This is a genomic window from Leptolyngbya sp. PCC 6406, from assembly GCF_000332095.2.
Taxonomy (GTDB): domain Bacteria; phylum Cyanobacteriota; class Cyanobacteriia; order Phormidesmidales; family Phormidesmidaceae; genus PCC-6406.
This window is the reverse complement of sequence record NZ_KI913949.1, coordinates 5170814-5286156: the sequence shown is the minus strand read 5'-3', so window position 1 is coordinate 5286156 and position 115343 is coordinate 5170814. Positions and strand designations below refer to the sequence as shown.

Below are 115343 nucleotides of genomic sequence, written 5' to 3'. Positions count from 1 at the left end.
CAGCTTCTCGATCTGGCGGAGAAGGGCATTGGGGAACTGTTCGTCTTGCAGAACCAGGCTGAGGAATAGGGACGGCTGGTTCTAAGGAACGCGGACCTTTAATAATCGGCACTTCATTTAGGATTTTTCCCTGGCTACCCAACCGGCCACTTCAGTGCTGGTGAGGGTGAGGTCTAGTTTAATATATTCCTGCTGGGCCGCTTGGAGAATGTGCCCCATCTGTACGGGTTCCTCGGCGGCGGCGGCGAGAAATGCGGCATTCAGGGCAATAGTGCGAATGTTCCCCCCCGCGACGCTCAAATTTCCCAATTTGTCGTACTTGAGACCTTGGATGGGCGTTTGACTCGGGAATATTCGCCGCCAAATTTCTGTACGGGCCTCCCGATCCGGGAACGGAAAATCGGTAATGAACCGAATCCGCCGCATAAATGCTTGATCTAGCGATTTTTTCAGGTTTGTCGTCAAAATGGCCAACCCTTGATAGGATTCCATCCGCTGCAATAAATAACTGACCTCCACATTGGCGTGGCGATCGTGGCTATCCTTCACCTCGGTACGCTTACCAAACAGTGCATCGGCCTCATCAAACAGCAACACTGCGCCCCCTGTCTCTGCGGCATCAAAAATACGGCGCAGGTTTTTCTCCGTCTCACCAATGTATTTGCTCACGACCGTACTCAGGTCAATACGATAGAGATCGAGCCGAAATTGCTTTGCCAGCACTTCTGCCGCCATCGTTTTACCTGTGCCGCTTTGCCCCGAGAAAAGCACGCTAATGCCTAAGCCCCGCTGGCTTTTGCGGGAAAAGCCCCATTCTTCGTAAACTTTCGCCCGTTGTTGCACCTGGGTCGCAATCATCTGCAAGATGCCCTTTTCGCGATGGGGCAGTACCAGATCATCCCAGGTTGCGGTGGTGTCAATGCGCTGAGCTAAATTGTCTAGCTGGGGACGGGCCTGAGTGCGGCAAAACTGCCAAAGTTTCTCGGTGAAAGGATTGTCTCCCTGAGGATCTTCCGTATCAAGCTGTTGGATGGATACCCCCGCTGCCTCAATCGTGGCTGGGGGCAAATTGAATTGGGAGACAATCCGATGGAGCTGACCATTCAGTTTTGCCGTGTTATCACCGAGGGCAGATTCCCAAAGCGTCAACCGTTCGCGATAACTAAGCCGTGCCACATCAAAGGATACTAGGGCACATTGGGGTACATACCGCCGCTCCGTGGTTGAGAGAATAATAGGGCTATTAAGGGTCCGCAATAGGAAGTCCAGCAGGGATAAGGGGCTACCCTCGACATGATCCATCTGCTGATCGGCATCGATTAACAGGAGACTAGGGGACAAGGCGACCCACCGCTGCCAGCGCATAATAAAGCGTTTGATATCGCTGATTTCATGGGGAATAGCCCTGTTGGTGAGCACATATACGGGCTGATTGAGTTGCGTACTTACAGTGGCGATGATCGACCATTTTTGTTCTACTTCCGATCCGCAGAGTTGCACCTGCGCGGGATATTTACGATGGCGCAATAGAGCCACCATCTGATCTGCGATCGTTTGATGGGATGGTGTCAATGCACGGTCGATGGCTGGGGTGATAGAAAAGGGCTCAATCGCTTCCCGCAACACCGCATCGTCATAGGGCTCGCCCAGCAGATAGTGCAGGATGCTCTCATCAATTTGCAAACGGGCTTGGGCAATATCCTCACCTTGTGCCAACTGCACCAACTGCCAACGGCGTAGCGGCGCACTGGGGGTCAAGGCTTGCCAATCACTATCGGCAAATAGCTTTAGTGCCAGTTGAAAGGTGGGATAGTTCTGCTCTAGGTTGCGATGGGCTAAGGCAAACAGATTAGGGAAATCAGGATGTACCACTCTTCCTACGCAAAGTAACAAAATATTGAGCTCGAAGGTTGATAGTTGGAACTGCTGACCAAGTTGGGTCAGGGCAGGGTGAGTGGGCATTTGCGCCGAAATGGCGGCTAGATCCACCGTCGCTGTCTCGGGTACGTCATCGTAACGCTCGTGAATGGTAGCAATGAGTCGATCGAGGAGGTTTTGTATCAACGTTAGGCAACCGAGGACATAGCTGAGGTTTGCCTGCTGCCAATTCACCTGGACTGATCGCTCTGATGGCATGACTAGAACGCTTCTCCTACGATGCAGCTATACGATAGTGCTCTAGATATAGAGTTTGAGCTTCTACTATGGAACGAATTCAGAAACTCACGTCCTTGCCAACTGAGGACTATCGGCTATTGTAGTGAAGAATGTTCCGCGATTATGATCGTGATACAGTGCAACTTTTATGAGCGATATATAACAATCCGAATTGATTTTAAAGAGAGAAGGGGCCTTTTGTGTTTATTGTTTAACCGCTTTAGCTTGTGAAGGGGGTTAATGGTCATGGGTTATCAGAGTCAGGCTAAGACTTCTGCTGGCAGATCCATTGGTAAGGCTGCGGCACGCTTCATGCCAACCCCGCCCGTGGTCCAGGCCAAAGCCCCTAACCCTCCGGTAGCAACCCCAGACTGGCACGCCGGTGATAAACGTGTTCATCTCGATACCCAAAATCCCCTAGCCAGTTTTTATGGACACGCGCCCGTTGCGGCGGTAGCCGCCCCACTCCCGATTCAACCTCAACTCACTGTTGGAGCCATCGGCGACCCCTATGAGCAAGAGGCCGACCAAGTGGCAGCGCAAGTCGTAGCGCAGATTAACCAGCCCCAGTCCGCCGCTACAGCAGGTGATTCGGTACAGCAGCAGCATGTTGTTTCTGTTTCTAGAGCAATGGCGCAGGGAACGGATGTCAGGAGACAACATACCCTCGTCAGCAAGCAAGCTGTCAGTCTTAGTAGGACAAATCCATCTATCCAACGGGTGCCATCAGACGTTCTTGTAACAGGCGTCTCTCACTTGGTGAAAATGGTGAATGGCACTATATATGACGGAGTAGAAGACCAGGAAATTATTCATGGTCAACAACTTACTATTGATACAGACACAGAAATTTACTCAAGACGTGGCCCTAACCAAGAAGATTTTAGCGCGGTAGATAAAACGGGACCGAAACATTATGTATGGTACAAAGTTGTAAATATTGAAGGTAAAAAAGCCTCGAAGAATTTATATGTACGCAAAGATGTTTTTGAGCCGATTAAACAGGAAAAAGGTGCTAGTAAACTAGATCAGGCGAATGATGTTGTAGGGGCTGTTACTAGTGTCCCAGGAACATTAATTGGCAATGAAGGAATAACGGGTGTTGCTGATGCATTGAATAACAAGACTATCAAAACAGGGTCTGGGGGAGAGGTTGATGCCGAAGGAAACCCTACCGCTAGTAAGTCAGATTTGCACCATGCTAAAAACATGGGCATAGTAGGGGATAGCATCACTGGAATTACGGGATTATTAGGTTTGGCAAAAGGCTTTAAAGACCTAGGCGATCCTGAGAAATCGGCAGCAGAAACGTTCGTGATTTTCTTGGAAATCGAACAAGGTGCCATGAAAACAGGGGAATCCGTATCTAAGCTGGTAAATACCCTGGGTGAAGGTGGAGCATCTGGTACTCTCGCTAAAGGATTGGGGTCATCATTTGAGGGCTATGGAGCTGCCTTTGGAGGCATTAAAGACGGCTTCTTGGCAATGAAGGGAGTTGTTGAATTAATTAAGAACCACCAGGACTACAGCACTGAAGAAATTGCCAGAAAGTCTACAGAGGTAGGTCTTCATGCCTTGGAGAGTGCTAAATCAATTGTATTGTCGATTAAATCTTTTATTGAGTTAGTAGAGGGAGCTGCTGCGGGAGGACTGATGGCGGCGATACCGGGTCTCGATATCGCGATCGCTGCCGTTAAAATGATTATGGATGGCTATTATTTGGCAATCTCAAATTCTAGTCGTAAGCTTATGAACGAGCGTCGTAAAGCGATTGCTCAAGAGAAAGGTGTAGACAAAGAAACTCTAAAGTCGGCATCCAAATTCTATCGGTCTAAAGAGGCTGAAATCGTTAATGAGAAAGAGGTTTTAAGGGATACGGAGAAGCGGCTAGCAAATATAGATAATCTGAAAAAATGGAAAGGATTGAGACGGATCAGTGATGCGAAGAAAGCTAAAGAAAAAGATAAATTGACTGCCCGTAGAGATCAACTAAAATTACATATCGAAAAACTAGAAGAAGAAATAGTCGCAGAGGAATCTAGCAGAAAGCTCAGCCGTGAAGATGTAGCTGAATTTTCAATGACTACAGAACTGCGAGATGCAAATACGAAGCGAGTAACACGACAATCCATCCATATTGCAACCGAGATGACTAGGATAGCTGGCTCAGTGGCTACATTGAGCGGCATAGGAGCAATGGGGGGAGCTATTACCAAGGGAGCTGCCACTGCTGTTGATTTATCGTTGCCTGCTGCACGAATGGCGAAACAGAAGGCACGAGACAGAGCGGCTCGTAAGATGGCAAAGGGTAAACAGACCAAGTCTATCTTTGATCATACAAAATCAACGGCAGCAAAGGAAGACTTTAGGCTGAAACAAGTTAAGTTCCTGATCAAACTAATTGTGGATCTGTCCTATGAGCAGGACGAGCAGAAGGTGATTTTAGACTATAAAAATATCCAGATGTATCTAAAGGCATTAGGCATTAGTGAAAAAACGCTTGTTAAAGAGAATGGCGATCCACAAAAGCAAATTAAAATGCTTGTAGAAGCAATTAATAAACGTGAGTTTCTGTAGTGCTTATTGTGCCGATAAAAACAATTGGATTGAAAAATACTGAGTTTTATGAGTAGTAATGATGAGATTGGCAAGTTACTTGATTTGCAGGTAGCCGCAGAAGCTCTGGACTATGAGACTAGGTTTCTGAGCAAATCCGAAGGCTTTGTTTACAATACACTATCCGTTCTTTGGGACGATGAGAATGGGGAAGAGAATAGCTTTGATTTTACGGTGTACCCACTTTCTGAAGATTTGGAGGGTTCTGTTTTTGTTCAAGTTTATGCAGAATATGATTTTAAAATCAGTGATGAGGGCTTGCCAGGACTTGTGAATTCCTTGCCTAGGGTTAATAACAAGTTGCCTATGGGGCATTTTGATATTTCTGAAGACAAGAAAATCTTGTACTTTAAGTATATGCTTGTTTTGCCTTTAGACTATGAGGTTTCTTCTGGTTTTTTGAGCGATGTGCTTGATATGTGTATCTATGCTTATGAGGGGTTCATGGAAGGATTTCGATCTTTATGCCTGTGATTTAAGGATGTTATTGGGGCGTAACTACTCACAAAGTGCTGGGAGGAGCAGAATCTATAGTCCAATGCTCAGGCTGCTGCCGCCCCCTGGTGAACTGGAGCTTTAGCCCGAATCACCTCCGGCAACAGTGGTACTCGTTCATCATGTGCTATGACATCAGCCGCCATCGTACCAACTCGACTCCCCTTTCTGGCAGAAGTTTGCTGGCAGGTCAAAGATATCTACCAGCTCACCCCGCTAGAAATGCTGCGCTGCTATGAACGAGGCTGGCGCTATCGCAGTGGCCCGCTTGAACCTGAAGAGCGGACGTTTATCGATCAACTGGCTCAGCAGTATGGTTCCTGGTTAAGCAGCTTGTTTACTCAAGATCAGCATCAAAAGATTTTATCCATCCTTGGCCAGCTCCAGGCGTCGTTTTTGCTGGACTGTCAGGTGTACTTGGGTGGCGGTACACTGCTGGCACTGTTGTATGACGAGTATCGACTGAGTAAAGATATCGATTTCTTGTGTTCCAGCCCAATGGGCTACCAGCAGCTTAGAAATGCCATCTTCAAGCAGCAATACCGGGCTCTGTTTGAAGATCCTTCCCAGGTGGAACTGCCCCGCGAGATTCAAGCTAACCAGTATGGAATTCGATTTCCGGTTGTGATGCAAGGTAGCACTATCCGCTTTGAAATCATCTCTGAGGGTAGAATTGTTCTCGATCAACCAGAACAGCCCTCGTGGTGTCCGGTTGCCTGCCTCAACGCGGTAGATAGGATTGCCGAAAAACTGATGGCCAATAGCGATCGCTGGTCAGATCGCTCCGTCTTCTCTCGCGACCTAATCGACTTATCCGTTGTTCGACGGCATCAGCCACTCCCAACCGCAGCACTGGCAAAAGCTGAAGCGGCCTATGCGGTGATCGAGCCACTACAGCGGGCCATTGTAGGGTTTCAGCAAGCGCCAGACTATCGCGATCGCTGTTACGATGCCCTGTCCATCACCTCTCCTCAGATCATTATTGACGGGTTAGACCGGCTTGCTTCAGACTTTGACCTAGCACCCACTCACCGCACTGACCGCGAGCGCCCGGAGGGTATCAACTCAAAGCGGGACAAATCTCTTGGGGAGGAGTGAGGAGTTAGGAGCCAGAATCTAGGAGAGTACTGACTCCTGGCTCCTAACTCCTGAATTCCTCGGAGCCCATATTGTCTCGGCTTACGTTGATGTTCGGCCATCGCATTTCACCGAGAATGGGCGATGGTTGCGCCAGTTGCGCCCACTGACTTAACGGAACCTGTCGAACTGTAAAGGGAGGTTGCGGAGATGGTTCTGGGGCACGGGTTTTGCCTATGGTGGCAGAGGTGCTAACGCTGGACACCTCAGAAGGGCGTCGATGCTGTGACGGGGCGAGCGGAGGTTTTCGGCAAAAACCCATTCGACTCTGACCTCAACCCAGGAGACTCCTCTGTATGAAACTGGCTTACTGGATGTATGCCGGTCCGGCCCACATTGGCACGCTACGGATCGCCAGTTCCTTCAAGAATGTGCACGCAATTATGCATGCACCCTTGGGGGATGACTATTTCAATGTGATGCGTTCCATGCTGGAGCGAGAGCGGGACTTTACCCCCGTCACCACCAGCATCGTGGATCGTAATGTCTTGGCGCGGGGCTCTCAGGAAAAGGTGGTGGATAACATCACCCGCAAGGATCAGGAAGAGCATCCCGATCTCATTGTCCTCACCCCCACCTGCACCTCCAGCATTTTGCAAGAGGATCTCCAGAATTTCGTTGAGCGGGCCAATCTAGATGCCCAGTGTGATGTGCTACTGGCGGATGTGAATCACTACCGGGTGAACGAGCTTCAGGCCGCCGATCGCACTTTGCAGCAGATTGTGCAGTATTACCTGGATCGTGCCGATCGCAAGGGAGAACGTCCGGAGGGTAAGACGGAGAAGCCTTCGGTCAATATCATTGGCTTCACTACCCTGGGTTTTCACAATAACCACGACGCCACGGAACTGAAAAAACTGATGACGGATCTCGGCATTGAAATCAATGCGGTGATTCCAGAAAAAGCCTCGGTTCAGGATTTGAAGAATCTCACCCGAGCTTGGTTTAACCTTGTCCCCTACCGGGAAATTGGCCCCCAAACGGCCCAGTACCTAGAGGACCGTTTTGGGATGCCCTTTGTGGACATCACACCTATGGGCATTGTGGAGACGGCCCGCTGCATCCGCAAGATTCAGCAGGTGGTGCGATCGCAGGGGGCAGAGGTGAATTATGAGGGCTTCATTGATGAGCAAACCCGGTTTGTGTCTAATGCGGCTTGGTTCTCCCGGTCTATTGACTGCCAAAACCTGACGGGTAAAAAGGCGGTGGTGTTTGGCGACAGCACCCACGCGGCGGCGATGACTAAGATCCTGGCGCGGGAGATGGGCATCCATGTCGTGCTGGCGGGCACCTACTGCAAGTACGACGCTGACTGGTTCCAGGATCAGGTGGGGGAATTTTGTGATGAAGTGCTGATCAGTGAGGACAATGGTGCGATCGCAGATAAGATTGCCAAACTAGAGCCCTCCGCCATCTTCGGCACCCAGATGGAACGCCATGTGGGCAAGCGGTTAAATATTCCTTGCGGGGTGATCGCCGCCCCCATCCACATTCAGAATTTCCCCGTTGGCTATCGGCCTTTCCTGGGCTATGAAGGGGCCAACCAAATCGTGGATTTGGTGTACAACTCCTTCACCCTGGGCATGGAGGATCATCTGCTGGAAATCTTTGGCGGTCACGACACCAAGGAAGGTATCACCAAAACCATGTCGGCGGATTCGGACCTGACCTGGACCAAGGATGGCCTGACGGAACTGAACCGGATTCCCGGTTTTGTGCGGGGCAAGGTCAAGCGCAACACCGAGAAGTTTGCGCGGGAACGGGGGGTTTCGGAAATCAGTGCCGAAGTTCTCTACGCCGCGAAGGAGGCTGTGGGTGCATAGCGGTTGACAGGGGCTATCTTCCTCCGGCATGATGGTAAATCGGCTGTGAAATTCGCTCGGATCAGGTTTCTCTCAAAAAACAGCTCGACTGAGCGTTACCTGTACGGCGATCGCAAGGAAGTAAATCCATGACCTATGCAATTATTGAAGCGGGCGGTAAGCAACTGCGGGTAGAGCCCGGACGCTTTTACGACGTGGACCGGATGGCGGTGGAGGAAGATGACACCGTCGTCCTCGACCAAGTATTCTTCGTCTCCCATGATGGAGACGCCATGGTGGGGCAACCCTTGGTGGATGGGGCTACGGTATCGGCAACGGTGATGCGCCACCTCCGGGGACGCAAGATCATCGTCTATAAGATGCAGCCCAAGAAGAAAACCCGCAAAAAGCGGGGACACCGCCAAGAGCTGACGCGCTTGATGGTGGATGCGATCGCCCTAAATGGTGACGTGCTCTCCTCCGCAGCTCCCACAGAAGCCACCCTAACCGAGGCTCAGACTGTCCCGGATACAACGGCTGGGGAAGAAGAGTAGGGGGCTGGAGGAGCCCGGTTCTGCCTGCTGAGGCATTGTTCTGTAATTCCTGTTATTCACTGAGGGAAACCCATGGCCCATAAGAAAGGTACTGGTAGTACAAGAAACGGACGCGACTCAAACGCCAAGCGGTTGGGAGTTAAGCGCTATGGTGGCCAAGCGGTACGCGCTGGCAATATCTTGATTCGTCAACGGGGCACCAAGGTTCACCCCGGTGTGAATGTGGGTCGCGGCAGTGACGATACCCTGTTTGCCCTGATCGACGGCATCGTCACCTTTGAGCGCAAGGGCAAGAGCCGCAAGAAGATCAGTGTCTACCCCGTTCCTGTCGTGGTTGAAGACGCAGCGGTAGCGGCGGTTTAGGTGCGACGGTTTAGGAATACTGCGATCAAAAATGCCCCAGGGTTAACCCTGGGGCATTTTTTCTATTGGGGTAAATCCCCGAGTTCTAGAACTATCTAGAACTAATCAATGCGCTCTAGTTGCCAGAGAATTTGATTGCCTTCCCGGCGAACCCGCGACACGGACCAGTTTCGCCAAGCCCAGTATTCGCCACGACTGGTGACGGCACTGGCATTTACATCCATGAGATCTGCTAATTCGGAACTGGTAATCAAGTAACTCTGCTGCGCGATCGCGTCAGCAATCTGTAACGTCTCCAGCATATTTCTAAGCTGAATGACGCGGGTCTCACGGGGGAGACCTTCGGCGTTATCCGTCGGCTGCTGAGTCACACCGGAGTCGGCCATAGGAGTGTAGGAGAAGATCTAGAGGGAACACAATAAACTCAGATATTTTATGGGTTTATTTTGAAAAAAATACATGATTTTCCAACATTATTTGGGGTTACGAGTCAAAAATTTGTATATTTTGCTACATGCTAGTCTCGATTGCGGCGGCAGCGGCCATTTGAATGAGCTTTGTTCCTCGTTTTAGGGAAAATCCTCGGGCAATCGTGTCACATCGCTCATTTCCTACGTTTCCGGCGTGTCCCCGAACATAGGTCCACTTCACGGGTTTCCCGGTCTGGGCGGCTGCGGCTTGATTCACTTCATCCAGCTTGATCCACAGATCTTGATTCAAGACGGGCTTTTTGGCGGCGGTTTGCCAACCCCGGCGCTTCCAGCCTGCGATCCATTCGGTGATGCCCTTTTTGACATATTCGCTGTCGGTGAATAGCTCGATGGGTTGGGTCTGACCACTGGCGACGAAAAAGGCTAGACCTGCGATCGCGGCTTGCATTTCCATCCGGTTGTTTGTGGTCTGGGCGGCGTAACCTCCCAACTCGTGGACCCCATCTCCCTCGAAGTAGAGCACCGTGCCCCAGCCACCCGGTCCGGGATTACCGGAACAAGCGCCGTCGGTGTAGATCGCAGTGATGAGGGGTAGTTCAGCCATGACAGTGTTCTAGAGAGTTCCCGCAGAAATCGAGTTCCCAGTCTACGCCATTCCTGTACCCCTTCTCCTCTCCTTCTTACAATGGAATGCGGATGGATCAGGACGGTCTTAGGAAAGGTGCCGGAGACGGCGTGCCCCGGTATCGTAGAGCTATGGGCTATGAACCGCTACACCACAAATACCGCCCCCAGACCTTTGACCAACTGGTGGGCCAAGATGCGATCGCGCTGACCCTCACCAACGCCTTGGGTCAGGGTCGCATTGCCCCAGCCTATCTTTTCTGCGGCCCCCGAGGCACGGGCAAAACCTCCAGCGCTCGCATCCTAGCCAAATCCCTTAATTGCCTCAGTAGTCCTACCCCCACCGCCACCCCCTGCGGCACCTGCGACGTGTGCCAGGGCGTCAGCCGGGGCTCCATCCTCGACATTGTTGAAATCGACGCCGCCAGCAACACCGGCGTCGATAACATCCGCGAACTCATCGAACGCGCCCAATTCGCCCCCGTCCAATGCCGCTACAAGGTTTATGTCATTGACGAGTGCCTAACGGGAGACTCCCAAGTTCTGACCCAGGATGGTTTGTTTAGAATCGATGATCCCAATCTGAAAGGCAAACAGGTACTCAGCTACAACGAGACGACACACAATTGGGAATGGAAATCCGTCCGCCGTTGGCTCAATCAAGGAATTCGCCCAGTTTTAGAGATTAAGACCACCCACCGGACCATCCGGTGTACTGAAAACCATTTAATTCGGACGCAGACAGGATGGCTAGCCGCAAGGGACGTTCGCGCAAAAACGACGATACTATCCCCTGTGCCTGTGGCTGCGGGACTCTCATCTACCAATGGGGTACCGATGGTCGTCCCCGCCGCTTTGTCCGAGGCCACCAACTTAAGGGAAATGCCTACGGCCAAAAGACCTACGACCACCAAGTCATCCTGGAGCAAGCAGAATCCCTACGCCCCCCCTGTAACTGTGGCTGCGGAGAGAAATTGGATATTCCCCAGTTCTTGCAGCGGAAAGGCAAAGGGCTTGAAAGCATTCAGTCTTACTGGAAGAGACATCCCTATCGAAAAGGACACGGTAATTGGGATCTCAGAACCCAAAAATACATTACCCAAGCTTCCTCTATCTCCTCTGAAAATTTGGGACTCATCTACGGCACTCTTTTGGGAGATGGCTCTATCACCTACCCCAATCAACATAGCCGATTCCCCAGACTGGCTTGGACCCACGGATCTGCCCAATTGGCTTGGATGGAATACAAAGCTGAGCGGCTGGCCATTTTACAGCCCAAGCTTAGAATCGCCGCCAATCAAGGCTATGGTGCTGAGTCAGTGTGTTGCCGAACCATCTGTCACCCTGACTTGGTGGCAGTCTTCCAGTGTGTCAAGCCCGACGGCAGTAGTAAAACCGTTTCCGAACAGTGGCTCTCTCAACTGTCCCCAGAAGGACGAGCCTGGTGGTACATGGATGATGGAGCCTTGGCCCTTAGCCCCCAGGGAAGTCCTCGGATCTGCTTCCACACTGAAGGCTACAGCGAGGCAGACAACATCCTTATTGCCACGTGGCTTAACGGATTGGGCTATGGAGCAGAGGTTCACAGCTATACCAGGCGTAATTCCAGTAGAACCTACCTCTACATTGCCCTGGGGGCAAATGCTGCGAGACAGTGGCTTGCTGACCATAACTCCTACGCCATTCCAGCAATGGACTACAAGTTTGGAGACGGTCGTATCTGTCCGCCCCGCTGGGGTTGAGCGGGTATACGACATTGAGGTGGAGGATAACCACAACTTTGTGGCTAATGGCCTACTGGTCCATAACTGCCATATGTTGAGCACCGCTGCTTTTAATGCGTTGCTGAAGACCTTGGAGGAGCCGCCGGAGCAGGTGATTTTTGTGCTGGCGACGACGGATCCTCAGCGGGTGTTACCGACGATTATTTCCCGCTGTCAGCGGTTTGACTTCCGTCGCATTCCCATAGAAGCGATGGTGGATCATCTGCGAACTATTGCGGCCACGGAGGAAATTCAGATTACGGAGACGGCGGTGCGGTTGGTGGGGCAGGTGGCCCAGGGAGGACTGCGGGATGCGGAAAGCCTGCTGGATCAGCTCAGCCTGCTGGAGCCCCCGGTCACGGCGGAGAAGGTGTGGGATCTGGTGGGGGCGGTACCGGAGCGGGACTTGATGGCTCTGGTGCAGGCGATCGCCAGTGATGACGGCATCACGGTGCTGGACACGGCCCGTCAGTTGATGGATCGAGGTCGGGAGCCGATCATCGTGTTGCAAAACCTGGCGGGCTTTTATCGGGATTTACTCATCGCGAAAACCGCAGCGGGGCGTAGTGATCTGGTGGCGGTGACGCCCTCGACCTGGACCGCTATGCAGGAATTCGTGGCGGCTGTGGACTTGGCCACGCTGTTGGCGGGGCAACAGGTGTTGCGGAGCGCTGAGGGACAGATCAAGGGGACAACGCAGCCCCGCCTTTGGCTGGAGGTGACGCTGTTGGGGTTGCTGCCTTCGTCCCTAAATCGGTCCGCCCCCAGTGCCCCGGCAACCGGAACCCCTTTTCACACACCCGCTGTTCCCCCTGCACCCCAGTCGGGTGCAGGGCGATGGCCAGAGGCCGATCGGAGACCATCGCAGATTCCGCCATCCCCGCAGGTTTCCGAATCCCCGCCGCCGCTGCCAACGTCATCTCCGGCTGTTCCCCCTAGGTCGTCGGCCCAGAATCCTCCAGCCCAGAATCCTCCACCTCCCACCCCGGCTTCAGCCCAGACTCCTCCCACCCCACCGCCTCCAGCGCCTCCGGAGAGCGCCGCTGCCCCCAACCTAGACCTACCCCAGATCTGGGCTCAGGTGGTGGGGCGGCTTGTGCCCTTGGGTACTCGTGCCCTCATGCAACAACAGGGGTATTTGCTCGGCTTCGATGGTCAAGTCGCCCGTATCGGCATCAAATCCAAGCCCCTGTTTAAGATGGCCCAGGGACGTATTGCCAATCTCGAAGCTGCCTTTGAGCAGGTCTTTCAGCATCCGGTCAAGGCCAGCTTAGAGGTGGCGGAGTCTCCAGAGGCGAACGCGGGAACAGGAGGCGGCACGGGAACGGGAAGTGGCGGTGGAACTGGGACGGTCAGGGACCGGCCCCAAGGGGCCATCACGCCACCCTCGGCACCGCCGCCCGATCCGTCCCCTCCAGCCTCTCCACCCCCAGCGCCGCCCCGGCCCAACCCACCGACCGTTGCCCCACCCCCAGCGCCCCCATCTCCCCCGGCCTCAGATGTGCCGCCGAGCCCATCTTCTGGAGAACCGCCTGCCTGGACACCAGAGTCCGATATGGACCGGGCGGTCAGAAGCTTTGCTGAGTTTTTTAACGGTCAGGTGGTGGATCCGGAGGAGACGGATTTGGCGATGGGTCCAGAGCCAGCGGCTGATGGGGAGCAGGACGTGCCCCCCCAGCCTAAACCCGATAATGATGTGCCGTTTTAGAGCCTTCCAGCTATAAACCCAGCCGTTATTCCCATTCGATGGTGCCGGGAGGTTTGGAGGTGATGTCGTAGACGACGCGGTTGACCCCTTCGACCTCGTTGACAATGCGGTTGGAGATGGCTTCTAGGAGGTCATAGGAGGCGCGGGACCAGTCGGCGGTCATGCCGTCTTCGCTGGACACCAGCCGCAGCACGATGGGGTAGGCATAGGTGCGCTGATCCCCCATGACGCCTACACTGCGGACGGGAAGGAGCACGGCGAAGGCTTGCCAGAAGTCGTGGTAGAGCCCCCGGATGCGGATTTCTTCTCGCACAATGTAGTCGGCATCCCGCAGAATGTTCAGCTTTTCGGCGGTGACTTCTCCCAGGATGCGGATGGCGAGGCCGGGGCCGGGGAAGGGATGGCGGCGGACAATTTCTTCCGGTAAGCCGACGGAGCGTCCGACCTTTCGCACTTCATCTTTAAAGAGCTTGCGCAGGGGTTCCACCAGCTTGAATTGCAGATCTTTGGGCAGGCCGCCGACATTGTGGTGGCTCTTGATCTTGACCGCCACCCGCTCCCCTGTTTTGGGATCAATATTGGTGTCGGCGGATTCGATCACGTCGGGGTAGAGGGTGCCCTGGGCTAGGTAATCAAAGGGGCCGAGGCGCTGGGATTCTTCCTCAAAGACGCGGATGAATTCATGACCGATGCACTTGCGTTTTTCTTCGGGATCGGTGATGCCTGCGACCCGGTCTATGAAGCGATCGCGGGCATTAATATACTCGACCCCAATATGGAACTGTTCATGGAACAGCTTGACTAAGCGCTCCGGTTCCTCCTTGCGCATGAAGCCTTGGTCGATGAACATGCAGGTGAGCTGATCGCCAATGGCCTTATGGAGCAAAAAGGCCAGGGTGGAGGAATCGACGCCGCCGGAGAGGGCTAGCAACACCCGCTTGTCGCCCACCTTGGCCCGCACCTCTCGAATGGCCTCTTCTACAAAGGCTTCAGTGGTCCAGGTGGGTTGGCACTTGCAGATGTGGTAGACGAAATTGCGAATCAGCGCCTGTCCCCCTTTGGAATGGACCACTTCGGGGTGGAACTGGACGCCGTAGAGTTTGCGTCCGTGGTGTGCGATCGCGGCGTTAGGCGTATTGTCCGTATGGGCCAAGATTTCAAAGCCAGGGGGGATGGCGGTGACTGAGTCCCCGTGGCTCATCCACATGGTGACGCCTTCTTCCACATTGGTGAGCAAATCGATGGGATCGTCGATGTGCAGAGAGGCTTTGCCGTATTCTCCCCGGTTTGCCTGCTCTACCTTGCCTCCGAGTTGCTGCACCATCAACTGCATCCCGTAGCAGACGCCCAATATGGGGACGCCCATGTCCCAAATTGCGGGATCACACTGGGGGGCATAGTCGGCATAGACGGAGTTGGGACCGCCAGAGAGAATGATGCCCTTGGGGTTGAGCTGGCGCAGTTGCTCAGCGGTGGTGCGGTAGGACAGCACCTCTGAGTAGACTTCTGTTTCGCGGATGCGGCGGGCGATCAGCTCGGAATATTGGGAACCAAAATCCAAAATGATTAACATTTGGCGATTAATCTCACTGGCAGCAGGATTTTGGGGAGATGCGGGGTTTTGGGTTTGGAGGGTCACGATCTCAGTCCTAAAATAATCGTCTGGGGATCAAAGGGATACATAGGTTGCCATTACTGCCGGGAAGTGATGGCGGCACTGGATGGCGATGGCAGCGGCCAGTCCCAGTCCTGTCAATGAAAACTTCAATAGCCGTCGGACTAGCGCCCCACGGGAAAATCTGGAGGAAGACTGAATCTACAACGAATTCTAAAGAAGGGGGCTCAAAAGATTCCTCTTAGCTTACCAAAGCTGCGGAAGAAGCGACCGACCCCCATCGCTGACGGCGATCAAATCCCGCCCCCGGTCAAACATGGCCGTGCCAATCAGAAGGGGATGATGGCCCGAGGTCCGGCGCTGATCACCACAGTGGGTGGCCGCGTAGATCGCGGCTCGTCGATCTACGCGGGTTACCAGGTCTCCATAGATGCGCTCTACCCAGTCCGAGCCTTGAGTGGTGTCTAAGTGGCGCAGGTGAGCCAGTCCCGCCTCCACGGTGGCGGATTGCAGCAGGGTTTGCACCGCTGGGGTGGGTAAGCCCTGGGCGGCTGCGATCGCAGTTAAGATTTCCTGGCGACCGTCGGCGACATGGTGATGGGTGTGGAAAATGCCCCCCGCCAGTTTGATCAGCTTGCCGTGGTAGCCCAGCAGCAACACCGCCGTTACCCCACTCAAGGCAGCTTCCACCAGCAGCGGCCCCAGCCAGTTGGCGGTTTTGACCCGTTGTTCTGGGGGAATGCCCAGGCTCAGAGCCTTGTCCAGACCGTTCTCCCCCACACAAAAAACGAGAGTGTCGAACTGGGTCGCCTTTTCCCGCAGGCTTTGGCGGAACACCTCCAGTTGGCCGGGGGCGCTGAGGGGTTGGGAGATTCCCGTTGTGCCCAGCAGGGACAACCCCTCGACGACGCCAAAGGCGGCGTTGGAGGTGCGCTCTGCCAAGGCGCGTCCCTCCGGCAGAATCACCGTGACTCGGATTTTCTGCCCCGACCGTAGCAGGGGGGTAAGGTTGGCCTGGAATAGCCGCTGGGCATAGGCATAGATGGCGGGACGATCGCCCGCCTGCACCTGACGCCCCACCCCTTCTCCGCCCGTAATCTCTAGGGGATCGGCTTGATCCTCCCCTCCCCACGCTACCACCGTCCAGATTGGCGTGTGGCGGGTCAGGTCTAGATTGTCACCGGGATCGCTGCGGGTAATGGCCAATGCGCTGCCGTCCGGTAGGGTGGCGATTTGTTCAATGGGGATATCCACCTGCTCCGGTGGTTCCAGCAGGTTCACGGTTACCCCCGGAGGACTGTCTTGGGGATCTTGCAGGTGGCGTAGAGCCGCGATCGCACTGGCACAAGCAAACACGGGCAGGGTATAACCCGATCGGGGTGCAGTCATCATTTTTCTGTTCTCACTCCTCCGACACCCCAATATCCCCATACCCTGACCCACCCGTGACCCACCCCACCCTCCGGGCACCCCTCCCAAGAGGGGATTGCTCAGACCCTCTTGGGAGGGGGCGGAGGGTGGGTTCTTCCGGGGCACCCCTCCCAAGAGGGGATGTTAGGAGGAGTTTACTTGAGCACGGTCAAGGCAAGGGATTGCCCTAACCCCCCAATACCGCTCCCACCCTCTAAAGGACAACTTCAGGAATAGCCTCCAGCGGTGGCAGCTCTGGGGTCTCATCACCACGAGCCGATCCCCGTTGACATCGCATCATGAAGGGGCAGTGGGCGCATTTCTCTACCTGGGTCTCTGGGATTTGAGGTAGGGGATTAGAGGTGGCCATGGCCTGGGTGAGGTAATCCGTCAGGCGCAGTAAATCGATATGGGTCTGGGCATGGCGCTGGGCGCTGTAGGGAATCTGCACCCGCTGGGGCTGCTGCTCCTGAGTGACGGGATCGCGAGTGCGCACAAACCAATAGGTCATCGTCACCTGATCGGGGGACAGATCCGTAGTCTCCACCAGCACATAGCAGTAGAGGCGTGTTTGCCAGTCCCGTGATAAAAAATTGAGGTTGCGGGGATTCAGATAGGTTTTCCAGTCAATAATCTCCCCTTGCCCGTCCCACAGCCGCAGCAGGTCGTAGATCACGGTGAACCAATAGCCGTTCAGGACAAGAGCGCGGCCATGTTCACTCTGGCGAAAGCGCTCGTGGTGTTCAAACAGGCTGGGATCCGCCGCCGCCAAAGCCGTCACCGCCGCTTGCAGTTCCGGATCCTCTGCCAGGACTGGCTCCACGGGTAACCCCATCTCCCGCTGCTGCATCATCAAGTGGAAGCGATTGCCCCACCGCTGCCCCGCCAGCAGGTCTGGATTGGTAGGCACCATCAACGAATCCAACACCGTATGCTGAAACCGCCGGGGACAATAGTCCAACAGCGTCAGGTGCCCCTGGGACAGCCGCATCACTCGCTAGCCGCCTCGCCACCCACGACCACATTGCGGATCCGAAGACTCGGCCCGCCACAGCCCACGGGCAGGCCACTCTGGCCCCCTTTGCCGCAGCCCCCCGACTCATCCCAGTAGAAATCGTCGCCAATGCCCTCAATGTCCGCCAGGGTGCGAAACACATTGCCCGAGAGGGTGACATCCCGCACGGGTTCCGCCTGTTCTCCCTTGCGGATCATCCAGGCTTCCCCAGCGGTGAAGGTAAACATTTCCCCATTGGTCATGCCCCCTTGCCAGTTGCGGGCATAGACCCCCTCCTCAATGTCGGAGAACAGGTCCGCTACGGGGGTGTTGCCGCGCGCAATCCAGGTATTGGTCATCCGCACCAGGGGCGGGTAATGGTAGCTGAGGCAACGGGCATTCCCCGTAGCTGCTTCCCCCAGCTTGCCAGCGGTCTCGCGGGAATGGAGCCGTCCTACCAACGTCCCATTGTCGATCAATTGGGTCGTGGTGGCGGGGGTGCCCTCGTCGTCGTAGCGATAGCTGCCCCGGTGGCCCTCGGGGGCGGCTCCATCAAAAATATTTAGGCCGTTGGGACCAAACCGCCGCCCCAGGGTCATCACCTCTAGCAAGTCTGGGTTTTCGTAGGCCATGTCCGCTTCCGACAGGTGGCCAAAGGCTTCGTGGACAAACAGCCCCGTCAAAATCGGGTCAATCACGACGGTATAGGTGTTGCCCTTGACCGGGGGCAGATCGAGGGCGGCGACGGCCCGCCCTGCGGCCCCTAACACCTGGGGTTCTAGATGCTCTAGATCCTCAAAGGCCCGTCGGGATCCCGTAGTTTCTTGCCCCGTTTGAACCGTTTCACCGTTGCGGGCGGTGGCGGCAAGGCGCATCTCCATATCAGACCAGCGCTGGTCGATCAGGGTGCCCTCGGAGGTGACGAGCAAAATGTGCTGGGTGAGGTCGTTATAGCGGACGGAGGAGGTGGTGATGCGCTGGTCTACCCCCTGCAAGATTTCGCTGTAGCGGCTACACAAATCCTTTTTGCGGCTGAGGGGAATCTGGCGCGGATCGCTGCCGGTCAGGGGCATTCGATAGGTGGTTTGAATCGGATCCACCGGGGCCAGCAGGGTTTCATCGTCCCCTACTAAATGAGCAGCCGCGATCGCGGCCTCCAGTTGTCCTTTCAGATCGTCTAATTGGTTAAAGCTGGCAAAGCCCCAGCCCCCCCGATGGCAGGCCCGCACTTGGCCCCCGAGGGAGAGTCCTTCGCTGAGGGTTTCCACAATGCCTCCCCGCAACAGGATGTCAGTGCCCTCCGACTCCTCTAGGCGCACCATCAAGTAATCGACGCGATCGCGGTAGCGAGCCACCAGATCCGCCACCTGATCGGTGTAGCGATCAAACTGTGAAGCCATAGGCAGGTGGGTTCCCCTTCCCCAGAACATCCCCATTGTGCCGTTCTTTGGTCACAGCGGGAGATTTCCCCGAACCGCTTCGCTAACGCGGGTTAGTTTGGCGAAGGCCGACTTTGTTTGTATAGCAGCGGTTTTAACCGCCGTGAGTCTAGCGGCAAGCGGGACGCTTGCGCGACGATGGTAGTGCTACTTCCGCCAAGCAGTACTAGGAATCGCCATGACGATCCCGGCAATGGTCTAAAATCACAACACAGTTTCCCAAGCCTGGATTTTCCGGCATTGGATAGGGCCAATTGTGAACCCCAATCCCGAATTCCCCGGCAGACATGTGCCAATCCTGGATTTCCAGTCCAGAGCAGCATGGGTTTTGATCGTTGACCCTTGAATGTCCCAGTAGACACAAGCCAAACCCGCCCCTACAGCGGCACCCTACATTGGGCGCGGAAACCGCGCCCCTACGGTGGCACCCTACATTGGGCGCGGAAACCGCGCCCCTACGGTGGCACCCTACATTGGGCGCGGAAACCGCGCCCCTACGGGATGCACCCACCCCATCCATCCCAATATCGGTCACCCGCCACAAGGGCAACCATCCTACGACTCAGCTCAGGACAGGCAAGGGATTGCCCCTACGGAATTCAAAATTCAAAACTCAAAATTCCTGTCACCTATCACCCCCCCACCCCCCATGCCCGGAGACCTCGACTACTCCCTATCCCCCGCCGTCCGCCGCATTGCCAGCGCCTTTCGCTGGGTGGGGTGGGTGAGCTTTTGGTGTCAGGGGGTGTTGGGCATTATCTCCAGCTTGGTGTTGATCTTTGCCGCCGCCACCCGCAGTGTGCGGACAGAGGGCGCAGGCAATCCCGGCACTGGAACGGGGCTCGTGTTAGCGGTGGTGGGATTGGTGGCGGTATTTGTGGGGGCATTTTGGGCGTTTCGCTATACTCGTTTAGCCCGTCGTCTCCGCAGCCGCGATGGTGCTAAGCGGCCTAAGCCCAGGGATGCTGTTCAAGCCTTGAAGTTTGGTCTATTCACGGGTTTGGGGGGTATGTTTGTGAGCCTTTTGGGGGCAGAGGCGATCGTTGGTTCGCTGTTGGCCAAAGCGCTGTCCCAGCCCCAAGGGGCGGCGGTCTTTGGGGCTGGCGCTAACGTTACCCAGTTTGTGCAGCCCTTGGATATTTTTGTGGTCCAGGCCAATACGAACATTCTGCTGGCCCACTTTAGCGGTATTGTCTGCACCCTTTGGCTGTTCCGCACCGTGAACCGCCCCTAAATGCACCGCAGAGATGCCACTACGCGAACAGGACAGGCAAAAGTAGCTTTCAATACAAAAATTGCTCCAGGATTTCTCTCCGGATCCGCTGCTCCTTAACCTGGTCTTTACGTCAGCCCAGTAAGATGCCCTCGGATATCTAAGAAATCCACAATCATGTGAGGGAGCGCTTCAATGCTGTCCAAGAAGAAGTTTGTCTATTCTTTGTCTGCCGTTGTCCTACTCGGTAGCCTCGTAGCCTGTGGCGGCGGTACTGACACTGCGGGTACAGATACCAGCACTGGCGAAGAGACCGCTGATGCTGGTTCTGACCTGACGGGCAACGTGCTAGTAGATGGTTCGAGTACTGTCTTCCCCATCTCTGAGGCCATGGCTGAAGAATTCATGGCAGCCAACCCCGGTGTACGAGTTACGGTTGGTGTGTCTGGAACTGGTGGTGGCTTTAAGAAATTCTGTGCTGGGGAAACCGATATCTCCAACGCATCTCGCCCCATCAAGCAAGAGGAAATCGACCTATGTGCTCAAAACGGCATTGAGTACGTTGAGATTCCGGTGGCCTATGACGGACTATCAGTCGTTATCAACCCCAGCAATGAGTTTGCCACCTGTCTCACGGTGGATGAACTGAAAAAAATGTGGGAGCCTGCTGCTGAGGGCACGATTACTAACTGGAATCAAATTCGACCAGACTTCCCTGACCAGGCTCTAGGGCTTTATGGTGCGGGCACTGACTCGGGTACCTACGATTACTTCACGGCTGCGATTGTGGGAGAAGAGTCCTCCAGCCGAGGTGATTTCACCGCCAGCGAAGATGACAACGTCATCGTGCAGGGGGTAGCCGCAGATCAAGGGGGAATAGGCTTCTTTGGGGTAGCCTACTACGAAGAAAATGCAGACCAATTGGGCCTTGTAGAAATTGACAACGGTTCAGGTTGCGTTGCCCCCACCCCTGATACGATTGCCAGCGGTGAGTATGCGCCCCTCTCACGACCCGAGTTCTTCTACGTCAAAAAAGAATCTCTAGATAATCCAGCAGTGGCGGCCTTTGCCCGCTACCAGATTGCACCTGAAAATGCGGAACTGATCTCTGAAGTCGGCTACGTGCCTCTGCCTACAGAGATTGAGGATTTGGCTGAGAAACGAATTGAAGAGCGCATTGTGGGCTCTGTTTTCAACGGTGAGTCTGCTGTGGGTTTGAAGTTAGTGGATCTCCTAGGTAAGGAATAATCTCTAGGTTTCATGATAAACCTGCCAATCAAGAACTATTTTGGTTGGCAGGTTTGTTGAAGATGCTTGCTGAACCTCAATCCACCTCTCTTTTTTCCCCTAATGACTGCCCAGCTCCCCTCTAATCCGTCTGAACTCTGGAATCCAAACCGCCAGAGAAGCAAGCAGATTCAGGCCGCTGTCAAACTTATTTGCAGTGGCTTTGCTTTGATTTCTGTGGTCACCACGTTTGGGATCATAGCTACGCTGATTTTTGAGACGATTGAATTTTTCAAGCAGGTGCCGATCTGGCAATTCCTGACTGACACTCGCTGGACTCCCCTCTTTGCCAGTAAGCAGTTTGGTATTTTTGTCCTAATCAGTGCCACCTTTTTGACCTCAATGATTGCCATTGGGGTAGCGCTACCTTTGGGCCTACTATCGGCGCTGTTTTTGAGTGAATATGCTAAACCTCGGACACGGGCCATCTTAAAGCCAGTTTTAGAAATTCTGGCGGGGATTCCTTCCGTGGTCTTTGGCTATTTTGCTTTGCTCACAGTGACCCCTCTCTTACAGAGCTTTATCCCTGGATTACAGGGTTTCAATGCGCTGAGTGCAGGGTTAATACTAGGGGTAAGTATTACGCCACTGGTGGCTTCCCTAAGTGAAGATGCTATCTATTCTGTCCCCAATAGTCTTCGGGATGGGGCGTATTCCTTGGGAGCAACTAAGCGGGAAACAGTTATTTCCGTGGTGCTACCTGCTGCTCTATCCGGTATTGTTGCGTCGGTGATTTTGGCAATTTCCCGTGCTGTAGGAGAAACTATGATTGTGACCTTGGCAGCAGGTCAGAATCCAACTTTAGGTCTAAATCCATTTGTCCCCATCATGACAATGACTGCCTTTATTGTGCAGGTCAGCATGGGGGATACGCCGACGGGTTCCATTGCTTACCTCACAATTTTTGCGGTGGGCATGACACTTTTTTTGATCACCTTGGTGCTCAATATCTTTAGCTTCTGGTTTGTTCGTCGATTCCGAGAGAAGTACGACTAATGACGACACAAGGTTCTCGACTTGACCATGCCGTTGGCCCGCAATCATCTCCTAAATTCAATCTGAACCTAACGGGCCGCTATCGCCTAGACAGCATTTTCATGGGGGCAACTTGGCTGGCTACAACGATCGCGATAGCGGTTCTAGCTTGGCTGATAATCGGTATTTTGATTGATGGCCTACCAACCCTGAACTGGAATTTTCTCACTAGCTTTCCCTCCCGCCGACCTGGAGATGCTGGGGTGATTGCTGCGATCGCAGGAACGCTGTGGGTGATGAGTATTGTGGCGGTACTGTCCTTCCCGATTGGGGTTGGGGCAGGCATCTATCTAGAAGAATTTGCTCAGGACAATTGGTTTACTCGCCTGATTGAGATCAACATCAGTAATCTGGCGGGTGTGCCCTCCATTATCTATGGTCTTTTGGGCTTAGCCGCCTTTGTGCGGTTGATGGAACCTATTACTGGCGGTCGCAGTGTCCTGGCTGGGGCACTGACCCTAACGCTGCTCATCCTGCCTATTATCATCGTATCAACTCGGGAGGCGTTGCGAGCGGTACCTGATACCATTCGTCTGGCGGGATTTGCCCTAGGGGCGAATCGTTGGCAAGTGGTTTGGTCCCACGTGCTGCCTTCCGCTTTTGCTGGAATTTTGACGGGGATGATCCTGGCGCTTTCCCGTGCTATTGGGGAAACTGCGCCTCTAATCACGATTGGGGCGCTAACCTTTGTGCCCTTTCTCCCAGAAGGTCTTAAGAGTCCTTTTACCGTACTACCCATTCAAATTTACAACTGGGTTAGCCGTCCCCAAAGTGGGTTTCACGACATTTCAGCCTCTGCCATCATTGTGCTGTTGATAGTGCTGCTGCTCATGAACTCCGTAGCAGTTTACCTGCGTAATCGCTTCCAAAAGAGTCGTTAATCCTCTCGGGGGCTACTACTTTTAGAGCTTCCAGCGCGTGCTTATCATTCCTTAATTGTTGTCTCCTCGTTGTCATGATTCAAGATTCTTCTAGTACAGTCTCTACTGCCAATATTCTCAGGGCCGAGAATGTCTCGGTTTACTATGGAAATAGCTTGGCAGTTCGGGATGTGTATCTCAATATCCCGATCCGTGAGATTGTGGCCTTTATTGGTCCCTCTGGCTGTGGCAAAAGCACGGTGTTACGCTGCTTTAATCGCATGAATGATCTGATTTCTAGTGCTCGTATGGCGGGGAGTATCACATTCCACGACACCAGCATTCATGACAAGGCTGTGGATCCTGTAGAACTGCGTCGTCGCATTGGCATGGTGTTTCAAAAGCCGAATCCCTTTCCCAAGTCCATCTACGAAAACATCGCCTTTGGTGCCCGCATCAACGGTTACCAAGGCGATATGGACGAGTTGGTGGAAACGTCTCTACGGTCTGCTGCGCTGTGGGATGAGGTCAAGGACAAGCTGAAGGAAAGTGGCCTGTCGCTCTCTGGCGGTCAGCAGCAGCGGCTCTGCATTGCCCGCGCGATCGCAATTGAGCCAGAGGTGATCTTAATGGATGAGCCCTGCTCCGCTCTGGATCCGATTTCTACCCTAAAGGTGGAGGAACTGATGCAGAAGCTCAAGGAGCAGTACACCATCATCATCGTCACCCACAACATGCAGCAGGCATCTCGGGTCTCGGACAAGACTGCCTTTTTCAATGCTGAGGCCACGGAGAAGGGCGGCAAGGTGGGCTACTTGGTGGAATATGATGACACCTCCACCATCTTTAGCAATCCCCGTGAGGCATACACCCGCGACTATGTTTCTGGTCGCTTTGGTTAACCTGAGTTCGACAAGGAGTAGAGAGCTAAAAAACGTCAATGCGGTATCAGCGCTGTCACCCCGCCGGGAATTCAAAATTCCCGGCTAACAGGCTCTAGTCCATTTTTAATGGCCATTAAAAATGGACTGGGAGCTGGGCTGGAGATAGGGGGGCGAGTCCGTTTTAACGGACTTTTGCTGTGAGCCAGGGCAATTTATTCCCTGGCGGATGGGCAGCGAAGCTTAAATCGAACTCAGGTCAACTTCATGACACTTCGGCGAACAAGGGGCTTAAGCTCCTTGCCTGTCCTTAACCCGAGGGAGAACCGCTATGGAAATCCCCTAAGGATTGGGGCAGTTGCTAACTCTTGACTCAACAAGGTAAAGGCGGAGGATATTCCTCCGCCTTTTTTTTGGCCATTCCTATGCCCTCCAGGCAGGCTCCGCCTTTCTTGAATGCCTTGAGGCTATACACACCCTCCTACCCTCACACCCCACACTCCCCTACCGATGCCACTCCGTCACGCCTCCCGGTTTGTCGATCAGGGTGATGCCCTGGGCTTGGAGTTCGTCACGAATGCGATCGCTTTCGGCGAAGTTTTTGGCGGCGCGGGCGGCTTGCCGTTCTGCTAGTAGGGTGGCAATGGCTCCATCGGTGAGGCTATTGCTGGACTCGGAACCTTGGGCTGGCGGCTCTACCGTTAGCCCCAACACTGCCGCCAGACACACCAGAGTCTGCCACTGCTGCCGCAGGGTATCGGCATCTTCATCAGCTTGCCCCTGGTGGAGGATGACATTGCCCGCCCGTCGCAGGTCCTTGGCGAGGTCAAACAACACCGCCAGCGCCCCCGGCGTGTTGAAATCATCGTCCATGGCAGTCTGGAACTGGAGCACCGCCTCACGGTCCCGATCGATCCGCATCGCTGCCGGATCGCCAAAGTCGCTATCCTGGACATCGCTCCAGCCCAGTTGCGCTCCGTACTGATAGCCAAAGCGCAGCCCGTCCCCAATGGTTTGCCAACTATTTTTAGCAGATGCGATCGCGGCATCGGTAAAGTCAATGGGCTTGCGATACTGAGCCTGAAGCACGAATAGCCGTAGCGCCATCGGTTCCGGGGCATCGGGAGAATCCAACAGCGCCCGAATCGTGGTGAAATTCCCCAGGGACTTAGACATTTTCTCGCCCCCCACATTCACCATGCCGTTGTGGAGCCAGTAGGTGGCCAGGGGATGGCCCGTCGCCGCCTCCGACTGGGCAATTTCATTCTCATGGTGGGGAAATACCAGGTCCGCGCCCCCCATGTGGATGTCGATGGTAGACCCCAACTGCTCTCGCACCATGGCTGAGCATTCAATATGCCACCCCGGTCGTCCCGGTCCCCAGGGGGAGTCCCAGGAGGGCTCCCCCGGCTTCGCCCCCTTCCACAGAGCAAAGTCAAAGGGATCCTGCTTCTGGGGAGCGGTGTTTTCCCCCGCAGCCTCCTGGCCAATTCCCCCGGTCTCAGGGCTGACCGTTACCCGGCCACTGGCCCCCGCCTGCATGTCCTCCAGTTTTCGACCCGACAGCTTACCGTAGCCCTCAAACTTTCGCACAGAATAATAAACATCCCCGCCCGTGGGGTAGGCCATTCCTTTGGCTTCCAGTTCCCCAATCAGTCGCTTGATGCCGTCTAGGGTATGGGTGGCATAGGTATAGACATCCGCTTCTAGGATATTTAGCCGTGCCATGTCCTCAAAGTACGCCTGGGTATAGCGCTCCGCCACCGTTTTCATGGTGGAGCCCTCCTGCTTGGCCCGGTTCAGAATCTTGTCGTCAATGTCGGTGAAGTTCTGCACATAGCGCACCCGGTACCCCCGCCACATCAGGTAGCGCCGCACTGTGTCCCACACGATGTAGGAGCGCGCATGGCCCAGGTGGCAGTAGTCATACACCGTCACCCCACAGCAGTACATCTTCACAGCCCCCGGCTCTAGGGGCTCAAAGGCTTGTTTCTGGCGGCTGAGGGTGTTGTAGAGGGTGAGACTCATATTTCCTGGAAAAAAGGGGCTGGAAAAAAGGGCTGGAAAAAGGGGCGCACCCCATTATGGAACCCTCTCACCCACCCCGGATCAATCCCCTGAGGTAAAAAGTAGTGCTCTGGAGGAGGCCAGGGATACCGTTGGGGAAAACCGTACTCTTCCCCATCAGGAAGCGGAACCCCGCAGGGCTGTAGTTTCCCCTGTCACTCACCCCGCAGCACCCTATGAATAGTCAGCCCTTGCCTGCCCATGCTTCCAGTCAATCCACGCGGAATGGCACTGGACTTCATTTGCTCCATAGTTCCCGCAAGATTAGCCTGGGATGGCAGAAGATTAGCCTGGGATGGCAGAACCAGCCCATTGCGGCCCTTTTGCTAGATGCGGAAAATGTTTGCTTACCCCCAGAGGCGGAAGCCTTTCTATCGGCATCCTGTCAGCATCCCATTCAACTCAAACTGGCCTTTGCTAACTGGTGTCGATTAGGAAAACGGGATCGGGAGTTGCACAATGCAGGCTATCAGATGATCCATGTACCTGCGGGCAAAAACAATGCAGATCTAAAAATGACTGTGGATGGGTTGATGATATCGCGGCACAATCCCAATGTTCGCGAAGTCTTGATTTGCTCTGCTGATGCTGATCTGACCCATTTGAGCAATACCTTGAGGAGTATGGGGATTCTTGTCCATACCGTAAAACGTCAGGGCTCTAAGGTTACCCTTCTGAACCTGGCGGAGAAAACGACTCAAACCTACTCCATTCCTCAGGGCGCGGAAGCAGAGCCAGACACCAATGACTCGCCCTTGAAAACACCTGAGAATCCGGTGCGGGTGCCGACCCTTTCTCAGCTTAAGTCTTGGTTGAAAATTCTGATTCTTCAGGAATATCAGCAGCATCCAGATACCAGGCTCACGGTTGGATACTTGGGCAAAATTTTCCGCGATCGCAACCGGATTTCCGTCAATCAAGTCCTTAAAGCCCATACTGGCCCCAAGACCCTCCAGAAATTCCTCGAAGCCCATGAGGACTTTGAGCTGAGCCCAACCCCCGACGCCAACCATCTTCAGGTCACGCTGCGACAACGATCCCAGAGCCCAGAGCCCCCCAGAGCCCCCGTCCCCGCCACCAAAACCCAGATCCTAGATAGCACCTCCCTAGAACAAGCCATCGTTCAACTTCTCTGGAGCCTGTCATCCCATGAATCTGGTACCTACATTGACTTGCCGCTACTGGGCACCAGCTTTCAGACAGAACACCAGGAATCGATTAAAACTGTCCTAAAGCGCTTGAACCTGCCCCAAAGCCTGCCCAAATTTCTGGCAACCTGTCGTTCTATCCGGCTCAAGCAGACAAACAAGCAATGGCAAGTCGCTATTTCTTATCTGAGTGCAGCCTAGGATTCCCAAACCTCATTGCCTGCGGCACCTTTCCTTGTCCATCAGATTCCAATAGGGGCAAGGCTTAAGCTACGCTGAATCCATAACACCTATCGCCCCTTAGCCTATGCGAGCTTACGAGATACCTGCAACAGTCACCGCCGATGGCCATCTAGCATTATCCGAATTTCAGCTAGACCTATCCCTGCGCAATGCTCAAGTAAAGGTTCTGATCCTAGTGGAGGAACCGGAGGACATTGGTGATGCCCAGTGGTTAAAAGCCGCAGTCGAAAACCCTGCCTTCGATTTCCTCAAAGATCCTGAAGAAGATATCTATACTGTCAACGATGGCAAACCATTCCAAAACTAAAGGTAAGGTCGTCTTAATACCGTTTCCCTTCGACGATCTCTCGATGACAAAGGTCAGACCTGCTGTTTGCCTGACTAATCCGATCGGAACTTATGAGCATATACTGCTGGCATTTATTACCAGTCGTCTTCCTACAGACATTCTTCCTACAGATATAATCTTGGATCAAGCCCATCCTGACTTTGTCAGCAGTGGATTACGAAAGACTTCCACACTACGTCTGCATTATTTAATGACGGCTCGTACTTCCCTGATTCTGCGAGAGTTAGGCAGCATGTCAGAAGCAACCCAGGCAGATATTGCCCAGTGCCTATGTCATCTCGTGACCAGTGAGGAACGCGCAATTAAATAACATCCCGTCATCAGCCCAGTATTAGCCGAATTCTCGGGACTTACAAAAATCTTGGATCTTAAGGCTCCGTTAATACACTGAGGGCTTCTATTAACTTAAGTGCGAAGAAGCTTAATGTGGCCCCGCTACAGTGCTTATCAGTACGTAACATCACGGTCATGGGAATTCCCTATGAACCGGAGAAGTCATTACTGATAGGGAGAACTGTAGTCCATGTTCATTTACCAGCCTCTCAAGCGGGTTGCTTTGGTTGCCGCCAGTTTAGGGCTCCTCGGCACCCAACTGATGGCCCCCGTGCAGGCCGCCTCCTTCACCATCTTCCATAACAACGATGGGGAGTCTAAGCTCACGCCGTCCGCCTCTGGTGAAGGGGGCGCGGCCTCCTTCGTGACCTTGATCAATAGCTTGCAGCAGGAGGCCCGCGATGGCGGACGCATCCCCGTCACTATTTCCTCTGGGGATAACTTTTTGGCGGGGACGGCCTTTAATGCCAGTCTTCAGGACGGCATTTTCTACGATGCCCTAGTGCTGAATGCCATTGGCTACGATGCCATCGTTCTGGGCAACCACGACTTTGACTTTGGCCCCAATGTGCTGGCGGATTTCATCAATGCCGTTGATCCCACGGTACCTTACCTGAGTGCCAACCTAGATTTTTCTGGAGAAGCTCAGCTTCAGGCGCTCGTGAATACGGGCCGAATCGCCAAAAGTACCATTATCGAAAAAGATGGTGAGCGCCTGGGTATTGTGGGAGCCACCACTACACTGCTGTCCACTGTTTCCAGTCCCCGGAATGTGGTGGTTAATGAGGTGCTAGCTGCTGTCCAGGCTGAGATTGATGCGCTGGAAGCCCAAGGGGTCAACAAGATTATCCTGGCCAGCCACCTCCAGTCCATCAACGAAGAAATTTCCCTGGTGAGCCAACTGCGAGGGGTGGATTTGGTGATCGCTGGCGGGGGGAGTGAGTTGTTGACTAACGACATCGCTACTACCCTACCCAGTGATCAAGGAAGCACCCCCTTTGGCCCCTACCCGTTGCTGGCTACCAATGCTGATGGTGTCCAGGTGCCTGTGGTCACCACCACTGGCGAGTACCGCTATGTGGGTCGGCTGGAGGTGGAGTTTGATGACAACGGTCTTCTGACCAGCTTCAACGGCAACCCGGTGCGGGTTCTGGCGGGGGATGCCAATACGACCCCTGACCCGGATATTCTGGCCAATGCGGTGGCTCCGGTGCAAGCTTCGCAGCAGGCTCTGGCCCAAAATGTCATTGGTCAGAGTGAAGTGGGGTTGAACGGAGTTCGGAGTCAAGTCCGCACGACGGAGACCAATTTTGGCAACCTGATTGCCGACTCGCTGCTGTGGACGGGTCAGCAAAAGGCCGGGGAATTTGGCATTGAGGCTCCGGTAATTGCCTTGCACAATGGGGGAGGCATTCGTAATGATTCTGTGCTGTCGCCGGGGAATATCACAGAACTGAACAGCTTTGATGCCTTGCCCTTTGGTAACTTTGTCTCCGTGGTGCCGGGGATTGATGGTAACAAGCTGAAGGCGCTGCTGGAAAATGCAGTCGTGAGGGTGGAATTTGTGGACGGGCGATTTGCCCAGATTGCCGGTTTCCAGTTTGGCATTGACCTTACTGCTGAACCTGGTCAACGGGTGGTGGATGTGACTCTGGATGATGGCACCCAGATCATTAGCAATGGTCAGGTGCTACCTGGTGCGCCGACGATTTCCATCGCCACTATTGACTTCCTAGCGCGGGGGGGAGACAGCTATCCCTTTGGTGGGGTACCCTTTACCAACTTGGGGGTGACCAATCAGCAATCCCTCGCTAACTATATTCAGCAGGAACTTGGGGGCACGATTACGGCGGCTCGGTATCCTGCTGGTGGTAGCGATCGCATTTTTGCTACCACCCGCAGCGAAACCGAGACGGTCCCCGAACCCACGGCCCTGCTGGGTCTTGTGGCCCTGGGGGCTTTGGGGTTACGGCAGCGGCGGTCCGCCTAGTACTGGGCGGTGTAAATACCCTAGCCGTTCCATCGGGGCACACTCGGCCCCTCACCCTAGCCCTTTTCCACGGGGAGAGGGGACCGGAAAATGTTGGGCTGGTGCGACAATAGTGGGCTGATTTACCCCCTGCGGTACTAGGGTGTGTGGCGATGGTATCCCTATCGCGGTCATTCCCGTGTTCTGCCTTCGCTTGGCGAGTGTGTTGTACTCAGTGTGACCGAAGGTCATAAACGGGAATCTATGTCGGGTGTATCACGGCACAAACGGTTCTAGATTCCGGGCGAGTCCCTTAGGGACTCGCCCATTTCGTGATGAATAATGCAGGTTAGGCACACGACTTGGAAGGTTATGTCTTGAAACAAGCTGAAAAGCTTGCTACGTTGTTGTCTCTATACAAACATCCAGTTCCCTGAGCGGAGTCGAAGGGAACGGCCAGAACCCGGTGGTGTGGCTGGCTTCGACTCCGCTCAGCCAGCGGTCAACGGGCTCGATTCTCCGTAACCTTCCAAGTCGTGTTAGGCACTCCCAGCGAAGACGTAATCAATTGGCTTGGAATAGGTGCACGTCGCGCTGGGGAAAGGGAATTGTAATGCCCTCTTGGTCAAAGCGTTTTTTCAGGACTTCGTAGAGACTGTTCTTGACGGGGATGTAGTCTTCGGGTTTGACCCAGGGCCGGACACTGAAGTTGAGGCTGCTGTCTGCTAGCTCCGTCAGTACGACGGAGGGGGCAGGGCTGCGAAGGATGCGATCATCGGCAGCCATGGTTTCTAGGGTGACTCGGCGGACATGGTCAATGTCGGTTTCGTAGGCAACCCCCACCACCATATCGGCGCGGATTTTGCCCTTGCTGCTGTAGTTGGTGATGTTTTCGCTGGTGAGCTTGGCGTTGGGAATCACCACAGTTTTGTTATCGACGGTGACGACGGCGGTGGTGAAGAGGCTGATCTCTTCCACATGGCCAAAAACATCGGCTCCTTCAATCAAGTCCCCGACCTGGAATCGACGGAAGATTAGCAGTAGCACCCCGGCGGCAAAGTTGGCCAGGGAGCCCTGGAGGGCTAAGCCCACCGCTAAGCCCGCTGCCCCTAGCAGGGCGATTAGGGAGGCGGTTTGGACGCCGAGGCGATTCAGGGCGGCGATCACGGCGAAGCCTAGGACACCGTAGTAAATCAGGGCATTAATAAAGTTAGTCAGGGTGGGATCGAGGTTGGCCTTGCTGGCAAGGCGACGCACAAACTGCCGCCCGAGTTTGGCCAGCCAGTTGCCGATGGCGATAATTGCGATCGCAGCTAGCACCCCGAGGCTGAACCGGGTGATCAGGTCTTGGGCGACGATAGCGATGTTACCGAGGTCTTGGATGGACGGGGTTTCCATGGGGGAATCGCAGGGGGAGTACCGGGAATTGGAACCTATCGCCCCACTAGTTCTCGGAACCAGTCATCATTCCATAGATTGTCGAAGGCTTGCTCTGCCTGGGCCTCTGACCGTAGGTCAGGGTTGAGCCGCACCGCCAATTGCAGGGCTTCTAAAGCGAGGTCAAATTCCCGCTGGAGAGCATAGCACATTGCCTTGTTGTAGGCGGCTTGGGCGTAGCTGGCATCCACCTCTAGGGCTTTGTCAAAGCTCTTGAGGGCGTCGGCATCTCGACCCAGTTTCATGAGCACGTAGCCCCGATTGTCCCAGGCTTTGGCGGACTCGGGGTTGAAACGGGTGGCCTGATCAAAGGAGGTGAGCGCCTCTTCGTAGCGCTCTAGTTCCAGGGCTGCCAAGCCGCGATTGAGCCACGCCACGGCATCATTGGCCTGGATCTCCACCGCCTTGTCAAAAGAGTCAAAGGCGGCTTCGTGCTGCTGCAAGATCCCGAAGGAGACGCCGCGATTAACCCAGGCTTCTTGGTAGTCGGGCTTGAGGGTGAGGGCTTTGTCAAAGGCCGCGATCGCATCTTGGCGTTGCCGCAGCCGCCCCAGCACCATACCCCGGTTGAGCCAACCCTTGGGATCTTCGGGGGCCAGTTCTAGTACTCGATCAAAGGCGACGAGGGCTTCGTCATAGCGCTTGAGATCCCGCAGCACCTGCCCCCGCTGGTAGTGGGCGGCGGTGAGGTCTGGGGTGAGGGTGAGAACCTGATCCAGCGCCGTGAGGGCATCCTCCTGGCGGCGTAGGGCGATTAGCGCTTGGGCCAGATTCAGCCATGCTTCCGAGTTATTGGGCTGAATTTCCAGGGCTTGCTGGTACTCCTCCACCGCCTCGTCATAGCGGGACTCCGCCAGTAATTTATTCGCAGAGTCGATGCGTTCTTCCGCCGAGAGGAAGAGGGTGGGGCGGTTGTCCTGCAAGCGCTCTAGCAGTGCCGTCAGTTCCCCGAGGCGTTGGTCCGTTTCCGCAATGAAGGAATCGGCCAGGTATTGGGGGGCAATTTCCCCCAGTCGCCGCATGATGGCGTCCTTTTCCCCCTGGGCCTCCGCTTGCAGATTGTTGATGCGGTCCTGAACGGTGCGCTTGACCTGCTCTAGATCCGCCAGGGCGTCGTTGCGTCCGGCGGCAATGTCTTGCTGAAGTTGGGTGAGCTGGCTGGAGAAGTCGGTTTCGATCTGCTCTAGGCGTTGGCGGGCGCGCTGCTGGCGCTCTGTCGCGTCGCCCTCTAGGGTGGTGAGGTGGTCGGTGAGGCGGGCGTCGAAGCCCTCCAGTTTTTCCAAAACGCGATCGCGGCGGCCAAAGACGACATCCCGCACTTCGTTGAGCTGCTGGCTCAATTCGGCCTCCAGACGGTCCAGGCTGTCGAGGGTCTGCTGGGCGCGATCGCGGCTATCCCCCTGCATCGCCTGCACTGCTTCAGAAAATTCACTGGCACTGCGCTGGAGATCCTCCCATAGTGCTGCTTTTTGCCCCTCCACCTCCGTTGCCATCTGGGCCAGTTGTCCCTGAAACGCTGCCGCCTTGCCCTGGAGATCGGCAAGGGATTCCCCCTGGCGTTGGTCTACGGTGTCCTGGAGCTGGTCAAACTGGGCCAAAAAGTCATCGGCACGGCGATGCAGATCCGCCAAAATCTCCGCCTTTCGATCCTCTAAATCTCCCCGATAGCCGTCAAACTGGCTGAGAAAGTCCGTGAGGGTGGCTTGGAGTTGGGAAAGAATCGCCGTCTTTTGCGTAACCACGTCCGCCTGGGCTTGGGTAAACCCGGCCTCGAAGTCCTGGGTGGATCGCTGGATGGTTTGCAGGGCCAAATCTCGATGCCCCAGGGCGCTGGCCTGGGCTTCGTCCAGGGATTTAGCCAGGGATGCCTTGCGATCCTCCATGGCATCTAACACGCGCTGTTGGTGCTGCTCCAGTTGGGCCTCTAGGTTTTCCCGCAGATGGTCGAACTGGGGGCCAAAGTCCTCTCGCAGGGTGGCTAGGTCGGCTAAAGTGCGATCGCGGCTTTCCCCCACCGAATCCGTCAAAGACTGGAGATGCTGGGCAAAATCCGCCACAGAGGTCTGGAGTTGGCCCACCATCCGGCTCTGCTCACTGCCCGCTTGGACCCCCAGTTCCCCGATCTGTTGTTGTAGAGCTTCCGTCGCCTGCCGTACCGCTTTGAGGAGCTGAGTCGTCTGGTCGGTGCTATCGGCTTCCAGTTCCTCTAGGCGCTCCCGTAGATGGCGCTGAAGCCCCTCCGTCTGCTGCACAAAGTCCGTCTCCAGAGTATCCAGCTTGTCCTGGAGCGTGGTCACCTGGGTGTGCCACTCCTTCAACGTGCGGCCCTTAGACTCACTCACCTCCTCCATCAGCCGCCCCAAGGCATGGCGCTTTTCAGCTAGGTCGTCCTTAAACCCGTCGGCTTGGCCCTCAATCTCATCAGCCACCGCCTCCGCATCCTTCAGCACATTATTCAACTCTCGGGTTGCAGTGCGAATGCGATTTTCCAAATCCGTCATCTGGTTGAGCTGACCCCGCACCACCGTGGCCACCTCCTGCACCACCGATCGCCGCAAAAACCAGAGCATGGTCACCCCTACCCCCAGCAGCAGCACCATCGCCGCCAGCAACACCATCACTAAGGTGGTGGCACGGCTAAAGGCCAGATTGGCCTCCTGCTGGAGCTGCTCCAGTTCCGCCCGCTCCTGGACGGTGACGGCTTGAGCTAAGGGCAGAGTAGGCACGGTGGGAACTTGAGCCACCGCTATCCCCCCCATCAACCACAGGGCCATCCCCACTGCACTGGGGGCGAAGCAAAATCGAGGAGACAAATCACGCCGCATTGGCATCGGGATTCAGGTTGCAGAAGGCAATGGGGGCGGTTCAAGTAGGGACAAACCCCTACCGCACAATATGCCTAGCATACCGTGAAGCCCTCGGAGTGAGGCATCGACAATTGTCCACACGCCCTAGCGGCGATCGCGATGGCCATTAGGGAACACCGTCATAGCATCACAGATTGCCTCCGCCAACGCCCCCCCCTCCGACCGAAAGAGATTCGCCCCCCCCAGATTTGCCCCCGCCAGTAGGGCCTGGGCCAAGTTAGCCTTAATCAACTTAGCTCCCCGCAGGTCTGCTCCCGACAGATCCGCTCCCCGCAGATTTACCCCCGACAAATCTGCCCCCGATAGGTTCGCACCCTGCAAACAACTATGGCGCAGGTCCGCCCGCGACAGGCTGGCCCCCGCCAAATCCGCCCCCGCCAGATTAACCTCAAACAGCTTGGCATCCGCTAGTTCCGCCGCTACCAGAGAAACCCCCTGGAGCATGGCCTGACTGAGATTGCTATAGGGCAAATAGGCTTGATCGAGGGTGCTATCAGTGAGATCAATGCCCCTGAGATCACATTCAAAGCCATCGATCGCGGGCAGCGTGAGTCGCGGAAAGGATCGCTCCCCAGCCCGATAGCGGGTGAGCAATTCCTGAAAGTCAATCTGCGTCATGGGTTCAGGCAAACCTGGCCAGCCCCTAGACCCGCCGCCAACCCTCCTGATCATCACATCAGGCTTGTTTGCGCCACTGATCCGTAAGGTATGACAGGTGCTTTACAAAACTTCGTAAACGGGATTTACTCTACAGTGCCCAGTTCTACCCACACCAGCTTTTAATCTTGTTTTCCATTTTTGCTTTTTTCGCCGTCAAGATATAAATCCTGATGACCCCCTCGGTTCAATATGCATCAATATGCACTGGGGGCACTTAGCCAACCACCCCTGATTTTTGTTGGGTTAATCAGGTATCAATGGTATTTTTGGCCTAACCTAGGGAATAATTTTTTAGATCGAATATTCTTTGGAACCAAAGTTGGGAACCAAAGTCACATTTGTCATTCCGAGAGTAGCGAAGCGGAACGTAGGCGTTCTGCGGCTTTCCGTAGGGTGGAGTCTAGGCTTTGAGCCTTTACGTCGAGATGCTGCACTACGCTATCGTGCCATTACGCCTTCGGAGCAACCGACCTAACCCAAAATGTTGGGTAATGCCCGGAAGAAACAGACGGAAGCCTGTCATTCCGAGCGCAGGGAGAGATCCTGGTCTGGACTGTTAGACCGAGATGTTACTCCCAGAGAAGCCGCTTCGCGTCTACGGTTCCGCTCCGCTCCATTACTCCTGCGGAGTCGCTTCGCGAACAACATGACAATTCGCCTGTCATTCCGAGCGCAGTGAAACGGAGAGAGGAATCTCGATCTCTCAGCGTAGTTCGAGATCCTTCACAACGCTCCGTTACGCCTTCGGAGCACCAGACCCAACCCAAAATGTTGGGTAACGCCCGGAAGAAACAGAGGAAAGTTTCTTGGAACTCGCCTCGCGAACAGGATGAAGTATGACATTGAATACTTCTCAAGCAGCCTCTTAACAGAATTTTTGTGGGAGAAAGATAATGCCTAAAACCATATCTCAAAAATCTGAAGCTAAAAAAGTAGCTTTTATTGTTTCTAGTGGGCATTCAGGTTCGAGTTTACTGGCCTTAATTCTAGGCAGTAATCCTGCCTGTTTCTCCGCAGGAGAATTGGTTGGTCTTCCTAATCGATATCGCAAGTCAAAACCTCTAGACTGCGTCAATATGACTTCTGATTTTTGGGAGAATACCTTTGGCATCGAAGGTATAGAACGACTGGCTGCTGTGTTAGGCGATACACGTATCAATCCCTATATTCCCCTTCGATTTGAGAAGAAACTTAGAAGCTTTATTGGCAAAAATGAAATATTTAACCCATATTCCTATATGTTCTCAAAACTTTCCATGAAAGACGTTTTTGTCGATTCTAGTAAATCCCGACATTGGGTTCAGAAAAGACTAGATGCTCAGGAATTTAAATCTGGAAAACTCCAGGGTAAACTGATCCATTTGGTTCGTGATGGCCGTGCAGTGATTAACTCGTTTCTCAGAAAATATGGTCATTGGGGTATGGAAAAAGCAGCCCATGATTGGGTTCGGAAAACGCAGGACAGATTAAAATTCTTCGATAGTTTCGATTCCGGGAGTAAAATTCAGATTAGATATGAAGAACTTGCCAGTGACCCCCATCGAGTTACTCAAGAGCTATGTGAATTTTTGGATATGAGCTTTATGCCTTCAATGCTGGAATATTGGAAGCACGATCATCATGACATTTCAGGTAATGATGGTACCTACACATTAATTCGCAGATATCGAGGAGATATCTCTACAGGTGGTAGTAAAGCTGATCAAGATTCCTATTATGCAAAGACCGACATTGCAATTAAGTTGGATCTACGATGGCAGCGTGAATTGTCTGCTGAGCAATTGAGTGTCTTTGAGGAGATTGCAGGAGAGGTGAATCAGCCCTTTGCATGGAACGATTGAACCCATCAAGGCCAATTGTGACAAACCGTGCTGCGTAAAAATGATATGCCCTTGAAGCCTATCAGATCGCTTTCTACAACATTCTAGTGAGGTGAGGGCGATTGAGCCTGAGAGTACAACAACAATCGCTATCAATCTCAACCAGTGCTTGAGGCTCAAACGACGGCCCGCTACCGTTAAGTGTTCGAGTTCCCATGTAGAGATCGTTCTACCTACCAGCCCTCAGAACTTGTTCGGCTGTCAATTTCAAATCTGAGAAAGTTGAAGAAATAATAGTCTGATGGTCTTGAAACTGCTGAATTTCATATTCTGCATCTACTAGCGTACAGATAGAGAGGGTAGGTTGTTTGGGCTTCCCAATGTGTCGAGTACCCCCTAATCCTGCGTAGTCTGCAATCCAATATTCGAGGATGCCTAACGCCGCGTAGTCTTCAAGCTTACGAGCATAATCATTTTGCCAGTTGCTACTCACAACTTCCGCCACAAATTTAATTGAAGTGCCTAGAGTCAAGATCGACTGGTCAGACCAAAGTGGCTCCTTGGCCAGTTCACCTTGATCGACAACTGCGATGTCAGGACGAAATGCCGTCATGCCAGTGTTAGAAGGGCGCAACAGTCCACGTTGAAGGACAAACCAAGGTAAACCTGCTCCGTCGATCTGGACACAGATCTTCTTCGTGATGAAGGCTGCAACCTCCTCATGTAAGCCTGTGGGTTCCAAGTCGAACACCTCTCCGTCGATCAGCTCGTAGCGGTTATCGCCGCCATAATGAGCGAGAAACTCGTCAACGCTAAGTGGCTTCTGTTGAATTGCTGGATCGACTGCAACAGTCATAGGTCAACTGAGCCCAATCAATGCCTCAAATCTACCAAATCGAGTCTGTAAAATGCATGATCAAGCAAATCTCTGATTGCTTTGCTTTGAAATATTAGTAGGGTGAACTCATCCTGTTGGGTGTGTGAGGTGTTTGAGGATGCGGGCAACTTGGTAGAGGTTGTGGTGGGCGTCTGATAATAAGGTGAACTTGTGGGAGAGGGCGTACCGGGCCGGGGAACCCCGATGGAGCTTGAGAAATAGGTAGTCTTCAATGGCTCCATCTGCGGAATAGGTGAGATAGCGATCGCGATAACATCCAGGGCTTGCTGCTGCTCTGGGCTCAGGTCCGGCAGTTCTGTTTGCCATTCGAGAAAGAAGTCAGGATCCGGTTCGGGAGACAGTCCCAACTGCTCATGGGCGTCCTGAAGATTGGTAATGGCCTGGGTGACTGCAATGGCCTGCACCATGGAAAATCCTGGGGATGAAGCGCTGTCTCTACGGTCTCTGTCTCTAAAGTTACGGTCTCTGTCTCTAAAGTAACGTGGAGCGGTGGTTCCTAGTGGTCTGTCAACTTCGCCTTTGTGAGTGCCGTAGGGTGCATTCGCGAAGCAATGCACCGTAAGGATGTCATGCCAAGAACAGTCATACCCACAAAATCAGGGCTGACAGACCACTAGGATGGTGGCAAGGCGACTTGGATGGCCGCAATGGCAGTTTGATGCAGCGGTTGTAGCGCTTCGTCCAAGGCGGGGAGGAACGCCGGAGAGGGGAACAGCGGCTGGAGCAGGGTGGTCGTCACCACATTATTTACCTGAAACCAGTAGTCCACGGGTTGGGGGCCATCGATGTGGCGCATCAAGACCCCAAAGCCCAGACGCTCATGGCGCTGTTGCACGGTGGGGGCGGTATTTTTTACCCAGTCGAGAAAGTCAGATGCCTCCGCCATGGTGGCTTCCAGCGCATTCAATAGACCGGGAGGGGCAAGGGCATCGGCCCAGCTACTGTCTAGGGCAGGATTTGCGGCCCAGGCTTGGGCAAGGCGCGATCTCCGCTGCTCTGGTTGCAGCCAAGCTTGCACCGTCAAGACAATGGGGTTACCCGATGGGGCCAGCAGTAGGGGATCCACGGTCCCTTCTGTGGTCAGTTTGGCCAGGGCCACCCCGACTGAATTATCGATGGCGGCCCAGTCTGCCTGGGCGGCAGCACCATCTCCTTGCCACCAGTGCAGGGCTCCGCGCACGCTGTGGAGGTGGGCGGCAAGGGCCGGATCTAGGGCCGGATCCCCTAACCATTGGTCCTGCTGTGCCAAGACCTGCGCCATGATTCGGGGATACACCGCCGCAAAGTCCTCCTGCCGCCAGAGGGGACTGGTGAGAAATTGGGGATGGCGCAGAGCTTCGAGGACCAGGGCGTTTTCCGCTAGGGTGGGCTGTTGGGCGGCAAAGAGTTGCAGGGCTAAGCCAAAGGCGACCCCCGGTTTGGCGGGAACCAGTTCCAAGGCGCGCATGAATGCGGTGGCAGCGGCGGTGGGATCGCTATTGCCCAACAGCCAGCCTAGATTTGAGTGGCCAAATTCCAATTGGGGGGCTTGGGCGATGGCAATTTCAAACCACGCGATCGCATCTGTCCGCAAACGCTCCCGTTCGGCCTCGTCAATATCTGCCTGAAGGCTCCGTTCCCCCAAATTCCACCCCAATTGGTAGGGGTAGTAGGGTTCGTGGGGGGCAAGGCGATGGGCCTGGGTCAGTCGGGTGACAAAGGTGTTGATTTGCCCCGCTTCCAGCGCTGCAAAGCCGCTGCTGGAGAGACTCCAGGCGCGATGACTGGGAATCAGTCCGAGGGTTAGCACCAAGAGGAGTCCCGCCAACCCCAGCACCACGCGCCGCTGCCCCCGTCCGGGAGGGGCCAGTTCCTGCGGTTCAGCCGTTTCCAGTCCCACAGGACTGTCCCCAGTTTTACCCGCTTCTCTCGCTTCTCCCCACTGTTGAGGCATCGCCCGTAGCAGTAGGGCGAGAAAGAGGGCCAAGCTACCACTGATGGCAATATTGTCCAGTTGATAATCCGTCAGACTGACGGCTCCGTAGCCCGCTAATCCTGCCAGTAAACTGCCCACCAGCGGCGGCGAGTGTACTACGGGGATTTGGGCGGTCTGGGTTCCCTCGGTTGGGGGCTGATCCTTTTCCTGAATTGGGGACGCCGCCCCTGACTCTAAGGGGTGTAATGCCCCCTCTGGGCTAGTCCTAGACCATCGCAGCCAGCGGATGGCCAGCCCTAGGATAAGTGAGATCGCAACCAGCAGCAGCCCCACACCCCAGAGGCCCAGCTCCGCCCACAGTTGGATCGGGGTGTTGTGGAGTTGGTGAATCAGCTCCGCCTCTCGCCCCGCCCAAACTGGACGATAGCCCTGGTAGGCCAGGGGCACCGCCCCGAGCCCCGTTCCGGTCCAGACATGGGCCAGCCCCATGCGCCAACCCGTTGCGATGGTGATCCAGCGGTAGGCCAGCTCGCCACTGGCGAAATCTCCCCTGAGCACCGCCTGGAGCGATCGCAGCAGGCGGGCATTGGTCACGAGCCCCACCAGACCCATCCCCAGTGCGGCCCCACCCCCCAGGAGCCAGTACCGCCAGGGCCAGGGACGGCTGGCAGCGAGAAACAGCGCCCCAGCGGCGAAGGCTCCCAGGAGCCCCAGCCCCCCGGCACGGGAGCCCGTGGTGTAGAGATCCACCAGCCCCAACCCCAACCCCGCTAGCCAGAGTCCCCGCCACCGCCCCGGTGTCGCCCAGGCTAGCCCCGCCAGTAGCGGCAGGTTCAGCACCAGAAACCCTGCCACGTAGTTCTGGTGTCCCAGGGGATACCAGTTCCGCACATCCAGCAGGTTGAGGCTAAACCGCCGCTCTACCCCAGCGGCGGCAAGATCCTGGAGGTGCTGCTGCTCCGGCAGGTAGGTCTGGACGGTCCACAAACTCAAACTGAGGAGAATAAACGCGATCGCAAGTCCCCCCTGACCCTGTACCAGTCCCATCCACCGCCGCCGCCGTGCCGCTGGGGCGACGGGCGTTTGCAGCCAGCCATGGATGCCATAGACCGCCGCCAATCCCCCCAAGGCCGCCATTGCCTGCCAGCGGGATTGGGCGGGAAACAGCGCCCCCCAGGTCGAAATCCCCAGCGCCAGCACCGCCACCCCCATCCATCGATCCCAGCCAAAGCCCAGGGCAAGGCGGGATCTGGGTTGATACCAGCCCTGCCACAGGCACCATAGGCTAGGCAGCAGCACCGCCCCCTGCCAAATCACCACCCAGGGCCAGCCCACCATCCAGCTATTGCTATTGGGCAACAGCGTCCAGATACCGTAGAGCACCGCCAGCAACCGGGCCAGGAGGGGAGCGTCAGCATGGGGGGTGTTACGAAGGCTGGACATATAGGAGGGATCCTGCATGAACTTTGAGCAAGCCTCTTCGTGGGTTTCTCAGGGCTCAACCCACGCTACGACGGCTTAATTCAAACAAAACTCAAAATTAAAAACTCAAAACTCAAAACTCTATTCCCAACTCGGCTCTGGCAAACGATACCCATTGCGGGTGGGGTGGACAAGGCCAAGGTCCGAGGCTTTGATGGCTTCCACCAGTTGATCTAGCGGGGGAAACTCGCGGGGCCACTGGCCAAAAAGGCCGAGGAGATCCACCAGGGAATAGGTGGTGAGGGGGCCGGGTTGCAGAATCAGGTCAATGTTGTTGGCGTTGCGATTGCGGTAGGCAAAGGCTAGACCCTGGCGTTTGCGGATGAGGCTGGGTTCTGTTAGCGATCGCAACCAGTCTTGGACGGTGCGATTGGCCTGGATATGGTCCTTCATAGCGGCAGCTTCCTGCTCATCAATGGAAAGGGCCAGGAGGTCTTCCAGGTAGCTATCGGGGTCAATCCAAGCTTGTAGCATTTTCAGTGCCACATTGTCGGGGGCCGTTGCGATCGCACTGTTGAGGGTCTCTAAGGCAGCGGCGGGATCGGTTTCTGCCGCCAGGAGAGCCTGCACCAGAGGGCGTGGTATCACCCCCGCGATCGGAGGCAGAGGGGGCTGATCATGCCACCAGCGCAACAGTTGGGCCTGCTCATAGAGAAAGGCATATCCCTCCTGATCTGGAGCCAGTTTCGTCAAGAGAGCGTTGTAGAGCACCAGTGTCTTATCCACCACAGCGGGGAGTAGGGGCTGAAATGCTTCCTCCGTCCAAAAGGGCAGGGCGGTAAAGCCGGGACTGATCAGCCCCTCTAGGGCAAAGGCGGTAACGGCGGCCTCCACCTTGTTTTGGATGAGGTAGGTCAGCCCCAGCAGGTAATAGGGATAGTTCAGGGTGCGGGGTAGCAGTTGCGCCGCCCGAAGGGCAAAAATTTCCGCCTGGGCAGGATCTTCCGTCAGCAGCCGCACCGCCAAATTGTTGTTGAAGTAGGCGTCATAGGGCGCTGCTTCGTAGGCCGCCTTCAGGTTTTCCAAAATGCTCTCGCGGACGGAGGCTTGATCCTCAAGGTTTTCGATCACAGGTTCCACCTCGATCAGGTTTTGGGCCGCGAGGGCCGCAGCGGTGGGATCCCAGGGCACAATATCTGCTGCTTGCAGCCACTTTTGATGGGCCTCGGATAATTGTCCTTCGTTAACGTTATGGGTCGCGAAGCTTTCCAAGGCTAGGGCCAGATCAAAGGGGAGCCAGATCCGCAACAGCAGTGCGATCGCAGCTAGCACGACCAAACTGGCTTCCCGCCGTAGGAGCGTGGGCAGGGGAGCCGGATTTTCCAAGGGGCTGCGTTCCGCTAAGACCACCAGCAGTACCCCCCCACTCACCAGGGTCAGGGCAATGGGAATATTTTCAAGCTGGTAGTCGGTCAGGCTGGAGACACCATAGGCCAAGCCGCTACCCCCCAGGCCAAAGAGCAGCGTCTGGTCTGCCCCCGCTGGCAGTCGCCGCCACAGTCGCCACCCCAGCCAGCCCATGATCCCAATCCACGCGCTATAGAGCCCCAACCCCAGCCAGCCCAGTTCCCCCAGCAGATGAATGGGGGTGTTATGGAGTTGTTGTACGTGGTCTAGCCCATTGCCCATCTCAATCGGACGGTACAGGTTGAACAGGCGCGAAATGTTTCCCGGTCCCACCCCTAGCCAGGGGCGATTCCCCAGCATATTCAACCCCGCCTGGGCCATGAATACGCGATCGATCAGGGGACCATCGACACCAGAAAAGTCTAGAAGGCTATCTGCGCCGCCGCCCCCTAGGGCTTGGAGCGTCTGCCGCACCCGAGGGTTAGCGAGTAAACCTGCGATCGCAAGTCCCAACATCCCTAGCCCCAACCCAGTTTGATAGCGCGGGGCATTTCGCCGCCGCCACAATCGGCTCAGCACTGTGACCGCCACCCAAACCACCGACCCCAGGGCGGCTCCCCTAGAACCGCTCACGTACAGGGCCACAAAAATTACCCCCGCCCCCAGAACCCCGAGCCAGCGCCGCCAGCCCCGTTCCGCAATCGCCAAGGCCACGACTAAGGGCAATGCCAGGGCAAAATATCCCCCCACAAAGTTGTGATGGCCCAGGGGTTGGGGATTCCGGACTGCACTGCCAAAGTCGCCACTGGTGAACATGTCCACACTGGGACGCCAGTAGGCCAAGCTGATGACAGCGCTGAGGCTAGCTGCGATCGCAAGTCCGCGCCACAGGGTCCGCACCGTCAACATCCCCGACCCCAAACCATTTCGCAGCGCATAGGCCAGTAGCACATAGCTGATCACCAAGGCCAACTGCCACAGCGCCACAGGCCGAAAAAGGGCAAAGCCCGACGACAGAGCCAACCCCACCAGGGTGATGCCCACCAGCCAGTCCAGCCCATAGCCTAAGGGATAAAAGGGCTGATCAAACCGTCGCAGCCGCCAAATCAACCAGCCCAGAACCCCCCCAAATGCCCCCTGCCACAGGAGAATCACCGGCCATTCCACCATCCGGTAGTAGCTGAGGGAAATCCCCGCAAAGAGAGCCAAGGCCACCCAGCATAGGCCCAAAACTGTAGAAGAAGATATCGGGGGCTTCCAAGTCAAACGTATCACAAGATAAATTCCAAACGTGTAAAAAGATCCAAGATAAATGCCTTAAAATTATTTTTGTGCCGCTATCCAATGAGCATTAAAAAGCCAATTAAACTTATGCTTTAGATGGATTATTTTCTGGAATCCAATATTGGAGAGGTAAGACTCTAGTTCTTGTCTGCTCATTCCAATTTCATGGGTATTTGTTATCTTCGCCAAACGATAGGACACAAATGTGTGCATGACATTGGGTTCCTTGCAAATGAAAAACCATCCTCCGTTTTCCAAGGAGGCATAGGCAGCTTCAAGAGTTTTTTGCCAGTCATAGGCATGATGTAGAGCTTCATAAACAACCACGACATCAAAGGGCAGCTCATCCTTCAAAATCTTATCCACTGACTCCATCGGCGCAGAGCAGCACCGAAGATTAAAGGGAATCTGCTTGGAGTCCAAGCTTGCAATTCTCTTCTCTACCTGTTGAATATCATATTCAGAAATGGTTGATGCAAATACTGAAAATCCCATTAGGGCAAAAAACTCAGACATCCAACCCGAGCCGCAACCAAGTTCAAGGATTTTGCTATTTGGACGTATGCTGCATCGTCTAAAAGACTCTATCAAAAACAGAAAATCTTTGATATAAGGGATGCCATAAGAAAACCAAAATGGTTTTCTCATTTCATGCATTAAATTAACCTCCGCCAGTCTTCCGGGGATATTGAAATGAGAATTTATTTCGGCTTCGTATGCTTTTGTCTGATCTTCAAACTTAGGAGGGAAATCTCCTACTGCATAATCCTTGAGGATAATGTATAGTCCAACCTGAATTTTGCCGATTTTTGTAAGCGGTAAATCTCGATTTTTTTGGTTGAGTTCCCAATGATGCTTGCCCCAGTGGAGAGCAGGAGACTTGGCCAGTCCATTGCAGATTTTTCTACTCAGAGATCTAACTTTACTTTCCATAGAAACAAATGCCATAAATTACTTGCTATTCATCTCGACTCTCGACTCCATGCTGATTCTTTTTAGTATGCGCCTTTGCCGAGGAGAACAATGCGGAGGGTTTCGATCAAAATCTCCAGATCTAGATTAAGGGACCAGTGGTCGATGTAGTGGAGATCGAGGCGGGCTGCGTCGTCGAAGCTGTCGAGGTCTGAGCGCCCGGAGATTTGCCAGAGCCCGGTAATACCGGGGAGGACTTGATGGCGAATGTGGTGCCAGGGATCAAACTGGGCGACATCCCGCAGGGGCAGAGGGCGCGGCCCCACCAGGCTCATCTGCCCGCAGAGGATGTTAAGCAACTGGGGCAATTCATCCAAGCTGGTGCGGCGGAGGAACTGCCCCAGGGGGGTAACGCGGGGATCTGCCTTGAGCTTAAACAGCACCCCATCGGCGGCTTGGTTGTGGCGCTCTAGGTCTGCCTGGAGGGTGGGGGCATCCACTACCATGGTGCGAAACTTCCAGACCTGAAACACCTTGCCGTGGAGCCCCATACGTTCCTGGCGAAAAAAGATGGGTCCGGGGGAATCGAGGCGAATGGCAATCGCGATCGCAACAAATAGTGGCGCTAAAATCACCAGCCCCAAGCCCGCCCCCAGATAGTCCAGCCCCCGCTTGATCCGGTAGTCCACCCCCACAATCAGGGGGGCATCCAACCGCAGCGTGGGAATCCCGGCAAAGATCTCGGGGATGCCCCGGCGATAGAGCATCTCCCGGCTAGAGGGTAATAACCGTAACCCTACCCCCATCCGCCGCAGTTGCCAGTAGAAACTAGAGGCCAACACCGCATCAGGTAAGGATTCCGCCAGTACCAAGTCTGCCCCCGAGGTCAAAATTGCCTGGTGGGTCGTGGAGCTATTGGCCGTCGCCGCCAGAGCTGCGCCTACCACCAAACAACGGGATCGCCTTTGCAGAGTTTCCGATAACCCCTTGAGGCGCTTAGCTGGAGCCACAATGAAGACTCGGAGACAGGCTTCTGCTTGCTCAAAGGGGCGCAGTACAGCACTGATCACCAGCCGCGACAGAATCACCAGAGTCACACTGCCAAACCAGGCGGTAAAAAACAGCGATCGCGGCGGGTCCAGTTTGGGGTCGTAGAAATACATCACAATCAACGACGCCAGATAGAGGAGGCTGACCAGTTTGCCCGCCTTCAGGTAATTCTTGACCTGGGAAAACCCTCCGTAGAGGCCATTCTGGGCAAACAGCAGCAGGTTGGCGGCGATCAGAATCCAAAACAAACTAGGCAGCCCAAACCAGACCCACCAGACCAACTGGGGTGGAATGGGAGAGAAAAACTGATTGAGCCAACGGGCGATGCGCCAAGCCAGCACCAGGGCCAGACTATCGCTCAGCACCAACAACAGCACCCGCCGCCAGCGCCAGGTCCACAGGTGCTTCAGTTGGGGAGCGCTGGGGGCGCGTAGGTCTTTCAGGGGCATGGTTGGGACAGAACTGACCCTAGGATGCCGCAGGGGTCAGGAAGATACGTCACAGGATAGGTTTCTTGAACCCCAAGCGCTCCCCCAACCACTGCCAGCCAAATAGGAGCACAAAGGCGGGATTATTAATCACATAGCGCCGCCACAACCGCCCAGGCTCCTGGCTAAAGCGGTACAGCCACTCTAGCCCCAATTGCATCATCCAGCGGGGAGCCTGGGAGACGGTGCCACTGTGGAAGGCAAAGGCGGCCCCTACCCCTATCATCACCACGGGCAGCCGTCCCCGCTGCCGTGCCATCCAAAATTCCTGCTTGGGGCAGCCTAGTCCTACAAACACCACCCGCGCCCCTGAGGCCATGATGCGGGCCACGTCCGCCGCTTCTTCTTCTGGGCTGAGGGGGCGAAAGGGGGGGGCATAAGCGCCAGCAATGATGAGGCCGGGATAGGTATCGGGCAACTGCCGTTGCAAGGTTTCTAGTACCGCTGGACTACCGCCATAGAGATAGATGGGCAGTCCGACTTGGGAAGCGCGATCGCACCAAGCCAGCATCAAGTCTGGCCCATAGACCCGCGTCTGTCCTTCCAGCCCCAGACTCCGCAGCCCCCACACCAGGGGCATTCCATCCGGTGTCACCAGCACTGCATCTGCCAAAACCTGCTGATAGGCGTGGTCTCTGTAGGCAGTCATGATGACATGGACATTGGCGGCAACCACATAGCAGGATTCGCCAGCGGTGGCCCATTGCTGAATGCGATCGCAGGCATCCCCATAGCTGGTGCCATCCACCCGTGTCGTGAGAATGGTCCGAGAACTCAGAGGTGGCAACGTCATTTCCGGCAACGTCATTTCCCAAGATGTGGTGCAATCATTCCAGCCTCCGGCCATGCCCCACCCTGAACCTAGCCGGATTGCTATCCTCCCAAAATAGTACAGGGCAGACGACCGGAGTCCTCTGCCCTGTACTTGGTCGGAATTTGAGATTCAGACCTACTTCAGGCCCGCCTGAGCCGCTACTTCCTCGGCAAAGTTGCTCTCTACCTTCTCAATGCCCTCTCCCAGCACAAAGCGCTGGAAGCGACGCACCTGGATTTTTTCCCCCAGTTGGGCAACCCGCTGCTGCACCAATTCCGCCACCGTGATGTTTTGGTCCTTGATGAAGGGCTGGTCCAGTAGAGAGAGTTCCTTCTGACGCTTCTCGATACGGCCTAGAACGATCTTTTCACGGATATTCTCCGGCTTGCTGGCCAGATCCTCCCGCCCCATCTCAATTTCCTTTTCCTTTTCCAGCATGTCCTTGGGAATATCGTCGGTTTTGACATATTCCACATTGGGACAAGCCGCCACCTGCATGGCGATGTCTCGCACCAGGGACTTGAACTCCTCGCGACGGGCCACAAAGTCCGTCTCGCAGTTCACCTCCACTAGCACCCCTACTCGGCCCCCAGTGTGAATGTAGCTTTCCACCAACCCTTCAGCGGCCACTCGGCCTTCCTTCTTGGCGGCGGAGGCAATACCCTTCTGGCGCAACCATTCCACGGCTTTTTCGGTATCGCCGTCGTTTTCTTTCAGCGCCTTTTTGCAATCCATCATCCCTGCGCCAGTTTTTTCGCGCAGTTCCTTAACCAGCTTTGCTGAAATGTCTGCCATAGTGCCCTCGTGGCTAATCTTCCAACGTTAGTTGTGTGCAACGGCGGTTATTTAACCCCCAGGTCTACTCTTCGGACTCGTCCCCACTGATGGCCTCAGGGATATCGTCCTCATAGTCGTAGTCCTCATCGGCTCCGTCATAGTCGGCGTAGGCATCATTGTCTACGCGACCGTGAGACCCTTCGTAAATAGCATCGGCCAACTTCCCTAAGATCAGCTTAATAGAGCGGATGGCATCATCATTGGCGGGGATGGGAATATCCACATCGTTGGGATCGCAGTTGGTATCCAACAGCGACACGATGGGAATGTCTAGCTTCTGGCATTCCTGCACAGCGTTGTACTCCCGGCGGGTGTCAATGATGATCACTACATCAGGAGGACGACGCATGGTTTTGATGCCCCCCAGATATTTCTGGAGCCGTTCCAGTTCCCGGCGCAGTACGGCGGCTTCCTTCTTAGGACGCAACGCCAGGGCTCCCGTTTCCTGCATCCGCTCCAATTCCTTCAAGCGATCGCAACGGGTTTTAATCGTGGTCCAGTTGGTGAGCATGCCCCCCAGCCAGCGCTGGTTGACGAAATTGGCTCCGCAGCGGGCCGCCTCTTGGGAAATGATGCCTGCGGCTTGGCGCTTGGTGCCGATGAAAAGAAACTTCTGGCCCTTTTCGGCAGCACTGCGCATGTAGGTGTAGGCACTCTCCAGCAGTTGGGCCGTCTGCACCAGGTCAATGATGTGGACCCCGTTGCGAGACGTGAAAATGTAGGGAGCCATCTGGGGATTCCAGCGGCGAGTTTGGTGCCCAAAGTGAACGCCGGACTCCAGAAGCTCGGACAGAGAGATGACGGCCATGGATTTAGTTTTCTCCTTTCGGGTTTAGCCTCCACCCAGGTGCATCCCATAGCGGGACACCCGAAATCCTAGGTGTGTGAATTTTTGACAGCTTTACGAGCGTAGCACAAACCGTCCTCTGACCTGCTACCTCTCGAACCAACGAACCAACGACAGCCTAGCGCTATCAATGCCTGAGCTATGCTTAGCAAAGATTGAGAGGCGCGATCGCGATGGCGACTTCCAGCACGAATGTCCGTTGGACGGTGGCAGATTTAGAGGTGCTGCCTGAAGATGGGCGTCGCTACGAAATTATTGATGGAGAGCTATTTGTGACCAGAGCCCCCCATTGGAAGCATCAAAATGTTTCGGTGAAAATTGGGATGGCTTTAGAAAACTGGTCGGTACAGAGTGGGCTGGGCGAGGCAGCGGTGAACCCAGGATTGGTGTTTTCTGAGAGCGATAGTGTCATTCCAGACGTGGTGTGGGCTAGCCATGAGCGGCTAGACACCATGCTGGATAAGGCAGGACACCTGATTGCCGCACCAGAATTAGTCGTGGAGATCTTGTCGCCTGGTGAAAAAAACGAGCGTCGCGACAAAGAAGCTAAGCTCAAGATTTACTCTACTTATGGGGTTTTGGAGTATTGGATTGCCGACCGTAAGCAGCCCAAGCTAGAGGTGTATCGTCGCGAGGGTGGGCTATTGAAGTTAGCGGTTTCTCTATATGCTGCCGATGAACTGACTAGCCCTGTTTTGCCTGAGTTTAGGGTAGCAGTGGGACGGTTATTTTGAGGATGGGGTGTATAGCCTAACGACAGGGTGTCAACGTAAGCCGAGACAATATTGCTTCCGAGAAATTTAGGAGCTAGGAGCCAGGAGCTAGGAGTCAGGAGTCTCCTGGATTCTCAACGTCTGATGCCTGACTCCTCCCCAGGAGATTTGTCCCGCTTTGAGTTGATACCCTAACGGGGGATCTAGCGTTACGAGGTACACCTCGAACCGCGAAACTACCACTGCCATCCCTGGGACTCCCACGCTGTCGGGAGGAGGGTGTCCCCATCCAGGAGAACATCATCTCCGGCATCTGCCATAGCGACAAAATGGGTGTCCCACCCTTGACGAGCATGATGGATGGGTCGGATAACGAGCTGGTTCGTTTGGATGTGGATCTCTACATCTCCTACAATGCCGCACTGATCTAACAGGGGCTTCGGCACTCTGAAACCCTGGGAATTGCCGATTTTAATTAACCGCGATCGGATATAGCGATCTTGCATGAACTTGAGTAAGCCTCTTGTCCCGTGGGTTACGCTTCGCTTCACCCACGCTACGAAGGTCTTCAGAAATAAAATGGGATTGCTATAGAGGTTGCCATAGAGACAGAAGCCTGCTAGCCCTACACATTGCCTAAGCATATCCATTGTGACTACAGGTGGTGGCTACATCCAGCACTATATATAGCGGTTCCTAATGTATGAGGTACACCTCAACTTAATGACACTTTGGTGAACAAGGGGCTTAAGCCCCTTGCCTGTACTTAACCCGAGTGAGAACCGCCATAAATTCAAAATAGTGAGGGAAAGGCGGTATATACATGGGGATGTGTCTGTTCCTGGGAGCTCCTTATGAGCAAATCAACCTCCCCTTTGAATGGCATCTGGCTGTTCATGATCATCTCTGCTACTGCGATCGCAGCGTGGCGGGGAGCCATGACCGAGTTAACTGAAGCCATCTTTGAATCCGCTGCCAACGCTGTCACCTTAGCTATTGGTCTTATTGGAGCCCTAGCCCTCTGGTTAGGGCTAATTAAAGTAGTAGAAGCCGCTGGCATGATGCAGGTCATAGCACGGTTGATTCGTCCCGTGATGGTACGCCTGTTTCCCGATGTCCCCCCTGACCACCCCGCCATGTCCGCCATCATTATGAATATGGCCGCTAATGCCTTGGGGTTAGGGAATGCCGCTACCCCCATCGGCCTCAAGGCCATGGCCGAACTCAATAAGCTCAACCCCCTCCCAGGCACCGCTACATCAGCAATGTGCCTATTCCTCGCAATCAATACTTCCTCCCTGACCATTCTCCCCATTAGTGCCATCACCGTGCGGGCTGGAGCCGGGGCTACCAACCCAGCCGCCATTATTCTGCCTTCCATTGTGGCCACCTGCTGTTCCACTGTTGTGGCCATCGTCGTGGCTAAAGTTTTAGGATGGCGAGCTGCGATTGCTTCAGAGCCCGACCCTGAAGCCCAGGGCACAGCCATGCCCATCACTCCAGAGTTTGCCGCTAGCGGATTCCAGGCAACAGCCCCTGGTGGTGACTTAGCTGGAGATGCCTTAACCCCAGACCCCAGCCCAGTAGCATCCAATCCAGAAAACCCATTGGACTTAGATGAGCTAGCTAGCCTCCCCCTCACTCCCCCTGGTTGGATAGGGCGCATTCTCTTTGGGGGGTTGATAGCCGCCTTTTTTGTGGCCATTATCTATCGCCTCACGGTACAGGGCACCCCTGACCTTGCCGCAACGGATCTAATGGCAGGTATTTCTAATTGGCTCTTACCCATCATCATTTGTAGCCTGCTACTCCTAGGCTATTTCCGAGGAGTAGCCGTGTACGAAGCAGTGACAGAAGGGGCAAAAGAAGGGTTTGATATTGCAGTGCGAATTATTCCCTTTTTGGTGGTTATTTTCGTGGCCATTGGCATGTTCCGATCCAGTGGAGCCTTGGAGATTTTAACGACAGTTCTTACCCCCATCACCGGGTTAATTGGCATGCCCCCCGAAGCCCTACCCATGGCATTTATTCGCCCCCTCTCTGGGGGGGGAGCCTTTGGGGTCATGTCTGAAATTGTGGACAACGACCCAGATGGATTCCTGTCTTACCTGGTCTCTACGATGCAGGGCTCCACGGAAACTACGTTCTATGTGATGGCGGTCTATTTCGGTAGTATCGGAGTTATGCGCACCCGCTATACCTTACCTGCGGCTCTATCCGCAGATGTAGCTGGGATCTTGGCTTCCCTGGCCATTTGCCACCTTACCTTTGGCTAAGATCAACAAATATGGGTGTCCTAATGTTGCAATCCTAATGTTGTAAGGAGGTGGATACAAAATTGAAGTCCGATTCGGTGTTGCCAATCATTGTGCTGTGTGACTTAATCTGTCGGCTAAGTATCCCCGCAGTAAGCCCACCACCACGGCGGGATATTCCACATGGGGCAAGACGCCCAGATCGGGCAGCACCTGGACTGATTGCACAGCGGTGCTGAGAGCGGCGAGGCGTTCTCCCTGGCGGGCGGGGTTGAGGCGAGACTCGGCCCCCAGAATGATCCGAGTGGGGACTGTGAGTTGGGCCATGTAGCGGGCGAGGTCGAAGCAGATGTCGCCCCGGAGGGAGGCTAGGGCGGAGTATTGGGCGTTGGGCTGTAGGGTGCTGGCCAGGTAGGCGGCGACGGTTTCTGGGGTGATGCGGTCGGCCTTGGCAAAGAGGAAGGTGGCCAGAAATTGGGTGACGGCGAGTTCATTGGCCGCCCCCAGGCCGTAGACAACCTGGTCTAAACCGGGAGTACCTGCTAGCAGCGCGGGTAAGGTGTAGCGATAGCCCCGGCCAAAGTCGTCGTTGCCAGCGGGAGAGACTAGCAGGAGTTGCTGAAACAGGTCGGGCCGCTGGATGGCAAGGCGAATGACGACGCCTGCGGTGAGGGAACTGGCAATTACGATGGCCCTAGAGGGCTGGTCTAGTCCCGTCGGGGCGGCTACGCCAATGCCCGTCGCAGATCTAGCCAGCACCGTTTCCAGCAAATGGGTGATGATTTTGAAGTAATCCTCTACCTGGTAGCTGTGGGCGGGGTGGGCCGACTGCCCCCAACCCACCAGATCCGGGGCGATGATGGCATAGTCGGCGGCTAGGGCTCCATAAACCTTGGACCACTCATAGGCAGAGGATCCACCCCCCAGGCTATGAAGAAAAACCAAGGTCGGGGCTGGATTGTCCACCGGCACCGTTTGGGTGTAGTAGGTCATGATGCCCAAGTGGGTCTCGGTCACCCGTTGCTCAAATCCCGGCGGTTGAAAATTCAGCATTACTGTTATGTGTTATTTACTCCATCAATAGGACGGCTTTGCCTTGGCTGTGGCCTGCTTCTACCCAGCGGTGGGCTTCGGCGGCTTGGCTCAAGGGCCAGGTCTGACCTAGGTGAATCTGGAGATCACCGGAGTCAAACCAGCGACTACACTGTTCCAAAATCTTGGTCTGGTGGCGGCGGGCCGGTTCTAGGGCTTGTAAATGGGGGGTCAGCATTAGCTCAAAGCCAAATTGCAGGTTGCGGGTCCGGGCCAGGGACCACTGGGTTTCGGCAGTAGGGGCTAGCAGAGTGATGACGCTGCCCCCAATGGCTACGGCTTCAAAGGTGCGGGACAGAATCGGTTCCCCGATCGTATCGAGTGCGATCGCAACCCCTTGATTCTGGGTCCAAGCCTGAATGGATTCCACAAAGTCAATGTGGGGATAGTAAATACAGTGATCAGCCCCGAGACGGGTGGCCATTTCTGCCTTGGTCTCACTGCTGACGGTGGTGGCCACCAGGGCTCCCGCCAAGTGGGCCAACTGGATGGCGACGTGACCCACACCGCCCCCACCGCCATGGATGAGCACTTGCTGTCCGGCGGTGATGCGGGCGCGATCGTGCAGTGCCTCCCAGGCGGTGATCAGCACCAGGGGCGCGGCAGCAGCCTCTGCAAAGCTCAGACGTTCAGGCTTGTGAGCAGCATGGGCCTCTTCCACAATGGTGTACTCAGCGTAGGTGCCCCGAGCCCCCCCTAAGCCGCCGCTGCAAAAATACACCGCATCTCCGATGCTAAAGTGCCGCACCCCCGGCCCTACCGCATCCACAATCCCAGCCCCGTCAAGCCCCAGTACCGTTGGCCCTTGGGACTGGAGATAGACTCCCCGCTGGCGAATTTTGGTATCTACCGGATTCACCCCCGCCGCCTTCAACCGTACCCGTATTTCCGTAGCGGTCTGAAACTCAGGTATGGGTTGCTCGGTTTCCCGTAGCACTTCGGGTTCCCCTGGTGCAGACATAACAATGGCTTTCATTACTCTTCCCTCTCCCTATACTGGCTTCGCGTGATTCGATCCCGCCGCAAGATGCGTTGGTCTCTCCTCGGGTGTGGGGACAATTAACGTGGAAACCCTTGCGGGATAGGCATGACCACGCCCGCCCTACTGAAGCAAGCTAGGGGTGTGACCGCTCCATCGCAAGAAATCTGGCTTTGATTGTCCACAGCCCCTAGTGTTTGCTCGCTATGATCACACGCTCGTTATGATCACAGCAGTGGGGTCTTAGCCCTTGGCCTCGATTTTACTCATATTCCTAGGGGCTCCCCTAAAGCCCCCCTTGGAGACAGCCCTGATGGATACCTGGCGAAGACAACTCTGGCTCGTTCCTCTCACGTTTCTTCTAGGCTGTGGGGGTCCGCCGCCCGCAACGGTGGACCCTGCTGTTAGCGTCCCGGACGCGGTGAGCACCCCCGCCCTTAGAGATGCGGCTGTGCTGGGGCAGGAGGAAACGGCTACCGACTCCATCCCAGAGGCGACCCCAGCCGCCATTGCTGACCCAGTCATCCTACCGGGGGAACGGGTGGGGCCAATCACGCCCACCACGACCCACGCTGACCTCGTGACTCGCTTTGGGGCTGAGGTGCTGCGGGAAGAGGCGATTGCCGTAGGAGAAGGCTTTACAGAACCGGCAACCGTTGTAGACCTCGGCCCCGAATATGGCTTTACCGTCGTCTGGGGGGATGAAAACCGCGATCGCGTGGCCACAGTCCGAGAATTGGGCACTGCTTGGGCCACCCCCAACGGTATTCACGTGGGTAGTTCCTTCGCCGATCTCCAGGAAGCCTTAGGTTCCTTTGGGGTTTATGGCTTTCGCTGGGACTATGGCGGTACGGTGGATCTTCGGGGTTCCACCCTCTCCGCCTATGATGGCCAACTCTTCCTCCGCCTCCACCCCGCCAACATCGACGATGTTCCCAATGCCTTGGCCGGAGATACTCTGTTCCCCTCAGACACACCGGCACTGGATACCCTGAATCTCACCGTCAATTCCATAGTGGTGGTCCTGACACCGTAAGGAACGAAGATTAGAGGATCTTAACGCCACCTGCCCCTTGCCCTCATTTACCATGCCTCCAACTCCTTCCCCCCGTGCTAGCTTGCCTCCAGGGCTGATTGTTCGCCTGGGTAAAACCGTCTGGCAAGGGCTGTGGCAGATCATGATGGCCAAGCTAGCGCCGACAGATCCCGCTGGAGCCTATGTGCGGCCCCCCAGTCAGTTTCGGGCCGGGTTGCAACCAGAGGGGGATCACCCGTCGGTACCGGAGCGATATCGGCTCATTGTGGGGATGGGTTGTCCCTGGGCGCATCGGACCTTGGTGGTGCGGGCACTGAAGGGTCTAGAGTCGGCTCTGCCCTTGTGGATTGTCTCCCCTTCCTCTAATGAGGGGCGGTGGGTCTTTGACGATGGGGAGCAGGAGTGGCGGGCGCTAGCGGATCTCTACCAGACTGCCCAACCGGGCTACCAGGGTCGCAGTACGGTGCCTGTCCTCTGGGATACGGAAGCCCGAGCCATTGTCAACAACGAAAGTGCTGAGATCATTGAAATTCTCAACGACGGGCTGAATGATGGGGCCACTCGTGCCGAGGTAGATCTCTACCCCCTAGCGCTACGAGAGAAGATCAACGGCTGGCGCGATCGCATTTATCACGCCATCAACAACGGTGTCTACCGCTGTGGTTTTGCCCGTACCCAAGCCGCCTACGAAGCCGCTTGCACCCTACTCTTTGAGACCCTGGGGACCATTGATGTCCACCTAGCCCACCAGCCCTACCTTTGTGGGGAATCCCTCACCCTGGCAGATGTGTGTCTCTTCACCACCTTGGCCCGATTCGACGCCGCCTACCACGGCTTGTTTAAGTGCGATCGCGCCCGCCTGCGAGACTATGCCCACCTCTGGCCCTATGCCCGCGACATTTACCAACAGCCCGGAGTCGCCGCCACCTGCGACTTCGACACCATTCGCCGCGACTACTACGGCAATTTGTTTCCCCTCAATCCCGGCGGTATCATTCCCCTAGGCCCAGACCCCGCCGACTGGCAGCAGCCCCATGAACGGCACTCGTTGTTGTCCAGATAGGGTTGTTATCCCGATAGGGTTACCCAGAACAGAGGTACAGGTTCATGAGTCAAAACCTCAAAGTCCTCAGTACTGAAGAAAGCTACACCTTCAGCCGCTACTTTGAACTACCCTTTGCCATCGAAGACGTATTGGCGGATCTGGACTGTACCTTCCGACGGGACCCCCTCCCCTTGCCCAGCTATGGAGCCCCGCTGGAGGGTCTTGCCGATCTGGCAACCCAGATCGCTGATGGCATTCGTTATGTGGGCCTCACCAGCGAGCAAGCCCGTCGTGAGTTTTTGATCGCCCCCATTATTCGCACCGTATGCCGCACCACCCAGCGATCCGTGCGGGTGGAATATCCCGTTGTGGTCAATGCCTGGTTGAAGGGCACCTTGGACTACTATTTTCAAGCCAGTCCCCTGCTGGTGATTGAGGCCAAGCGAGAAAACATGGACAACGGCTTTACCCAACTGGCGGCGGAACTAATTGCCCTAGACCAATGGGCCGATAGCCCCGCGCCGCTGCTCTATGGAGCCGTGACTACAGGGCAAGATTGGCGGTTTGGCACCTACCACCGTCCTTCTCGGCAGGTGACAGAAGATATGAAGCTCTACCGCGTGCCGGAGGAACTGGAAATTCTGGTGCGAATTTTGGTGGGCATTTTGACTCAGGCAGACACCCAGGCAGACACCCAGGCAGACAATGGCGGATCCTGAGGGCATAACCTCCGATTCACAATCCCCGACCCACCGTCGGAGATTAGGGACTTGCAGGAAAATAAACTACCCGCCGATCGGGCTTGCTCCCTTCGGGAGACGCTAAATCGTTGGCGAAGGGTATCAACTCAAAGCGAGACAAATCTCGTGGGGAGGAGTTAGGAGCTAGAATTCAGTACCCTCCTGGCTTCTGGCTCCTAACTCCTGAATTCCTCGGAGCCCATATTGTCTCGGCTTACGTTGATGCCCCTACTGGATACTGGATTGAGATGAATACCGCTCTAAATGATGGGGCCGGTAGGACTCAGATTTTCCAGGGTTCGTGGTGCTGAGCATCCGCGTTATTCTGGGGAAACTGTCTGCAAATACGCTGCGAATACTCTGCAAATATAGGGTTGCACGCCCCTTTAGCTGCTATGAAAACCCCCGTCGCCCACCTCAAAGCCAATCTTCCTGCTCCCCTACGGCGACTGGCAGACTTGGCCTACAACTATTGGTGGAGCTGGACACCAGAGCGGATTTCCCTCTTCAGCACCATTGCTCCTGCCATTTGGCAGCGGTGTCACCACAATCCTGTTGCCCTGCTAGAGTCCGTCACCTACGAACGCCTCTCCCAGGTGGCGGAAGATCCCGTCTATCTCAAACGGTTGCAAACCCTGGCGCAACAGTTTGATCTTTACATGCGTGAGCAGGATACCTGGGCTAGCCGCGTGGCTCCCCATCTGTCGCCGGAGGAGCCTGTGGCCTATTTTTCTATTGAATATGGCCTCCATGAATCCCTGCCGCTGTATTGCGGTGGCTTGGGGGTGCTGGCGGGGGATTATCTGAAATCGGCTTCGGATTTGGGGCTGCCCATGGTGGGGATAGGGCTACTCTACCGTCAGGGGTATGTGCGTCAACGGTTGAACCGGAGTGGCTGGCAGGAAGACTTTTACACTGATAACGATTTTGAACACCTGCCCCTGGAATTGGTGCGGGATGAGTATGGCCAGCCGGTCACAGTGAAGGTCGTGATCCGGCAGCGGACGGTGCGGATCCAGGTCTGGCGATCGCGGATTGGGCGGGTGGATCTGTACCTGCTGGATGCCGATCGCGCTGACAATGACATCATTGATCGCCGCTTGACGGGGCAGCTTTACACCGGCAATCGGGAAACCCGTATTGCCCAAGAGGTGTTGCTGGGCATCGGTGGGGTGCGCATGCTCCATGCCTTGGAAATTGAACCTGCCCTGTACCACATCAATGAAGGCCACTCTGCCTTTGCCCTACTGGAGGTAGCCCGTCAGGAGATTGAGGCTACGGGGTCATCCTTTTATGAGGTGGAGGCGGGGGTGCGCGATCGCGCCATATTCACCACCCATACCCCGGTGCCTGACGGGAATGACGTTTTCTCCGCCGACATGATCGACTCCTTCTTTGGCCACTACTGGCCTGAGTTGGGATTGAGTCGAGAGCAGTTTTTGAATCTGGGGGCGCGGCGATTTGGCGATCCCTGGGAGCCCTTTGGGATGACGGTGCTGGCTCTGCGGATGACCCGATCTGCTAATGGGGTCAGCCGTCGCCATGGGGAAGTGGCCCGCCAGATCTGGAGTATCCTCTACCCCGATAAGCCAGAAGCGGAGGTGCCCATCGGCTCCATTACTAACGGTGTTCACAGCCGGACTTGGACCGCCCCCCTGATTGCCGATTTGTACAACCAGTACTTGGGCAACGACTGGAGCCTAAAGGTGACGGATGCCAACCTGTGGCGGTTGGTGAACGATATTCCTGACAGAGAACTGTGGCATCGCCATTGCATCCTCAAGGAGCGGCTGATTGCCTATACCCGCGCCCAGGTGCTTCAGGCCCGTCGTTCGCGGGGGGAAGCCGCAGATGACATCGCTGCGGTGGATCATCTACTCCACCCCGATACCCTCACCCTAGGCTTTGCCCGTCGCTTTAGCCCCTACAAGCGGGGGGGGCTGTTGTTCAAGGACTTGCAGCGCTCGATTCGGATCCTGTCCCATGCCCGCCGCCCAATTCAGATTATTTTCGCGGGGAAGGCCCGTCCTGGTGATGATGAGGGCAAGCGTATCATTCAGCGGCTGATGGAATGGTGTCGTCATCCCGCCCTGCGCGATCGCGTTGCCTTTCTCGAAGACTACGACATGTACACTGCCGAACTGATGGTTCATGGCGTGGATGTTTGGCTTAATACCCCCCGCCGCCCTACAGAAGCCTGCGGCACCAGTGGCCAAAAGGCCGCCCTCAACGGCGGCATCAATTGCAGTGTTCTCGATGGCTGGTGGGGAGAAGCCTACCGGGAAAGTCGGGCCGGTCAGTCCAGCAATGGCTGGGTTGTCGGAGACGAAGCGGACACCAGTGACCAGGAGATCCAGGACCAGATCGATGCCGATTCCCTCTATGACATCCTGGAGCGGGACATGGCTCCCCTGTTCTACACCCGCGATCGCGACGGGCTACCCCACAAGTGGATCGCTATGATGAAAGCCTCCATCCGTACCATCGTGCCGCAGTTCAACAGCGATCGCATGGTGGCCGAATACGTCACCCAGATGTATTTGCCGACAGCGGATACCCCCACCGAACCCGTTGTCGCCAGTCAAGTGGCCTAGGGGCATCGTGGTGTGCTGGTTTTCTCCCTTCGGGAGACGCTGCGCGTTGGCGCAGCCTGCCTGCAAGGCATACGACTCCGCTCAACCAGCGCCTGCCTGCCACCCCCCAATAACCCACCCCAATAACCCATAAGTTATAGATTCTTCTCCAAAAGACCCCCTATAGTAAATACAGTCAAAGGATTTCCAGCGCATCCATGTCACGCATCGAAACCAAGACCGAGCCTATGGTGCTTAACATGGGGCCGCACCACCCGTCCATGCACGGCGTATTGCGCCTGATTGTCACCCTAGATGGGGAAGACGTACTCGACTGTGAGCCCGTAATTGGCTACCTCCATCGAGGCATGGAGAAAATCGCCGAAAGCCGCACCAACGTGCAGTTTGTGCCCTACGTCAGTCGTTGGGACTATGCGGCAGGCATGTTTAACGAGGCCATCACCGTCAACGCCCCCGAGAAACTGGCGGACGTGGAGGTGCCCAAGCGGGCCAGCTATATCCGCGTGATCATGCTGGAACTCAACCGTATCGCCAACCACCTTCTATGGCTGGGGCCATTTCTGGCGGATGTGGGAGCCCAGACCCCCTTCTTCTACATCTTCCGCGAGCGGGAGATGATCTACGACCTGTGGGAAGCCGCCACGGGCTCCCGACTGATCAACAACAACTATTTCCGCATCGGTGGCGTCGCTGCCGATCTACCCTACGGCTGGCTGGATAAATGCATCGACTTCTGTGAGTATTTCCCAGCCGTGGTAGACGAGTACGAAAAACTCATCACCAACAACCCCATCTTTCGTCGCCGCATCGAAGGCATTGGCGTCATTTCCCGCGAGGAAGCCATCTCCTGGGGACTCTCTGGCCCCATGCTCCGGGGCTCCGGGGTGAAGTGGGATCTGCGAAAGGTGGACCACTACGAGTGCTACGACGACTTTGACTGGGATGTGCAGTACGAGACCACCGGGGATTGCCTTGCCCGTTATCTTGTGCGGATCCGGGAAATGCGTGAGTCGGTGAAAATCGTACTCCAAGCCTGCCAGCAGATTCCCGGCGGTCCCTATGAAAACCTGGAAGCCAAGCGCATGGCGGAGGGTCCGAAGTCAGAGTGGAATAGCTTTGACTACCAGTTCGCCGGGAAGAAAATTCCCCCCACCTTCAAAATCCCTGCCGGGGAGCACTATGTGCGGATGGAAAGCGGCAAGGGCGAACTGGGGGTGTTTATCATCGGCGATGACAATGTCTTCCCTTGGCGCTTCAAGATTCGTCCCCCCGATTTCAACAATCTCCAAATCCTACCCCACTTGCTGAAGGGTATGAAGGTGGCTGATATCATGGCCATCCTCGGTAGTGTAGACGTGATTATGGGCTCTGTGGATCGCTAGTGTGCTGCCAGGAAAATTTTGACGGGTCGAAGACCCGTCAAAATTTAACCCCAACTAAACTCCAGGATTTTGGTCACCTGTCAACCATGAATTGACTGACTACTAGGCGCGAGTGGGTGCGATCTAGAGATCAGGCGGCAACAGGCTAGACTCGATGGCGGGGCTCTGGGCTAGGGTCAGGGCTGCCGCCCGGATTTCGTCGATGTCCCCTGGTTGCCAGGGTCGGGAAGAGCGGCAGTGGTGGGCCACGAGGAGGCCCCAGAGCTGGTGGTGGACGAGAACCGGGACCACCAGATTAGCCTGCACTGAAATGCTCTGCAAAAAGCTCAGGTGACAGGGATCGAGGTTGGCGCTGGTGACATCTGCGATCGCACGAACCCGGCCCTGAAGATACTGCTCGGCATAGGTGTCGTTGAAACAGTCATCCGCCCCCGTAGATCCGAGAATGGAGAGGCTGGGGGTGACCCAGGACTCGCTAGTCACCTGACCTCGCCAACGGGAATAAAAGTAGTAGAGCACTACCCGGTCTACATGGAAGCTTTCTCGGAGGTGCTCCAGGGTGGCTTGCACCAGAGCGTCACGGGTAAGGGTTTGGGTCAGGCGTTGGACGACTCGACCCAAACCCGAATTTCCTAGAGTACCGGGGTCTGGTAGAGAGAATGGCAGTTCTGGGGAGGGCATAGCGCTTAACTTCTCAAAACCACTTGGAATTGCTTCTCTAGGGCTTTGCGTACCTTCTGGTGCACTGGATCTACGTCTTCATCGGTGAGGGTGCGATCGCTGGCCCGATACACGAGGCGGAAGGCTAGACTGCGCTGCCCCTCCGGTACCGATTCCCCCCGATATTCATCAAAGAGGGTGACGCCATCCAGGAGCTTGCCCCCGGTTTTGACCATCACCTTTTCCAAGTCTGACACTGGGATCGCCACCGGAGCGTAAAAGGCCAAGTCGCGATCGCTAGCGGGATAGGTGGAATAGGGACTGAATTTCACTGCCTTTTGACGTCCTGCTGCCAGACAGGTGACCAGGACAGGCCAGTTTAGTTGAAAGACATAGACCTCTCCCGGCAGATCCCGCTGCTGGCAGAGTTGGGGATGGATCTGACCAAAGCTGCCCAGGCGCAGGCGGCCCCGCACCCAGAGCCCCGCCGTGCGTCCAGGGTGGAGGCGATCATCCTCCGCCTCGGGGCGATAGTCCACCCCCGTCAGTCCTAGCCGTTTGAACACCGTTTCCAACAATCCCTTGGCCTCAAACCAAGTCATGGGCTGGGGCCGTCCACTCTGCACCCACAGACCCTGGCGACCATCGCCGCCGAGAATGCCACCGATCACCTCGGTTTCCGTCACCTGGCCCTCACTTTGGGTAAAGACCCGACCAATTTCAAAGCCGTTTAGGGGACCGTTGCCCTGCTCTAGGTTGAACTGGAATGCCTCCACCAGCCCGTCAATCAGGTCCGTGCGAAGGGCAGAATATTCCGTAAATAGGGGATTCGCCAGCACCACCTGCTCAGGGGATTGGGGTTTGGTGAGGGAGTAGTGGAGCAATTCCGTCAACCCCGCTCCCCGCATCGCCTCCCGCAGGCGACGGGAGAGGGTGGCTTCCGGTGAGAGGAAACCCCCGGCGGCTTCCTGGGGGAGGGTATTGGCGAAGTGGTTGTAGCCGTACAGGCGGGCCACCTCTTCGATCAGGTCAATTTCCCGCTCTAAATCCCGATAGCGGTAGGGGGGCACTTGGACTTGCCAGAAGCCGTCTGCCTCGGTCGGGGTGACGGTGCAGCCCAGGGTGGTGAGGGTTTCCTGGATGCGTTCCACGGGGAGGGGCTGGGGGGTGTCACCGCCCAAGTTGGTGACGGGACCGAGGATGGCCCGGACCCGCTGTGCCCGTAGGGTCAGGGTGCGGGTGGGGGTAATGTTGCCAGCGGGGGTGGTCTCTCGGTGTTGATCCACCACCTGGGCTCCCGCCAGTTCCGCCATCAGTTGCAGGGCGCGCTGGCAGGCGAGATCCAGTTCTGCCGGGTTCACCCCCCGTTCGTAGCGGGCGGAGGCTTCGGTGCGTAAGCCCTGGCTGCGGGCGGATTTGCGGATAGCAGCGGCGTCAAAGTAGGCCGCTTCTAGGACCACAGCGGTGGTGCCGTCGTGGACCTCGGTGGCTTCTCCCCCCATTACCCCGGCTAGGGCGATCGCGCGATCGCTAGCGGTAATCAAGAGGGTTTCCGCTGCCAGTTTCCGTTCTTGGCTGTCCAGGGTGACTAGGGTTTCCCCGGCTTGGGCATAGCGCACCCCCAGGGTAAAGTCGGTCTGCCCGGTGACGGCTTGAATGCGATCGCGGTCAAAGGCGTGGAGGGGTTGCCCCCACTCCAGCAGGACGTAGTTGGTCACGTCCACAATGGTGTTGATGGGTCGAGTCCCGGAGGCTTGTAGCCGCTGTTGCAGCCATAGAGGCGACGGGCCGATGTGAATATTTTCGAGAACTGTGGCGATGTAAATGGGACAGGCTTTCGGGTCCGTAAGCTGGACCCCGACTCCAGAAGCGGGGCCATGGGGGGACAGGCTGGGGGGCTGGGGCAGTTTGAGTTCGGCCCCTGTAATGGCGGCCACTTCGCGGGCGATGCCCACCAGGCTGAGGGCATCGGCCCGGTTAGCGGTGGAGGTGACATCCAGGACAACGTCATCCAGACCCAGCAGGGGACGGGCATCGCTACCCAGGGTCAGGCTATCCGGATCAAAACTGTCCGCCGCAAAGATGTGAATGCCCTCGGAATCCTTCGCCAGCCCCAACTCCGCTAGGGAACAGATCATGCCCTCAGAGGGCACCCCCCGCAGTTGTCGGGGTTTGATCGTCAGGTCCACCTTTGGCAGATAGGTGCCCACGGTGGCGACGGCAACGTAGGCGTCGGTGCGCACGTTGGCGGCCCCGCAGACGATGGTGGAGGGGGTATTGCCGCCGATGTCCACTTGGCAAACGCTGAGCTTTTCGGCGTCGGGGTGGGGACTGCGATCGCAAACGCGACCCACCACGACCCCATCGGCCCAGGTGCGCCGATCTTCAATATCTTCTACCTCGAACCCTGCCATGGTTAGGGCATCGGCAAGCTCTGTTGGAGACAGGTCTACGGCCACCAGATCTGTTAACCAGTTCAGGGAAATTCGCATCGATTCTCTAGGGGGAAATGGCTAGGGGGGAGCGGGCAGGGGCAATGTTAGGAATAGAGATCAAATAACGTGGGATAGCCGTCCCGGCTGTCCACGGTCAGGCATCTTGCCTGACCCACAAGAATTGCACATTACGCACATTACAAGGATCCAGATTCCTTAGCGACCCACGTATAAGGGCCAAAAACACTAACGGTCATATCCATGCCCAAGGGTCAGTCTACTTCAGGAACCGTGCCATCTCACCCCACCCCACCTCTATTTCACCCTATTTTCAATAGGGTTTCAGAAGGATCCCCCACGGGTTTCGGCCTGGTAATATTCCGCTTCGCAGTCATCGGCCCGGTTCTCTAACCAGAGACTGCTAGAGCTGGTTCTTGGCGCAGAATGTCGTGGGTATAGAAATCGCGGGCCATGACCGTATTGGGAAAAATTGCCTGGGCCTCCGTGAGCAAATCCTCAAACTGCACCGCATTTCCTGGCGCATAGCGGGGGCTGAAGTGGGTCATGATCAACTGCTTGACCTGGGCGGAGAGGGCCACCTGCGCCGCCATAGTGGAGGTGGAATGAAGCCGTTGGTAGGCCATCTCCGCATCCTGGTGGGAAAAGGTGGCCTCATGGATGAGGACATCGGCACGGTGGGCGAGTTCCACGGCACTTTCGCAAAAGATGGTGTCGGTGCAGTACACCAGACTGCGCCCCGGCAGATCAGGCCCGCACAGATTTTGACCGTTGATGCGACGGCCATCGGGTAGGGTCACTACCTCCCCCCGCTTCAGTTGTCCGTAGAGGGGGCCAGAGGGAATGCCCATGGCCTGAGCCCGTTTGACATCAAAGCGACCGGGACGATCCCGTTCCGTCACGCGATAGCCATAGGCGGGAACCCGGTGTTCCAGGAGGGTGCAGGTCACTACAAACTCCCCATCCTCGTACACCAAACCGGGCTGTACCGTATGCACCTTGATGGGATAGGAAAAGTGGGTTTGGGAATAGCGGCGGCAGGCTTGGAGATAGTCGTTCAGCTTGGGGGGGCCGTAGATATCGACCCGTTGCTGGGGATTGCCCGCCAGTCCGCAGGTGGCCAAAAGTCCCATCAGCCCGAAGATGTGATCCCCGTGCATGTGGGTCACAAAAATGCGACGAATCTGGCTGGCCTTGAAATCGCTGCGGAGAAATTGATGTTGGGTACCCTCGCCACAGTCAAATAGCCACACCTCCGCCCGTTGGGGCAGACGCAGGGCCACGCTGGAGACATTGCGCGATCGCGTGGGCACGCCGGAACTGGTACCTAAGAACGTTACCTGCAAACCAAGCTCTCTCCACTCATGGGCCTATAGATGGGCAATACGCTTCTATCTTGACACGCGCGACGGGCTAGCCTGGTGTTCCGGGTTCTCCGCGTTGATGTTCTCTGGGGCCAGATCGGCCTCGGTGGGAAAGAAGGGCTGATCCCCCAGGACTTCTAACTCCACAGAATCTAGGAGGGTCTGCCAAAGGATCTGGATATCCTCGTCTTCAGGATGGGCTCTCTTCAGCGCTACGAGGGCGTCCACGGCGTCAAACCAGTAGCCCTGGGCCGCGTAAATTTCTGCCTGTTCCACCGCATCAGCATCCGCGATCGCAGATGCCGTCTCCTCATCGAGGCTGTGGCGCTCAACCCAGCCTGTGGCCTGACTATCCCCATGCTCGCTTTCGGTATTGCAGAAAACCGACACCTGCCAGTAATAGCGCTCACCTTCCACCAGGGGCGGAATGCCTGCATTCTCCGGCAGTTGGAAACTGGCGATGCCCGCATCCGGTGTCACCACAAAGCGACTGGAATATAGGAGTTCACCTGCTTCCGGACTATCGCTCGTTGCGCGGTATAGAGAGAACTCTACAAAGCTGGCCAAGTTGAGGGGCAGATACCAGTGGAACTGGGGATAGGCAGCGGTGGTCCAGCCCACATTATTCTCCGGCATTAGCAAAATAAGCTGACCCGGATCGCCCAACAGACAGCCCCTTGTGCCTGCTCCCTCCCGAGGCCCAGGGAGTCCCAAGCCGGGGGGTGGACTATAACTCGCGATCGCAGCCCATGACATTCCTCCCAGCCAGAGTGTGACCAAAGCAGCAGTTGTGGATAGGCGGGTAGCAGAAAATATCATGGTTTTACCGAGTTCATTCCCTGACACAATACTGTCGGCAAGGTGTTACAGTTGCCAGTCCGGTTAGGACAAGACTGCGAGTCAACGGGCTGGGGTAGTTAGCCTCAGAGAGGTGCCCAGTGTCTGAAGCCAATTTGCCAAAGCTGCCAAAGCTATATACCAAAGCTATATATGGGACGGCAAGATAATTATGAGACGCTTCTCAATGCAACCAGTTCATCGCCTAGCTACGGTCCTCATTATTGTGGCATGGATACTCGGGGCTGCGAGGGCAGGCCATCCCCAGGCTGAGGCGCTAGAGGTCAATCCAGACCTGTCTGCTGAAGTTACCCCCGAAGACAGGGCAGAAATTAGCCCAGAGAGCGCACCGGAACCGGCTCCAGTGGCTAGCCCATCTCGCCCCCCTGTAGGAACGCCCCCGCCCCTACCAGAAGGGTTCCGCACCTATGTCCTGCCCCGAGCTTTCTCGGTGCATATTCCCGCCGACTGGGGGAGTGAGGGCAGCGAGATGGAGCGATCAGCGGTGATTACCAACTACCCTACCGATCGCACTACTCCGCAGCCCGGTGACATCAAAACCGAAGTGCAGTTCTTATCAGAATCCCCGAATACCGCCATCAGCCGCGCTGTAGATGCGGTCGTGGCCACGGGCTATACGGTGACCTCCTATCGGTTCCTCCCCGTGAATGGCATCCTGGGGCTACGGCTTCAGCTTGCGGATGTGCCTCTAGAGTATCCCTATCAATTCATGACCTATATCGGCTATGGCAGCTACGGCACGGCGATCCTAGTCAGCTACTACCACACCGATACCCCCGAGACGCGGGCTTTGCTGGAGCAAATTCACGGCTCCTTTGTCCCCGTATACCGCTGAGCTATTCCCTAAGTAGATACAACTGTAGATAGGACTGTAGGTAGGACTGCAATGGGCACAACAGGGCAAGTGTTGATGGTGGTACATCAGGAAAACTCTGATCCAGGACTGATGGGAGAAAAACTGCGATCGCGGGGCTATCACCTCGACACCCGCTGCCCCGCCCTAGGGGATCCCCTCCCCCATACCCTGGAGCACCACACCGCTGTCATTGTCTTCGGTGGCCCCATGAGTGCCAATGATGACGACACCCTGCCCTTCATCCGCACGGAGCTGGACTGGATTAGGCAAACGGTACTGCCCGCCCCCCAGCCCTACCTGGGCATTTGCCTCGGAGCCCAACTGCTGGCCCGGACTCTGGGGGGAACGGTAGCTCCCCACCCAGAGGGCATCCGGGAAATTGGCTACTATCCTCTGCGGGCAGTGGCGGCGGGGCAATCGATCTTTCCGCCCCAGTTGCAGGTCTACCACTGGCATGGAGAAGGCTTCACGGTGCCGCCGCAGGCCGTCCCCCTAGCCACCGGAGACACCTTTGCCAACCAAGCCTTTGTGTTCAACGATCGCGCCTACGGGCTGCAATTTCATCCCGAAATCACCGCCCCCCTGATTCAGGACTGGACCCGGCGAGGAGCCGACCAACTGACGCTGCCGGGAGCCCAACCCCGCGAACGCCATATCCAGAGTCATCATCACTACGGAGCCCAGGTTGATCGCTGGTTAGACCGCTTTCTAGATCACTGGTTGGCAGAAGCCCCCACAGCAGAGAAAATCTCCGCCTAGGGGCACCCGAGGCGGACCCCAGCCAGACCGTTTCCAGAGGAATTCAACAATTCAACGTAGATATAGCGGTATTATCTCAATCCAGTATCCAAGTACGCCCACGGTAGGGGCGCACGGCTGTGTGCCCTTAGGACTGTGCCCTTAGATGAGGTGGGCCAGTTGGAGATCCGCGCCAACAGTGGCGCACGGCTGTGCGCCCTTAAGGATGTGCACGACTTGGAAGGTTATGTCTTGGAACGAGCTGAGAAGCCTGCCACGTCGTTGGCTCCATACAGACATCCAGTTCCCTGTTCGCGTTAGCGGCTCCCCTAGGGAGCAACGGAGTCGTTGGCTTTGCCGCCCCGGAGGGGCTAGGGAACGGCCAGAACCCGGTGGTGTGGCTGGCTTTCTCCCTTCGGGAGACGCTAAAGCGTTGGCAAAGCCTGTCTGAAAGACTTACGACTCCGCTCAGCCAGCAGTCAACGGGCTCGGTGCTCTGTAACCTTCCAAGTCGTGGATGTGCCCTTATGGCAACTGTATGTTGCCATAAGGGCACAGTCCTAGGAAAACCCCTGGGGAAAACCTTGGGGAAAAGTAGCCCAAACCCTGTGGAAAATACCAAACAACCACCCTGCTCAGTGGTGGACTACACCGCCACTGGGGGAGCGTCAGGGTACACCACTGGGAGTGTGCCCACCTCTCGGGCATCTTCCATATCTGCTACCGTTGCATCCTGAAGCTGCTCCCGCAGGTCCGACATCACCGCCAAGGCACGAGTCCAGTCTGGAATTTGCGCTCCAGTGGGATCCTCCAGGTATTGTTCTCCTGCCTCCAGAATCACGCGCTCAAACTGCTCTAGGGTGGCTTCTTCTTTGTGGCGGTCGTAGTCTAGCCCGTTGAAGCGAGCGTCTACAAAATATTGCCGGGTGAGGTTTTGGGCCTCCCGTCGAAACTTGACCCGCAGGGCGCAAATGTGGTCCCGAGTGATCACCACCTGCTCCGTCTCCGTCAGGGTGCGTAATATCGAACGCAGAATGTCGCGGCACATCTTTTGTAGCCCCTGATTAGACCCGGTGCCGAGAACCTGATGCTTGTGCTCAAAGATCCCCAGGTCTACCTGGGCAATGCGCTTCATGGCCACATTGCGGTATACCTCCGCCAACAACCCCACCTCTAGCCCCCAGTTGGCGGGAATGCGAGTGTTTAAAGCCAAGTCGCTACTCAGGGCAAATTCCCCCGATAGGGGATAGCGATAAGCATTCAGATAGCGCAGGTAGTTACGGCTGCCAAACAGCTCCATCAAAGAGGTGATCAAAGGCATTACAAACAGCCGCGTCACGCGCCCGTGCATCTGCCGAGGATGCTTACTCAGGCGGGTGTAGTAGGCTTTGCTAAAGGCGATGCCAAACTCCCGCTCCAGCAAGGGAAACAGCAGTTTGAGGGGATAGCTCTGGTCATAGGTGACAATGTCAGCGTCGTGAAGTGCGATCGCGGCAGCTTCCAGAGATGCAATACCCAGGCCCAGCCACACAGCCCGCCCTTTCCCCTTGTGATTCATCAGATCCAGCCCCCGCTCCTGGAGAGACGCCAGGATATGGGTAATGCGGGGGCCATTTTCCCACAGCACGTAGGTGGGCTGCGGCAGGGATTGGAAAAAAGCCACCGCATGGCGATACTGCTCCAGCGTGTCTGCATAGAGGCTGATGACCACCGTATTCACAAAACGACAGCGGGCAAGATGGTCGCGAATATTGCGTAGAGCGGGCCGTTCTAACTCTTCGTAGAGGGAAGGAACCAGCACCGCCGTGGGTAAGGATTGGCTCAGTTCCGTCAGCCGATCATCTAGCCGGGTCAGATCACAGCCCAAATCATGGATTGTGGTGATCAGATCTTGCTTGTAGTCCATCAGACCATGCTTCCCTTAACTGCTCTCTCCTTAAGCATAGAAAGCTAGGGACATAGGGGCTGTCTGAACCGATACCACGTCGGAGCAGTACTGCCACCCTACAACTACCGCAACCAGCCCCGTAGGCGGGATGCCACTTGGGGCCGCCGCAACTTGCGCATGGCCTTAGTTTGAATCTGGCGTACCCGTTCCCGCGACAGATTGAACATACTCCCCACCTCTTCTAGGGTGTGGGTTTCTCCTGTGGCTAGGCCATAGCGCAGGGTAATGATGTCCTTTTCCCGCTCCGTGAGCACCTCCGCCAAGACGCTCGTAATTTCATGGCGCATCATGGATTCACTGATCTGGGATTCCGGCGACTGGGTATTGCCGTCTTCCAAAAGTTCCATGAGTTCCGTGTCTTCCCCCTTGCCAACGCGATGGTTAAGGGAAAGGGATCGCCGTCGGACCTGCTGCAAACCCCGCAGCTGATCGGGGGTCATATCGAGGGACTGAGCCAGCTCGACTTCCGTCGGGTTGCGCTGAAGTTCTCGCCGCAGATCTCGGTGCGCTTTTTTCAGCTTGTTGAGCTTTTCTACGATGTGGATCGGCAGTCGGATCGTGCGGGCATCGTTGGCAATCGTGCGGGTGATCCCCTGCCGAATCCACCAATAGGCATAGGTGGAAAATTTATAGCCTTTATCGGGGTCAAACTTTTCTGTGGCTCGGTTTAGACCCAGAGCTCCTTCCTGAATCAGATCGAGAAAGGGAACGCCGCGATTTAGGTAACGTTTGGCAATAGAAACCACCAATCTGAGATTGGAGCGAATCATGCGTCGTTTTGCAGCCCGCCCCAACTGGAGATTTTGGCGCACTTGGGCTTCACTCAGATCAAAGGCGTGGGCAATGTCTGCCAATAAGGGCCGTCGCCCTAAACTGTCCGTCAGGGATGCCTTGAGTTCTTCCATTTCCCCGAGAAAGCGCACCTGGCGGGCCAGTTCGATTTCTTCGTCAGGTTTCAGCAGAGGGTAGCGGGCCATCTCTTTAAAGAAGGCTCCGACGGCATCATCGGTAATCGTTTTTTGATATCCCGAGAGAGCGAGATCAGCCAGTTCTTCCCCCTGAGAATAGCGGGCCATTACCTCGCTATCTTCTTCCCAGAGGAGGGGATCTTTAAGGGCCTTTGGGGATGCTGTAGCCGTTACTTCAGCTGGACCGAGATCATCTAGCAGACTCATCTCGCCAACGTGGGTATCGCCCCAGGATTGCGGAGAATTTTCAGGGGAATCAAAGGCAGCGGCCATGGGTACGATGTCCATGCAAATATGTCTTGCAGTTTGAGGCGGTTATACCCGAGTTGCCTACACTATAGCAACCCATTTTTGAAAATTAGTTGCCATTTATATATTTCGGTGATCCACACAGCCTGATCCTTATAGGTTTTTGCTGATGTAACGTTTCTTTATGTTTATTGCCTCGCATGAAAAATTTTGGCTTTCTCTCCCAGATCCGAGGCAAACCTTAAGGGATTGTGAGGGTCGCAGACTCTAAAAAAGCCCCCGACGATGGGTCGGGGGCTAGCCCTCATGCACAAGGGCGGTCGAAACTAAATCTGAGCGCTGGTGCTGCGCGACTATTCCGTCGGCAAGATAGCACTTTGGTAGGCGTCAAACCCGTAGGCGGGTACCCGATCGTTGTTATCGGTGGCCTGTCCGGTGATGCTGCGAGCTAGCTTTTCGAAGGACTCGGAGCGCCAGTTGCGGGCGTGGATGGGCTTGGTCTGCTCACCCCGGAAGTAGGCTTGGCTACCGATGAGGGCTGCTGCAACCCAGCCGATTACGAAGAGGGCGATAAGTAGGGTGGTCATGGAGAACCTCTGAAGATAGTACAGGGGACGTAGCTATGGCCCTAAAACCTGCGATGGACAGAGGTCGGTCAAAGACCATCGCGGGGTGTCCCCAAGGACGAAGCAGATGCATTGCTTGGGATGCTCTCAGGGCATTGGGTCCTACCCTGGACAGAGGAAGCTGGAAACTTCCTTTATCGCATTTGCCTGCATCTGTAAATAAATGTAACAGACAACGTTACAAAACGTCAAGAAGAGAAATGCTTTGACAAGCCACTAGTGGTCTGTTAAGACAATTTTGACGGGTCGGTCACCCGTCAAAATTTAACCCCAACTACACTCCAGGATTTCGGTCACCCGTCAATCATTAAATTGACTGAGCACTAGACCGCCTCTGGGGTGTCTGAGGATGGGAAGGGGGATTTCTGCCCCCAGCGCTGCATCACTGCCTCCGTGAGGAAATGGGCCAGCAGCCCCACTGGCCCCGCAAACAGGCATAGGGCCAGGGAATGCCGGGTGAAAATCCCCTTTTCCTGACCCTGGAGATAGATCCAGCGCCCCACAAACAGGTCCATGACTAGAAAATGAACCCACCCGAGGGCCATCACCTGGGGTACGGCAAACAGGCCCGCCAAGGTCACCAAGCTCAACTGTGGGTCAGAGAAGGCCGCAAATACGCCCCCATCTAGGGTGATAAACAGATAGACGTATAGGCAGGCCAAGGCGGCAAAGGGCAGATAGGAGGCTATCACTCGCTGGGTCACGCCCCAGTTGGGCAACAGCACCATCAAGGCCCAAAACGGCAACACAAAAAGATTGGCACCGCTGAAGAGGAGTTCTAGGCTTTCGGGTGTAGGAAGCATCGGCTTTTGGATTTAACAGAATATAGATAAGGGCTGGTTGTTGCATCGCAGTCTAACCCAAGGGACATTGCTGGGTGGGGGAACATCGCGATGGTCTTTGACTGGCCTCTGTCCATCGCAGATGGCCCCATGACACTTGCCCCACGACAACACTTGCCGCAGACCGGAGGCGACCTAGACTTTGGGAATACAATGGAGCTTCCTGTGGAGTTTTGTGCAACAGCCATTCTCAGGATTTGATGCTGTATCGAGTGGTCCCCATCCGCTAGGCGGGGTGAGAATGCCATAAATGGTATGGAGCGCTCTAGCATTCCACAGGCTGAGATCAAACGGGACAGAATCGATGACAGATGGGGCCGCAGATTTAACAGCATTCCTGGCTCAGGAGGTGGAGAAACGGCGAAATTTCGCCATTATTTCCCACCCAGATGCCGGAAAAACGACGCTGACGGAGAAACTGTTGCTCTACGGCGGGGCTATCCATGAAGCGGGGGCCGTGAAGGCGCGTCGTGCCCAGCGCCATGTCACCTCGGACTGGATGGCCATGGAGCAGCAGCGGGGCATCTCCATCACCTCGACCGTGCTTCAGTTTGACTATCGCGATCGCCGTATCAATCTGCTAGATACCCCCGGACACCAAGATTTTAGCGAAGACACCTATCGCACTCTGGCGGCGGCAGATAATGCGGTCATGCTAGAGGATGCCGCGAAGGGGTTGGAACCCCAGACCCGCAAACTGTTCGAGGTCTGTCGGATGCGATCGCTACCCATCTTCACCTTTTTCAACAAGATGGATCGTCCAGCACGGGAACCTCTGGAACTGCTGGATGAGATTGAGAAGGAGTTGGGTTTACAAACCTATGCCGTCAACTGGCCTATTGGTATGGGGGAGCAGTTTCAGGGGGTCTTCGATCGCCGCACACAACAGTTTCACCTGTTCGAGCGGGTGGCCCATGGTAGCCGTGCTGCTGGGGTAACCGTAGTCGATCTGGGGGATCCCCGCATTGAGGAATTGGTGGATCAAACTCTCTACTACCAGTTCAAGGAAGAGCTAGAGATGCTGGAGGAAATCGGCCCAGCCCTAGATCTGGAGGCGATTCATGCGGGGAAAATGACGCCGGTCTTTTTCGGCAGCGCCATGACCAACTTTGGCGTTGAGCTATTCCTCGATGCCTTTCTGGACTATGCCCTCAAGCCCAGCTCCCATGCCAGCACTATCGGGGAGGTGCCACCTACGGAGGAGGCGTTTTCTGGGTTTGTCTTCAAGCTCCAGGCCAATATGGATCCGAAGCACCGCGATCGCATCGCCTTCATCCGCGTCTGCTCTGGCAAGTTTGAAAAAGATATGGTGGTCAACCACGCCCGCCTCGGTAAAACCGTGCGTCTCTCCCACCCCCAAAAGCTTTTTGCCCAGGGTCGCCAATCTCTAGAGGAAGCCTATCCCGGCGACGTAATTGGTCTAAACAACCCCGGTACTTTCGCCATCGGTGACACCATCTACCAGGGACAAAAACTGGAATACGAGGGAATTCCCTGCTTTTCCCCCGAACTCTTTGCCTACCTCCGCAATCCCAACCCCTCTAAATTCAAGCAGTTTCACAAAGGGGTGACGGAATTGCGAGAAGAGGGAGCAGTACAAATTATGTTCTCCGCCGATGAGAGCAAACGGGATCCCATCCTGGCGGCGGTGGGGCAACTCCAATTTGAGGTGGTACAGTTCCGGCTGCAAAATGAATACAACGTGGAAAGTCGCCTAGAACCACTTCCCTACAGTGTTGCTCGTTGGGTGGCGGGGGGGTGGGAAGCTTTGGCAAAGGTAGAGCGCCTTTTCAATACCGCCACAGTCAAAGATAGCTGGGGTCGCCCGGTACTGCTCTTCCGCAACGAGTGGAACTGTCAGCAGGTGCAGGCAGATCATCCTGAACTGCAACTTCGCAATACCGCTCCGGTGGTCTCGGGCCAGCAGCCATCGGATCTGTAACCCTCGATGCCGAAATGGTTAGGGACTCGCAGGACAATAACGCCCCATCCGTAGGGGGTGTGTATGAGGGGGTGTGGTGTTATTTGATTGCACGTCCCTTACCATGCCGCTCAGCCCTAGGATTGGCGTAATCCTTCCAGCCTTTTCAATTGTTGTGAATGCTCTTGCAGTCGTGTTTCTAGACTTTGGCAGACGAGCTCGCATAAATCGAAAATCATGGGATCAGCGATTTGATAATAAACGCTGACACCTTGGGGCTGACGCTGGACAATGCCCGCCTGGGTCAAAATTTTCAGGTGCTTAGAAACATTAGCCTGCCCCAGCTCTGTCTCTTCAATGATTTCAGTCACATTTTTGGTCCCAGTCCTAAGGGCGCACAGGACTTGCAGCCGACTGCGTTCGGACAGAACCTTGAAATAGTCGGCGACATGGGCCAACGCTGAAATAGGAATGTGAGACATGGATGCAGTTAAATCGACGAGTGATACTGGGTGTATGGTTTACTCTTGGGTGGTATTACTATATTGTAATATGCTGAGAATGACAACTTCAGCATTGATTTGATTCTGGATTTCCTCTGCCGCAAAGAGTTCACCTAAGGGCAATTCGATCCGCGTCCAAGTAGAAACCCGTAGTATTTCCTGGGAAAATCTCTAGTTTTCAACTTGGACTAGGTTTAGATTCCAGTAATACAGAGGGACATTGGGCTAGACCGTAGCGAGTTCTGGGGCAAGACGTTTGAAAACCAAGCGTTCTAGTTCCACATCGGCATAGATGCGATCGCCATTTTGAAACTCGCCCCGCAAAATTCCCTTGGCAAGCGGCGTCTCCAGTTCTTTCTGAACTGCCCGCTTCAGCGGTCGTGCGCCATAGACCGGATCAAACCCGACATGGGCCACCCAGTCCAAAGCCTCCTCCGAAAGAGTCAGTGTCATCTTGCGATCGCTGAGCCGCTGTTCTAGGCGACGGATTTGTAGCTTCACAATTTGTCGTAGTTGCTCCAAGCGCAGACTGTGGAAAATGATCATCTCATCTACCCGGTTGAGGAACTCAGGGCGAAACTGAGACCGCATCGCTTCCATAACGCGATCGCGCATGAGGTCATACTTCTCATCATCCCCCGCCAGATCCAGGATGTACTGGGAGCCGACGTTGCTCGTCATGATCACCACCGAATTGCGAAAATCCACCGTGCGCCCCTGGGAATCCGTCAAACGGCCATCATCCAGCACCTGCAACATGATGTTGAAGACATCGGGGTGGGCCTTCTCGATTTCGTCGAAAAGGATCACCGCGTAGGGGCGGCGACGAATTGCCTCCGTCAGTTGTCCCCCCTCCTCAAAGCCCACATATCCAGGAGGCGCACCAATCAGACGGGCGACAGCATGTTTCTCCATATATTCCGACATGTCAATGCGAACCATCGCCTCTTCCGTGTCGAACATATAGGCTGCCAGCGCCTTGGCCAGTTCCGTCTTACCCACCCCCGTTGGTCCTAGGAAAATAAAGCTGGCAATGGGACGGTTGGGATCCGCGAGCCCTGCCCGCGATCGCTGAATGGCATCCGCCACCGCTGTCACCGCCTCATCCTGACCGATGACCCGCTGGTGTAGCTCGTCCTCCAGGTGCAGCAACTTCTCCATTTCCGAGGCCACCAGCTTGCTGACGGGGATCCCCGTCCACTTGGAAATGATCTCAGCAATATCCGTCTCCGTCACTTCCTCCCGCAGCAGGGAATGACCGCTGGTTTGGGCATTACTCAGATTCGCCTCCGCCCCCTCCAGCCGTCGCTGGAGATCGGTGAGCTTGCCATACTTCAACTCCGCCGCCCGGTTGAGGTCGTAGTTGCGCTCCGCCTGTTGGATTTCAATATTGACGTGATCCAGCTCCTCCTTCAGCTTTTGGATGTTGTCGATGAGATCCTTTTCCGCCTGCCATTGGGCATTCAGGCTGGACTGAGTTTCCTTCAGATCCGCTAGTTCCTTCTCAATGCGCTCCAGCCGATCCACAGAAGCAGGGTCCGTCTCCTTCTGTAGGGACAGCTTTTCCATTTCGAGTTGGATCACCTTTCGATCAATCTCGTCCAACTCCTCCGGTTTGGAGGTGATTTCCATCTTGAGCTTGGCAGCAGACTCATCCACCAAGTCAATGGCCTTATCCGGCAAAAAGCGATCGCTAATGTACCGAGTGGAGAGCACCGCCGCCGCCACCAAGGCATTGTCGGCAATTTTTACCCCGTGGTGGACTTCGTACCGTTCCTTCAGCCCCCGCAGAATAGAAATCGTGTCCTCAATCGTGGGCTGGTCAATAAAGACCTGTTGGAAGCGGCGCTCTAGCGCGGCATCCTTCTCTATGTATTTACGGTACTCATCCAGGGTAGTGGCTCCAATACAGCGCAGTTCCCCCCGTGCCAGCATCGGCTTCAGCAGATTGCCCGCATCCATGGCTCCTTGGGTGGCTCCGGCCCCAACGACGGTATGGATCTCGTCGATGAACAGCACCATCTGTCCAGCAGATTCCTGCACTTCTTTCAGAACTGCCTTCAGGCGCTCCTCAAATTCACCCCGGTACTTAGCCCCAGCGATCAATGCCCCCATATCCAGGGCAATGATGCGGCGATCCCGCAGCGACTCCGGCACATCCCCGTTGATAATGCGTTGAGCTAATCCTTCCGCGATCGCGGTTTTCCCCACCCCTGGCTCCCCGATCAGCACCGGATTATTCTTCGTGCGTCGGGACAGAATCTGCACCGTGCGGCGGATCTCATCATCTCGGCCAATGACGGGGTCCAGCTTGCCCTCGCGAGCCAAGTCCGTTAGGTCGCGGCCATATTTTTCTAGGGCTTCGTACTTGCCCTCGGGATTCTGGTCAGTCACTTTCTGATTGCCTCGTACTTCCTTAATGATGGCGCGCAGTTTGTTGCCATCCAAGCCAAATTCCTTAAACAGAGCCCTGCCGAAGCGCTCATCCTTAGCGTAGGCCAGCAGCAGATGCTCAATGGAAATATACTCGTCACCAAAGTCTTTGCGATGACCGTCGGCCCGATCCAGTAGTTGATCTAAACTGCGCCCCAGGTACACCGATCCCCCTGCATTGCTGATCTGGGGCTGCTTGCCAATAAAGTCCGTAGTGCGATCGCGTAGATTTTGCACATTCGCCTCCGCCTTATTAAAGACAGAGGTAGCTAACCCTTCTTGCTCCAGCAGCGCCTTCATCAAGTGCTCACTCTCGATCTGCTGGTGCTTAGCTTCCTTAGCGATTTCTGGCGTCCGCACAATGGCCTGCCACGCCTTCTCCGTAAATTGGTTGGGATTAGTGGGCTGCATAGAATCGCTCCTCCGGCCTGCCTCTACTCCTCCACTATGCAGGCTAGGGAAAAATCTGGGGAGCGTAAGTCCGTATGTCTAAGGTGGCGATCGCCCCACCCCTCTCCCTCAACTCCAGTCCTTAAGCCCACAGAGTGACTGGGCAGTATCACCGGAAAAATAGCCAAGACCAGAAAACTCTTTTTTGCCCTTCCCCAGAAAAGCTAGGTCTAGAGAAGCAGAACCCTTGTGTAGCGGGGATTCTAGTGCCCCCAAAAATTGCTCGTCAAAAGTATTGACAGCAAACAGGAACGGGGGTTACATTAGTAAAGCGCTGAGGGAGGAACGGGTTGCGACCTGAACTTCTTGAGGCGAGGACCTCGACAGAAGAATATAGCTTGAGAGCCAGAAAACTTGGGTCTCGTCAAGAATTAAATTGGCAATACTGTAGCACAGAGATGAGCTGCGAGTAAAGCTAATCAGATAGATTCTGGATACGAGAGTATTCAGGGTTTAACTTTTCGATATATGGGATTTATAGTCCTGTACAACATGGAGAGTTTGATCCTGGCTCAGGATGAACGCTGGCGGCGTGCTTAACACATGCAAGTCGAACGGAGTGTTTTCGGACACTTAGTGGCGGACGGGTGAGTAACGCGTGAGGATCTGCCCTTAGGAGGGGGACAACTACTGGAAACGGTAGCTAATACCCCGTAGGCCGAGAGGTGAAATGATTTATTGCCTAGGGATGAGCTCGCGTCTGATTAGCTAGTTGGTGAGGTAAAGGCTTACCAAGGCGACGATCAGTAGCTGGTCTGAGAGGATGATCAGCCACACTGGGACTGAGACACGGCCCAGACTCCTACGGGAGGCAGCAGTGGGGAATTTTCCGCAATGGGCGCAAGCCTGACGGAGCAACGCCGCGTGAGGGAGGAAGGTCTGTGGATTGTAAACCTCTTTTCTCTGGGAAGAAGACCTGACGGTACCAGAGGAATAAGCATCGGCTAACTCCGTGCCAGCAGCCGCGGTAAGACGGAGGATGCAAGCGTTATCCGGAATTATTGGGCGTAAAGCGTCCGCAGGCGGCTAGATAAGTCTGCTGTTAAATATCACAGCTCAACTGTGAGACGGCGGTGGAAACTGTATAGCTAGAGTACGGTAGGGGTAGAGGGAATTCCCAGTGTAGCGGTGAAATGCGTAGATATTGGGAAGAACACCAGTGGCGAAGGCGCTCTACTGGGCCGTAACTGACGCTGAGGGACGAAAGCTAGGGGAGCGAAAGGGATTAGATACCCCTGTAGTCCTAGCTGTAAACGATGGATACTAGGTGTTGCGCGTATCGACCCGTGCAGTACCGAAGCTAACGCGTTAAGTATCCCGCCTGGGGAGTACGCACGCAAGTGTGAAACTCAAAGGAATTGACGGGGGCCCGCACAAGCGGTGGAGTATGTGGTTTAATTCGATGCAACGCGAAGAACCTTACCAGGGCTTGACATGCCGCGAATCCCTTGGAAACGAGGGAGTGCCTTCGGGAGCGCGGACACAGGTGGTGCATGGCTGTCGTCAGCTCGTGTCGTGAGATGTTGGGTTAAGTCCCGCAACGAGCGCAACCCACGTCTTTAGTTGCCATCATTAAGTTGGGCACTCTAGAGAGACTGCCGGGGACAACTCGGAGGAAGGTGTGGATGACGTCAAGTCATCATGCCCCTTACGTTCTGGGCTACACACGTACTACAATGCTTCGGACAAAGGGCAGCCAGCCAGCGATGGTGAGCTAATCCCATAAACCGAGGCTCAGTTCAGATTGCAGGCTGCAACTCGCCTGCATGAAGGAGGAATCGCTAGTAATCGCAGGTCAGCATACTGCGGTGAATACGTTCCCGGGCCTTGTACACACCGCCCGTCACACCATGGGAGTTGGCCACGCCCGAAGTCGTTACCCTAACCTTTCGAGGAGGGGGGCGCCGAAGGTGGGGCTGATGACTGGGGTGAAGTCGTAACAAGGTAGCCGTACCGGAAGGTGTGGCTGGATCACCTCCTTTCAAGGAGACCAAACCATCTTTATCATCGGGAAAAGAAGTATATACCGAGATAGAGAAGGTCATCCTAAGGTCGTTCGAGATTCGAGATAGAAGGCACTCAAGCTATAGGTCGAGGGACAAGGGCTATTAGCTCAGGTGGTTAGAGCGCACCCCTGATAAGGGTGAGGTCCCTGGTTCGAGTCCAGGATGGCCCACTGCGTGGGGGTTTAGCTCAGTTGGTAGAGCGCCTGCTTTGCAAGCAGGATGTCAGCGGTTCGAGTCCGCTAACCTCCACCACCGCGAGAGAGATTTCAGCATAGTGTTGATAAAGAGACATCATGCTGAGTTCTGAGAACCCAGTAAGAACCTTGAAAACTGCATAGAAAGAGAGTCAAAAGGTAGTACGAACAGACATCAATGTTGATGGAAGGTCAAGCTATAAAGGGCTCACGGTGGATACCTAGGCACGTAGAGGCGAAGAAGGACGTGGCTACCGACGATATGCTCCGGGGAGTGGGAAGCACGCAATGATCCGGAGGTTTCCGAATGGGGCAACCCAATATACGGCCATCTGAATATATAGGATGGCGCGAGCGAACGCAGCGAACTGAAACATCTTAGTAGCTGTAGGAAGAGAAAGCAAAAGCGATTCCCCCAGTAGCGGCGAGCGAAAAGGGACCAGCCTAAACCATTGGTTATTACCAATGGGGTTGTGGGACAGCGATATGGAATCCGGCGGCTAGACGAAGCAGTTGAGAACTGCACCAGAGAAGGTGAAAGTCCTGTAGTCGAAAGTTCAAGGATACTAGCTGAATCCCGAGTAGGTCGGGGCACGAGAAATCCCGATTGAATCATCGAGGACCACCTCGAAAGGCTAAATACTACTACGTGACCGATAGCGCATAGTACCGCGAGGGAAAGGTGAAAAGAACCCCGGGAGGGGAGTGAAATAGAACATGAAACCGTGAGCTTACAAGCAGTTAGAGCTCGATTAAACGAGTGATAGCGTGCCTGTTGAAGAATGAGCCGGCGACTTATAGGCACTGGCAGGTTAAGCCGGGAATGGTGAAGCCAAAGCGAAAGCGAGTCTGAAAAGGGCGATAGTCAGTGTTTATAGACCCGAACCCGGGTGATCTAACCATGTCCAGGATGAAGCTTGGGTGACACCAAGTGGAGGTCCGAACCGACTGGCGTTGAAAAGCCAGCGGATGAGGTGTGGTTAGGGGTGAAATGCCAATCGAACCCGGAGCTAGCTGGTTCTCCCCGAAATGTGTTGAGGCGCAGCGGTAGTGATTATAGATGGGGGGTAAAGCACTGATTCGGTGCGGGCTGCGAGAGCGGTACCAAATCGAGTCAAACTCTGAATACCCATCGAACACACTGCCAGTAAGACGGTGGGGGATAAGCTCCATCGTCAAGAGGGAAACAGCCCAGACCACCAGCTAAGGTCCCCAAATAGATGCTCAGTGGTAAAGGAGGTGAGAGTGCTCAGACAACCAGGAGGTTTGCCTAGAAGCAGCCATCCTTAAAAGAGTGCGTAATAGCTCACTGGTCAAGCGCTCTTGCGCCGAAAATGAACGGGACTAAGCATTTTACCGAAGCTGTGGACTTATTTCGATAAGTGGTAGGGGAGCGTTCTGTAGTAGTGAGAAGCGTTAGCGAAAGCAGGCGTGGACGAGGCAGAAGTGAGAATGTCGGCTTGAGTAGCGAAAACATTGGTGAGAATCCAATGCCCCGAAACCCTAAGGGTTCCTCCGGAAGGCTCGTCCACGGAGGGTTAGTCGGGACCTAAGGCGAGGCCGAAAGGCGTAGTCGATGGACAATCGGTTAATATTCCGATACTGAGTATGGATTGTGGCGGGGGACGGAGAAGGCTAAGTCATCCGGGTGATGGAATACCCGGTCCAAGTATATGAGGTGATGAGGAGCGGCGAAAACGTTCTGAGCCGAGATACGAGAGCGATCCGTTACGACGGAGAAGTGACTGACGTCAAGCTTCCAAGAAAAGCCCGAACCACGATAATCCATATTCACCCGTACCCGAAACCGACACAGGTAGGGTAGTTGAGAATACTAAGGGGCGCGAGATAACTCTCTCTAAGGAACTCGGCAAAATGGCCCCGTAACTTCGGGAGAAGGGGTGCCACCGAGAGGTGGTCGCAGTGAAGAGTCCCAGGCGACTGTTTACCAAAAACACAGGTCTCCGCTAAGTCGCAAGACGATGTATGGGGGCTGACGCCTGCCCAGTGCCGGAAGGTTAAGGAAGTTGGTCAGTCTTCGGATGAAGCTAACGACTGAAGCCCCGGTGAACGGCGGCCGTAACTATAACGGTCCTAAGGTAGCGAAATTCCTTGTCGGGTAAGTTCCGACCCGCACGAAAGGCGTAACGATCTGGGAGCTGTCTCGGAGAGAGACTCGGCGAAATAGGATTGTCTGTGAAGATACGGACTACCTGCACCTGGACAGAAAGACCCTATGAAGCTTTACTGTAGCCTGGAATTGGGTTCGGGCTTTGACTGCGCAGGATAGGTGGGAGACTGTGAATTATTCCTTGTGGGGAATAATGAGTCACTGGTGAGATACCACTCTGTCAAAGCTAGAATTCTAACCTTCAGCCGTTATCCGGCGAGGGGACAGTTTCAGGTGGGCAGTTTGACTGGGGCGGTCGCCTCCTAAAAGATAACGGAGGCGCGCAAAGGTTCTCTCAGGCTGGTTGGAAATCAGCCATTGAGTGTAAAGGCATAAGAGAGCTTGACTGCGAGACTGACAAGTCGAGCAGGGTGGAAACACGGCCTTAGTGATCCGACGGTTCCGCGTGGAAGGGCCGTCGCTCAACGGATAAAAGTTACTCTAGGGATAACAGGCTGATCTCCCCCAAGAGTTCACATCGACGGGGAGGTTTGGCACCTCGATGTCGGCTCGTCGCAACCTGGGGCTGGAGTAGGTCCCAAGGGTTGGGCTGTTCGCCCATTAAAGCGGCACGCGAGCTGGGTTCAGAACGTCGTGAGACAGTTCGGTCCATATCCGGTGCAGGCGTAGGAGCATTGAGAGGATTCTTCCTTAGTACGAGAGGACCGGGAAGAACGCACCGCTGGTGTACCTGTTATCGTGCCAACGGTAAACGCAGGGTAGCCAAGTGCGGAGCGGATAACCGCTGAAAGCATCTAAGTGGGAAGCCCACCTCAAGATGAGTGCTCCCATGGGGTTAACCCAGTAAGGTCACGGGAAGAACACCCGTTGATAGGCTCTAGATGGAAGTCCAGTAATGGATGAAGTCGAGGAGTACTAACAGACCGAGGGCTTGTCCTACCATCATTAGTTCGTACTATGACTCTTAATCTATGCAGTCCTCAGGGCTCTCTCTATCAAATGTGAAAACATAGGTGGCTGATAGCTCTATAGCTTTCCTGGTGCCCATGGCGATGTGGACCCACTCCGACCCATCCCGAACTCGGTTGTGAAACGCATCTGCGGCGAAGATACTTTGGGGGTCGCCCCACGGGAAAATAGCTCGGTGCCAGGTTATTATTCAAAGGCCCCATCACTTTTATATAAGTGATGGGGCTTTTGCTTACTCCTCTAAATAATCGTTGCTATGGCCCTGCCCAGTGTCCAGACTCCCCTCTATAACCATCCTCTTCCTGAGATTGAACAGTGGCTACGAGATCATGGCTGCCAGCAGGATGCGGATGATCTCCACCGTTGGCACCTGGATACGCCCGACTGGCAGGCCGATATTGTGCTGGAAATTGACGCCCTAGTGGTGCTTTATCTCTGTGCTGATGGACAAGGCCAGGATGTGCAGCGGGTGTTTAAATATTCTCTAAGTCGTCAAGACTTGGACGAGGCGATTTTTTCTGGCCCCTGAGGTCTGCTCCTGAAGGATCTTTGGGTAGTGAACCTACAGTTGGCAAAATTTGCGGGTGCGATCGAACTCTGGATCCTGCCAAGAATAGGCAAAGTGGCTGACGGAGTTGACCTCTGGGGTTGACCGCTGCATGGCCTGCATTTGAGCCTCTAGGGAAGGTCGGTTGCGGACTGACTGGCCCCAAACCCCTGCGAGGACGGGCTTGACGAACTGGGTACCCCGAGGCCCCGCTGTTGCTAGCACTTGGCGAATCTCCTCCAGAATGCATCCCGTATTACCACAGACTGCATAGGCCATGGGGTGCCAGGACATCCAGGTGGGAAAGCGATCCCAATATTGTAGGCGGGAGTCGTAGCCACCGCTGCCCACTGGACGGTTGCCACTGGGGAAAAACACCGCTCCCGAGGGGATGCCCTGCTGTTGAGCAACTTGACCCATGCGGGTGAGGAAATCGACAACGCCTTGAACCGCGTGGGCCACGCTGAGTCGCCACAGTTCATTTTGTAACTGGGGACGGCGGATGGATGTGGGTTGGGATTGCCAGTCAGGGGTAGGAATGTGGCTTTGCCACAGGACATCCCCTTCACCAGGAAAGAGGGTATTCACCTCGTCAATGTCGGCATCCAATAGATAGCCCCGGCTAAGGTACCGGCGGATCAGTTCTCGCCCTTTTTGGTTCATGGCCCGCTGAAATAGTGCTTGACGGGCAGATTCTCCGTAGATCCAGAGATCCTCTACCCGGCTGACTACGGAATGGCTGCCTGATCCTCGGGGATACCGTATGTAGTCGAAGAGGATGCTGCGAGGCTGGCGACGCGCGATGCTCTGGAGCATCTGTTGAAAGTCTTGCTGGGCCTGGAAGCTGTAGGGGTCAATGAAGACTTCTTCTGGGTTGCTGATGGCTCCACTGCGGGCAAAGGCTAGGGTATCTTGGCCGCGACCGTTGCGGGCTAGGTTAGAGGCGCGATCGCTGCGTTGTCCGTAGGTATAGCCAAAGTTGAGGGTGAAGACCCAGGCATGGACATCTAGCCCCCGTTGTTGTCCCTTGGAGATGGCTTCTGCCAAGAGATCTCGTCGCTCGTAGCCTTGGGAATTAACGACTGTGGGCCAGACGGTGGGGTTGTCGGCACTGGGTAAGAGAACTTGGCCGCTGTAGAATACCTCGACGTAAACCTGGTTGTAGCCTAGGTTCAGAATACGGTCCATTACCGCTTCTAAAATACCGGGCTGGAGATCGCAGGGATAGAGCCGGACCCAGATGGCTTGCTCTTGAGGCCAAGTCGTCTGGCGACAGCGTTGGAGGGCGGCGCTATGTTCCTGAATAATCGTGAAATATTGGGAGCGGGCTTGGGCATCACCGTTAAAGGCAGCCTGCCGCAGGTTTTCTTTGCGGGAAGCCTCTGCTTGGGTAATTTGGCAGTAGCTGTTGAGTTGCGCGATCGCGGATCGAGGTGGGGTTAGGGCGACAAGAGTAGAGGTTGTCAGTCCCAGGGCTATGAGGGATTTTGTCCAATGCCTGAGTTTCGCTGATACTAGCTGATGCTGAGAGAACATTTTCTGAAACATGATGTGTTGAAGATCCGCCTTGAACCCAATGAATTTCGAGCCTGCACCCCCTGCGATGGTCTTCGACCGGCCTCTGGCCATCGCATTTCAGCATTTCCCTTAATAGGTGACAAAAGCTGCGCATCAGCTTAGCATCACTCTCTCAAAACAGTACTCTCTGCTAAAGGGACGTATTTCCTGTAACCGGGCGTTCCTCCATGACTCCAGTTCTGGTGCACCTGCACAATTCTGGGTTCTCCGGAACTGGGCAGGGCGGGTTTTGAGTGATCTAGGGAGCAAAATTAGCAGGATCCTGGTCCCGGCGATGCTGAAGGAGAATGGGGGGGCCTTGGCGCTCTCCTACGAGGGCTGCTGTGTCTTCTAATGCCTGTCGCAGCCGCTTACCCGCATAGATGGACATATCGCGGGGGATGCTAATGCGATCGCGCAGATAGCGCAGGGCGATATCAGAACCGGGCGGTGGTGTACAAGGTTTTCCTGTAATCAGGTGGGTAAGAGCACAGCGCAGCGCCGTGTCAAAGGTGGCATCATTGACGGGATTGATGCGAATAATGTTGTTCCGGTGTTTGATCACCCGTTGTAAGGCTTCCTGACGGGAGAATTCCGGCTCAGGATAGGTCACATCCGGTAAGCCCATCCAGGGACCGTTATCCACCCTGGCCTTGTTGATCTCCATCTGGGGTGTACCGTTTTCGTAGCAGCCCCCCATCTGGGGCGGCAGATCGTGGGCGTGGGTATGGAAATCGCTCTGGGTACCGCGATAGGTGGGGCGACTCTCCATGGCATCGAACCAGGCGGACAGGTGCGGGTTTTCCTCCCGCAGAGAATACCCCTTGTAGTAGTAGAGGCTGGCATTCATGCGTTCAACGTAGGGCGTGAAAACCACATCAGCGGTGCCAAAATTTTCCAGGAAGTAGGGGCCGGGAGTGTGGCTTAACGCTTCCTCTACCTGGGTCACCACACTGATAAATTGATCACGGCTTCCCTGTTCCTGACGTGGGGATCGGGTGGGATAGCAGAGCCAGGTACACCAAGCGCGGAACAGCCGCCGTTCCAACTGGCGCAGAGGCAGCACTGTCGGATCGGTCATAGCTTGCTCCAGGGGACCAAAGGCCCGTTCTAGCGCCAGCAAAATGTCATCACTTTCTGTGATCACGCGCCCATCTAGCTCCAGGGCGGGCAGCATCCCCGAGGGCACGATGCGCTTATACCACTGCTCCTTCTGCCCGTAGCAGAACATGGTGACCTTCTCGATGCGGTAGGGAATGCGCTTTTCCTCTAGCCACAGCCAGACCTTCTGGCAATAGGGACACCAGGCATGATTGTCGCGGTATAGGGTAACCCGTACATCGGTTTCAAACTGGCCAAACAGGCGCAGTCGGGACTGGGAATTGGTCGGCCCATGGATGGGATCACGATGAAAATCAGTGAGGGTTTCGAGCTCCGACCAACTCAGGGGAGAAATTATCATGGTTGCAGCTTAAGCATTTTATGAAACAAGGCTATATAAAGTATTCCATCTAAAAAATCTTCCTGTGGATCAAAATCTTCTCGGAGATCGATTTCTGCCAGGTCGTGTCAATACCCGCTGCCTTCTACAATACGAGCAAGACCTAACTGCCTATTTTGGAGTGTTTCCATGCCCCCCCGCTGGCCCCGCAAGCCTGACCGCCGCGATCCCGCCTACCGTCGTTTGGAGGATCGCCTCAACTTTGCCCTGCATGTGGCCTTTTTTGCCGCCATCAATTCCGGGCTGTGGTTTGCCCATCAGCTCAATGCCGATTGGGTACCTTGGGTCAGCTTTGTGACGTTCCCTTGGCTGGCTTTGCTAGCAGTCCATGGGGGCTATATTTTTGCGATCGCAGATTACTCTGGCCCCTACATCCCGGCTACTGATGACAACCCCGAGGAGAACAGCCCATGACCTCAGTTCCAGCAGAAACCTTAGAGGCTTTAGCTGCCAACATTGGCGAAGCGGTTTACATTGATGTCGCCAAGTGGCACCTGTACCTCAACGATGCCAAACTCCATACCCTCTTGGCTGAGAAGTTCTACCCGGTTTTAGATGAAAACCGCCTTTCTGAGAAGGTAGTGACAGAGGTTCTACAAACTACCCTGATTCCTATCGGGGCGGGTCGCCGGTCGATTCCCCTGCAAGACCTGATTCCGCCCAGAGGGGAGACAGCCCTACTCCAGGCCCTCGAAGACTTTCAGGCCCACTTTTAATGGCGTCTGGACTGGCAAATTTGTCGCGATGGCAAAAATCTAACGTTACAAATGACGTTAAGATAAATGAACAGCGACTCATGCGTCCAGGAGATTTCCATGACCGGTTTCATTCGTGGTTTGTTTGGCGGCGGTAAAAAGCCTCGCACACCGAAGCCCCCTAAAGATGAGAAAGCCTTTTTTCTGGATGAGAATGAGGCCAAAACCTTTGGCGATATCGACTACATGCGTACATCCAAGATGGTGAAGCGGACCTTTGCGCGGAAAAAGGGGCAGACCGAAGAGGTGGAAATTGTGCGCCAAGTCTCCGCAATGGATAAGGTCGATGTGCGTGACCAGTCCCAGCAGTCTCAACCGGGAGCGCCTCAAGCCTCTCAACCCAGTGGGAGTGAGCAGGCCAATCGCCGCACCGCCGACAGCAGTATGGACATGTTCCGCAATATGGCGCGGAACATCAAGAAGTAACCTGTTTCGCTGTGTTCATTGGGATAGTACTCCAATGGACACAGTATTTGTACTTAACCTGAGTTCGGGTTAAGCGGCTTGAGGGAGAGCAAAGTCAAAATTGAGTGATGGCTTCTTGGGCTGATGACAGTAAGCAATTAAGCCACAGATGACATTGATCATTGAGCAAGCTCTCCACCGGCTTACGGTCATCAGTATTGCCCGGTGTGATCTCAATATTGAGCAACTCGTCCTGGTCATTCACTACCAGATGGAGTTTGAAGCCAAAGAACCAATCCACCGAGGTTTTGCCACGAGCCGCTATGCCTCGGAAGACTTTGTGGCGGCGGATGCGACCCTATCCATAAGGGGGGCCTACTGATACTTAGTTTTTCACCCTTCAGCTTACAAAGCCCCTCCTTTCCTCATCCCGAACTCAGGTTACACTAGCTAGTCGATTGGTTGTTCACGCCTCTTAAGCCATGACCTTGAGAATGCCTGCCTTGGTATTCGCGATCGCAACTGGATTTGCCCTAACCGTCAGTGGCTGCCGTTGGGGAAACCCATCCGAGGGAGACGATAGCCCTGCCATTCCAGACGCCACCTTTGCTGACCCCACCGTTGCAGCGGGGTCAGTGCGCCCTGATATCTCCCTAGAGGACACCGAGGTTGACGCCATCTCGGACGAGCAATCCTTGGGGGAAGGTCGCGCCCTTAACCCAAACCAGTCGGCAGTCCTCACGGCCCAGTCTACCGATGCTGAGATTAATCTTCGCACCAGCCCTAGTACTGAGGCAGAGGCTAAGGGCTATGGCCTTGTGGGCGATCAGGTACAGTTGCTGCGCTCCATCGAAGGGGAGGATGGCTACACCTGGTACTACCTGCGCCTTGATACAGCCGGTACTGAAGGATGGATCCGGGGAGATTTTGTCGATGTCACACCCGCCAACGGCCCCACTGCCCAAAATACGGCCCAGGAGCAGGAAGCCCTAACAGAAGCCCTAGGTGGTGCGTGTCGGGGTGTTGAGAATGTCTCCCACTACTACAGCACCCCCAACTACACCATCTACATTTGCCATGTGGGCAGTAGCGTCCTGTACGTGGGCCACGAAAAAGGCGTCTCCCAAATCTTGGTCAGCCGCGATGTTACTGCGGTTCGGGGCTCCCAAGCCGACTACGTAGCCACCAGCGGCAACTTTGAATACCGCATCAGCCCCCAGGAACTGGTGGTCTACCGCATTGACGATGCCGGAGCCTACACCCAAGTCTTGCAAGAAGCCGTTGCCACCGCTGAGAGTTATAGCAGTCGATTCTAAAAACGATGCGGCATGATAGCGGGTCTCGGTGTCTAAACGAGACTGTCCGCCCTTCTTGAATGGGCGCTTACTCGTGGCTACGATGATCACACCGATGGGGTAGGGGCATTCTGCTCTGCGTCGCTAGCCTCAGTTGCGACGGAAATCTCGTTTGATGACTCCTCGCCTCAGGGCTCTAAATCGCTTGATGTGATGGGCACCTCTGTCGCTGATGAGGTCTCGGTTTCGGGCCTTGGCTTTGACTGATATGGGGTTATCTGACGACGGTAGAACTCATCGCCCCACTTTAACCCTCATGGGGCTTAAGAAAACTAGAATTGATCGGCCTGATAGCCAGGGGAGAGTAAACCTTTAACCATGCCTGAGCTTAAGCAAAGTATAATGAATATATGAAAGAAATAAATTGCTAATGCTTTCCGGGGCTTTAGACGTGCAGTAGGAACCTGCAAAGGTCTATCCCGTTTCTACAATTTTTACAGTCCCACTCGCGGAAAAGTCGTTCTGCTTCTACACCCTAAACCCTTCTCCCAAGGCAAGTTATTGCTTATATAGCAATCCTATTTGATTTCCGAAAACTTTGTAGTATGGGTTACGCTGTGCTTCACCCACGCTACGAACAGGCTTACTCAAAGCTCATGCAGGATCACTATAGCAATTCCCTAATAGATAATATAGCGGTTCTCACTCGGGTTAAGTACAGGCAAGGGGCTGAAGCCCCTTGTTCGCCAAGGTGTCATTAAGTTGAGGTGTACCTCATACATTAGGGAATCGCTATAGAATTTCTTGGCAGTGGCCCCTAAATTCCCCGTTCGCGAAGCGTGCCCAGGGGCAAACACGGGGGACTTTGAAATCCTTCATGTGTATGAGTGATAGCCCAGGGCGGGAGAGCGACTTTGCATCTGGCTCCGTTTTTGCCTTTTTGGGAGTAGTCTATAGGGCGTGCCTAAGTGGAGCCGGGGGATGTAGAGCTTGCTCTTTACTCAGGGTGGTGACATAAGTTTGCAAAGACAAGATGCACCTTTGGGTATGGGTAAGAGTTGATCTGGTTTTGGGCTTAACTATTGTCGAGAACATAAATTTACCAGAGTTGAACTAAACCGACTGGATTCCCAGTCTTAACATCATGGAGAGGCTTTATGCGAATTGCCCAGGTTACGCCGCTATGGGAACAGGTTCCGCCTTTGGGGTACGGTGGCACTGAGGTTGTCGTCAGTTTATTGACGGAAGAACTGGTGCGACGAGGGCATCAGGTAACGTTGTTTGCGTCGGGAGATTCTCAGACCCAAGCTTTGCTAGAGCCAGGGTGTGAGAAGGCGCTGCGATCTTTAGGGGTTTTACCCCCCGAATATGCAAATTATGAGCAACGTCAACTCGATAAGGTTTTCAATGGTCTAGGGGAGTTTGACATTATTCACTCCCATATGGATGCTGCCGCGTTATCCCGGACCCATCTCAGCCAGACTCCAGTAGTCCACACGCTACACGGACCGTTTAGCCTTGCCTCTGAGACAATATTTGGCCAATATCGGCAGCAGAATTTAGTCAGTGTGTCTAATTCTCAGCAGCGGTCTGATTTGGGGCTGAATTATGTGGCTACGGTCTACAACGCGATCGCAATTGACCAATTCGACTTCTACCTCAAGCCCCAAGTCCCGCCCTATCTGGCTTTCTTAGGGCGCATGTCGGTAGAAAAAGGCCCCCATCTGGCCATCAAGATTGCCCAGCGTACCGGCTGGCCCCTGAAAATGGCCGGCAAGGTTGACTTTGAAAACCGTGAGTTTTTTGATCGAGAGGTGGCCCCCCATATTGATGGTGAACAGATTACGTTTTTAGGAGAAGTGAGCCAGTCCCTGAAGAAATCCTTGATGGGTCATGCTACGGCAACATTATTTCCGATTACCTGGCCCGAACCCTTTGGCCTAGTGATCACCGAGTCGATGGCCAGCGGTACCCCGGTGATTGCCCTGGCCCTGGGGTCGGCCCCAGAGCTAATCGTGGATGGCGAGACCGGATTTCTGTGTCACAGTTTGGACGCTTGTGTTGAGGCGGTGGCTCAAATTCATCGCATTAGTCGCCAGACCTGCCGGGATCATGTGGTGCGTAATTTTGGCGTGGGACGTATGGTGGATGGCTATGAGGCGGTGTATCAGGGGGTAATGGGCGATCATCGTCCCCCCGCTACGAGGGCAACCCGCGATCGCACCAGCACCTCAACAAAAAATCAAAACTTATTTTCCATACCGCTTCCCTAAATATCTCCCCTCATACCTTCACACCCGCCATAAGGGCAACCATCCTACGACTCGGTTGCTCCGGAGGAGCAACCGACCCAACCCAAAATGTTGGGTAATGTACGGAAGAAACAGAGAAAAGCCTGTCATTCCGAGCGAAGGGAGGAATCTCGGTCTTGGCCACAGAGGGAAGTGTCTTAGAAGCCGTTAGGCGAACAGGGCAAGCAAGGGATTGCCCCTACGGATCCAGATCAATATCGGTCATCCGGAAACTGGGCAGAGCGGGTTTTGAGGTTCCCATCCTGGATTTCCCGACCAACACGAGCCAAACTCGCCCCTACGGCGACATCCTGCATTGGGCGCGGAAACCGCGCCCCTACCCCCACGTCCCAATATCGGTCACCCGGCAACAAGGGCAACCACCCTTCGACTATGTTGCTCCTCCGGAGCCGCTACGCGAACAGGGCAGGCAAGGGATTGCCCCTACGGAATTAACATCCATCTTGGATTTCCCGGCACTGGGTAGGGCGGGTTTTGAGCCTCCCATCCTGGATTTCCCGACCAACACGAGCCAAACTCGTCCCTACGGAATTTACCCCACCCCATCACCCCATCACCCCTCCACCCCATCACCCCTCCACCCCATCACCCCATCACCCCTCCACCCCATCACCCCCTACTCCCCCTAAGGAAACGACACTATGACCGAGTCTGCTAATTTAGGCGCGCTGGAGATAGCCTCGGCGGCATCAACCCTCAATATTGTGGAGTCAGATGGTCGCACCTTTGCCCCAGCCCAGCAGGTGCCGATTCCAGAATGGCCTTGCACCACGACCCGGCGGCAGCAGCCCACCTTGACCCTCAAAGACAACGACTTGTTTTTGATTACCAATACCTTGGGCAATATCGCCTGCGGCGACGATCAGGCGACCACTAGCCTGGGGCTATTTTGTCGAGATACCCGGTTTCTTAGCCGTTTGGAGCTGCAATTTGAAGGGATGCCCCCCGTGTTGCTTAGCAGCACGGCTCAGCGGGGGTTTGCCCTGTCGGCCCTGTGCGCTAACCCCTACATCGCGAGCGATGATAGCCGCAGTGAAATTCGGGCTGAAACCATTGGCATTCAGCGCGATTTGGTGCTGCAAGGGGGGCTGTTTGAGGAGTTGGCCCTAACCAACTACAGTACGGAACCCGTTGAGTTTGAACTCAGCCTGAGCTTTGATGCGGATTTTGCCGATCTGTTTGAAATTCGTGGGCGAGTGCGGCAGCACACCGGCACGCTGCTGCGTCCGGTTCACCTGGTAGAAGAATTTGCTGACACTAGTCCCCTGTTTGACGATGGCGTGATCACCAGCGATAGGGACGAACTCACCCTTGCTTACCAGGGGGTAGATCAACTGCTGATGGAGTCGAGAATTCAGTTTTACCAGCGACGGCCCGATCGGATGAAGGGGTATACGGCGATCTGGCGGGTGGCGCTACAACCCCAAGCCACTGAGGTCTTGGGCTATCGCTTGCAGCCGTTTCTAGACAGCCACCCGGCCTCCACCGTGGGCCTACCGGCAACCCTGAGTCAAGCGGTGGCAGCAGAAACCATGGAAGAACAGCAGTGGCGGGAGGGGGTAACCTGCATCCGCACCGACAACCGGGCGCTGAACCAGATTATCGAGCGGGCTGAGCAGGATACCTACCTGCTAGGGCAAACCTTTGGGGATGGCAAGGTTCTGTCGGCAGGGATTCCCTGGTTTGCCACGCTGTTTGGGCGCGATTCGCTGATTGCGGCGATGCAAACCCTGATGTTTAACCCCGCCTTGGCTCGCCAAACCCTGACAGTGCTGGCCGAGTATCAGGGCCAAAAGCAGGATGACTGGCGAGAAGAAGAGCCGGGTAAAATTCTCCACGAGCTACGGTTTGGGGAAATGTCGCGCAGTGGTGAGGTACCCCACACCCCCTACTACGGCACGGTGGATGCGACGCCTCTGTGGCTGATGCTCTATGCCGACTACTATGCCTGGAAGGGCGATCGTACTCTGCTGGAAGATCTCTGGCCCCATGCCCTGGAGGCGATGGCCTGGATTGACCGCAGTTTGGAGCCAACCGGCTACGTGACCTACCAGTGCAAATCGGCGGGGGGGCTGGGCAACCAGGGCTGGAAAGATTCCGGCGACTGCATGGTAGATGGGGCGGGGAAGTTGGCCAAGGGTGCGATCGCACTTTCTGAAGTGCAGGGCTACGTCTACGCCGCCAAGATACGCCTAGCCCCCCTAGCGGAGCTGATGCAGCGGCCCGATCTGCGCGATCTCTGGCGGGACGAAGCCCAGGCCCTCAAAATGCGCTTTGAACAAGATTTTTGGCTACCCAAAAAGGGCTACATCGCCCTCGCCCTAGATGGTCAGGGCAATCCGGTTGATAGCATTACCTCTAACCCCGGCCACTGCCTGGGTCTGGGTATTCTCTCCCCCGAAAAGGCCCGTAGCGTAGCCGAGCGCTTGCAGGCCCCAGATATGTTTAGCGGTTGGGGCATTCGCACCCTCAGCAGCAGTTCTCCCGCCTATAACCCCATGGGCTACCACGTGGGCTCGGTGTGGCCCCACGACAACGGCATCATTGCCGCCGGGTTGAGATCCCTCGGCTACGTTGAACAGGCATTAGAAATTGCCCAGGGCATTTTTGACATGACCAGTCTGCAACCCTACCAGTGCCCACCGGAGCTGTTTTGCGGGTTTGAGCGCACCCCCACCAATCGGCCCGTGCGCTACCCAGTGGCCTGCTCACCCCAGGCATGGGCCACGGGCACGGTATTTCAACTGTTGCAGATCATGGTGAACCTGGTGCCCGATGTGGCCAACAACTGCCTGCGGATTGTGCAGCCCACCTTGCCCACCTCGGTGAGCTACATGTCGATCAACAACTTCAAGGTGGGCCAGACCCTGCTCGACTTAGAGTTTGAACGCTCCCACGAGGCTACTGCCTGCCGGGTTGTACGTAAGCGGGGCAACCTCCGGGTGGTAATTGAGGTGTGAGGGAACCCGCTGATCTAAAGGGAGAAATCAAACACTCCAGAAAAAAGGCGCTAGCATGAAATTCGTATCAGAAATACCTCGATTAATGACTGTATAGCGCCTTTTTAGAGGCTGAACCCCTTGAAGTAATAGCGTCCCTTAAAACCGCTGCCATGCAAAAGCAGTAGGTCTCCACCGACTGTTACTCCGATCAGATACCCCCGTGGGTGGCGAGTTGCAACCCTTTTGGTATGACTGCGCTAGTGTCTGTGCGGGCATGGCTTCTAGCCAACCATCCTTAAACTTGTGTTAGTCAACCAATGCCCTAAGACAACTACTACCTCTGTTTGAATTGTTTGAAGAATTGTTTGGATTCAAAATTTAAGATGGACTTTTTACAACATGGCCAAGCGATCACTGGAGGCATCGCCCGCAGGTATTCAGCGGGCTAAGCGCGCGTTTGCGCTCAAAGGATGGACCCAAGAAAATTTGGCGGGGGAGATCAATCTCAAGACCCGTCAACCTATTTGGCGGTTTTTTACTGGACAGCCAGTAGACCGCCAGGTGTTTATGGATCTCTGTCAGGTGCTGGATTTAGACTGGCGCGAGATTGCCGAAAATCCGCCAGCAGAGTTTCTTGACCCTGGGGAGAGTTTGGAACTACAACCGCTGACGATTGATGAACTGGTGGCAGAGGTGCGATCGCAACACCACGACACCATTCAGCATCAGTGCGGCATTCTACAACTGCTCGACATCAGGCACCCCGTCAACATTGACGACATCTATGTAGATGTCAATATTTTAGAAGCCGTTGCCAACCAGCAATTTCTTGAGGTTTCTGCCCTAAACAATCTAGACCCTGCCGATTTTAACCGGATGGGGCTAGGAATCATTGAACAGCCTCAGATCCCCGGTGTGGAAGCGGTAAAAAACTACGGGAAACTGCGGGTGCTGGGCAAGCCGGGGATCGGTAAAACCACCTTTTTGCAGCACCTAGCCGTGCAGTGCAACCAGGGCGACTTTGCGCCCGAACAAGTGCCCATTTTTATTGTCCTCAGAGCGTTTGCCGAAGCAGCTAAACGTCAAAACGACTTTAGCCTGTTCAACTATATCTACCAAACTCTGGTGCGATCTGGCCTCAGCGACCCCACTCAGCTTGAAAGGTTGCTCGTCGAGGGGCGGGTGCTGGTGCTAATGGATGGTATGGATGAGGTGCTAAACCAGGATATCAACACCATTATCAGAGAGATTCGAGGCTTTTCTGATAAATACCATCGCAACCGGTTTGTGGTATCTTGCCGCACCGCTGCCCAAAAACTTGCCCTGCACGGCTTTACCGATGTCGAAATCGCCCCCTTTAGCGCAGCACAAATTACGACCTTTGCCCAAAAATGGTTTGTGACCCTAGGCAAAACTGCCACCTCCCCAGGACAGATCCAGGCGGCGGAGTTTATCGAGAAACTTGACCTCCCCGAAAACTGGCAGTTTCGCCAACTGGTGGTCACGCCTCTCTTTTTACACCTTTCCTGCTGGGTCTTTCAGGGCGAAGGGCAGTTGCCAACTAAGCGCACAGCATTTTATAAGCAGGGGCTAGACCTGCTACTAGGTAAATGGGATGAAACCAAAGGGGTGAAGCGCGACGACGCCTATCGTGGCTTTTTAATACCTCAAAAAATGAGGCTTCTGAGTCAACTGGCAGCCGTTACCTTTGAGCAAGGACAATACTTTTTTGAGCAGCGCGTCATTGAGCAATACATCGAAGATTACCTGAGAAATTTGTCTGGGGTGACCCTAGAGCCAGAAGAACTTCAGCTTGAAAGTGAGGCAATGCTTAAGGCAATCGAAGCCCAGCATGGACTGCTGATCGAACGCGCCCGAGGGGTTTTTTCCTTTTCTTATCTGGCCTTTCAAGAATATCTAACGGCGCGCAAGATAGTCGCCACTCATAACCTGCGAGCTTTAGAGCAAGCCCTGGGTGGACTGGTCAGTCACATTACCGACCCCCACTGGCACGAGGTATTTTTGCTCACTGCTGCCATGCTGCGCAGTGCCGATTCCCTAGTGCAGTTGATGAAGCAGGAGATTGATGCCCTAGTGGCCCAAGATCCCCATCTGCAAGACTTTTTGATGTGGGCTAGCCAAAAATCCCAGAGCATTCCCACCGAGCCAAAACTGGCCACCACCCGCGCCTTTTATCTAGCCCTGGCCCAAGACTCTCCCACCGCTGACCAGTTTGCCCTAGCCAGCACCCTCGATCAGGGCATCTTTTTGGACGCAGCGCTGGAACATTTGTTGCGGGAGTTTGTCATCGACCACAGCCAAGATTTTGCCTACGCCCATGCCTGTAGTGAAGCCCTCAACAATATTCTGGTAATCGTTTTAGATGCGGGGTTTTATAAGTCGCTGCAACAGCTTAAGGAACAATTGCCTGTGTCTCACCAAAGCCAAGAGCAACTGCAAACCTGGTGGCAAAATAACTACGCGAACTGGGTTGAGCAGCTTAAAAGCTCCGTGGCTCAATATCGCAATATTCACCACCCCTGGCAGTTTAGTCCTGAGCAAGAGGAGGTGCTAAAGCACTACTATGATGCCAATCAACTGCTGATAGATTGTTTGAACAGTAACTGTGAAGTCACCGAAACCATTCGCCAAGAGATTGAAGCCACACTGCTGCTGCCCCAAAAGGAACTGGAAGATCGAGAATGGCAGGGCAGTTGAAACGAATTGTATAGAAACGAGTTGCACAGAGTGGACTTAATAAACCATTCCTTTGAATTTTACAACATTGCTTTTTTTTGCATCATCCTAGTCCGCTACTTTTTAGTGGCAGGGATGACCTATGGGCTCTTTTATTCACCCTTGAGTCCGTCTTTTCGCAACCATAGGCTGCGGCATCAGTCGCCCACCTGGCGGACTATTTGGCATGATATTAAGCTTTCGATGGTCTCATCTGCGGTGTTTGCCCTGGCGGCAGCATTGATTCTTTCGGTCTATGGGGCGGGAGGCACTGAACTTTACACCGACCCAAGACAGTATGGGCTGTGGTACCTAGGGGGCAGCTATGGCATAGCCCTACTGCTGCAAGACACCTACTTTTATTTCACCCATCGTCTATTTCACCATCCTAGGCTCTTTCCCTGGCTTCACCGGGGGCATCATCGATCCCGCTATCCTACCCCCTGGACTTCCTTTGCCTTTGACCCCTTAGAGGCTGTTGTTCAGGCCCTATTCTTAGTCGGTCTTGTCTTCGTTCTGCCGCTGCATTTCATCACAGTGATTGCGGTGTTAACGACCATGACTCTGTGGGCGGTGCTCAATCATTTGGGTCCAGATCGCCTACCCGCCCTATTCCCACACCATTGGCTAGGGCGGTGGATCATTGGCCCAGCTCATCACTCGATTCATCACCTCAAATACACCGTACACTACGGGCTTTACTTTACGTTTTGGGATTGTCTTCTTGGCACCCAAGATCTTAGATATACGCAGAGTATAAAAAATTTGCTACCACCTAAATCCCAGAATGACTAGGGTGTGTGGAAAATCAACGAGGAAACCCTTGTGGAGTGGGCATGACCAAGCCGCCTTTAGCGAATAAAGCTAGGGCCTGTCACTCCCCTATAACTAAGAATCTGGCTTTGATTGTTTACAGTCTTTAGTACTCTGCGACGTAAATCCTGTTTCCATTTTGTATCACTGGCTTCGATAGGCTGAGTCTATCGAAGTTTAGTCTGCGGCAAGGAAAACGCTTGAGCAACAATGCGGCAAGTGGGACGTTTGGGCGACGACGGTAGGGATGCCTTCATCAAGCCGGACCAGGATTTTTCGTTTTGTTTCGCTGATTATTTTGATTTTGAGGTCAAGGTCAGTTTAATTTAAGTGAACTTTGGTTGATGCTGATTTTGTGACAGGCCCAAAACCCTTACATCACAGTAATTCCAGGCTTTGATGCAGTCACTAGCCTTGCTGTGTTTGTATGCAGCGGTCTCGGGCAAATCAATAAAACTCTAATTATATTAAATTTTCTATCTGTTCAGAATTTCAAACAATTCATTCATTAAATAAAACATTCATCCGTCACTGTGAAATCATAGGCGAGATGCTCTACCCCAGTTCATCTAGTCTAGGCAAACGTTAAGGAGAGTATCCTCATGAGTATCGAAGACAGAGCTAAAGCAACGGCTAAAGATGTTGAAGGCAAAGCTCAAGAAGCCGCTGGCGATCTGACTGGCAACCATGAAGCTCAAGCTAAAGGCAAGGCAAAGCAGGCCGAAGCCAAGGTTCGTCATACTGTTGAAGATGGTAAGGATGGCGTCAAGAAAGCGATTGATTAATCCATAGCTTTTGGATTTAGGCATAACCTTTGTGCTGTAGGTAGGGACAAGGGGCTTAAGCTTCTTGTCCCTCTGAGGCGATGTCTCTCATCAGACTAAAAACGCCATAACCCCCTTTAAAAACTCACTTAATAGGAATCTAAAATGATTGCTTCAACTAGCAAACGTGGTGTTGGCATCTTTCACGATTATCAAGTCACTGAGCAAGCCCTAAGGGAGCTATTCGATACTGGCTATGGAATGGATCGGGTATCTGTTATGGGCCAGGACACAGAGCATTTAAATGCCTCTGGGCAGGCTGGAACGGCTCAAGTGCAAGACCTCCACACTGACGAAAACCATGCTGATGATGGGGCTAAAACCGGTGTTGCTGCGGGGGCCACTGTGGGTGGTTTGACGGGCTTGCTAGTGGGGCTAGGAACCCTTGCCATTCCAGGCGTTGGCCCTATTATGCTGGCTGGTGCTGCCGCAACTGCGATCGCAACTACGGTTACAGGTGGGGCGATCGGGGCTGCCACTGGTGGCCTCGTCGGGAGCTTAATCGGCATGGGTATCCCTGAAGATCGGGCCAAAGTTTATAACGAGAAATTGTCCCAAGGCAAGTACTTGATCATCGTAGACGGCACCGACAGCGATATTGCCCGCGCCGAACCCATTCTCAAGCGCCGAGGCATTCATGAGTGGAATGTTTACCCCTTTGAAGGGCAATCCACCATGACCGACATGAATGCTCCAAGACCAAATCGCGTAAACCCCACGGGTACAGCCACTCCCAGTCGATTTTAGTTGACTCGAAGTGGGTTTATGCATTGTCCAGTAGTAAAAGGCTTTGACCATGAAGAAAATCATTCCGTTAATGCTCGGCAGCTTACTTCTGCTCGGCGCTACAGCCTGTAGCGAAGAGGCCAACACAAGTGGCACAGAGGATGGCGTACGTAGTGAGCAAAGAGAGTCAGATCAGCGCGCTCGCGAACAACGTGATGGCATGGGCCTGACATCAGACAATGAGCAGAAAATGCTAGGTGATGTAGCCGTTGAGGCTCGAAATACGCTGGAGACGAATCTGCCAGGCAGTCGATTGGCTGTCAATATTGAAGATGGGATTGCAACAGTTGAGGGGACTGTAACAACCCAGGAGCAGTTTGATGAAATCGAGCCCCTAGCGATGGGAGTTGAGGGTATTGAGTCCGTCAATGTTGAGGTGGAAGTCAAGCCCAACTAGATTCACTGGGTTCTGTTTGTTTTCGGAAAAACAAACAGAACCTCGGCTAAAAATCTTGTGGAAAGAGTCATTTTCTAGGCAGAGATTACCATGAACATTGGTGGTGATATCCAGCAATATAGTGGTTTTCCCTCGGTTTAAAGACAGGCAAGGGGCTTAAACCCCTTCTTCGCCGAAGTGTCATTAGGTTGAGGTGTCCCTCATATATTAGGGAACCGCTATAGAACCATGTAACTGGTGGATTTGAAGGTATCACCATAAAGCCTAGAGGCTTGTATTACTTGGGTTTTTCTCTTTCAAGATTTTTGGAATGCCGATGCTATGTGCCTTAGAGATGTGGAAGATCTAATTTAGGAAGGCGTCCATACTATTCAGGTGATTGTGCAACAATGTTGCCCTGAATATATGTGATTAGCAGGAAGCAAAAATCAATGAAAAACAATTTTTTTCTGGAGACAAAAACGATGTCATCTCGACAAATTCAAAGCTTTTTTGTGATTGTAATTTCGACCCTCATGGTGGTAGCTACCGTAGTGTTTAACTTTGGTGCTACAAGTGCCTGGGCCGCAACCTTGCCAGCGTCACTGGCCAGTCAGCCCCAGTTTGCTGCCATGAACCGAGCTGAGGCTGTCACTAAGAACCTGGAAGGCAAAGCTCAAGAAGCTATGGGCAATGTCACTGGCGATCCTAAGGATCAAATTATGGGCAAGGCTAAACAAGTTGAAAGCCAGATGCGTAACACGGCTGAAGACCTGAAAGATCAGGTGCAGCTATCCAACAGAGCTAAGGCAGCAGCTAAAAATGTTGAAGGTAAAGTCCAGGAAGCTGCTGGCAATGTAACGGGGAGTACCAAAGATAAAATGATGGGCAAAGTCAAGCAAGCCCAGAGCAAAGATCGAAATGCGATCGAAAATATAAAGGATAGCATCGGGAATTTTTTCGACTAGTAATCAGGATCCAAAATCATCTGTACCACAGATGATTTTGGATCTATAAACGCCTATTTATAGCGTTTTGATGTTTGTGACTCTGTATCCAAGTATGAGGTAGAAAAATGTTGAATCTAATCTGGGGCGTTGTTGTTGTCCTTATTATCTTTTGGGCACTGGGTTTTGCCGTCAACATTGGTGGCGGGTTAATTCATCTACTGTTGGTTTTGGCGCTGGTGGGTATTGTTTACAACTTACTCGTTGGGCGGCGCGTGGGCTAAAAGTAAAGCAGTAGTCTTCTCAAGTCAGATCAAAAGTCAATGAAATTGGAAAATAAACCAATGCAGAAAGTCAATCATTTATTGAGGGAGATTCAATCGAATCAGATGGCCTGAAACTAGCAACGAAGAAAAGCATGGTCGGTGTTTAGCAATCTGTTTAGTACGTTAGCCAAGTCATCAATTTTTAAGGAGTTAGTATGAACATCATTGCCTGGATTATTTTGGGCCTCCTAGCAGGCGCGATCGCAAAAGCCATTGTTCCCGGCTATCAAGGGGGAAACTGGCTAGCTACCATGGTATTGGGTATCGTGGGTGCCTTCATCGGTGGCACTTTGCACGTGTTTATCAAGACTGGAAGCTTACAGCTCGCAGCGCCTGGTTTAAGCATCATTGGCGTCTTTATTGCGGTTCTGGGGGCAATTATTGCCATTTACCTCTATGGCGCAATGTCGCGTAGAAATGTGTAAAAAATCGCAACTTCTGAGCAATATAGGCTCAGTGCAAAAGGGTACATTTTGCTTGTGCAGCCCGACTCGCGGAGAAGCCGCTCTACGTCTACACCCTAAATCTCTCTTTTACTTAAGGAGGGTCACTGGGTATGCATAAGTCCTGAAACTTTTGCGGACAGGGCTTGCCCACCCTGCGGGAAGAGCCAGCTCTACATCCCCTTTTCTTGAATGACGTCAGGCTATACCCCTGCTAAACACGTCCTACGGCCTCCTCCCAGGGGGGGAGAAGGGGAACCGGATAACATTTCCGGCCCCCCCTTTTCCCAGGTTCCTGAGCTTGTCGTTGGCGTTGCCGGCCTGTAGGGCAGGGCATAGGGGCATAGGGGGACTATATAGTCTAACGGCATTCAAGAAAGGCTTAGCCTGCCCGATAGGGCTTGGGAGTGAGGGCCAAGAGGTGTGCCACATCGCCAAAGTGGGATGCTCCCTTGCCCCCAATAGCACTACTGCATAACGATTTTTAAGGAGGCAACATGAATCAGGATAAGGCCCAATCCCAAGAAAGCAATTCACTTAAAAATAATACCAGCGATGGTAGTGAGCTGATTCCGGCTGAGGTTCAGGCCGCTAATCGCCATCAGGATGACAATCAACGCACTAAGGATGTTGCTATTCCAGGGACTACGGTAGATGACGAAGGGCTAATTAATAATTTTGCCACTGAGCCGAAGGTCTATCCGGCCACCTACCCTTCGCCACCGCAACAGCGACGATATATTTTGTGGGGGGCAGCAGCACTTGTGTTGGTGTCAATTCTAGTCTTTATTTCATTCGCAGTGAGTTAGACCTCTGGGTGGCTGACCAAGCTTTTGCTCACGGCGGTTGCAGATCCGAAGGGGCTTCTCCCTGAGTAGCTGCTGCTACACAGACAAGGGCGGCCTGCGCCGACTATTACCTGAGGGGGGTATCAACTCAAAGCGGGACAAACCTCTTGGGGAGGAGTTAGGAGTTAGGAACCAGAATCTAGGAGAGTACTGGATTCTGACTCCTGACTCCTGAATTCCTCGGAGCCCATATTGTCTCGGCTTACGTTGATGCCCAGCACCGAGATTTTTGTGAGTCAATCAGGGTTGTACAGAGGTTTGACGCGGTTGATGGCAGCTTTTGCCGCTGCCCCGCTGTCCCAACCAGGCTCCCACCAAATAGCCTGCGGTGCAGAGCAGCAGGCCGTAGATGTTCACGCCTAAATCGACGGCATACCTGCCTCCTCCTAGGCTTACCCAGGCCGGAAACAGTGTCGTGTTGAGGACACTTTCCAGCACCCGCATCACGCCAAAAATAAGCCCTGGCCAGAAGGCAAAGTGAAAGCTCAATCGCCCTGCCCCCGGCACAAAGGCGAGGAGAAAGATGGGGGCCAAGCCCATGACCATGGTGCCGCTGATGGTGGTGGCGGCGATGATGGCGGGACCAGCCTTATCCCCTAGATAGATGCTGAGGAGGGGGACGTTGCCTAAAATCGCGATCGCAACAATCCACCAACGCCCCAGGTAAGCCTGGGTTTCCGTGGGTGCCCCCTTACGGTTAAACCAATCCCGCGCTCCCACCTTGGCCACACTGGAAAAGGTGGAATCTAGGGTGGACCCAGCACTGGTCAGCATAATGGCGTTGAAAACCAGCAGCATGGGTAGCCCAAACAGCGCTGGGATGGTCAGGGTCGGGACCCCTTCTACCCCAAAGGCTCGCGCATAGAGCCCCACAGCGCTGAAGAGGAAAATGAAGCCGCCGCTGATGATTCCGGCCCAGATAAAGGCTTTGACCATGGTGCGGGGGCTGGTGATGAAGGCCCGGTCGGTCATCACTGGATCGTGGAAGGGATAGCTCAGGATCTGGACCAACGCTAGTCCACAGAAGGTCAGTCCCCCCAGGCGAGTATCCGCATCCACTACGGGCAAACCTTGACTGATCAGCCCTGGCCCCAGGACAACCAGGATCACCACCAGCAACACCGCCGCCAGAATCATTTGGGCTCCATCGGTGAGGAGGCTACTCCGCAAGCCCCCCAGCAGGGTGTAGTAGACGGTGAATACCGTCACGACCAGAGCCGCTAGCCAATAGCCGCCACTGCCTTCGGGACCGAAGTAGAGGGAAAAAACCTTGGTGTTGGACCAGACCTCGTTGATCAGGCGAATCGCGATCGCGATTAGAAACAAACGAGAACAGAGCGTACCGTACTTGCTCACCAAAAACTCGGGAATAGAGTGATACCCTCCCCGCACCCGCAGAAAGTAAAGTGCGATCGCGGCGGTGATAAAGCTGAGATAGTAAATGGCATAGCCGATACCCCCCAAAAGACCAAAGGCATTGCCCAAACTCGCCGCATTATCAATGGACTTGGCAAAAATCCAGGAAATGGCGGCGCTGGCCACCAGCAGCCACATCCCAGGAGCCTTGCCCCCTTGGGACTGGCCATCAAAGAATTCAAGCGCTGAAACCCGGTCTGGCGTAGTCTGGCGCACCACCCGGTAGACAAAGAAACCGTATCCGGCCAATAAGGCCCAAGTCATGGTCGTGGCAAGCATGGTTGCAACCCATTAAGGAACGAGGGAAGAAAACGTGGCCAGAGCTATACTCTGCATTCCCAAGCTGAGTTTTTTCTGAGAACGCGATGATAGAAGCAGCGGGCGACTGAACACCCCGACCCAGATCCGGGTTGGGCATCATCCCTGCCTGGAATTCCCTCCAGGATGCATGGTATGCGGTGGTCTATGAGGCTGAGGATATCGTTGTGTTGGAGAGCCTTGGGTTGACGATCGCGATGGCGGATCTCTACCAAGGGGTGACGGTGCAGGCAGCCTAGGATGTAAGCAGAAGCCATAAAGGGGAGGGGCGATCGCGATGGTGACTTCTAACAATGTCACTTCGGTCGCGGCACAGGCATTAGCGCGTGCAACCGGAGAGTTAGGCAGCGACTGCTAGTTTTCACCACTAACGTCCTTAAACGGGTTGATTAGAGGCACCCCCGTCCCAACAAAGTCGCTGACATTGCGAGTGACCAGAGTGAGTCCGCAGCTTAGTGCCGTAGCAGCTATCTGTTTGTCAAGGACGTTTTGAGGATGGGGTACACGCAGGCGTCCCCATACCTGAGCTTCGGTGGCGGTGAAATCTAAAATGTGGTCGCCATAGTCATCCAAAATAGTTTGCAACCAGGCTTCTAGAAGGTCAGCTTGTGGCTGATCGCCACGATGGCGAATGAGTTCGACGCCTCGGCGGAGTTCGCCAAGGGTGATCACACTAATATAGAAGCGGGCGTCTTGCTCAATGGCGTTTTGAAAGAATCGCTGAACACAGAAGTTTGCTTTGCTTTGTTTGCGCAACTCACTGATAACGTTGGTGTCAAGCAAATACATCATGGACTGTGTCATCTTGCACTCGTGCAAAATCTGAATCGTTGCCAACGTTGGGTATCAGCCCAAGCACTTCGGTAAAGGATTTTTTGGTAGGTTGGAGCAAGACTTGCTCTAGGATTTTACGGTGTTCAGCTTCTGCACTGACACCGTGACGACTGGCCCGTTGCTTGAGGGCATTGACAATGGTTTCGTCAATGTTGCGGACAATTAAACTGGCCATAGAGTGTCTCCTCGGAAAGGTGGTCTATGGAATGATCTACCATAATGATAGCAATGCTATCACTTGGAACGCAGGCAACACCGTCTACTTTTATGTCGCTTGCGAAACGCGCAGCAATGCACCAATAGGCAAGGTGGCAATGGGTACCGTATTTGCCTGCGAGTCCCTTAAGGCTTAGAGCTTTACAATCCAAATTCTGTCAGTCAAGCAAGGGGGGAGATGGAGTCGATTCAAGTCAAGTGGACGGCGACACGAGTTGATCTCGTCGGTCAGTTTGATGCCCCACGCTTTGCCTGTCCAAGGTGTCCCGATTACCCACACTACAACGCACCCATCCCCAAAGCCTCTTGTAAAGCACTGTTTACGTCATCCTCATCCAGTCTGACCGTTTGCCCATGCTCATCCTTGTAGGTGGCTGCGAGTTCCGTCTTTAGCGCCTTGATCACACGCTCTGACTCCAAGGCTTTAAGAATGCGTTTTTTGCTTTTGCAGGCCACAAGGTGACTCATCTTTTCTAAGTCACCGCCGAAGACGGCCCGTGCGGTCAGCAGATACAGATTCTCGGCGTCCTCTTCGCTAACGCCATCCTCATCGAGCAGCGCCACATCAAAAATTTCAATAAATTTGGGATCGCGCCCTGGCTGCGGAATGACGCGATAGAGCTTCCAGATATGCCCGTTGGTGATAACCGCCCATTCCGCTGCGAGGCTGGTGGCATACCCCGCCGCCTGATCCCGCACCTTGGGCGTAAGTTTGGTGCGCGTGTTTTTGCATTCGATGACCAGAAAAATATCCTCACCGCGCTTCAGCACAATGTCTACCCGCTGTCCCAAGGTTTTCACCTCGGTCTCAATCTCGTTGGCGCGATCGTACCCAAGGGCGGCAACGAGGGCATCAATACACCAGCAACGCACCTCATTTTCAGATGCCTTGGGAGCAGCGGCAATTTGCGACAGGCTAGGATGCAGTTTGCGAAACTCGTCTCGAATCGTGTCAATCGTTTCTTGCTTGATTTCGGATTTGGTGCGGCGGCGACGTCTTCTGGCTTCGGCCTCTGACTCATTCCCTTCGCTGGCTTCTTCATTCGCTACTTGCATAGCATCAGCCTCTAGGGGCGTCGGTTCGATGAGGGCAACGGTAAAGATGCTTTTACATTTAGGACAACGGGTCGGTTTACCAATCCTGTTCTGGTCTTTTTGAGCGACCCTAAACCTTGTCCCACACTCATCACAGGCTGTAGTACCAATATATTGCTCACTCATATCCTTATCCTTTACGCGCAATTGCGGGACATACTGTGTCACTTCGCCCAAGTTATAGTGCCCTTTTCCTACAAAGGGATCGAGCCTAGACAGTATCTACGCAGACTCACAAAGGCAAAGTTGACTGAGCCCTAAATGCTTAGGGACTTGCAGGAAAATAAACTACCCGCCGATCGGGCTTGCTCCCTGGGGGAGCCATTACATGAACGACTCCGCTCAGCCCTCGATCACTAGACCTGTTGTGAAATAGGGGATAATAGCCTCTAGAGCTAGTTAACCCGGTTGTGCCGTGCTGAACCTCCAACGCGCCCTCAAGAGTGACCGCCTCCTGCGGGCTTTGACCGGTTTGAACCGGAAAGCCTTTGAGGAACTGGAATCCACCTTCGCTCAGGTGTTGGCCCATGCAGAGGTTCCCCGTCGGAGTCCCTTACCCCGTCAACGGGCCACCGGAGCCGGACGAAAACCCAATTTAGCAACGGTCGAGACCAAACTGTTCTTCATCTTGTTCTACTTCAAGGTGTATCCGACCTTTGATTTGGCCGGTGTCCTGTTTGACCTGGATCGCGCTCAGGCGAATCGTTGGATGCATCGCCTCCAACCACTGCTGGAGGAAGCCCTGGGTGAAAAAATGGCGTTGCCGAAACGCAAATTGACCAGTCTTGAAGAATTTATCGAAGCCTTTCCCGAGGTGGAACGGGTGATTCTTGACGGGACTGAACGCCCCATTCAGCGGGCCAAAGACCGGGACCAACAGAAGGAAGATTACTCAGGCAAAAAGAAGCGCCATACCCGCACCCACCTGGCTGGTGTCGCCCCAGACCGCCAGATTCTCGTATTCAGCACCGCCTATCCCGGTAAGGCGCACGACAAAGGCATTCTCAATAGCGAGGGATGGGCCGAGTGGATTCCTGATGACGTCAAAATCCAGGGTGATTCAGGCTTTCAGGGGCTGCAAAACGAGTATGTCAACGTAGAGATTCCACACAAGAAACCTAAGGGCGGACAACTCACCGATGAGCAGAAAGCTGAGAATCAAGCCCTCGCCCGAGAACGGGTCGTCGGGGAGCATGCCTTTGCTGGCCTAAAACGCTATGGGATTGCCGCCCAGGTCTATCGCAATCGCAAAGCGAACTTTGATGACCGCTCCATCTTCACAGCGGCAGGACTCTGGAACTTTTATCTGATGGCCGCTTAACCGAGGGAGAGAGGAAGGAAGTCGCCCTTGAAGGTTTTGACTGAGCACTATTTCACAACAAGTCTACTGAAGGTTGAGCGAAGTCGTTCGTTTACGTCTCCCGGAGGGAGAAAACCTGGCCACTGGGTACACTATTAACCCGCAGATCCCTTACCACCAAACAGCCCCGAGGGTGAGCGTAAAGCCAGGGAGAACTGCTTCGCCGGTCAGGGTGACGGGCGAAGTTAAGATTTCAACGGGCTGCTCGGGGCGGTAAATCTCTACCTGGCGGGCGGAACGGTTGATCAGCCATCCCAGGCGAACGCCATTGTCGATATACTCTCGCATTTTTGCTTGGGCGATCGCGAGACCATCAGAGGGAGACATTAACTCCAGCACGAAATCTGGGGCGATGGGGGGAAATTTCTCGCGGGCTTCAGGGGGCAGCGCTTCCCAGCGATCGCGGCGCACCCAGGCCACATCGGGGGAGCGATCGGCTCCGTTGGGGAGCTTGAAGCCCGTAGAGGAATCGAAGACTTCCCCCTGTTGGGTCTCCTCGCTCCAGACGACGAAACGACTGATCAGCTTGGCGTTGCGGTTTCCAGTTTCGCCGCCCGTCGGCGGAATGAACAGCAGATCTCCTTCAGCGGTGCGTTCAATCTTGAGGTCTGGGTTGGCTTGACACAGGTCGTAAAACTGGCGATCGCTGAGGCGGGTGGAGGGGGGAATGGCAACAACCAGAGGACTCATGGCAAACGCAGCCCATAGCGGTATTTTGAGTGTAGTCTAACGACTCAGCAGTGACGAGCTAACTTGTTTGAGATCGGAGTAATTGGTGTCCAGTATGTCATTCCTATTTCGTTCTCCAAGAAATATAAACTGGTAGCTATAAATATAATGGGATCCTTAATCAGAGACCCTTCTGCTACTCGACTTACCTCAGGGCCTCGATTATCACAACTCCTCTCTCAATTACTTCCATCTGAACCTTAAACCCATATAGCAGGCTCATTCCAACTAGCGGATCTGCTTCAGAAGCAGCTACATCAATGATTTGGGTCTTTCCATCCCAGATCACAGTTGCTTTGTACATGTCAAAAATGACCTCACTGCCATCCCCTAAAGTCCCCATGTCACGGAAATACCAAGGTAATCCGAGGGAGGTGATGGTGGATAGCGGGAGAGATAAGAAGCCAGTGAAGCCAGTATCAATAACTGCTTCAACCATTTGCTTTGGCGAATTAGAATGACAAACTGCGACTCTAATGATGGCTTCACAACTCTGATTTACGAAGCCTTGCATCATACGCTTTTCTTCAAACTCCGAGAACCAAAGCGGTAGACGGCTTGATACCCAATCCGAATGACCCAGGGTTGAGCATCAGGATACCGATCGTAAAGCCGATCCGTCGCCGCAATCGCGGTATCAGCCACTTCAAAAGCCCCAGTTTCAATATCGATTGCAACAATTTTTCCAAGGTTGCCCTCCTCAACTTTGGGGCGTACCTGGGTTTCATACAGCTCATTGCCACGCTGGGCAAACTCTTCTTTACTGTAACGAGGTTGATGGACTGTCATCAGATGGGCCTTGAGACAAGACTATCCAACCATTTTAACCTTTCGAGAAGTTGGGATGGGTACCCGCAAGCTAGCAGACTAATAAACACTTGAACTAAGCTGGATGATCACTGAGGAGTCGCTTCTTCATGTTCGCGAATTCCTCCTCGGTAAGAATTCCCTTTTGTCTCAAGTCTTCAAGCTTAAGCATTTCACCATAGATATCAACTTGTTCCTTCTGGGGTGAAACAGTTTGTGGCGATTGACCCGGCTTGGTGAGATTCTTGTATACTCCCAGTCCTGCACCAACTGTTGCGCCTATAACTGGCCCTACGATAGGGACTGGAACCGCTACTACAGCTCTAACAGCAGCACCTGATGCTGCATCTTTCGCAAGATCTGACTGTACCGCGTCTTTACCCAGCCGAAGTGCTTAATTGCCAACAGATGTCGCAGTCTTCTTGATCGCCTCAACGGCAGCACGTCCATCTTCTCCTTCTATAAAATCCCCCACTGAAGCCGCTGTTGATGATAGTGCTTCTTTTGCCTTTCCTGCCAACCCTTTCATCTTGTCAAACATGGCTTTCTCCTGGAATGAGTAGAAAAGAGGCATTTCAACATGGATGAGCTGTCCGTACTGCCATATACAGCTCAAACAGAGGATAGATACCCGGAACTTTTTGCTATCTAACGTTCCTGGTCAGCGGTTGCCAGAGACTTTGCAACAACACAAGGCGGTTTCGGAAAATCTGCTGCACCAGGCTTGTTAGCTGTTTTTGTTAAGTGCCAACCCTCCACTCCGGTTCAACCTAATCTACTTGCCAGTTTAGTGGCTCTGAAATAGCGACTATTTGACCGAACTCTGCATAATATGCCTGAACGACTTCTGAATCTGTAATAAAAAGCGCATTCTCTAATGACTTACCTGCATTTTTTGTTAGGTTAAATTAACCTGTCCAAATGGCATATAGCGGATTTCATAATTATGCGGCACAATAGCAGCAATGGGTGAACCAGCTTTTAATGTCCGCTTCAGAGATGTCCTCAAAGGCTATTTCAAGGGCTTCTGATAGCGCTTGATAAGTCCGTGCCCCCAGTGCCCTGAGAATTGACTTTAGCTTTGACCAAAAGTTCTCAATCGGCGAGAAGTCCGGCGAATAGGGCGGCAGATATACCAGACGTGCCCCTGCGGCCTCAATCAACTCCCGAATCATGTCGTCCTTATGAATGGAACAGTTGTCCATCACGACACAGGCCCCTGGCCAAAGGTTGGGCACCAGGCGAGTGGCCACAAATGCCTCAAAACTCAAGCCGTCAAAGGCTCCTAAAATCACCGCCGAAGCCACTACCCCAGCCAAGCTTAACCCTGCCACCAGGGACACATTCTTCCCCCGCTTGGGCTGTTCTCCATAGGCTCGTCGGCCTTGCAGCGCCCAGGCAAACAACCGAATCAACCCCAGATTAATCCCCGACTCATCGATAAACACCAAGTCTTCAACTCGGATGTCTCGAATCTCATCCCAGTACTCCCCTCGCAACCGCTGTACCCGATCACTCACCTTGTCACTGGGGTGAAGGGCTTTTTTTTTACGGGTGAACTGAAGCCGCTTCATCACCCGACACATCGTGGATCGACTCACCGTCACCCCATACTGTTGAGCCACTTCGGCGCGAAGCTCATCTAAGGTCAGATCAGGGTTCGCTTCAACGAAGGCTTGAACCCCCTGCATCTGCGCCTCATCCAGTTCCCTCGGTCGCCCAGGACTGGTCTTGGGGGCAAGCTCACCCGTTTCCCGATACTGCTTCAGCAGTTTCACGATAAAACTTAGAGTCACTCGAAATCGCTGGGCTAACTGGCGCTGCGAAATGCGCTCGTTCTCATAGGTCTCAATAATCTTCTGTCGCAAATCGGTGCTGTAGGCCTTCATCGGCTCCTCGCGCTTTTTCTACCCGCTATTCGTACCACATCTTTGTGAAATCCGCTATATGGACTTACTCTAGTAGCACCTAAATGTGTTTCATCTACGTCAGATGGCGTTGAAAGTTTTGCAAATATCATGAATTTGTTGTGCATTCTAGGGAATGCAGGAACCTTATCACGGTTGTAATTGCCTACGCAGCGAATTGGATCGAGAGTAGGATCGGAACAGATAGATAGATTAGCAAGCTCTTTGTAGGGTGGGCAATGCCCACCATCCCTGGGCCGGAAAATGTACGGCGTTTACGCTATGCCATGGCTACCATCAAAGCCAATATGCCTTTTGGGGATGTGAGACTGTTGAGTGTTCGGGGAGGTGGTTGGAGGTGGGGGAGCAAGTTTGAGCTGTGGGCAATGCCCACCCTACGACTACTGTCAAAAGCAGAAAATCGCTGGAATCCTTTGATCACAGGGATTTGAGGCATTTTTGAACAGGAGTCATGAATAATGCAGGCTATCCCGATTAGCCCTGCTCTAGTAGTGAATTTTGGTAAAATTGAAGGCTCTCCTGGAACAGACTTTAAAGCTCTGAAGAAATTAGTAGATCATGTAGATACGTACCTGAGCTACAAATATGAAAATAACCTTGGACTAACGTTGGCAAATAGATCACAATTAAGAAGCAGCTTAACTATTTGTCTAAACAATTATGACTGAAGTTTATGTCAGTACCGATGTTGAAACTGACGGCCCTATCCCTGGGCCGAACTCAATGCTTAGCCTTGCATCTGCTGCCTACTTGAAAGATAAAACCCTGGTTGGGACTTTCGCTATTAACCTTAAACCTCTTCCAGACGGAAGCGCCGATCCTAAAACGATGGAATGGTGGCAAAGCCAACCTGATGCTTGGAAAGCGACTCAGGTCGATCCTCAAGAACCTTCAAATGCTATGCAAGGCTATCTGGCTTGGTTAAAGTCATTACCTGGAAACCCAGTATTTGTGGCTTACCCTGCCGGATTCGATTTTTTATTTGTGTACTGGTATCTAATTCGATTTGTCGGCGAAAGTCCATTCTCCCATTCGGCATTAGATATAAAAACCTACGCAATGGCCATGCTTAAAACAGAGTATTCACAAGCTGCCAAACGAAATATGCCGAAACGTTGGATTGCTCCTATTCCACACAGTCACGTTGCCTTAGACGATGCTATCGAGCAAGGAGCTTTATTTTGCAACATGTTGGCAGAGAACATGAAATTTGAAGGCTGATCGTCAAGTGTGTCAACTGGCTAGGGCTAAGGTTGACTGGGGGGCTTTCTATTACTTTTCAGCAACATCTTCAATCGTAGGAACCATAAAGGTACATATGGATTTGCATCAATTTCCTTACTAAGGACTACCTTAAGCAAATGCCACTGTTTCAGAGGAAGAAATTGCTTCTCTGATATTCCAGGTAGGTCATGTGTGTTGAAATAAGCCTCTTCTAGCGTACTAACGTCATCTTCAGCTAGTTGGGTTGACTTGGCTTCCAATCGCTTAATTTCATATCTCATCTTTGCATAGTGATTTACTGCCTGAGCATGTGCCGCAGCTTTTTCAGCAGGTTGCCAAGCGAGGAGCACAAGACTGACCGAGAAATTGGCTGTGGCAGTGATACCGTTAATCCACTTAAAGGTATCAGGCGAAATACCCGTAGTGCGTTGCAGGAAATCATCAGAAATGAAGGCGATTGCAAGCAAACAAGCCGAAAAAATCAACAAGAAAATGTTTGTTGTTGAATTCCACCAATCGTAGTGGTCTCGGAGCCTACTATGCATAGTAGCCATCTGGTTAGCTCGCCGACTCATTGTTTTGAGTTGTTCGACTAGGGAATTGTTAGGATTACTCATCACCAAACCACTCCTGCCATCTTGCTATCGATCGTTGTGTGTCAGCTACCTCCATTTGTTGTGCCAACCTTGATAATGATTGAGAAACTTGACGCCGCTGGAGACTATTAGCTGAGCCCAAATAATCATCTACATGCAAAGACTGCCCAGTACGGTCTGCTATGGGTGATTTAACAAGATCTGTAGAGACACGGCACATATGGGTCAACATTTCTTTATAAGATGTACCACCCTGGTAGTTCTCAAAAACCTTTATAGCAAGGGATTCAGCATGATAACCTGATAGGTCTATTCCACACTCATTTACTAGCCCCTTAAACAGCTTGACAATTGGCACTACTTTTCCAGAGTTAGCTTGATTTGCTTCAGTCAGCTTGCGAGCAAAAGAAGCTGGGCGTACAACATTGCTCCATTGCTCCGGATCTCTAGAACTTGCAATTCGGAACCCTGAAGCTGTTCTTATGGTGGGTAACAGTTGCAGTTTAGTTCCATCTGGGTAAGACACTGTGACTGCCAAATTGCCGGACGAAACTTGAACGCCATCCACATTCCTTAACGCAGCTTTAATTTGGGATTCAAAATGCCTTAAAACTTCCTGTGGTGATGCCTGTGTCAACGAGGTATTGTTTATTTGCACAAGCAAATCAACATCACTCAAACCGTTAATGTAGGTGTGCTTGCGAACCGAGCCACCAAAAGCTAGATCAACAGTTCCCTCAATGCCCTCATTTATTGCATCCTTTAAGGCATTGATATACTCCCAGTTCTTTGAAGTATCCCTTTGGTTAAAATCTTTTAATACTTCTTGAAGAAGATCATTAGCTTGGCTGTTGTAGACTGATTCTTCAATGCGACCTTCAGCCTGCTGGATCAGTCGCTCAATTCCTGATTGAGAACTCCTTGGGGTATATCCTGAACCACCATTGCCGCTCATCAATTTCCTCCCTCAAACTCAATACCTGATAGTTTAACCAAACACAACACTTGTGTAAGAAGACTTTGATCTAGACAAAATTCATTAACCAAGCCTGTTTTACAGAACCTTTTCATGCTTCTAGTTAAAGCTTCAAGATACTCAAGGTTGGAAATCCAACGGGTAAGCAATAAATCCTCCTCAGAAATACACCATTGTTCCTTCAAAATAGTTGCAGTTGAATGATAGGTCACAAACCCGTGGTCAAATGTGTACCGCAACCAAGCTAACCCATCAAAAACATCAGCCCCGCATAAAAAGTAAGCAACCATAACAGCAGGATCTAAACAACCAAAAATATGGATGGGTGTTTCCAATCCTACCTCTAGAAGTGCAGTGCGAATTTGAAGAAGATTGCAGCATCTCTCAAGAAGTGAGCCTCCTAATTCCTTCTCGGTAATCCCCAAAATTGAGAATGGTTCGATCAATTGAATGCTATTAGTTAAAGTGCCTAAGTTAATTAAGCTCTTACCGTCTTCTGGTTTGTATAGGAAGTTGGTAGCGTAATTTGGATGTTTTTGGAAAAGGTTTTTTGCCAAATCAATCTGAGCGCTAATAGGATGAGGATCTGAGTAGTCATAATTCACAACTACCAACTTGGAAAGAGGCTGTAATCTTTCTAGAACGGCTTCGTAATAATCAGTCGACCATCCGTTTTACAAACGCCCATCTACATATGATTCAGTTAAGTCTGGAACAGGTTTAGCTTCATAGCCACCGCTATCAATAAAGAGAATATCTGAGGCATATATGTCATCTTGAGGCACGTTTCCATAATGAATATCGTAGGCACTTATTAAAGAAGATTTACCCAAATATCGTTTTGTGTTGTTATAAATATCCCCAATATAAGGAAAGCCACGACTTGAAAAAGAGGGAATAATAATGGGCGTAGATGTATTGATTATAGGAATTTGCCGTGACTTGTGAATTTCACTCAGCCTCATTTAACGTAAGCCTTTAGGGGGTCACGGCGTGATTAGGGTTTGAGGCTGATGAGTGGCCAAAGGCAGCAATGAAGGAGGCGGTTGGCCAAAGCGAGCCGACCAATAGGCTTGAGTGAGAAAGTCCAGCACATCTCGCTGCTGCATCGTCAGAGAAGAAACCGTCGTCAGCATCCGGGCGACAAACTCACTGCCGGCCTGAGACTCCGCCCCAAAGCTGATGCGCTTCCAAATCACCCCAGCTCGCAAAGAACGCTCAGCCGTATTATTGGTGGGCTCCACCCCCAGCACCGTGACAAACGTCCACAGAGCC

At 54.2% G+C, this 115343-nt stretch carries 97 protein-coding genes, 2 tRNA genes, 3 rRNA genes and 3 pseudogenes (1 of these 105 cut by a window edge); 54 read left to right on the top strand and 51 right to left on the bottom strand.

From position 1 onward, the window contains the following. On the top strand, window positions 1-69 hold the 3' end of the coding sequence (rph, locus tag LEP6406_RS0223650; RefSeq protein ID WP_008319098.1) for a ribonuclease PH. It extends 648 nt beyond the left edge of the window; only the last 69 of its 717 coding nucleotides appear in the window; the start codon falls outside the window, past its left edge; its stop codon occupies window positions 67-69. A gap of 48 nt (window positions 70-117) precedes the next feature. On the opposite strand, the gene LEP6406_RS0223645 is transcribed toward rph, so the two are convergent. Continuing rightward, window positions 118-2136, bottom strand: coding sequence for an ATP-binding protein (locus tag LEP6406_RS0223645; protein ID WP_008319102.1), 2019 nt, complete (start codon window positions 2134-2136; stop codon window positions 118-120). Between the two features lie 261 nt (window positions 2137-2397). Between LEP6406_RS0223645 and LEP6406_RS0223640 the strand changes: the two genes are divergently transcribed. The 6 genes from LEP6406_RS0223640 to rpmA all read left to right on the top strand — a co-directional run bounded on the left by LEP6406_RS0223640 (window position 2398) and on the right by rpmA (window position 9124). Further along, window positions 2398-4734 (top strand): hypothetical protein, encoded by a 2337-nt coding sequence (locus tag LEP6406_RS0223640; RefSeq protein WP_008319104.1) that lies wholly within the window; start codon window positions 2398-2400, stop codon window positions 4732-4734. 48 nt (window positions 4735-4782) lie between these two features. After that, on the top strand, window positions 4783-5247 hold the full coding sequence (locus LEP6406_RS0223635; RefSeq protein ID WP_008319106.1) for a YbjN domain-containing protein: 465 nt from the start codon (window positions 4783-4785) through the stop codon (window positions 5245-5247). Window positions 5248-5397: 150 nt separating this feature from the next. Beyond that, a complete protein-coding gene (locus tag LEP6406_RS0223630) occupies window positions 5398-6366 on the top strand; it encodes a nucleotidyl transferase AbiEii/AbiGii toxin family protein (RefSeq protein WP_008319108.1) in 969 nt (322 codons plus the stop codon). Window positions 6367-6701: 335 nt separating this feature from the next. Further along, the gene (gene bchB, locus LEP6406_RS0223625) at window positions 6702-8228 is read left to right on the top strand and encodes a ferredoxin:protochlorophyllide reductase (ATP-dependent) subunit B (protein ID WP_008319109.1); all 1527 of its coding nucleotides are present in this window, start codon (window positions 6702-6704) and stop codon (window positions 8226-8228) included. 128 nt (window positions 8229-8356) lie between these two features. Next, on the top strand, window positions 8357-8761 hold the full coding sequence (gene rplU / locus LEP6406_RS0223620) for a 50S ribosomal protein L21 (protein ID WP_008319112.1): 405 nt from the start codon (window positions 8357-8359) through the stop codon (window positions 8759-8761). Between the two features lie 72 nt (window positions 8762-8833). Beyond that, window positions 8834-9124 (top strand): 50S ribosomal protein L27, encoded by a 291-nt coding sequence (gene rpmA / locus LEP6406_RS0223615; RefSeq protein ID WP_008319114.1) that lies wholly within the window; start codon window positions 8834-8836, stop codon window positions 9122-9124. Window positions 9125-9225: 101 nt separating this feature from the next. Here the strand turns inward: rpmA and LEP6406_RS0223610 are convergent, their stop codons facing one another. Both LEP6406_RS0223610 and rnhA read right to left on the bottom strand, forming a co-directional pair. Beyond that, entirely contained in the window at window positions 9226-9510 is a 285-nt protein-coding gene (locus LEP6406_RS0223610) for a hypothetical protein (RefSeq protein ID WP_008319115.1), read from the bottom strand. Between the two features lie 124 nt (window positions 9511-9634). Further along, a complete protein-coding gene (gene rnhA / locus LEP6406_RS29485; RefSeq protein WP_008319117.1) occupies window positions 9635-10159 on the bottom strand; it encodes a ribonuclease HI in 525 nt (174 codons plus the stop codon). Between the two features lie 86 nt (window positions 10160-10245). Here rnhA and LEP6406_RS35760 point away from each other — a divergent pair. From LEP6406_RS35760 to LEP6406_RS35750, 3 genes and pseudogenes are all read left to right on the top strand, one after another. After that, a pseudogene (locus tag LEP6406_RS35760) lies at window positions 10246-10905 on the top strand (AAA family ATPase); the annotation flags it as partial. A 20-nt stretch (window positions 10906-10925) separates the two neighbouring features. Beyond that, window positions 10926-11921 (top strand): hypothetical protein, encoded by a 996-nt coding sequence (locus LEP6406_RS35755; RefSeq protein WP_027269385.1) that lies wholly within the window; start codon window positions 10926-10928, stop codon window positions 11919-11921. Beyond that, window positions 11884-13650 carry a hypothetical protein gene (locus LEP6406_RS35750; protein ID WP_051463840.1) on the top strand — a complete coding sequence of 589 codons (1767 nt, stop codon included), beginning with the start codon at window positions 11884-11886 and terminating at the stop codon, window positions 13648-13650. Before LEP6406_RS35755 ends, LEP6406_RS35750 begins: the two co-directional genes overlap by 38 nt. Before the next feature lie 25 nt (window positions 13651-13675). Here LEP6406_RS35750 and guaA read toward each other — a convergent pair whose 3' ends face one another. The 4 genes from guaA to LEP6406_RS0223570 form a co-directional block, all read right to left on the bottom strand. Further along, window positions 13676-15223 (bottom strand): glutamine-hydrolyzing GMP synthase, encoded by a 1548-nt coding sequence (gene guaA / locus LEP6406_RS0223585; RefSeq protein WP_202807631.1) that lies wholly within the window; start codon window positions 15221-15223, stop codon window positions 13676-13678. Between the two features lie 288 nt (window positions 15224-15511). After that, entirely contained in the window at window positions 15512-16657 is a 1146-nt protein-coding gene (cbiD, locus tag LEP6406_RS0223580; RefSeq protein WP_008319123.1) for a cobalt-precorrin-5B (C(1))-methyltransferase CbiD, read from the bottom strand. Between the two features lie 232 nt (window positions 16658-16889). After that, the gene (locus LEP6406_RS0223575; protein ID WP_008319125.1) at window positions 16890-17666 is read right to left on the bottom strand and encodes a PD-(D/E)XK nuclease family protein; all 777 of its coding nucleotides are present in this window, start codon (window positions 17664-17666) and stop codon (window positions 16890-16892) included. Beyond that, the gene (locus LEP6406_RS0223570; protein WP_008319127.1) at window positions 17666-19069 is read right to left on the bottom strand and encodes a TldD/PmbA family protein; all 1404 of its coding nucleotides are present in this window, start codon (window positions 19067-19069) and stop codon (window positions 17666-17668) included. Before LEP6406_RS0223570 ends, LEP6406_RS0223575 begins: the two co-directional genes overlap by 1 nt. 688 nt (window positions 19070-19757) lie before the next feature. Here LEP6406_RS0223570 and LEP6406_RS0223565 point away from each other — a divergent pair. The 5 genes from LEP6406_RS0223565 to pstB all read left to right on the top strand — a co-directional run bounded on the left by LEP6406_RS0223565 (window position 19758) and on the right by pstB (window position 24405). Then, entirely contained in the window at window positions 19758-20342 is a 585-nt protein-coding gene (locus LEP6406_RS0223565) for a DUF3611 family protein (protein ID WP_008319129.1), read from the top strand. A gap of 174 nt (window positions 20343-20516) precedes the next feature. Then, window positions 20517-21569 (top strand): PstS family phosphate ABC transporter substrate-binding protein, encoded by a 1053-nt coding sequence (locus LEP6406_RS0223560; RefSeq protein WP_008319131.1) that lies wholly within the window; start codon window positions 20517-20519, stop codon window positions 21567-21569. Window positions 21570-21671: 102 nt separating this feature from the next. Then, window positions 21672-22604: a phosphate ABC transporter permease subunit PstC gene (pstC, locus tag LEP6406_RS0223555; RefSeq protein WP_008319134.1), complete on the top strand. Its 933-nt coding sequence runs from the start codon at window positions 21672-21674 to the stop codon at window positions 22602-22604. Further along, window positions 22604-23524 (top strand): phosphate ABC transporter permease PstA, encoded by a 921-nt coding sequence (gene pstA, locus LEP6406_RS0223550; protein WP_008319135.1) that lies wholly within the window; start codon window positions 22604-22606, stop codon window positions 23522-23524. Before pstC ends, pstA begins: the two co-directional genes overlap by 1 nt. A gap of 74 nt (window positions 23525-23598) precedes the next feature. Then, window positions 23599-24405, top strand: a complete 807-nt coding sequence (pstB, locus tag LEP6406_RS0223545; RefSeq protein ID WP_008319137.1) for a phosphate ABC transporter ATP-binding protein PstB — start codon at window positions 23599-23601, stop codon at window positions 24403-24405. Between the two features lie 483 nt (window positions 24406-24888). Here the strand turns inward: pstB and cysS are convergent, their stop codons facing one another. Next, window positions 24889-26412: a cysteine--tRNA ligase gene (gene cysS / locus LEP6406_RS0223540; RefSeq protein WP_008316752.1), complete on the bottom strand. Its 1524-nt coding sequence runs from the start codon at window positions 26410-26412 to the stop codon at window positions 24889-24891. A 215-nt stretch (window positions 26413-26627) separates the two neighbouring features. On the opposite strand from cysS, the gene LEP6406_RS0223535 reads away from it, so the two are divergent. From LEP6406_RS0223535 to LEP6406_RS0223520, 4 genes are all read left to right on the top strand, one after another. After that, window positions 26628-27800: an NYN domain-containing protein gene (locus LEP6406_RS0223535; protein WP_008316750.1), complete on the top strand. Its 1173-nt coding sequence runs from the start codon at window positions 26628-26630 to the stop codon at window positions 27798-27800. 106 nt (window positions 27801-27906) lie between these two features. Beyond that, the gene (locus LEP6406_RS0223530; protein WP_008316749.1) at window positions 27907-28149 is read left to right on the top strand and encodes a hypothetical protein; all 243 of its coding nucleotides are present in this window, start codon (window positions 27907-27909) and stop codon (window positions 28147-28149) included. Beyond that, the gene (locus tag LEP6406_RS35745) at window positions 28127-28501 is read left to right on the top strand and encodes a type II toxin-antitoxin system PemK/MazF family toxin (protein WP_008316747.1); all 375 of its coding nucleotides are present in this window, start codon (window positions 28127-28129) and stop codon (window positions 28499-28501) included. The genes LEP6406_RS0223530 and LEP6406_RS35745 overlap by 23 nt, the downstream gene beginning before the upstream one ends. Before the next feature lie 213 nt (window positions 28502-28714). Then, window positions 28715-30514 carry a bifunctional metallophosphatase/5'-nucleotidase gene (locus tag LEP6406_RS0223520; protein ID WP_008316743.1) on the top strand — a complete coding sequence of 600 codons (1800 nt, stop codon included), beginning with the start codon at window positions 28715-28717 and terminating at the stop codon, window positions 30512-30514. Between the two features lie 543 nt (window positions 30515-31057). Here LEP6406_RS0223520 and LEP6406_RS0223515 read toward each other — a convergent pair. The 3 genes from LEP6406_RS0223515 to LEP6406_RS0223505 all read right to left on the bottom strand — a co-directional run bounded on the left by LEP6406_RS0223515 (window position 31058) and on the right by LEP6406_RS0223505 (window position 35415). Continuing rightward, entirely contained in the window at window positions 31058-31891 is an 834-nt protein-coding gene (locus LEP6406_RS0223515) for a mechanosensitive ion channel family protein (RefSeq protein ID WP_008314341.1), read from the bottom strand. Between the two features lie 35 nt (window positions 31892-31926). Next, a complete protein-coding gene (locus tag LEP6406_RS0223510; protein WP_155834751.1) occupies window positions 31927-34761 on the bottom strand; it encodes a tetratricopeptide repeat protein in 2835 nt (944 codons plus the stop codon). A 120-nt stretch (window positions 34762-34881) separates the two neighbouring features. Next, entirely contained in the window at window positions 34882-35415 is a 534-nt protein-coding gene (locus LEP6406_RS0223505; RefSeq protein ID WP_008314338.1) for a pentapeptide repeat-containing protein, read from the bottom strand. Between the two features lie 935 nt (window positions 35416-36350). Here LEP6406_RS0223505 and LEP6406_RS0223500 point away from each other — a divergent pair. After that, window positions 36351-37298 (top strand): sulfotransferase, encoded by a 948-nt coding sequence (locus tag LEP6406_RS0223500; RefSeq protein ID WP_008314336.1) that lies wholly within the window; start codon window positions 36351-36353, stop codon window positions 37296-37298. A 208-nt stretch (window positions 37299-37506) separates the two neighbouring features. Here the strand turns inward: LEP6406_RS0223500 and LEP6406_RS0223495 are convergent, their stop codons facing one another. The 9 genes from LEP6406_RS0223495 to rpsB all read right to left on the bottom strand — a co-directional run bounded on the left by LEP6406_RS0223495 (window position 37507) and on the right by rpsB (window position 49112). After that, complete coding sequence (locus LEP6406_RS0223495; RefSeq protein ID WP_008314334.1) at window positions 37507-38133, bottom strand: Uma2 family endonuclease; 627 nt, start codon at window positions 38131-38133, stop codon at window positions 37507-37509. A gap of 17 nt (window positions 38134-38150) precedes the next feature. After that, a complete protein-coding gene (locus LEP6406_RS0223490) occupies window positions 38151-38582 on the bottom strand; it encodes a hypothetical protein (RefSeq protein WP_008314333.1) in 432 nt (143 codons plus the stop codon). 206 nt (window positions 38583-38788) lie between these two features. Beyond that, window positions 38789-41533 (bottom strand): O-antigen ligase family protein, encoded by a 2745-nt coding sequence (locus LEP6406_RS29470; protein ID WP_071992352.1) that lies wholly within the window; start codon window positions 41531-41533, stop codon window positions 38789-38791. A gap of 120 nt (window positions 41534-41653) precedes the next feature. Then, window positions 41654-44194: an O-antigen ligase family protein gene (locus LEP6406_RS0223480; protein WP_008314329.1), complete on the bottom strand. Its 2541-nt coding sequence runs from the start codon at window positions 44192-44194 to the stop codon at window positions 41654-41656. A gap of 48 nt (window positions 44195-44242) precedes the next feature. Next, a complete protein-coding gene (locus LEP6406_RS0223475; RefSeq protein ID WP_051463838.1) occupies window positions 44243-45151 on the bottom strand; it encodes a class I SAM-dependent methyltransferase in 909 nt (302 codons plus the stop codon). A gap of 47 nt (window positions 45152-45198) precedes the next feature. After that, window positions 45199-46614 (bottom strand): sugar transferase, encoded by a 1416-nt coding sequence (locus LEP6406_RS0223470; protein WP_008314325.1) that lies wholly within the window; start codon window positions 46612-46614, stop codon window positions 45199-45201. A gap of 49 nt (window positions 46615-46663) precedes the next feature. Then, the gene (locus tag LEP6406_RS0223465) at window positions 46664-47446 is read right to left on the bottom strand and encodes a WecB/TagA/CpsF family glycosyltransferase (protein ID WP_036031539.1); all 783 of its coding nucleotides are present in this window, start codon (window positions 47444-47446) and stop codon (window positions 46664-46666) included. A 156-nt stretch (window positions 47447-47602) separates the two neighbouring features. Further along, entirely contained in the window at window positions 47603-48262 is a 660-nt protein-coding gene (gene tsf / locus LEP6406_RS0223460; RefSeq protein ID WP_008314322.1) for a translation elongation factor Ts, read from the bottom strand. 64 nt (window positions 48263-48326) lie between these two features. Then, entirely contained in the window at window positions 48327-49112 is a 786-nt protein-coding gene (gene rpsB, locus LEP6406_RS0223455) for a 30S ribosomal protein S2 (RefSeq protein ID WP_008314320.1), read from the bottom strand. Window positions 49113-49324: 212 nt separating this feature from the next. Here rpsB and LEP6406_RS0223450 point away from each other — a divergent pair, with 212 nt between their 5' ends. Beyond that, entirely contained in the window at window positions 49325-49885 is a 561-nt protein-coding gene (locus LEP6406_RS0223450) for a Uma2 family endonuclease (RefSeq protein WP_008314318.1), read from the top strand. Between the two features lie 215 nt (window positions 49886-50100). Here LEP6406_RS0223450 and LEP6406_RS0223445 read toward each other — a convergent pair whose 3' ends face one another. After that, on the bottom strand, window positions 50101-50508 hold the full coding sequence (locus tag LEP6406_RS0223445) for an AbrB/MazE/SpoVT family DNA-binding domain-containing protein (RefSeq protein WP_263971219.1): 408 nt from the start codon (window positions 50506-50508) through the stop codon (window positions 50101-50103). 210 nt (window positions 50509-50718) lie between these two features. Here LEP6406_RS0223445 and LEP6406_RS0223440 point away from each other — a divergent pair, with 210 nt between their 5' ends. Next, window positions 50719-52140 (top strand): nucleoside recognition domain-containing protein, encoded by a 1422-nt coding sequence (locus tag LEP6406_RS0223440; RefSeq protein WP_008314313.1) that lies wholly within the window; start codon window positions 50719-50721, stop codon window positions 52138-52140. Window positions 52141-52227: 87 nt separating this feature from the next. Here LEP6406_RS0223440 and LEP6406_RS0223435 read toward each other — a convergent pair whose 3' ends face one another. Together LEP6406_RS0223435 and LEP6406_RS0223430 are read right to left on the bottom strand one after the other, a co-directional pair. After that, entirely contained in the window at window positions 52228-53172 is a 945-nt protein-coding gene (locus tag LEP6406_RS0223435; RefSeq protein WP_008314312.1) for an alpha/beta fold hydrolase, read from the bottom strand. 16 nt (window positions 53173-53188) lie between these two features. Next, complete coding sequence (locus LEP6406_RS0223430; protein ID WP_008314310.1) at window positions 53189-54187, bottom strand: zinc-binding dehydrogenase; 999 nt, start codon at window positions 54185-54187, stop codon at window positions 53189-53191. A gap of 253 nt (window positions 54188-54440) precedes the next feature. Here LEP6406_RS0223430 and LEP6406_RS29465 point away from each other — a divergent pair, with 253 nt between their 5' ends. From LEP6406_RS29465 to LEP6406_RS0223405, 5 genes are all read left to right on the top strand, one after another. Further along, entirely contained in the window at window positions 54441-55226 is a 786-nt protein-coding gene (locus tag LEP6406_RS29465) for a hypothetical protein (protein WP_051463837.1), read from the top strand. 52 nt (window positions 55227-55278) lie between these two features. After that, a complete protein-coding gene (locus tag LEP6406_RS0223420; protein WP_008314306.1) occupies window positions 55279-56289 on the top strand; it encodes a glutathione S-transferase family protein in 1011 nt (336 codons plus the stop codon). 44 nt (window positions 56290-56333) lie between these two features. After that, the gene (locus LEP6406_RS0223415; protein WP_008314304.1) at window positions 56334-56990 is read left to right on the top strand and encodes a hypothetical protein; all 657 of its coding nucleotides are present in this window, start codon (window positions 56334-56336) and stop codon (window positions 56988-56990) included. 416 nt (window positions 56991-57406) lie between these two features. Beyond that, window positions 57407-59605, top strand: a complete 2199-nt coding sequence (gene glgP, locus LEP6406_RS0223410) for an alpha-glucan family phosphorylase (protein WP_008314302.1) — start codon at window positions 57407-57409, stop codon at window positions 59603-59605. A gap of 197 nt (window positions 59606-59802) precedes the next feature. Next, window positions 59803-60987, top strand: coding sequence for an NAD(P)H-quinone oxidoreductase subunit H (locus LEP6406_RS0223405; RefSeq protein ID WP_008314300.1), 1185 nt, complete (start codon window positions 59803-59805; stop codon window positions 60985-60987). A gap of 123 nt (window positions 60988-61110) precedes the next feature. Here LEP6406_RS0223405 and LEP6406_RS0223400 read toward each other — a convergent pair whose 3' ends face one another. The 4 genes from LEP6406_RS0223400 to LEP6406_RS29460 all read right to left on the bottom strand — a co-directional run bounded on the left by LEP6406_RS0223400 (window position 61111) and on the right by LEP6406_RS29460 (window position 66283). Then, window positions 61111-61668 carry a GAF domain-containing protein gene (locus LEP6406_RS0223400; protein ID WP_008314298.1) on the bottom strand — a complete coding sequence of 186 codons (558 nt, stop codon included), beginning with the start codon at window positions 61666-61668 and terminating at the stop codon, window positions 61111-61113. 5 nt (window positions 61669-61673) lie between these two features. Further along, entirely contained in the window at window positions 61674-64139 is a 2466-nt protein-coding gene (gene pheT / locus LEP6406_RS0223395; RefSeq protein WP_008314296.1) for a phenylalanine--tRNA ligase subunit beta, read from the bottom strand. A 350-nt stretch (window positions 64140-64489) separates the two neighbouring features. Then, window positions 64490-65446 carry a ribonuclease Z gene (locus tag LEP6406_RS0223390; RefSeq protein ID WP_008314294.1) on the bottom strand — a complete coding sequence of 319 codons (957 nt, stop codon included), beginning with the start codon at window positions 65444-65446 and terminating at the stop codon, window positions 64490-64492. A gap of 45 nt (window positions 65447-65491) precedes the next feature. Then, window positions 65492-66283 (bottom strand): DUF928 domain-containing protein, encoded by a 792-nt coding sequence (locus LEP6406_RS29460; RefSeq protein WP_008314293.1) that lies wholly within the window; start codon window positions 66281-66283, stop codon window positions 65492-65494. Window positions 66284-66488: 205 nt separating this feature from the next. Between LEP6406_RS29460 and LEP6406_RS0223380 the strand changes: the two genes are divergently transcribed. Beyond that, complete coding sequence (locus tag LEP6406_RS0223380; RefSeq protein WP_008314291.1) at window positions 66489-67157, top strand: hypothetical protein; 669 nt, start codon at window positions 66489-66491, stop codon at window positions 67155-67157. Between the two features lie 51 nt (window positions 67158-67208). Next, window positions 67209-67937 (top strand): glutamine amidotransferase-related protein, encoded by a 729-nt coding sequence (locus LEP6406_RS0223375; RefSeq protein WP_008314289.1) that lies wholly within the window; start codon window positions 67209-67211, stop codon window positions 67935-67937. A gap of 625 nt (window positions 67938-68562) precedes the next feature. Here the strand turns inward: LEP6406_RS0223375 and LEP6406_RS0223365 are convergent. From LEP6406_RS0223365 to LEP6406_RS0223350, 4 genes are all read right to left on the bottom strand, one after another. Further along, a complete protein-coding gene (locus LEP6406_RS0223365; RefSeq protein ID WP_008314616.1) occupies window positions 68563-69822 on the bottom strand; it encodes a glycosyltransferase family protein in 1260 nt (419 codons plus the stop codon). A gap of 104 nt (window positions 69823-69926) precedes the next feature. Next, window positions 69927-71120 (bottom strand): RpoD/SigA family RNA polymerase sigma factor, encoded by a 1194-nt coding sequence (locus tag LEP6406_RS0223360; protein ID WP_225886626.1) that lies wholly within the window; start codon window positions 71118-71120, stop codon window positions 69927-69929. Between the two features lie 314 nt (window positions 71121-71434). After that, window positions 71435-71668 carry a photosystem II protein, Psb35-related gene (locus LEP6406_RS0223355; protein WP_008314620.1) on the bottom strand — a complete coding sequence of 78 codons (234 nt, stop codon included), beginning with the start codon at window positions 71666-71668 and terminating at the stop codon, window positions 71435-71437. A gap of 362 nt (window positions 71669-72030) precedes the next feature. Beyond that, the gene (locus LEP6406_RS0223350; protein ID WP_008314622.1) at window positions 72031-72510 is read right to left on the bottom strand and encodes an ABA4-like family protein; all 480 of its coding nucleotides are present in this window, start codon (window positions 72508-72510) and stop codon (window positions 72031-72033) included. Window positions 72511-72853: 343 nt separating this feature from the next. Between LEP6406_RS0223350 and prfC the strand changes: the two genes are divergently transcribed. Further along, window positions 72854-74491 carry a peptide chain release factor 3 gene (prfC, locus tag LEP6406_RS0223340; RefSeq protein ID WP_008314624.1) on the top strand — a complete coding sequence of 546 codons (1638 nt, stop codon included), beginning with the start codon at window positions 72854-72856 and terminating at the stop codon, window positions 74489-74491. A gap of 116 nt (window positions 74492-74607) precedes the next feature. Here the strand turns inward: prfC and LEP6406_RS0223335 are convergent, their stop codons facing one another. Both LEP6406_RS0223335 and clpB read right to left on the bottom strand, forming a co-directional pair. Then, window positions 74608-74952 (bottom strand): ArsR/SmtB family transcription factor, encoded by a 345-nt coding sequence (locus tag LEP6406_RS0223335; protein WP_008314625.1) that lies wholly within the window; start codon window positions 74950-74952, stop codon window positions 74608-74610. Between the two features lie 246 nt (window positions 74953-75198). Beyond that, entirely contained in the window at window positions 75199-77817 is a 2619-nt protein-coding gene (clpB, locus tag LEP6406_RS0223325) for an ATP-dependent chaperone ClpB (protein ID WP_008314628.1), read from the bottom strand. 528 nt (window positions 77818-78345) lie between these two features. On the opposite strand from clpB, the gene LEP6406_RS0223320 reads away from it, so the two are divergent. The 6 genes from LEP6406_RS0223320 (at window position 78346) to LEP6406_RS0223295 (ending at window position 83685) form a co-directional block, all read left to right on the top strand. Beyond that, window positions 78346-79838, top strand: a 16S ribosomal RNA gene (locus LEP6406_RS0223320). Between the two features lie 120 nt (window positions 79839-79958). Beyond that, window positions 79959-80032: transfer RNA gene (locus LEP6406_RS0223315), tRNA-Ile, on the top strand. Between the two features lie 6 nt (window positions 80033-80038). Beyond that, window positions 80039-80114: transfer RNA gene (locus LEP6406_RS0223310), tRNA-Ala, on the top strand. Window positions 80115-80246: 132 nt separating this feature from the next. Continuing rightward, window positions 80247-83126 (top strand): 23S ribosomal RNA (locus LEP6406_RS0223305). Between the two features lie 97 nt (window positions 83127-83223). Beyond that, a 5S ribosomal RNA gene (gene rrf, locus LEP6406_RS0223300) occupies window positions 83224-83340 on the top strand. The 16S, 23S and 5S rRNA genes sit together here with 2 tRNA genes alongside, the layout of an rRNA operon. A 72-nt stretch (window positions 83341-83412) precedes the next feature. Further along, complete coding sequence (locus tag LEP6406_RS0223295; protein WP_008314630.1) at window positions 83413-83685, top strand: DUF3143 domain-containing protein; 273 nt, start codon at window positions 83413-83415, stop codon at window positions 83683-83685. A gap of 33 nt (window positions 83686-83718) precedes the next feature. On the opposite strand, the gene LEP6406_RS0223290 is transcribed toward LEP6406_RS0223295, so the two are convergent. Together LEP6406_RS0223290 and LEP6406_RS0223285 are read right to left on the bottom strand one after the other, a co-directional pair. After that, window positions 83719-85251: a family 10 glycosylhydrolase gene (locus LEP6406_RS0223290; protein WP_202807550.1), complete on the bottom strand. Its 1533-nt coding sequence runs from the start codon at window positions 85249-85251 to the stop codon at window positions 83719-83721. Window positions 85252-85519: 268 nt separating this feature from the next. Next, on the bottom strand, window positions 85520-86722 hold the full coding sequence (locus LEP6406_RS0223285) for a glutathione S-transferase family protein (RefSeq protein WP_008314633.1): 1203 nt from the start codon (window positions 86720-86722) through the stop codon (window positions 85520-85522). Between the two features lie 168 nt (window positions 86723-86890). Between LEP6406_RS0223285 and LEP6406_RS0223280 the strand changes: the two genes are divergently transcribed. The 3 genes from LEP6406_RS0223280 (at window position 86891) to LEP6406_RS0223270 (ending at window position 87942) form a co-directional block, all read left to right on the top strand. Continuing rightward, complete coding sequence (locus LEP6406_RS0223280; protein WP_008314635.1) at window positions 86891-87175, top strand: 2TM domain-containing protein; 285 nt, start codon at window positions 86891-86893, stop codon at window positions 87173-87175. Further along, window positions 87172-87477 (top strand): DUF3181 family protein, encoded by a 306-nt coding sequence (locus LEP6406_RS0223275; RefSeq protein ID WP_008314637.1) that lies wholly within the window; start codon window positions 87172-87174, stop codon window positions 87475-87477. The genes LEP6406_RS0223280 and LEP6406_RS0223275 overlap by 4 nt, the downstream gene beginning before the upstream one ends. A 99-nt stretch (window positions 87478-87576) precedes the next feature. After that, the gene (locus LEP6406_RS0223270) at window positions 87577-87942 is read left to right on the top strand and encodes a hypothetical protein (protein ID WP_008314639.1); all 366 of its coding nucleotides are present in this window, start codon (window positions 87577-87579) and stop codon (window positions 87940-87942) included. Window positions 87943-88108: 166 nt separating this feature from the next. Here LEP6406_RS0223270 and LEP6406_RS35540 read toward each other — a convergent pair. Next, window positions 88109-88276 (bottom strand): annotated as a pseudogene (locus tag LEP6406_RS35540) (transposase); the annotation flags it as partial. 127 nt (window positions 88277-88403) lie between these two features. Between LEP6406_RS35540 and LEP6406_RS30670 the strand changes: the two are divergent. The 12 genes from LEP6406_RS30670 (at window position 88404) to psb34 (ending at window position 102530) form a co-directional block, all read left to right on the top strand. Further along, window positions 88404-89237: an SH3 domain-containing protein gene (locus tag LEP6406_RS30670; RefSeq protein WP_008314643.1), complete on the top strand. Its 834-nt coding sequence runs from the start codon at window positions 88404-88406 to the stop codon at window positions 89235-89237. A gap of 1136 nt (window positions 89238-90373) precedes the next feature. Further along, entirely contained in the window at window positions 90374-91489 is a 1116-nt protein-coding gene (locus tag LEP6406_RS0223255) for a glycosyltransferase family 4 protein (RefSeq protein ID WP_008314645.1), read from the top strand. Between the two features lie 680 nt (window positions 91490-92169). Beyond that, complete coding sequence (locus tag LEP6406_RS0223245; RefSeq protein ID WP_008314650.1) at window positions 92170-94488, top strand: amylo-alpha-1,6-glucosidase; 2319 nt, start codon at window positions 92170-92172, stop codon at window positions 94486-94488. Between the two features lie 381 nt (window positions 94489-94869). Continuing rightward, the gene (locus LEP6406_RS0223240) at window positions 94870-97188 is read left to right on the top strand and encodes an NACHT domain-containing protein (protein WP_008314652.1); all 2319 of its coding nucleotides are present in this window, start codon (window positions 94870-94872) and stop codon (window positions 97186-97188) included. A 222-nt stretch (window positions 97189-97410) separates the two neighbouring features. Next, the gene (locus LEP6406_RS0223235) at window positions 97411-98001 is read left to right on the top strand and encodes a sterol desaturase family protein (RefSeq protein ID WP_263971218.1); all 591 of its coding nucleotides are present in this window, start codon (window positions 97411-97413) and stop codon (window positions 97999-98001) included. Window positions 98002-98621: 620 nt separating this feature from the next. After that, complete coding sequence (locus LEP6406_RS0223225; RefSeq protein WP_008314661.1) at window positions 98622-98804, top strand: CsbD family protein; 183 nt, start codon at window positions 98622-98624, stop codon at window positions 98802-98804. 144 nt (window positions 98805-98948) lie between these two features. Then, on the top strand, window positions 98949-99590 hold the full coding sequence (locus LEP6406_RS0223220) for a hypothetical protein (protein WP_008314663.1): 642 nt from the start codon (window positions 98949-98951) through the stop codon (window positions 99588-99590). 49 nt (window positions 99591-99639) lie between these two features. Next, on the top strand, window positions 99640-100026 hold the full coding sequence (locus LEP6406_RS0223215) for a BON domain-containing protein (RefSeq protein WP_008314666.1): 387 nt from the start codon (window positions 99640-99642) through the stop codon (window positions 100024-100026). A gap of 431 nt (window positions 100027-100457) precedes the next feature. Then, window positions 100458-100973 carry a CsbD family protein gene (locus LEP6406_RS35040; protein WP_225886621.1) on the top strand — a complete coding sequence of 172 codons (516 nt, stop codon included), beginning with the start codon at window positions 100458-100460 and terminating at the stop codon, window positions 100971-100973. A 107-nt stretch (window positions 100974-101080) separates the two neighbouring features. Continuing rightward, entirely contained in the window at window positions 101081-101236 is a 156-nt protein-coding gene (locus tag LEP6406_RS33160) for a lmo0937 family membrane protein (protein ID WP_008314670.1), read from the top strand. Between the two features lie 197 nt (window positions 101237-101433). Next, window positions 101434-101703 (top strand): GlsB/YeaQ/YmgE family stress response membrane protein, encoded by a 270-nt coding sequence (locus tag LEP6406_RS0223200; RefSeq protein WP_008314671.1) that lies wholly within the window; start codon window positions 101434-101436, stop codon window positions 101701-101703. A gap of 515 nt (window positions 101704-102218) precedes the next feature. After that, window positions 102219-102530 carry a photosystem II assembly protein Psb34 gene (psb34, locus tag LEP6406_RS0223195; protein WP_008314673.1) on the top strand — a complete coding sequence of 104 codons (312 nt, stop codon included), beginning with the start codon at window positions 102219-102221 and terminating at the stop codon, window positions 102528-102530. A gap of 279 nt (window positions 102531-102809) precedes the next feature. On the opposite strand, the gene LEP6406_RS0223190 is transcribed toward psb34, so the two are convergent. After that, a complete protein-coding gene (locus tag LEP6406_RS0223190) occupies window positions 102810-104264 on the bottom strand; it encodes an SLC5/6 family protein (RefSeq protein ID WP_008314675.1) in 1455 nt (484 codons plus the stop codon). Window positions 104265-104395: 131 nt separating this feature from the next. On the opposite strand from LEP6406_RS0223190, the gene LEP6406_RS33155 reads away from it, so the two are divergent. After that, window positions 104396-104542 carry a hypothetical protein gene (locus LEP6406_RS33155; protein ID WP_155834750.1) on the top strand — a complete coding sequence of 49 codons (147 nt, stop codon included), beginning with the start codon at window positions 104396-104398 and terminating at the stop codon, window positions 104540-104542. Window positions 104543-104657: 115 nt separating this feature from the next. Here the strand turns inward: LEP6406_RS33155 and LEP6406_RS0223180 are convergent, their stop codons facing one another. The 3 genes from LEP6406_RS0223180 to LEP6406_RS0223170 form a co-directional block, all read right to left on the bottom strand. Further along, window positions 104658-105095 carry a type II toxin-antitoxin system VapC family toxin gene (locus LEP6406_RS0223180; RefSeq protein WP_263971217.1) on the bottom strand — a complete coding sequence of 146 codons (438 nt, stop codon included), beginning with the start codon at window positions 105093-105095 and terminating at the stop codon, window positions 104658-104660. Then, entirely contained in the window at window positions 105079-105312 is a 234-nt protein-coding gene (locus LEP6406_RS0223175; protein ID WP_008314680.1) for a FitA-like ribbon-helix-helix domain-containing protein, read from the bottom strand. Before LEP6406_RS0223175 ends, LEP6406_RS0223180 begins: the two co-directional genes overlap by 17 nt. 320 nt (window positions 105313-105632) lie before the next feature. Continuing rightward, window positions 105633-106574, bottom strand: a complete 942-nt coding sequence (locus tag LEP6406_RS0223170; protein ID WP_008314682.1) for a type I restriction enzyme HsdR N-terminal domain-containing protein — start codon at window positions 106572-106574, stop codon at window positions 105633-105635. Window positions 106575-106863: 289 nt separating this feature from the next. On the opposite strand from LEP6406_RS0223170, the gene LEP6406_RS0223165 reads away from it, so the two are divergent. Further along, the gene (locus tag LEP6406_RS0223165; RefSeq protein ID WP_027268700.1) at window positions 106864-107769 is read left to right on the top strand and encodes a transposase family protein; all 906 of its coding nucleotides are present in this window, start codon (window positions 106864-106866) and stop codon (window positions 107767-107769) included. A 150-nt stretch (window positions 107770-107919) separates the two neighbouring features. On the opposite strand, the gene LEP6406_RS0223160 is transcribed toward LEP6406_RS0223165, so the two are convergent. From LEP6406_RS0223160 to LEP6406_RS31625, 6 genes are all read right to left on the bottom strand, one after another. After that, on the bottom strand, window positions 107920-108498 hold the full coding sequence (locus LEP6406_RS0223160) for a Uma2 family endonuclease (RefSeq protein WP_008315672.1): 579 nt from the start codon (window positions 108496-108498) through the stop codon (window positions 107920-107922). A 184-nt stretch (window positions 108499-108682) separates the two neighbouring features. Continuing rightward, a complete protein-coding gene (locus LEP6406_RS0223155; protein ID WP_263971216.1) occupies window positions 108683-108976 on the bottom strand; it encodes a clan AA aspartic protease in 294 nt (97 codons plus the stop codon). Window positions 108977-109050: 74 nt separating this feature from the next. Beyond that, window positions 109051-109326, bottom strand: coding sequence for a hypothetical protein (locus LEP6406_RS0223150; RefSeq protein ID WP_008315668.1), 276 nt, complete (start codon window positions 109324-109326; stop codon window positions 109051-109053). Between the two features lie 94 nt (window positions 109327-109420). Continuing rightward, window positions 109421-109516 (bottom strand): SHOCT domain-containing protein, encoded by a 96-nt coding sequence (locus LEP6406_RS35740; RefSeq protein WP_071992273.1) that lies wholly within the window; start codon window positions 109514-109516, stop codon window positions 109421-109423. A gap of 222 nt (window positions 109517-109738) precedes the next feature. Next, window positions 109739-109885 carry a hypothetical protein gene (locus LEP6406_RS0223140; RefSeq protein WP_008315666.1) on the bottom strand — a complete coding sequence of 49 codons (147 nt, stop codon included), beginning with the start codon at window positions 109883-109885 and terminating at the stop codon, window positions 109739-109741. A 403-nt stretch (window positions 109886-110288) separates the two neighbouring features. Next, window positions 110289-111233, bottom strand: a complete 945-nt coding sequence (locus LEP6406_RS31625; protein ID WP_027268884.1) for an IS630 family transposase — start codon at window positions 111231-111233, stop codon at window positions 110289-110291. A gap of 699 nt (window positions 111234-111932) precedes the next feature. Here LEP6406_RS31625 and LEP6406_RS0223125 point away from each other — a divergent pair. Next, a complete protein-coding gene (locus LEP6406_RS0223125; protein ID WP_008316087.1) occupies window positions 111933-112493 on the top strand; it encodes a 3'-5' exoribonuclease domain-containing protein in 561 nt (186 codons plus the stop codon). Between the two features lie 26 nt (window positions 112494-112519). On the opposite strand, the gene LEP6406_RS0223120 is transcribed toward LEP6406_RS0223125, so the two are convergent. The 5 genes and pseudogenes from LEP6406_RS0223120 to LEP6406_RS32385 form a co-directional block, all read right to left on the bottom strand. After that, complete coding sequence (locus LEP6406_RS0223120) at window positions 112520-113113, bottom strand: hypothetical protein (RefSeq protein ID WP_008316089.1); 594 nt, start codon at window positions 113111-113113, stop codon at window positions 112520-112522. Further along, on the bottom strand, window positions 113106-114047 hold the full coding sequence (locus tag LEP6406_RS0223115; RefSeq protein WP_008316091.1) for a CBASS oligonucleotide cyclase: 942 nt from the start codon (window positions 114045-114047) through the stop codon (window positions 113106-113108). The genes LEP6406_RS0223120 and LEP6406_RS0223115 overlap by 8 nt, the downstream gene beginning before the upstream one ends. Further along, a complete protein-coding gene (locus LEP6406_RS0223110; RefSeq protein WP_008316094.1) occupies window positions 114047-114673 on the bottom strand; it encodes a hypothetical protein in 627 nt (208 codons plus the stop codon). The genes LEP6406_RS0223115 and LEP6406_RS0223110 overlap by 1 nt, the downstream gene beginning before the upstream one ends. Window positions 114674-114742: 69 nt before the next feature. Next, window positions 114743-115033, bottom strand: a complete 291-nt coding sequence (locus LEP6406_RS33150) for a hypothetical protein (RefSeq protein ID WP_008316097.1) — start codon at window positions 115031-115033, stop codon at window positions 114743-114745. 21 nt (window positions 115034-115054) lie between these two features. Beyond that, window positions 115055-115343 (bottom strand): annotated as a pseudogene (locus tag LEP6406_RS32385) (IS66 family transposase); the annotation flags it as partial.

Excerpts from the sequence above, each read along its gene's own strand:
- LEP6406_RS0223645 (WP_008319102.1), bottom strand. The coding sequence starts at position 2,136 with ATGCCATCAGAGCGATCAGTCCAGGTGAATTGGCAGCAGGCAAACCTC.
- LEP6406_RS0223640 (WP_008319104.1), top strand. The coding sequence starts at position 2,398 with ATGGTCATGGGTTATCAGAGTCAGGCTAAGACTTCTGCTGGCAGATCC.
- LEP6406_RS0223635 (WP_008319106.1), top strand. The coding sequence starts at position 4,783 with ATGAGTAGTAATGATGAGATTGGCAAGTTACTTGATTTGCAGGTAGCC.
- LEP6406_RS0223630 (WP_008319108.1), top strand. The coding sequence starts at position 5,398 with ATGACATCAGCCGCCATCGTACCAACTCGACTCCCCTTTCTGGCAGAA.
- bchB (WP_008319109.1), top strand. The coding sequence starts at position 6,702 with ATGAAACTGGCTTACTGGATGTATGCCGGTCCGGCCCACATTGGCACG.
- rplU (WP_008319112.1), top strand. The coding sequence starts at position 8,357 with ATGACCTATGCAATTATTGAAGCGGGCGGTAAGCAACTGCGGGTAGAG.
- rpmA (WP_008319114.1), top strand. The coding sequence starts at position 8,834 with ATGGCCCATAAGAAAGGTACTGGTAGTACAAGAAACGGACGCGACTCA.
- LEP6406_RS0223610 (WP_008319115.1), bottom strand. The coding sequence starts at position 9,510 with ATGGCCGACTCCGGTGTGACTCAGCAGCCGACGGATAACGCCGAAGGT.
- rnhA (WP_008319117.1), bottom strand. The coding sequence starts at position 10,159 with ATGGCTGAACTACCCCTCATCACTGCGATCTACACCGACGGCGCTTGT.
- LEP6406_RS35755 (WP_027269385.1), top strand. The coding sequence starts at position 10,926 with ATGGCTAGCCGCAAGGGACGTTCGCGCAAAAACGACGATACTATCCCC.
- guaA (WP_202807631.1), bottom strand. The coding sequence starts at position 15,223 with ATGTTAATCATTTTGGATTTTGGTTCCCAATATTCCGAGCTGATCGCC.
- cbiD (WP_008319123.1), bottom strand. The coding sequence starts at position 16,657 with ATGATGACTGCACCCCGATCGGGTTATACCCTGCCCGTGTTTGCTTGT.
- LEP6406_RS0223575 (WP_008319125.1), bottom strand. The coding sequence starts at position 17,666 with ATGCGGCTGTCCCAGGGGCACCTGACGCTGTTGGACTATTGTCCCCGG.
- LEP6406_RS0223570 (WP_008319127.1), bottom strand. The coding sequence starts at position 19,069 with ATGGCTTCACAGTTTGATCGCTACACCGATCAGGTGGCGGATCTGGTG.
- LEP6406_RS0223565 (WP_008319129.1), top strand. The coding sequence starts at position 19,758 with ATGCCCGGAGACCTCGACTACTCCCTATCCCCCGCCGTCCGCCGCATT.
- LEP6406_RS0223560 (WP_008319131.1), top strand. The coding sequence starts at position 20,517 with ATGCTGTCCAAGAAGAAGTTTGTCTATTCTTTGTCTGCCGTTGTCCTA.
- pstC (WP_008319134.1), top strand. The coding sequence starts at position 21,672 with ATGACTGCCCAGCTCCCCTCTAATCCGTCTGAACTCTGGAATCCAAAC.
- pstA (WP_008319135.1), top strand. The coding sequence starts at position 22,604 with ATGACGACACAAGGTTCTCGACTTGACCATGCCGTTGGCCCGCAATCA.
- pstB (WP_008319137.1), top strand. The coding sequence starts at position 23,599 with ATGATTCAAGATTCTTCTAGTACAGTCTCTACTGCCAATATTCTCAGG.
- cysS (WP_008316752.1), bottom strand. The coding sequence starts at position 26,412 with ATGAGTCTCACCCTCTACAACACCCTCAGCCGCCAGAAACAAGCCTTT.
- LEP6406_RS0223535 (WP_008316750.1), top strand. The coding sequence starts at position 26,628 with ATGAATAGTCAGCCCTTGCCTGCCCATGCTTCCAGTCAATCCACGCGG.
- LEP6406_RS0223530 (WP_008316749.1), top strand. The coding sequence starts at position 27,907 with ATGCGAGCTTACGAGATACCTGCAACAGTCACCGCCGATGGCCATCTA.
- LEP6406_RS35745 (WP_008316747.1), top strand. The coding sequence starts at position 28,127 with ATGGCAAACCATTCCAAAACTAAAGGTAAGGTCGTCTTAATACCGTTT.
- LEP6406_RS0223520 (WP_008316743.1), top strand. The coding sequence starts at position 28,715 with ATGTTCATTTACCAGCCTCTCAAGCGGGTTGCTTTGGTTGCCGCCAGT.
- LEP6406_RS0223515 (WP_008314341.1), bottom strand. The coding sequence starts at position 31,891 with ATGGAAACCCCGTCCATCCAAGACCTCGGTAACATCGCTATCGTCGCC.
- LEP6406_RS0223510 (WP_155834751.1), bottom strand. The coding sequence starts at position 34,761 with ATGCCAATGCGGCGTGATTTGTCTCCTCGATTTTGCTTCGCCCCCAGT.
- LEP6406_RS0223505 (WP_008314338.1), bottom strand. The coding sequence starts at position 35,415 with ATGACGCAGATTGACTTTCAGGAATTGCTCACCCGCTATCGGGCTGGG.
- LEP6406_RS0223500 (WP_008314336.1), top strand. The coding sequence starts at position 36,351 with ATGCCTAAAACCATATCTCAAAAATCTGAAGCTAAAAAAGTAGCTTTT.
- LEP6406_RS0223495 (WP_008314334.1), bottom strand. The coding sequence starts at position 38,133 with ATGACTGTTGCAGTCGATCCAGCAATTCAACAGAAGCCACTTAGCGTT.
- LEP6406_RS0223490 (WP_008314333.1), bottom strand. The coding sequence starts at position 38,582 with ATGGTGCAGGCCATTGCAGTCACCCAGGCCATTACCAATCTTCAGGAC.
- LEP6406_RS29470 (WP_071992352.1), bottom strand. The coding sequence starts at position 41,533 with ATGTCCAGCCTTCGTAACACCCCCCATGCTGACGCTCCCCTCCTGGCC.
- LEP6406_RS0223475 (WP_051463838.1), bottom strand. The coding sequence starts at position 45,151 with ATGGCATTTGTTTCTATGGAAAGTAAAGTTAGATCTCTGAGTAGAAAA.
- LEP6406_RS0223470 (WP_008314325.1), bottom strand. The coding sequence starts at position 46,614 with ATGCCCCTGAAAGACCTACGCGCCCCCAGCGCTCCCCAACTGAAGCAC.
- LEP6406_RS0223465 (WP_036031539.1), bottom strand. The coding sequence starts at position 47,446 with ATGACGTTGCCACCTCTGAGTTCTCGGACCATTCTCACGACACGGGTG.
- tsf (WP_008314322.1), bottom strand. The coding sequence starts at position 48,262 with ATGGCAGACATTTCAGCAAAGCTGGTTAAGGAACTGCGCGAAAAAACT.
- rpsB (WP_008314320.1), bottom strand. The coding sequence starts at position 49,112 with ATGGCCGTCATCTCTCTGTCCGAGCTTCTGGAGTCCGGCGTTCACTTT.
- LEP6406_RS0223450 (WP_008314318.1), top strand. The coding sequence starts at position 49,325 with ATGGCGACTTCCAGCACGAATGTCCGTTGGACGGTGGCAGATTTAGAG.
- LEP6406_RS0223445 (WP_263971219.1), bottom strand. The coding sequence starts at position 50,508 with ATGCTTAGGCAATGTGTAGGGCTAGCAGGCTTCTGTCTCTATGGCAAC.
- LEP6406_RS0223440 (WP_008314313.1), top strand. The coding sequence starts at position 50,719 with ATGAGCAAATCAACCTCCCCTTTGAATGGCATCTGGCTGTTCATGATC.
- LEP6406_RS0223435 (WP_008314312.1), bottom strand. The coding sequence starts at position 53,172 with ATGCTGAATTTTCAACCGCCGGGATTTGAGCAACGGGTGACCGAGACC.
- LEP6406_RS0223430 (WP_008314310.1), bottom strand. The coding sequence starts at position 54,187 with ATGAAAGCCATTGTTATGTCTGCACCAGGGGAACCCGAAGTGCTACGG.
- LEP6406_RS0223420 (WP_008314306.1), top strand. The coding sequence starts at position 55,279 with ATGCCTCCAACTCCTTCCCCCCGTGCTAGCTTGCCTCCAGGGCTGATT.
- LEP6406_RS0223415 (WP_008314304.1), top strand. The coding sequence starts at position 56,334 with ATGAGTCAAAACCTCAAAGTCCTCAGTACTGAAGAAAGCTACACCTTC.
- glgP (WP_008314302.1), top strand. The coding sequence starts at position 57,407 with ATGAAAACCCCCGTCGCCCACCTCAAAGCCAATCTTCCTGCTCCCCTA.
- LEP6406_RS0223405 (WP_008314300.1), top strand. The coding sequence starts at position 59,803 with ATGTCACGCATCGAAACCAAGACCGAGCCTATGGTGCTTAACATGGGG.
- LEP6406_RS0223400 (WP_008314298.1), bottom strand. The coding sequence starts at position 61,668 with ATGCCCTCCCCAGAACTGCCATTCTCTCTACCAGACCCCGGTACTCTA.
- pheT (WP_008314296.1), bottom strand. The coding sequence starts at position 64,139 with ATGCGAATTTCCCTGAACTGGTTAACAGATCTGGTGGCCGTAGACCTG.
- LEP6406_RS29460 (WP_008314293.1), bottom strand. The coding sequence starts at position 66,283 with ATGATATTTTCTGCTACCCGCCTATCCACAACTGCTGCTTTGGTCACA.
- LEP6406_RS0223380 (WP_008314291.1), top strand. The coding sequence starts at position 66,489 with ATGCAACCAGTTCATCGCCTAGCTACGGTCCTCATTATTGTGGCATGG.
- LEP6406_RS0223375 (WP_008314289.1), top strand. The coding sequence starts at position 67,209 with ATGGGCACAACAGGGCAAGTGTTGATGGTGGTACATCAGGAAAACTCT.
- LEP6406_RS0223365 (WP_008314616.1), bottom strand. The coding sequence starts at position 69,822 with ATGGACTACAAGCAAGATCTGATCACCACAATCCATGATTTGGGCTGT.
- LEP6406_RS0223360 (WP_225886626.1), bottom strand. The coding sequence starts at position 71,120 with ATGGACATCGTACCCATGGCCGCTGCCTTTGATTCCCCTGAAAATTCT.
- LEP6406_RS0223355 (WP_008314620.1), bottom strand. The coding sequence starts at position 71,668 with ATGACCACCCTACTTATCGCCCTCTTCGTAATCGGCTGGGTTGCAGCA.
- LEP6406_RS0223350 (WP_008314622.1), bottom strand. The coding sequence starts at position 72,510 with ATGCTTCCTACACCCGAAAGCCTAGAACTCCTCTTCAGCGGTGCCAAT.
- prfC (WP_008314624.1), top strand. The coding sequence starts at position 72,854 with ATGACAGATGGGGCCGCAGATTTAACAGCATTCCTGGCTCAGGAGGTG.
- LEP6406_RS0223335 (WP_008314625.1), bottom strand. The coding sequence starts at position 74,952 with ATGTCTCACATTCCTATTTCAGCGTTGGCCCATGTCGCCGACTATTTC.
- clpB (WP_008314628.1), bottom strand. The coding sequence starts at position 77,817 with ATGCAGCCCACTAATCCCAACCAATTTACGGAGAAGGCGTGGCAGGCC.
- LEP6406_RS0223295 (WP_008314630.1), top strand. The coding sequence starts at position 83,413 with ATGGCCCTGCCCAGTGTCCAGACTCCCCTCTATAACCATCCTCTTCCT.
- LEP6406_RS0223290 (WP_202807550.1), bottom strand. The coding sequence starts at position 85,251 with ATGTTTCAGAAAATGTTCTCTCAGCATCAGCTAGTATCAGCGAAACTC.
- LEP6406_RS0223285 (WP_008314633.1), bottom strand. The coding sequence starts at position 86,722 with ATGATAATTTCTCCCCTGAGTTGGTCGGAGCTCGAAACCCTCACTGAT.
- LEP6406_RS0223280 (WP_008314635.1), top strand. The coding sequence starts at position 86,891 with ATGCCCCCCCGCTGGCCCCGCAAGCCTGACCGCCGCGATCCCGCCTAC.
- LEP6406_RS0223275 (WP_008314637.1), top strand. The coding sequence starts at position 87,172 with ATGACCTCAGTTCCAGCAGAAACCTTAGAGGCTTTAGCTGCCAACATT.
- LEP6406_RS0223270 (WP_008314639.1), top strand. The coding sequence starts at position 87,577 with ATGACCGGTTTCATTCGTGGTTTGTTTGGCGGCGGTAAAAAGCCTCGC.
- LEP6406_RS30670 (WP_008314643.1), top strand. The coding sequence starts at position 88,404 with ATGACCTTGAGAATGCCTGCCTTGGTATTCGCGATCGCAACTGGATTT.
- LEP6406_RS0223255 (WP_008314645.1), top strand. The coding sequence starts at position 90,374 with ATGCGAATTGCCCAGGTTACGCCGCTATGGGAACAGGTTCCGCCTTTG.
- LEP6406_RS0223245 (WP_008314650.1), top strand. The coding sequence starts at position 92,170 with ATGACCGAGTCTGCTAATTTAGGCGCGCTGGAGATAGCCTCGGCGGCA.
- LEP6406_RS0223240 (WP_008314652.1), top strand. The coding sequence starts at position 94,870 with ATGGCCAAGCGATCACTGGAGGCATCGCCCGCAGGTATTCAGCGGGCT.
- LEP6406_RS0223235 (WP_263971218.1), top strand. The coding sequence starts at position 97,411 with ATGGTCTCATCTGCGGTGTTTGCCCTGGCGGCAGCATTGATTCTTTCG.
- LEP6406_RS0223225 (WP_008314661.1), top strand. The coding sequence starts at position 98,622 with ATGAGTATCGAAGACAGAGCTAAAGCAACGGCTAAAGATGTTGAAGGC.
- LEP6406_RS0223220 (WP_008314663.1), top strand. The coding sequence starts at position 98,949 with ATGATTGCTTCAACTAGCAAACGTGGTGTTGGCATCTTTCACGATTAT.
- LEP6406_RS0223215 (WP_008314666.1), top strand. The coding sequence starts at position 99,640 with ATGAAGAAAATCATTCCGTTAATGCTCGGCAGCTTACTTCTGCTCGGC.
- LEP6406_RS35040 (WP_225886621.1), top strand. The coding sequence starts at position 100,458 with ATGAAAAACAATTTTTTTCTGGAGACAAAAACGATGTCATCTCGACAA.
- LEP6406_RS33160 (WP_008314670.1), top strand. The coding sequence starts at position 101,081 with ATGTTGAATCTAATCTGGGGCGTTGTTGTTGTCCTTATTATCTTTTGG.
- LEP6406_RS0223200 (WP_008314671.1), top strand. The coding sequence starts at position 101,434 with ATGAACATCATTGCCTGGATTATTTTGGGCCTCCTAGCAGGCGCGATC.
- psb34 (WP_008314673.1), top strand. The coding sequence starts at position 102,219 with ATGAATCAGGATAAGGCCCAATCCCAAGAAAGCAATTCACTTAAAAAT.
- LEP6406_RS0223190 (WP_008314675.1), bottom strand. The coding sequence starts at position 104,264 with ATGCTTGCCACGACCATGACTTGGGCCTTATTGGCCGGATACGGTTTC.
- LEP6406_RS0223180 (WP_263971217.1), bottom strand. The coding sequence starts at position 105,095 with ATGATGTATTTGCTTGACACCAACGTTATCAGTGAGTTGCGCAAACAA.
- LEP6406_RS0223175 (WP_008314680.1), bottom strand. The coding sequence starts at position 105,312 with ATGGCCAGTTTAATTGTCCGCAACATTGACGAAACCATTGTCAATGCC.
- LEP6406_RS0223170 (WP_008314682.1), bottom strand. The coding sequence starts at position 106,574 with ATGAGTGAGCAATATATTGGTACTACAGCCTGTGATGAGTGTGGGACA.
- LEP6406_RS0223160 (WP_008315672.1), bottom strand. The coding sequence starts at position 108,498 with ATGAGTCCTCTGGTTGTTGCCATTCCCCCCTCCACCCGCCTCAGCGAT.
- LEP6406_RS0223155 (WP_263971216.1), bottom strand. The coding sequence starts at position 108,976 with ATGGTTGAAGCAGTTATTGATACTGGCTTCACTGGCTTCTTATCTCTC.
- LEP6406_RS0223150 (WP_008315668.1), bottom strand. The coding sequence starts at position 109,326 with ATGACAGTCCATCAACCTCGTTACAGTAAAGAAGAGTTTGCCCAGCGT.
- LEP6406_RS35740 (WP_071992273.1), bottom strand. The coding sequence starts at position 109,516 with ATGCTTAAGCTTGAAGACTTGAGACAAAAGGGAATTCTTACCGAGGAG.
- LEP6406_RS0223140 (WP_008315666.1), bottom strand. The coding sequence starts at position 109,885 with ATGTTTGACAAGATGAAAGGGTTGGCAGGAAAGGCAAAAGAAGCACTA.
- LEP6406_RS31625 (WP_027268884.1), bottom strand. The coding sequence starts at position 111,233 with ATGAAGGCCTACAGCACCGATTTGCGACAGAAGATTATTGAGACCTAT.
- LEP6406_RS0223125 (WP_008316087.1), top strand. The coding sequence starts at position 111,933 with ATGACTGAAGTTTATGTCAGTACCGATGTTGAAACTGACGGCCCTATC.
- LEP6406_RS0223120 (WP_008316089.1), bottom strand. The coding sequence starts at position 113,113 with ATGAGTAATCCTAACAATTCCCTAGTCGAACAACTCAAAACAATGAGT.
- LEP6406_RS0223115 (WP_008316091.1), bottom strand. The coding sequence starts at position 114,047 with ATGAGCGGCAATGGTGGTTCAGGATATACCCCAAGGAGTTCTCAATCA.
- LEP6406_RS33150 (WP_008316097.1), bottom strand. The coding sequence starts at position 115,033 with ATGAGGCTGAGTGAAATTCACAAGTCACGGCAAATTCCTATAATCAAT.